Origin of the sequence: Marinactinospora thermotolerans DSM 45154 (assembly GCF_900167435.1) — a bacterium.
In the GTDB taxonomy this organism is placed as follows: domain Bacteria; phylum Actinomycetota; class Actinomycetes; order Streptosporangiales; family Streptosporangiaceae; genus Marinactinospora; species Marinactinospora thermotolerans.
The window spans coordinates 226416-339600 of record NZ_FUWS01000003.1; the positions used below are offsets into that span (position 1 = coordinate 226416).

Sequence of the window (113185 nt, forward strand, 5' to 3'; positions counted from 1 at the left end):
GCGAGGCAGCCGAGCGCCAGCACGAGCAGGGCCGGCAGAACGGAGGAGCCCGTACCCCCGGGAGGCGACGTCCGGGGCACGGCGAGGTAGAGGGACAGGACCAGCACCGGCAGGACCGAGGAGAGGAACACGTCGAGGACCGCCTGCGCCAGACGGCGCCCCACGACCGCGGTCGACGAACGCGACGGGGGACGTGGCGGGACGGCGAAGGACGAACCGACGGACACCTTCCACCTCCCCCTCTGCCAGAGGTATCGAATTCCCGCTTCCTCACCGGCCGTGTTCCGGTGCCCGAACCGGCCCGGACGCGAGAAAATCACCCTACGGAACGAGGGGTGGTCCCGGCCGTCGGCCAGGGCTCGGCGGGTCCGTGACAACCCCGGCATCACGGGCCAGGGACGACGTCGATACGGAGGCGAACGCATGCGGTTCGGGCACGCTGTGGGCCGGGGCGATGACGTGCCGCGCCGGCACCACGACGAGTTCACCAACGTGGTGCTGCGGGCGATCACCTTTCAGCTCGGTCCCCGGCTCTTCTCCCTGGCGCGCGAGGGACACCTCGTCGAAGGGCTGCGCGGCGCCTGGCGGCGCGCCGGGGCGTGGCTCCCCGAGTCCGAACGGTTGGAGCCGACCGGTCTGACCGCGCTGCACACCGAGCGGGGCTCGCTGGAGGCGGTGATCGTCGTGCTGCCGCAGCCGGCGCGTCCGGGCGAGACCTACATGGTGTGCGGGACTCGCGCGTCCGACCCGTTCCTCGGCCCGGGGGATCCGGACTTCTTCCTTCTGGAGGCCGACCGCGCCATCTGCGGGCCGCGCACCGAGCGGCGCACCCGGTTGGCCCGTTGGACCCGTGACGGCCGGCGGTTCGACCTGGGCGAGGGTCCGCTTCCCGAGGTCGGTGCGATGTTGGACGCGATCGCCCGGGTCATGGCCATCGGAACGTGATTCCAGCGCCAAAGCCTCTGGCGCGACGCTACTACCGGGTAGTAACATCTTTTTGTTACTAGCCAGTAGATCGCGTGTTCAGACACAGCGGCCACGACACAGCGGAGCGCTCCATGACGCACTACAAGAGCAACCTCCGTGACCTCGAGTTCAACCTTTTTGAGGTCTTCAAGCGCCAGGACGTGCTGGGAACCGGCCCGTTCGAGGAGCTGGACGAGGACACGGCTCGCACCATTCTCGACGAGGTCAACCGGCTCGCCACCGGGATCGTGGCCGAGTCGTTCGAGGACGCCGACCGCAACCCGCCCGTCTTCGACCCCGCGACCCACTCGGTCACCATGCCCGAGGGCTTCAAGCGCTCCTACCAGGCCTACATGGACGCCGAGTGGTTCCGCCTCGACCTGCCGACGGAACTCGGCGGCACCGGCGCGCCCCGCTCCCTCGTCTGGGCCGCGGCCGAGCTGATCCTCGGCGCCAACCCCGCCCTGCACATGTACTCCGGCGGCCCCGGCTTCGCCAGCATCCTCTGGCAGGAGGGCAACGAGGCGCAGAAGCGGTTCGCCGAGCTCGCCATCGAGCGCAAGTGGGGCGCCACCATGGTGCTGACCGAGCCGGACGCGGGCTCCGACGTCGGCGCCGGCCGCACCAAGGCCATCGACCAGGGAGACGGCACCTGGCACATCGAGGGCGTGAAGCGCTTCATCACCTCGGCCGACCAGGACATGTCCGAGAACATCTTCCACCTGGTGCTGGCGCGCCCCGAGGGCGCCCGCCCCGGGACCAAGGGACTCTCGCTCTTCCTCGTGCCCAAGTTCCTGGTCAACGAGGACGGCACGCTGGGCGAGCGCAACGGCGTCTACGTCACCAACGTCGAGCACAAGATGGGCCTGAAGGCCTCGGCCACCTGCGAGCTGACCTTCGGGGCCGAGCACCCCGCCATCGGCTACCTCGTCGGCGACAAGCACGACGGCATCCGGCAGATGTTCCTCGTCATCGAATACGCGCGGATGATGGTCGGCACGAAGGCGATCGCGACGCTGTCCACCGGCTACCTCAACGCCCTGGCCTACGCGAAGGAACGTGTCCAGGGCGCCGACCTGACCCGGCAGGCCGACAAGACCGCCCCCCGGGTCACCATCACCCACCACCCCGACGTCCGGCGCAGCCTGATGACCCAGAAGGCCTACGCCGAGGCCCTGCGGGCGCTGGTCGTCTACACCGCCTGCCAGCAGGACGCGGTGCAGATCGCCAAGCACAACGGCGAGGACGCCAGCGCGGTGGAGGCGCTGAACGACCTGCTGCTGCCCATCGTGAAGGGTGTGGGTTCCGAGCGCTCCTACGCGCTGCTGGCGGAGTCGCTTCAGACGCTCGGCGGGTCCGGCTACCTCCAGGACTACCCGCTGGAGCAGTACATCCGCGACGCCAAGATCGACACCCTCTACGAGGGCACCACCGCCATCCAGGCCCAGGACCTCTTCTTCCGCAAGATCGTGAAGAACAACGGTCAGGCCCTGGGCATGCTGCTGGGCGAGATCAAGGGCTTCGCCGGCAGCGAGGCGGGCAACGGCCGGCTCAAGAACGAGCGGGCGCTGCTGGCCGAGGCCACCGCCGACGTCGAGCGGATCGTCGAGGTCATGGTGGGCCACGCGATGGGGTCCGCCGAGGAGCCGCGCGAGCTCTACAAGGTCGGCCTCAACGCCACCCGCCTGCTGATGGCGCTGGGCGACGTGGTCCTGGGCTGGCTGCTGCTGCGGCAGGCCGAGGTCGCGCTGGCGCGGCTCGACGGCGCGACCGGCGCCGACACGGACTTCTACACCGGCAAGATCGCGGCGGCGCGGTTCTTCGCCGAGCAGGTCCTGCCGCGGATCGCGGCCGAGCGCCGGATCGCGGAGAACGTCACGCTCGACATCATGGACATCCCCGAATCCGCTTTCTGATCCGCCTTATCCGGGCTGAGCCCGGACATCGCGTCAGGGTGGGACGGTTTTCGACCGTCCCACCCTTTTTGTTTCTTCAATGGAAATCCGGCTTTCGGTAATGCGCGCTCCACTACGGGGTAGAGAGACCTCGACTAACGACAACTCCTCGTCCCGGAGGTGGGCAGATGGGCATCGGGCTCGGAATCTTCCTGGTGGTCGTCGGCGCCGTACTGCGTTTCGGTATCACCGCCGACCTGCAAGGGCTCGACCTTAGCGCCATCGGCGTCATCCTGATGCTCGCCGGGATCGCGATCGTGGTGTTGACGCTGCTCCTCATGGTCCTGCGCAGCAACCGCGAGACCGAGGAGCGCATCCCCGGCGACAACAACCGGCTGTGAGCGCCCCGCCCCGACACGCCCCCGCCCCTTTCAGCGCCGCGCCGGATAACGCCACAACAGCGCGATCAGCACCAGCGTGGCGAGCACGGTCGTTCCCGTCAGCGGCAGGAAGGCCTTCTGGAAGGCCACCACGTCGTGGGGCTCGGGCAGCGCCTCCAGGATCACCCCCGCGCTGACCGTCGCGATCACCGTCGTGGTGAACCCGCTCATGTTCACCAGCCCCGACGCGGCCCCGGTCCGGTGGGCCGGCACCCCGTCCCGGGCGAAGTCGAACGACAGGGCCGGCGCGATCACCGCTCCCGCGGCGCTCACGGTCAGCACCGCCACCACCAGGGGCGTGGGCGGGCCTCCCGGCCAGAGGGTGAGCGCGAGCCAGCCGAGGCTCAGCATCCCGCCCAGCAGCATCGCGAACGGGCGCCGGGCACCCGGCGAGCGTCCCACGAACGCGCCGAGGACGGGCGACAGCCACAACGTGGCCACCCCCAGACCGCTGAGCAGCAACCCCGCGGTCGCCGAGGACATCCCGACCCCCTCGACCAGGAAGGCATACCCCCACAGCACCGTCAGGGTGGTGTAGGGCGCCATGACCGCGGCGTGGTGCGCCATGCCGACCCGGGGCCCCGGCGAACGCAGCGCCTCGCCGACGCTCGCCCACACCGAGAGCCGTTCGGCCGGGGCCGCCGTGGACACCCCGTCCGCGCGGTCGCGGACCGCGAACAGGACCAGCAGCATCATCAGGACGGTCACCACGCCCGCCCCGAGGAAGGAGGCCGTCCAGCCCACGCCCTCCAGGGCCAGCGACAGCGGCGTGACACTGGCGACCTGGCCCAGGCCGCCGACCACGCCCGTGAGGGCGCTGACGAGCGCGTAGCGCGAACGGGGGAACCACAGGGCGCCGAGCCTGATGACGTTGAGGAAGGTGACGGCGTCCCCCAGCCCGATGAGCACCCGGCCGAGGACCGCCAGTTCGATGCTGGGCGCGACCGCGAACAGGCCGACCCCCAGGGCCATCGACACCAGCCCCATGAGAAGGGACCTGCGCGGCCCGATCCTGTCGGCCAACAGCCCCGTGGGCACCTGCAGCACGACATAGACGAGCAGCTGGAGCATCGGCAGCAGAGACAGCAGCGCCGGGCCGACCTGGAAGCGTTCCTGGGCCTCCAGCGCCGCGACGCTCATGCCGTTGCGGTGGAACATGGCGAGGAAGTAGACGCCGACCCCGACGCCCCACACCAGCCAGGCGCGGGCGCCGCCCGGCGGCTCCAGCGGTCCCGTCCGGCCGTCGGTCGCGGCCCGCGAGGCGTCGACGCTCATCGGCGGGCCCCCAGCAGGGTCGCGGCGCCGTCCATGTGCACCCGCACCGCGGTGCGGGCGGCGGCGGGATCTCCGGCGCGGATCGCCTCCAGGATGGCGCCGTGCTCCTCGATGTTGCGGCGCATCCGCGCGGCGGTGCGGGTCCCCTCCTCCATCATGCGCAGCTGCCGGTCGCGCAGGGTGCCGTAGAGGTGGATGAGGATCTCGTTGCCGCTCGCGGTGACGATGGCGCGGTGGAACTCCCGGTCGGCCAGGACGAAGGCGCGCCTGTCGTTCTCCAGGTGGGCGTTCATGGCGTCGAGGTGGCCGGTGAGGGTGGCGACGAGCTCGCGCCGGGCCTCCTGCCCGGCCTCGGCCGCGCGTTCGGCCGTGTATCCCTCGACGAGGCGGCGGGTCTCGATGACGTCGTCGATCTCTTGCTGGGAGACGGGCACGACCAGCGCCCCACGCTTGGGGTAGAGGCGGACGAGCCCTTCGGCCTCAAGCCGGAGAAGGGCCTCGCGCACGGGTGTGCGGGAGACTCCGACGTCGGCGGCGATGTCCCCCTCGCTGAGGATCTCACCGCCCACGTAGCGTCGGGAGAGGATCGCGTCCTTGGTGTGGGCGTAGGTGCGGTCTGCCGCGGAAAGCCTTGTATCCATGTTGTATCCATGCTAATTCCGACAGACCCCTTCAGATCCCCCATCTAGCCCTCTAGAGGGCCATTGACGCCGAGTGCGACATACAGCACAAGCCGAAGTGGCGTAATCTGTCCGAAAAACGGGCAGAAAATGAAGTCGCCCCTACGCCCAGGGCCTTCCCGCCAGGACGCCCCACCGCCGCGCGCCCGCGGGGCCCACTCACGAGCACCCCACCCCTTCCCCCGGAAAAGCGGCGGCGACCAGCGCGAACGCCGAGAGGACCGGAACTCCGGGCACTCCCTCGTGTGATATGGCCGACATCTGACGATCTCGACCCCTTAGGGGAAAAGCCTGCTACTATCCGGATTCGCCAGGATAACCGCGAGGTAACGACGGACCTCGCTCCCTCTCAGAACTGTGGAGATCTCACTGGCCGCCGCCCGCCCGGCAGCGGCCCCGGCCCGCCCCGACAGCGGGACGGCCGGAGCAGTAAGGGCCCGCGATCGGGCCAAGGGCGCGCCCCTGACAGGGCGCGACCAGGACGGACGCGGTACCCGAGCCACACGAGGAGACGTTCTTGAGTCACCCGCGACTGAACAACCCCCGGGCCTTCCGGGTCAAGTGCGCGGAAGCCGCCCGCGTGAAACGCCCACCCCGGCACGCCTTCTGCGCCGAGAAGGCGATCGCCGCCCTGTGGGCCGAGCTCAGCGCCATCGCGGCCCGGCCCATGTACCGCGCCGGTGGTTCCGACCTCGCCGTCATCTCGGTGCGCCGCGGCGTCAACGTGTGGTGCCGCAACGGCAAGTTCATCTGGAGCGACCTCCTCGGCGGCACGGTGACCCACCCGGCGAACGACCCCGCCGGGGCCGCGGCCCTGCTGCGCTCCACCCCGCCTCGCCGGCCCAACGGCCACCGCGGCCGGGCCCTCACCGCGGCCTGACCCCGCCGCCTCCGGCGCCCGCCCCCTCTTCCCTGGTGGAGGCCTGACGCAGGCGTCCGGTCCCGTCGGCCACGACGGGGAAACGCCTCCCGGCGGTATCCGCTCCCCCTCACCCCGACCGGGCGACGCCGCCCGCGGCTCTCAGGCGCGCCCTGGGCCGCGCGCGAACGTCCTGACGGGGAAATCCGCCGCCGCGCCGGTCACGCTCCCAGGGCGTCCCGTAGGACCCGCGGACGCCGCGCCGGCTCCCGGGCCGCTCCACCACCGCTCCGCCGTGAAAACGGACGCCGCCGCGTCCCGACGGGTCGGGACGCGGCGGCGTGGCCGTTCCGTTTCCGGTCACCCCCAGGCCAGGGCGACCTCCTCCGGGTTCTCCAGCATCGTCCCCACGTCGCGCAGCACCTTGGAGCCGAGCTCGCCGTCCACGAGACGGTGGTCGAAGGACAGCGACAGCGTGGTCACCTTGCGGACCTTCACCTTCCCCTTGTGCGCCCAGGGCATGTCGCGGATCTGGCCGAACGCCAGGATCGCGGCCTCGCCCGGGTTGAGGATGGGCGTCCCGGCGTCCACGCCGAACACCCCGACGTTGGTGATCGTGATCGTGCCCCCGCTCATATCGGCCGGGGTCGTCCGCCCCGCGCGGGCGGTCTCGGTCAGCTCCTGGAGCGCTCGGGCGAGCTCGGGGAGCGGCTTGGCGTGGGCGTCCTTGATGTTGGGGACCACGAGCCCTCGTTCGGTCGCCGCCGCGATGCCCAGATTGACGTAGCGCTTGACCACGATCTCCTGCGCCTCCTCGTCCCAGGAGGCGTTGATGCCCGGGTGGCGGCGCACCGCGGTCAGCAGCGCCCGCGCCACCAGCAGCAACGGGGACACCTTCACCCCCGCGAACTCGGGACGCTCCCGCAGTCTGCGCACGCTCTTCATCATGCGCGTGACGTCGACCTGGAGGAACTCCGTCACGTGCGGGGCCGTGAACGCGCTGGTGACCATCGCCGCGGCGGTGTGCTTGCGCACGCCCTTGATCGGGATGCGCTCCTCGCGACCCTCGGACCCCGCCCCCGTGGGAGCCGCCGCCGGCTCGGGAGCCTCGGCGGGAACGGCGGCCGGCGGCGCGGACGGCGTGGCCCGGCCGTGGCGTTGCACGTCCTCACGGGTGACGGTCCCGCCGGGCCCGGTGGGCGTCACGGCCCGCAGGTCCACGCCGAGGTCCTTGGCGAGCTTGCGCACCGGCGGCTTGGCCAGGACCAGGGTCCGCGCCTGCCCGTCCGCGCCGTTGGCGCCGGCGGGGGGAGGCGGCGGGGCCGTGGGGGCCGAGCGGCCCGGTCCGGGGCGTCGGCGCGCCCGGCGGCGGGTGGCGCCGCTCTTCACGCCGTAACCGACGAGGACCGGTTGCCGCTCCTCCCCGGCCTCCTCGGTCTTGTCGTCCTCCTGCCGCGCGGGCGCCTCGGCGCCGGCCTTCGGTTCGGCCGCCTGCGTGGCCTCCGCGCCTCCGGTGTCCACGGCGATGATCGGCGTGCCGACATCGACCGTGGCCCCCGCCTCGACGAGCAGCTCGGCCACCGTGCCCGAGAACGGGCAGGGCAGCTCCACGGCCGCCTTCGCGGTCTCGATCTCGCAGATCACCTGGTTGACCTCGACCGTGTCTCCGGGAGCGACGTGCCAGGTGAGGATCTCGGCCTCGGTCAGCCCCTCACCGACGTCGGGAAGCCGGAACTGCTGGACACCTTGTTGGGTCATGTTCTGGTTCACCTGGCTTCCTAGAACGCGAACGTGCGGTCGACACCGTCGAGGACCCGATCGAGGTCGGGCAGGTAGTGCTCCTCCAACCGGGAGGGCGGGTAGGGGGTGTCGAACCCGCCGACCCGCACGACGGGGGCCTCCAGGTGGTAGAAGCACTCCTCGGTGACCCTCGCCGCGATCTCGGCGCCCAGGCCGCTGCTGACCGGCGCCTCGTGCGCGACCACCAGCCGCCCCGTGCGGCGGACCGAGGAGCAGACCGTGTCGTAGTCGATCGGCGAGAGCGAGCGAAGGTCGATCACCTCGACGGAGTGGTCGGTGTCGGCCTCGGCGGCCTGGAGGGCCGTCTTGACCATCGGGCCATAGGCCACCAGGGTGACGTCCTGTCCCGGACGCGCGATCCGCGCGGCGCCCATGGGGGCGGCCGAGGTGAGGCTCCGGGTGGTGTCGACGTCGGCCTTGTCCCAGTAGCGCCGTTTCGGCTCGAAGAACACCACCGGGTCGTCGCACGCGATCGCCTGCTGGACCATCCAATAGGCGTCCTCGGGGTTGGCCACCGTGACCACGCGCAGTCCCGCCGTGTGGGCGAAGTAGGCCTCGGGCGACTCGCTGTGGTGCTCGACCGCGCCGATGCCGCCGCCGTAGGGGATCCGCAGCACAACGGGCAGCCGGAGCCGGCCGCCCGAACGCTGGTGCATCTTGGCGAGCTGGGTGAACGTCTGGTTCGTGGCCGGGAAGAAGAACCCGTCGAACTGGATCTCGCACACCGGGCGGTAGCCGCGCAGGGCCAGGCCGATCGCGGTGCCGATGATCCCCGACTCGGCGAGCGGCGTGTCGATGACCCGGTCGGCGCCGAAGTCCTTGTGCAGTCCGTCGGTGACCCGGAAGACCCCCCCGAGCCTGCCGACGTCCTCGCCCATGACCAGGACCTTGGGGTCGTCCTCCATCGCACGGCGCAGGCCCTCGTTGATGGCCTTGCCGATCGTCAGCTTCGTCGTCATCGTCAGCGACCGCCTTCCGCGTCGGCGCCCTCGAAGGAGGCGAGGTAGTCGGCGAACTCCGCTCGTTGGCGGTCGATGTGGTGGTGGGGCTCGGCGTAGACCTCGTGGAAGATGTCGAGCGGCGCCGGGTCGGGCAGTGCCCGGCACTCCGTCCGGATCCGCTCGCCCAGTCGGCCGGCCTCCTCCTCGACAGCGGCGAAGAACGCCTCGTCGGCCAGTCCGTTGCGGGTGAGGAAGGTGTGCAGGCGCAGGAGCGGGTCCTTGGCCTTCCACTCCTCCAGCTCCGCCGACATGCGGTAGCGCGTGGGGTCGTCGGAGGTGGTGTGGGCGCCCATCCGGTAGGTGAACGCCTCGATCAACGAGGGCCCCTGTCCCTCACGGGCGTTGTGCAGCGCGGCGCGGGTGACCGCGAGACAGGCGAGGACATCGTTGCCGTCCACGCGCACACCGGGGAACCCGAAGCCTTCGGCGCGCCGGTACAGCGGCACCCGGGACTGACGCTCCAGCGGTTCGGAGATGGCCCACTGGTTGTTCTGGCAGAAGAAGACGACGGGCGCGTTGTTGACCGCGGCGTAGACGAACGCCTCGTTGGTGTCGCCCTGGCTGGTCGCGCCGTCGCCGAAGTAGACGATGACCGCGCTGCCGTCCTCGCCGAGCGCGCCGTCACGCTGGATTCCCATGGCATAGCCCGTGGCGTGCAGCGCCTGGGTGCCGATGACGATCGTGTACAGGTGGAATCCGTGATCGTCGGGGTTCCAACCACCGTTGGTGACGCCGCGGAACAGGGCGAGCAGGTCCTTGGGGGCGACCCCGCGGCACCAGGCGACACCGTGCTCCCGGTAGGAGGGGAACGCCATATCGTTCGGGCGCAGCGCGCGTCCCGAGCCGACCTGGGCGGCCTCCTGGCCGAGCAGTGAGGCCCACAGGCCCAGCTCCCCCTGGCGTTGCAGGGCCACGGCTTCGGTGTCCAGGCGTCGGACCAGCGCGAGGTCGCGGTACAGGCCGCGCATCTCCTCCGCGCTGATGTCGAGAGGATAGTCGGGGTGCTCCTTGAACTCCCCTTCCGGGGTCAGGAGCTGGATGAGCTCTGGTTCCTCGTGCGAGGTGGTGACGGGCACCTGTCGCTCCTCGGGTTCTCGGGGCCGATTGTGCGGGGTACCGCTGGTCGGCCGACTCTCCGCCCGCTTACCCCGGGTAAGGGGAGAAAAGGGGCGGCCCTACCGACATCGTGACAGAAGTCACTACTGGAAGCGCAAGGCCCCAGCGACACCTTTTAGCAATCGCCTCATGATGTCGCACACCCCCGAAAGCGCAACTAGCAGGGCTTCCTACAAAAAGCAAGGAGATCCGAAGAAAAATTCGGATCTCCTAATTGCCGCGCACGGCAGTGCCCGATAGCGCGCGGACGGGCCGCGGAAAGCGAGCGGGGGTAGCGGAGAGTAACGAGGGAGGAGCGGCACGACCCCGTCGGGACGGGTCGCGCGGTCGGTCAGACGGTCTGGAGGCCCCGCTCCCGGGCGTAGTCGGCGAGGAGCCCACGGAGCTGACGGCGGGCCCGGTGCAGACGCGACATCACGGTGCCCAGCGGCGTGTTCATCCGCTCGGCCACCTCCTTGTAGGAGAACCCCTCGATGTCGATGAGGTAGACCACCAGACGGAAGTCCTCCGGGAGCCGGGCCAGCGCCTGGCGGATCGACGAATCGGGCAGGTGGTCGAGCACCTCGGCCTCGGCCGAGCGGGAGCCGGTCGAGGCGTGCGCGTCGGCCGCCGCGAGCTGCCAGTCCTTGATCTCGTCGGTGGTCTCCTGACGCGGCTCGCGCTGCTTCTTGCGATAGCCGTTGATGAAGGTGTTCGTCAGGATCCGATACAGCCAGGCGCGCAGATTCGTACCGGCCTGGAATTGGTGGAAATTCGCGAACGCCTTCGTGAAGGTCTCTTGCACGAGATCCTCTGCATCCGCGGAATTGCGCGTCATCCGCAGTGCCACGGGATAGAGCTGATCCGCGTAGGGCGTGACCGCGGCCTCGAAATCAGGGGTCTCCCCGGTCACGCCGTTCTCAGTGGTTCGGTCGAGTTCGATGGTCGTCAAATCTCCCCCTAAGGACGACCGTGGATCGCTACCACCTAGTGAGACGCACGGAGCGGTGGTCCGTGATGACGCCGATCCCGGTGATGAGCGTCACGGGTCGGGCGGTCGCCCTCGCTCCGGACATGCCGGAACGAGCCGGGAGCGCCTCGTCGCACCCCTTATGAAGGGGCTACCCGCTGCGTCCGGTTTCACCGCTTCGGCCGTGGGACAGGCCGTGTCGCCGGCCGGTCGGGCGGACCGGGGGCACGGGCCGGCGGCCGTGCCGATACGCTTCTACCTGCTCTCTCCACCGCGAGAGGGCGTCGCCCCGTCGGTAGTGAAGTGCGGCACATCTGTGGAGGACCCCGTGGCCCGCGTCGTTGTGGACGTCATGCTCAAGCCGGAGATCCTGGACCCCCAGGGTCAGGCCATCGTGGGGGCCTGCGGCCGCCTCGGTTTCGAAGGAGTGACCCAGGTCCGCCAGGGCAAGCGCTTCGAGGTCGAGATCGAGGGCGAACTCGACGACGCCCGCCTCGCCGACGTTCGCCGGCTCGCGGAGACCCTCCTGGCGAATCCGGTCATCGAGGACTTCGAACTTCGCGTGGAATAGTTCCCCTCGTCCGCAATCCGCCTGTTTCGAGAAAACCTCGGCGGGAACCCTCCCTATTGCGCCGAACGGCTTTGGGGGCCGCCGATGGACGTGAGATTCTCGATCGCACTACCCCGTGAGGCGTACACGGTTCCGGTGATGCGCCAATTCATGGGCGAGGCATTACGGATCAACGGTGTCTGCGCCGAATGCCGAAGCGACATTCTCGTCGCCGCCACCGAGGCGTGCGCCAATGTCGTCGACCACGGTGATCCGGCTCCCTCCTACGCGGTCGTCGCGACGGTGGGGCCCGATTCCTGCGTCCTGGAGATCGCGAATACCGGACCCGAATTCGACGCCTCCGCGGTGCCCCTGCCCGCCCTCGAAGCCGAATCGGGCAGGGGCATCCTGCTGATGCGGGCATTCGTCGACCGGGTCTCCTTCGGTAGCGTCCCGGGCGGCGGCACCGTCGTCCGGTTGAGCAAGGACCTGCATCCCAGGCCGGGCCGGGAGGACACCCCCCACCGCCCGTTCGCGGCGGTCGGCTGACCCCGCCGGCGCGACCTTGGACACTCCCCGCACCGCGAGGCGAGGTCAACGGGTAACCTCGTGAACGACTGAGCCGTTCGGGACGGTTACGGTTCACATCGGCCTTGCTCCCACCCCACGACTTTCGGAGAGTGCCCATGACTGCCCGTGTGGGCGTCGTCACCTTCCCCGGTTCCCTCGACGACAGGGACGCCGCGCGCGCCGTGCGGATCTCCGGCGCCGAACCCGTCTCCCTCTGGCACGGCGACGCCGACCTCAAGGGTGTGGACGCGGTCGTGCTCCCCGGCGGTTTCTCCTACGGCGACTACCTGCGCTGCGGCGCCATCGCCCGTTTCGCCCCGATCATGTCCGAGCTGGTGCCCGCCGCGCGCTCGGGCGCCCTGCCCGTGCTCGGCATCTGCAACGGCTTCCAGATCCTGTGCGAGAGCCACCTGCTTCCGGGCGCGTTGACCCGCAACTCCTCGCGTCACTTCATCTGCCGCGACCAGACGCTGCGCATCGAGGCCACCACCACCGCCTGGACCAACGGCTACGCCCCCGGCCAGGAGGTGGTCATCCCGCTGAAGAGCGGCGAGGGCAGCTACGTCGCCGAGGCCGCCACCCTCGACGAGCTCGAACGCGACGGCCGGATCGTGGCCCGCTACGTCGGCACGGCCCCCAACGGCTCCCAGCGCGGCATCGCCGGTATCACCAACGAACACGGCAACGTGGTGGGGCTGATGCCGCACCCCGAGCACGCCGTCGAAGCGCTCACCGGCCCCTCGGTGGACGGTCTGGGCTTCTTCACCTCACTGCTGTCCCACCTCGCCTCCGGCTCCCCCGTGGGAGCCGGCGCGCGCTGAGGACCGGCCACACACGACCCGGGGGGACGTCTTCTCGATGCTGGCGCTGCTGCGCTCCAGGCGGGCGCTGTTCGTCCTGGCCGGCCTGGTCATCGTCGGAATGGTCGGGGCCATGGCCTTGAGGTTGTTCAGCGTCTCCGCCCCGGCCCCGCCGTCCGGCGAGGCGAGCCTCCCCGACTCCGCCCCGGCCCTCTCCACGCTCGGGGCCGCGCCCGACGGGATCGAGTACACCGACCTGGGCGAACAGTGCGACCAGCGGGAGTGCTTCCGGCCGGTGGCGATCACCGCCGAGGAGGGCGACGGCACCGAGGCGATCGACACCGTCTACACCCACCTGCTCGACCAGGGGTGGGGCCGCCTGCTTCCCGAGGGGGCCTCCGACCCCGACGAGGTGGCCTTCGCCGACTCCGCGCTGACCAACGGATCCGTCATCGTCCAGGGCAGCGCCGAGCCCTACACCGAGGACTCGACCGCCGGCCTGCTCATCGCGCACGCCACCGAGCCGTCGGCGTCGCCGTCTTCCGCCCCGTAAACCCCAGTCCGCGCGCGCCGCGCACCAGCATCCCGAACGGAAAACACCGCGCAATGCCCGAAGAACCCCGGTTCGACACCGTAGCCAAGGCCGAGAGCACCCCCGACACCCCGCAGCCCTTCGCCGAGCTGGGGATGAAGGAGGACGAGTACGACCGCGTCCGCGACATCCTCGGACGCCGGCCGACCTCCGCGGAGCTGGCCATCTACTCGGTCATGTGGAGCGAGCACTGCTCCTACAAGAGTTCCAAGGTGCACCTGCGCCAGTTCGGCGAGAAGGCCCCCGAGAGCGACGCGCTGCTCGTCGGCATGGGGGAGAACGCCGGCGTGGTGGACGTCGGCGACGGTTACGCGGTCACGTTCAAGATCGAGTCGCACAACCACCCCTCCTACGTCGAGCCCCACCAGGGCGCCGCGACCGGTGTCGGGGGGATCGTCCGCGACATCCTCACGATGGGCGCCCGTCCGGTCGCCGTCATGGACGCGCTGCGCTTCGGCCCCGCCGACGCCCCCGACACCCGCAGGGTGCTGCCCGGAGTGGTGTCGGGCATCTCCTTCTACGGCAACTGCCTCGGTCTGCCCAACATCGGCGGGGAGATCGGATTCGACGCCGGGTACGCCGGCAACCCCCTCGTCAACGCCCTGTGCGTGGGGGTGATGCGGCACGAGGACATCAAGCTCGCCCAGGCCCCCGGTCCCGGGAACAAGGTCGTCCTGTTCGGCGCGACCACGGGCCCCGACGGCATCGGCGGCGCCTCCGTGCTGGCCAGCGCGACCTTCGACGAGGAGAGCCACGCCAAGCGCCCCAGCGTGCAGGTGGGTGACCCGTTCCTGGAGAAGCTGCTCATCGAGTGCAGCCTGGAGCTGTTCGCCAAGGACCTGGTCGTCGGCATCCAGGACCTCGGCGCGGCCGGCGTCTCCTGTGCCACCACCGAGCTCGCGGCCGGCGGCACCGGTGGCATGCGCATCGAACTCGACCGCGTCCCGCTGCGCGACCCCCGGTTGACGCCGGAGGAGATCCTGATGAGCGAGTCGCAGGAGCGGATGATGGCCATCGTCGCGCCGGACCGCCTCGACGAGTTCATGGCCACCTGCGCCAAGTGGGACATCCTCGCCAGCGTCATCGGCGAGGTCACCGACGTCACCCCCGAGGAGGCCGAGCGGGGCGGCCGCCTGGTGATGACCTGGCGTGGCGAGACGATCGTCGACATGCCCCCGCGGACCGCCTCCGACGAGGGCCCCGTCTACGAGCGCCCCTACGCCCGGCCCGCCGAGCAGGACGACCTCCAGGCCGACGACGCGGCGCGGCTGGAGCGTCCCCGTACCGACGCCGAGCTGCGCGAGCAGGCGCTGCGCCTGCTCGGCGCCCCGGGCATCGCCGACCCCTCCTGGGTCACCTCCCAGTACGACCGCTACGTGCTCGGCAACACCGTGCTGGCCACACCGCACGACGGCGGGATGATCCGCATCACCGACGAGGGCGACCGCGGTGTCGCGCTGGCCACCGACGGCAACGGCCGCTACACCCGTCTGGACCCCTACACCGGCACCCAGCTCGCCTACGCCGAGGCCTACCGCAACGTGGCGGTCACCGGGGCGCGGCCGCTCGCGGTCACCAACTGCCTGAACTTCGGTTCTCCCGAGGATCCCGCGGTCATGTGGCAGTTCGCCGAGTCGACCCGGGGACTGGCCGACGCCTGCCGGCAGCTGGGCACCCCGGTGACCGGAGGCAACGTCAGCTTCTACAACCAGACCGGGAGCACGGCGATCAACCCGACGCCGGTCATCGGTGTCCTGGGCGTGATCGACGACGTGAACCAGCGGCTGACCAGCGCCTTCGGGCGCGACCTTGAGGGCGCCAGGGTGTTCCTGCTCGGTGAGACCCGGGTGGAACTGGGCGGTTCGGCCTGGGCCGACGTCATCCACGGCCATCTCGGCGGCCTGCCGCCGCGGGTGGACCTGGCCGCCGAGGCCGCGCTGGGCGAACTGCTGGCCGACGCCGCCGACCAAGGTGCCGTCGCGGCCGCGCACGACCTGTCCGACGGCGGTCTGGTGGTCGCCCTCGCCGAGTCGTGCCTGCGTGGCGGGGTGGGCTGTTCGGTGGAGCTCTCCGGCGACCCGTTCGTGGAGCTGTTCAGCGAGTCCGCGGCCCGCGCGGTCGTCGTGGTGCGGCCGGAGGCCGAGTCCGTGTTCGCCCAATTGTGCGATCGGCACGGTGTTGCGGCTACGGCGATCGGCTCCGTCGGCGGTTCCGGGCTGGCCGTCCGCCACTCCGACGGGGGTTTCGACATTCCGTTGGAGGAGCTGCGCGCGGTCTACGAGTCGGCGCTCCCCGCGATCTTCGACGCGGAGTGACCTTCGCGCGCCCGGCCCTCACGGCCGGGCGCGGTCCTCACCCCGGTGGCGTCCGGGTCCCGCCGCGGCCCGGCTCCCAACGGCCGGGCCGCCGGTCCGGCTAGGCGCGTTCGTCCTCGTCGAGTCCGGCCTGGGGGTCGGTCGCGGGACGTCCGTCGTCGTTGACGAGCGGTTCGGGCTCGCGCCCCTCGTCAGCGCGGGTGGGACGGTTGGCCTTCAGAGCCCCCTGCACCTCTTCCTGCATCTGCTCGTCGATCCGCGGTCCGTGCTTGTCGCTGCCGCGTTCCATGGCGTCGCCCCTCTCATCGATCGGTGCTCGTGCCGTTCCATCGCGGCTACCCGGCCGTTCCGGACGACAAACCGCCTCGTCACCGGCCGCCCGTCGCCGGTTCCGCGAGGGAGGGCTTCCCCCACGGGTAAGGAATCCCTTACTGTTCGCATGTCGTCCTTGCTCACGGGCAGCGGCCCGTGAAGTGAGTGAAGAGACGACAGCCGTGTGGAGGTGAGGACGGGTCACGTCCACGTGACGCGGCCCCAACGCCATGGACCTTGGATTTCTGCACCCCCTGTACTCCGTGTCCGGGCCGGTCGCCTCGGTCTATCTGGACACCACGCGCAGCACGGAGAGCGCCGCCAAGGAGATCGAACTCCGTTGGCGTGGACTGCGCGAGGAACTCGCGGCGAGCGGAGCGGACGAGGAGACCCTCCAGGCCCTCGACGGGGTCGTCGGCGGGGTCTCGAACCTTCCCGGTCCGCAGGGAGAAGCGCTCTTCGCGGCCGAGGGACGGATCCTCGCGGCCCACACGCTGCCGCGCCCTCCCGTACGCGATCGCGCCTCCTGGCGGCGTGGCGGGGATCCGCTGGAACTGGTCACCGTCTTGGACGCGGGCGTGCCGCACGTCGTCGTGGCCGTCGACCGTCTCGGTGCCGACGTCGACGCCTACCCCGCGCACGGTGGTCCGGTGGACGAACGGTCCTTCAGCGGCGCGACACTGCACGTGCAGAAGGTCAACGCCGGCGGCTGGTCCCACAAGCGCTACCAGCGTCACTCCGAGGAGGTCTGGTCGGAGAACGCGGCGGCCGTCGCCGGAGACGTCGAGGAGGCCGTGGCCGAGGTGTCGGCCGCCGTGGTGTTCGTGGGCGGTGACGAACGCGCCATCGGCAAGCTGCGGGAGCACTTGAGCGAGCGTGTCCACGACCTCGTCGTGGAGGTGCCCGGTGGCCGGGCCGAGGGAGGCGCGGTCGACAGCCTGCGCGAAGCCGTGGACGCGGGACTGCGCGACAGGGCGAACGCGCGGCACGCCGAGGTGCTGGCCGAGCTCTCCCAGGAGCTGGGCAGGGACGGGCGCGCCGTGCAGGGAGCCGATTCCACGGCCGGGGCGCTGCGCACCGGCCAGGTGCGGACCCTGCTGCTCAGCCCGGACGTGATCGACGAACCCGTGATGTGGGCCTCGGCCACCGACCCGCTGGAGGTGTCGACCGAGCGAGGTCGGCTCACCGACCCTGACACGGCCTTCCAGGGCCCCGCGAGCGCCCTGCTCCTGCGAGCGGCCCAGGCCACCGACGCCGGGTTCACGACGCTGCCCGATCCCAAGGACGCCACCGACGGCGTCGCCGCGCTGCTGCGCTTTACCATGGAGGAGTGAGAAACGCCAGGCGACGCGACGGGCTACGGCGCGGGCATCTCAAGGGAGCCCTGGGGAGCCTCGAGAGGCCCGCGAGCCCACTGCTGTTCCGACTGGTGCTCGCGGTCTTCGGCGTCGCCGTCCTGTTCGTCGGCGCGCTCTCGGCGGCCCTGTGGGCCGGTTCGGCCCCGTTGACCCTCGTGCTCTCGGCCGGTTGTGTGGCCGCCTGCCTCAACGTCTACTGGGTGTGGCAGCGCCTGCGCCACGAACGCTGAGCGCGCCCCTCCGGGGACGCCGTGGGGATGGCGAGGCCCCCGATCCCCCGTCCCCTTCGACGAGGAACCACCCCCATCCGCTCCTGGGCGGCGGGAGGGAACAGGCCGGCCCCTCAGTCGGAGAGCAGCGCGCGTCGGAGACGGGCGAGCGCCCCCGCCAGCAGGCGCGAGACGTGCATCTGCGAGATCCCCACCTCGCGGGCGATCTCGCTCTGGGTCTTGTTGCCGAAGAAGCGCAGCAACACGATGCGACGTTCCCGCTCCGGCAGGGCCGACAACAGCGCCGGCAGCGCCTCACGGTCCACGACGGACTCCAGGGTCGGATCGTCACCGCCGATCGTGTCGCCGAGGTTGATCCCGCCGTCCTCGTTCTCGCCCGCGGGCGAGTCCAGGGACAGCGCGCTGTAAGCCGAGGCGGCCTCCATCAGGTCGGAGAGGTCGTCCAGCGGAAGGCGCATCTCCTCGGCGAGCTCCCGCATGGTCGGCGAGCGGCCGTGCTCTTGGGTGAGCCTCCGGACCGCCGCGTTGAGTTCGGTTCGGCGCTCCTGGCGGCGGCGCGGCACCCGCACCGCCCACGTCTTGTCGCGGAAATGTCGTTTGACCTCGCCCGTCATCATCGGCACCGCATAGGCGACGAAGTCGTGGCCGAGGTCGGGGTCGAATCCGTTGATCGCCTTGACCAGGCCGAGCAGGGCGGCCTGTTCCAGATCCTCCATCGGTTCGCCCCGGTGGGCGTAACGGGAGGCGATGCTCTTGGCCAGCCCGATGTGGTGTTCGACGATGCGCTCCCGCAGGACGGCGCGCTGGGAGCTGCCGGACTGGGTGCGGCGCATCTGGTCGAACAGGCCGGCGGTCACCACGTCGTGGTCCGACGTGGTGGATGTTCGGGACTGATGGTCGGCGGCCGGTCGGGCCCGATCCTGTGTGTTCGGGATCGAGGCCCCGGCACCTGCGTTCATGGCAGGCATTGCTGACTCCTGGGGGCAGGAACAGCTTCGCACCGAATTACTGGAGGAGGACCCGTCGGGGCACCTTCGTCCGGCGCCACCGCCGTGTCAGGGCCCGCTGCTGGACCCCGGTGCTGCCGCCCAGTCTAGTGCAGAACCCGCGGCGCGGCCGGAATCACCGTTCGGCCTGGCCCCCCACCTGGGTGACGATACGCTCGGCGAGGTCGCGCAGCTTGACGTTCTGGTTGTTGGAGGAGCGCCGCAGCCGTTGGAACGCCTCGGCGGCGTCACACCCCGACTGGGCCATGATGATCCCGATCGCCTGGTCGATGACCGCGCGGGAGGCCAGCGCCGCCTCCATCTGGGCGGCGAGCTCGGCGGTACGCTGGTAGCGGTCGCGACCGGTGATGACCGCGGCCGCGGGCAGCGCGAACAGCGCGATGAACGCCTCGTCCAGCGCGTCGAAGCCGTCGTCGTCCCTGCTCGACAGGTTGAGGGCGCCCACCGGCCGCCCGTCCTCGGAGATGAGGCCGGCCGACAGGTAGCTGCGCAGCCCCATCCTCTTGGCGGTCGCGGTGAACTCCGGCCAGTTCTGCTCGGCCTCGCCGAGCCGGCAGCGGTTGGTGCTCCGACGCCGCGCGGCGTCGAGGCAGGGACCGTCCCCCAGGTCGTACTGCTCCTGGTCGAGCCGGTAGATCTCGTCGCTGGTGGCGACCGCGGTGGCCGGCTTGCCCGCGTCGTCGAGGAGGGTGACGCTGGCCGCGTGGCAGCCGGGGATCAGCCGGAGGGTGAGCTCCAGAATCCGTTGGAGGGTCGTGGACATGTCCTCTTCTTGCGCGAGGACCCGGGTGAGCTCACCGAGCACGGCGACGATGTCGCCGAATCTCTCGTTCGCGGACTCGGGGAGGACCGGACCAGTTTCGAGCTCGGCCACGTGGGCTCCTTCTGCCTGCCTGGCTGGAAGCGGGCGCGAGCAGGAACCTTGCTCGTCCAGCATTTGGAGCATACGCGACACGGGGAGCCCCCGTGCCAGCGCGGTTGCGCACGGCGGCACAGGGGCGGGCGGGTCTTCCGCCGGCCCGTTCGGGGCCCAGGGGCGCCGGGTCGGCGGGGATTCGCCCCAGGCGCGCGTCCCGGCCCTTCCGCTCGCCCGCGGTGAGCCGGACCACGGTGTCCCGGTCCTCGTTCGGATCAGGTCCACCGGTCGAGGAGGTGGCGGGCCGGTCTCCTCCTCCGAGGAACCCCGCGCGCTCGACCTTGTTCGGCTCACAGCGCGGAGAGTCGCAGAAGACGTCCTGGGGATCGGGGTCCCAGCCCGGTGTCCACTCGGGCAGCCCCGCCCGGTCCAGGTCACGCCGGGTCGGCCCGGCTCCTGGGCGTGGAACAGGACGGGCCGTCCGCCCCGCAGCGGTCGCGCGCCTCGGCGAGGGGGCGGCAGGCCGAAACGGTCGATCACCCCCTGGCCGCGGGCCAGGAAACGGGTGCGCCGGTGCGGGCCGGCGGCGAGGAGGCTCACGCCCGCGGTCACCACGACGCGCCGAGCGCCTGGTCCGGGGGCGCGGCGGCGCTGACGTCCGGCCGGCACGGGAAGTCGGTGAGCGCCGGCCCCGGGGCCGACCGCCGCACACGCTCCACGCTGGATCGTTGATGGGGGGTTTCTGGATCTCCCGCGGACACGGCGAAGGGCGTCGAGGGTCGGTGTGCGCCGACCAACCCTGACGCCCTTCTGAGTGCACTCTCCGTCCACCTGGACGACCAGTCCCGCCTTCGCGCGGACAACCCGTCAAACGCGGCCCCGACCGGCTGCTCACCGACGCCGAACCGGTCTGCGTCGCGGTGGCCCAGGTCCTGCTACGCCATGACTCCAAGCGTCACTGGATACGCGCCGCCCCCGCCCGTATCGGCCACCTCTTGCCCCGCCGGCCAGACCCGTCCGAATACGACCCTCACCCGCGCGATCCGGGACCAGCCCCACGCACGGCAGCGATCCAGCGGCCGCGGCCATCACGTTCGGGGGGCGGCACCGGACTCCCGCAGTTCGGCGCCGATCCGCGCGACCGCGCTCTTGGCGCCGCGCCCGACGCCGATCAGGGTGGCCGAGGCCGTCCCGGTCCAGTCGCCGTAGCCCACCAGGTGCAGGCGGGGCTCCCTTCGGCTACGGGTGCCCTCGACCTCGACCCGACCGCCCGGACCGCGCACCCCCAAAGGGCCCAGGTGGGACAGGACGGGACGGAACCCGGTACACCAGTCACCGCGTCGAAGTCGCGGTGGGTGCCGTCCGGCCACAGCGCACCGGAGCGGGTGAGACGGTCGAACATCGGCTCCGCCCGCAGCACGCCCCGCGCGCGGGCCTCCCCGACCTCGGGCACCACGACGATGTGCCCGACCACACCGCCGGCCCCGTTGCCGCGTACCCGCTCCGTTGCCGCGTCGAACAGCACCCGTCCGTCCACGTCGTCGGGGAGCAGGCGTGGGGGGCGCCGGGTGGCCCACACCGTCTCGGCGACGCGGGAGACGTCGGCGAGGATCTGGGCGGCGGAGTTGCCCCCGCCCACGACCAGGACCCGTTGCCCGCGGAAGTCGGCGGCGCGCCGGTAGCCCACCGTGTGCAGCTGGAGCCCGCCGAACTCGGCACGGCCCGGATAGGCCGGGACGAACGGGGCACGCCACGTGCCGGTGGCGCTGACGACCCGACGCGCCCGCCAGGTGGCCGTGTCGGTTTCGACCGTCAGCCACTCCTCGCGCGCGCGTACCGCGCGCACTCGCACGGGACGGCGTACGGCGAGCGCGTACCGCCGCTCGTAGGCGGCCAGATAACGCGCCACATGGTCGGCGTCGGGGTAGTCCCGGCCCTCCTGGCGGGGCATCCACCAACCGGGCAGCACGCTGTGCTCGGCGGGCGAGAACAGCCGGAGCGATTCCCAGTAGTGCCGCCAGGAGCCGCCCGGAGCGTCCTCGGCGTCCAAGATGACGTAGTCCAGGCCCGCGCGACGCAGGAAGTAACCGACGGCCAGTCCCGCCTGGCCTCCTCCGACCACCACCACGTCGTGGAGACGGCCGTTGACGTTCGGCATGGAGGGTTCCTCGATCAGTCCGGACCCGGGCACCGCCTCCCACCCGGAGGCGCGGCGGCCGAGTCCTCGTCAGATGGCGAAGGGGCGCGGTCCCGGCCCCGACCGAGCCGGGACCGCGCCCCGAACCGGGGCGTCCTCCGCCCACCAGGAGCGCGGACGGGTCAGGAGACGCCCAGGTCGTGGAGCAGGTCCCTGACCCGACGGCCGATCTCGTCACGGATGGGACGCACCGCCTCGATGCCGAGTCCCGCGGGGTCGTCGAGCCGCCAGTCGAGGTAGGTCTTTCCGGGAAAGACCGGGCAGGCGTCGCCACAGCCCATGGTGATGACCACGTCGCTGGCGACGACCGCGTCGGCCGTGAGCACCTTGGGGCGTTCGGCGGTGATGTCGACACCGATCTCGGCCATCGCCGCCACCGCGACCGGGTTGACCTCAGCGGCGGGCGCCGAACCGGCGGAGCGGACCTCCACCGCGTCTCCGGCGAGGTGGCGCAGCCACCCCGCGGCCATTTGGGAACGCCCGGCGTTGTGGACGCAGACGAAGAGCACGCTGGGGACGTGGGACAAGGGGATCACCGTGTTCCTGGTAGTCATGGGTGGGAGCGGGCGGCCGGTCACCGCCGGACGTCGACGGCCCCGCGGGAGAGCCGGCGCCGCCAGGCCAACGAGACGTGGACCAGGCCGATGAGGACGGGCACCTCGATGAGGGGGCCGACGACACCGGCGAGGGCCTGACCGGAGGTCACCCCGAAGGAGGCGATGGCCACGGCGATGGCCAGCTCGAAGTTGTTGCCGGCGGCGGTGAAGGCCAGCGTGGCGGTGCGGTCGTAGGGCAGCCCGATGGCCCGGCCCAGGACGAAGGAACCAAACCACATGACGACGAAATAGACCAGCAACGGCAGCGCGACGCGTACGACGTCGAGCGGGTTGGCCGTGATGGTGCCCCCCTGGAGGGCGAACAGCAGCACGACGGTGAACAGCAGCCCGTACAGCGCCCAGGGGCCGATCCGGGGCAGGAACACCGTCTCGTAGCGGTCGCGGCCCATCCGCCTCTCACCGATGCGGCGGGTGAGGTAGCCGGCCAGCAACGGGATACCGAGGAAGACCACCACGTTGAGGGCGATCTGCGTGGCGGAGACGTCCAGGCCGCCGGTGTCCAGGCCCAGCCAGCCGGGAAGCAGGTCGAGGTAGAACCATCCCAACGCGCCGAAGGCGAGCACCTGGAAGACGGAGTTGAGCGCGACCAGGACGGCGGCGGCCTCGCGGTCGCCGCAGGCCAGATCGTTCCAGATGATGACCATGGCGATGCACCGGGCCAGCCCGACGATGATCAGGCCGGTGCGGTACTCGGGCAGATCGGGCAGGAAGAGCCAGGCCAGGGCGAACATGACCGCGGGACCGATGAGCCAGTTGAGCACCAGCGAGGAGACCAGCAGCCGCCTGTCGCGGGTGACGGTGTCCAGGCGGTCGTAACGGACCTTGGCCAGCACCGGGTACATCATGACCAGCAGGCCCAGCGCGATCGGCAGTGAGATGCCGCCGACCTCCAACGCCGCCAGTGCCCGGTCCAGGCCGGGGACGAGATGGCCCAGCCCCAGGCCGGCCGCCATGGCCAGAAGGATCCACAGGGCGAGGAAGCGGTCGAGGAAGGACAGCCGCCGGGTGAGCGCGGCCGTGGACACCGAGGTGTCGGTCGCGGACATCAGCAGGGCCTCCGGACGTCGGCGCTGGAGCGGGCGGTGGCCGCGAGGGCGGAGAGCTTCTCCGACAGCGACTCCAGGACCTCGGGGCGCAGCCGGTAGTAGGTGTAGCGACCGCAGGGCTCGGTCTCGACCACGCCCGCCTCGCGCAGTACCCGCAGGTGGTTGGAGAGGTTGGTCTGGCGGGCCCCGGTCTCGGCGATCAGGTGGGTGGTGCACAGGGTCTCGTGGGCGAGCAGGGACACGATCTGGAGCCGGAGCGGATCGGCCAGTGCCCTCATCACATCATTGTCCGCTGATATCAGCATGGAGTGATCTTCTCTTCTCTCCGGCCCGATCGCAAACCGCGGCGGCGGGGGCGCCTCCCGTCCGACCGCCGCCTCACGCGGCGAGACGGCGGCCGCGCTCCACGGCCCGGACCCGGTGGGCACCGAGGGAGTGAGGATGTTCACCCGCGCGTCGCCCGCGGACCGGGGTCTGCCCGCGGGCGAGAGACCGTCTTGGCCGTCGCCGGACAGCCCTCCCTGGTGTCGAGTCCAAGGCCCACGGACCCGACCGGGGCGCTCGGCGTGGCGGAGTCCGTCGACGCGGTGTCGCAGAACGGCCAGGCGCGGTATCGCGACAGGACCGCATCCGCCCCGTCCACCTGATATGACGTGAAGGGAGAGCCGCAGCCCTGGGGCCGGCGCGAGGCGCGCCCTCCCCACCGCCGAGTCCGTGGCACCGCGCCACAAGATGGCCGGGCGGGCCGTGGAGGAGGAATGGCGCGCGTCGAGGCCCGTGGACCGGCCGACTCGGGGCGCGACGACCGACGACGTTCCGCGGGGGAGCGGCCGTCCGCTCGCCCTTCGGGGAGGGCGGCCATGCACAGCCGACCGATGATGTCCAGGGTCGTCGGTCCCACGACGACTTTTTCATGTGTTCATACGAAACACCGCCGTTTTCGCGCAAGAGCGGGACGCCGCCCCTACTGTCAGTTTCGGGTGGCTCGCGGATCCCCCTCCCCGTGAAGACCACCCGTGGGCGTGTACGCGGCCGGCGTGGGCCGCCTGCGCCCGGCCGGTCCCGGCGATCGATCCCCCCTCTACGTCGGGACCGGCCCCAGCCTTCCCCGCCGGTCTCCTCCCATCGCAGGTGTGGCCGCCCCCGCGTCCGGGTGTGCGGTCCAGGCGACGTCGCGCGGCCGATGACCACGGCCGGCCGGCTGACCAGCGTGAATCTCGCCGGACAGGGGGAACGCGGGAGGGAGGCGGACGGACACCGGGCGGAGGATCGGCAAGACGGTCGGAGTGGCGACGGCCGGTCTGCTCGGAGGTTTTCCCGTTGCGCGGGCTTCTTTCCGAGGACGCCGAAGACACGGGGTCCCCGCGATTCGACCGGGTGATCGGGAGCAGACCCACGGCGCCGATCCGGGTGCTCCCGCGCGCCGCCGATATCGGCCTAGCGTCGCGGCGCGGGATGGGAGAGCGGTGAGGACGGGGCCGTCGCCTCCCCGTCGGAAGCCCTTGGGAAAGACGCCCCCGGCACCGCCGCGCGGAAAGGACACCGGCCTCGGGCACACCACGGTCGCGGGAGCGCCTCCCCCTCGGCCGCTCCTTCCGCCAGGGTGTCCCTTGCACACGCCGGGACGGTCGGCCCGACAGCGCCGTGTCACCCGCCGTTCCCCGCCGCCCGCACCGTCGGAATCGTCACCCCCCACCTACCACGTGCTCGCGCCACGAACGGGAGGTGGGAGCCATCGGGCTGTCCGACGAGGCGACCGCCCGATCGGCCGGTGTCGAGCCCGGCCACGGCGAAAACCCATGTGAGCCGCATCCCGTCCACGCCGGACACGGGGATCGGGCACGGTTCGTCGGCATCGCCTAGGAGACCGGCCCGGCCGGGCTGAGCGGACAATGGACCCGAGAAGCGTCCTCCTCAACGGGCGGCGTCGAGCCTGCTTCCGCCGTAGTCGACCACCAAGGGGATGAAGCGAAGGGACAGGCCCACAGGGAGCGCGTGCAGGGACGGCCTGTCCCGTCGCCGATTCCCCTGGTCGGAATCGACCACCACCGCCCCCGCCAACCGGTCGTCATGGCTCAGGGAGAGGACGAACTCCCGACCAGAGGCGGAACGGGCCACCGGAGCCCCCGAATCGGCGACCCCCCACGACAGGGGACGGGGCCGGCCCAGCAGGCGGGCCGCGTCCGCGGCGGCGGCCCGGGCAGCCGCGGACGCGGCCCGCCTGCGCGCCCCACGGTCGGTCACCTCCCGCAACGGACGCAGGGCGACGGCGCAACGCGCGGCCAGACCGCCACGCAGCACGACGGTGACGGCGTGCCCACCCACGACCGTGCTCGCCGACCACCACGGGGCGAGACGGTGGGCGTCCCCGGCCGAGGGAGGCAACCGGACCCCACCGGGCCACGTGGGGCCGGGACAGACCTCGGCCCCACGCCAGCCCACACCGTCGAATCCGCTTCCCAACGCCTTGAGGACGGCCTCCTTGACCGTCCACAGACGGGCGTAACGGAGAGGAGAGCCCTCTGCCCAGGACATCTCCTCCCGGGTGAACGCGGTGGCGCAGACCGAAGGGGTACGGGTGATCCGGTCACGCCAACCACGTATGGAGCTGATGTCGATGCCGACGAGCGCTGGAGCGGACACCTCACCCCGTCAGGGCGAGCTGGTGCCGACGCTCACATTCGCGCTTGAAGGCCGCCAGGTTCTCGGAGGAACCACGATCGATGTTGCCGCGCACCAGCTCGGCGGCCTCCTCGGGGGTGTAGCGGCCGGCGATCCGGCCGTCCACCGCCGCGCGGAAACGGTAGTCGTGGGTCGCGACCAGCTGGGTGCCGCCGTTGCGATAGGGGAAGAGCCGCCACTCGCCGGTCATCGTCTCAAACAGGGGGGCCTCGTCCAGGCGGCGGAAGGCGATGACACGGTTGGCCAGATCGATGTCACGACGGGTCAACCACGTCTGGGTCTGGCCGTTCTCCTGTGAGAGTCGGCGGACGACCTGGTAGTCCTCACCCTCTTCGACGAGGGTGGACTCCAGGGTCGAGGGGAAGAGCCGGGCATAGCCCTCGACGTCGTAAAGGACCTCCCAGACGATTTCGAGCGGAGCGTCGATCGTCACCGAGTGTTCGGTGTGGTACATGGGGCGGTCGGCTCCTTCGGAGGTGGACGCGGAGTCGCCGGAGGGGGGTTCCTCCAGCAACCGGACAAGGTCGGAGACGGTACGCGCCCCCTTGAGCGTCTTGCCGTCGACGCGGCGGCCGCTTCCCGCGGTCACCGACGCCGCGATCTCCACCAGTTCGGTCGAATCGATGTCGAGTTCGGCCTTGAGGTCGGTCTCGGGGCGGATCTTCGCCGCGTCGATGTCCAGCGCGACGAGGGCGCGGTGCACCTTGTCGTAGACGCTGTTTCCGGACGTGCACTGGGTCATTCGGGCTCCTCGGTTGTCGGGTGGGACTGTCCGTGGACACATGGCGATCCCCGGATCAGGCCGCGCTGATCAGACAGGCGGCCACGGTTCCGTCGGCGCCCCGGGCGTTGACGAGTGCGTTGCGCACGGGGCGCCGACGTGGGGCGCGGTTCACCGGTGCGAGATGGTGGTCCGTGGCCCCGGATTCAGTGGGGGAGGAGGCGATCGCGGGCGTGACGCCATGGCGTATGGCCAGCAGGGCGCCGGCCGCCTCGACCGCGGCCGCCGCACCGAGCAGATGCCCGGTGACCGGTTTGATGGTGGTCTGCCCGCGACGGTCACCGGCCGGGCCGAGAGTGGACTCCAGGACGGCCAGCTCGGCCTCGTCGGCGGCGACGGTGCCCTGGGCGTCCAGGCCGACGTAGTCGACCAGGTCGGGACTGATGCCCGCCTCGGATACGGCGGTGCTGATCACCCGGGACAGCGCCCGCCGCCCGGGCCCGGCGAAGACCTCGTTCTGGCGGGCACGGCCCACCCCGAAGCCGGAGACGCGCGCGTGGACGCGGGCACCACGCGCGTGCGCGGATTCGGCGTCCTCCAAGACGAGGAAGACCGCACCCTCCCCGACGCAGAAGCCGTTCGCCCGTGAGTCGAACGGCAGGTAGCCGGTGGGGCTCGTCCGCCCGCCGTTGGTGCAGAAGGTGTAGGCGTAGGGGGTGATGGGGGCTTCGGCGCCACCGCACAGCATCACGCGGGCCCGGCCCTCCTGGATGGCGCGCATGCCGTAGCCGATGGCCAGGGCGCTGCCGGCGGTGTCGGCCGAGACGGTCTTGCTGAACCCCTTGAGACCGCGCGCGATGGTGACCTGTCCCTGCGCCGCGGTGGGGAACCAGGCCGACGCGATGTAGGGGCTGACGCCGGTGTAGCCCTGGGTGTACAGGCGGCGCAGGCTGGGTTCGGTGATCTCCCAGCCGGCGTACATGTTCCCCAGGTAGACGCCGATGTCGCCGGCGGGGCCGTCGGGGGAGAGCCCGGCGTCGGCCAGGGCGGAGTCGGCGGCGGCCAGGGCCAGCGCGCTGAAGCGGTCCATCCGTTTACGCAGTCGGTTGGGCAGCGCCCCGAGCGCCTCGTCGGCGACGACGCCCGCCCGGGGGCAGGTGTGCCCGGTGGTGTCGAAGCGATCGATGGGCGCGACCTGGCTGTGTCCGGCCACGGCCAGGTCCCACAACTCGTCGGGCCGATGGGCCCCTGGCAGGGTGATCCCCATGCCGGTGATGACGACTTGACGCATCCTCGTCTCCTTCTTCACACGGCACCGAGCACGACAGTGGAGTGAATGCCGCCGAACCCGCTGGACAGGCTGGCGATGACGCCGGGATCGGCCTCGCGCGCCGTGTTGGGCACGTAGTCGAGGTCGCAGTACCGGTCGGCTTCGAACAGATTGATGGTGGGAGGAAGCACGCCGTCGCGTAGGGCCAGGGCCGAGGCCACGAACTCCAGCGCGTTGGCCGCGGCCAGCGCGTGGCCGACCATGGACTTGGTGGAGCTGACCGGGGTGGTCCGGGCGTGTGCGCCCAGGACGCTCTTGATGGCGTTGGTCTCGCAGACGTCGTTCTGCGGGGTGGAGCTGCCGTGGGCGTTGATGTAGCCCACGCGCTCCGGTCCGCAGCGGGCGTCCTCCAACGCCAGCCGGAAGGAGCGCGCCAGGTCGGCGCCGTCGAAGTCGAGGTCGGTCATGTGGAAGGCGTTGTTGACGCTGCCGTAGCCGAGAACCTCGCCGAGCACGGTCGCCCCGCGGGCCCGCGCGTGCTCCCACTCCTCCAGTACGGCCAGCCCCGCCCCCTCGGCGAGCACGAAACCGTCGCGGTCGCGTTCGAAGGGACGTGAGGCGTGCTCGGGGTCGTCGTTGCGCACGGACAGCGCCCCGATGACGTCGAAGCAGGCCACCACGAAGGGGCTGACGGGGGCCTCGGCGCCGCCGGCCAGCATCACGTCCGCGTCACCGCGCCGGATCGCGTCCAGGGCGAAGCCGATGGCGTCGTTGCCGCCGGTGCAGCCGGTGGTGAGCGTGGCGCACACCCCCTCGAAACCGTAGGCGTCGGCGATGACGCTGCCGGGTGTGGCGAAGGTGGCGGCGCGGTGCAGCTGGGGATGGGCGGCCCGGACGTCGATCGGTCCGGTGCCCCCGGCCGTGATGTCGGCGAAGTGCTCGGTCATGAAGATGCCGCCGATGGCGTTGGACACGGCCACGCCGATGCGGTCGGGGCTGACCCGGGGGTCGGGAAGCCCAGCGGAGGCCAGGGCCTCGTCGGCGGCGATCTGGGCCATGCGTACCACGCGGTCTTCGCCGTCGGGGTCCTCGGCCGCACCCGAGGGAAGCGAGGGATGGTCGACCTGTCCGGCGATGCGGGAGTGGTGGCCGGAGGGATCGAAGGCGGTGATGCGGGAGATCGCGCCCTGCCCCTCCCAAAGGGCTCGGGCGTACTCCTTCACGCCCGTTCCGTTCGGGGCGAGTACTCCGAGACCGGTGATGGCGACTCTGCGCATTGGGTTTCCTTGGGTCTGGGGCCGCCGTGCGCGGCCCGGGGGCGATGGGTGGGGGATGACCGCCGAGGGGCGGAACGCGGGACGGGGGAGTGCCGGGGGCCGCGCGCGTGGGGAGAGGGGTGGGCCACGGGGGCGGGAGGGGGGATCAGCCGACGGGAAGCCGGGTCGCCGGGTCGGTGCCGAAGCGGTGAGCCAGGGCAGGGAGGTCGGGCCACGCCCGGCAGTTGGCCACGGGCCAGGAGCGGTCGACGCGGCGTAGGAGACCGCGCAGCACCCGGCCCGGGCCCATCTCGACCGCGCCGTCGGGGCACAACCGGAGGAGGGTGGTCGCGGTCCGCTCCCATTGGACCGGGGCGGTGATCTGGCCGCGCAGCAGCTCGCGATAGGTGTCGACATCCTCGACCAACCCGCCGGTGATGCTCGAGACCATGGGCGTGTGTCCCGGGCGCAGGGGGAGCGTGTCGACGACGGGCGCGAACTCCTGTTGAGCGGCGGCCATCAGCGGGGAATGGAAGGCCCCGGCCACGGGGAGTCTCTGGTAGCCGGCCGCCCCCGCGGCGAGCAACGGCTCCTCGAGGGAGGAGACCTCCGCACTGGGGCCCGACAGGACGACCTGGCCGGGGCCGTTGACGTTGGCGACGACCACGTCGGAACCGGACGGCAGGAGCGGGGCGACCCGTTCGACGTCCAGACCGATGACCGCGGCCATCGCGCCGGGGGAGGAGACGCAGCAGCGTTCCATGGCCTGGGCCCGCAGGACCACGGCCCGCGTCGCGGAGGCGAGGTCGAGCCAGCCGCCCGCGACGAGCGCGCTGAACTCGCCGAGGCTGTGCCCCGCGACCGCGGCGGGGCGGAACCCGCGTTCGGCGGCGAGCTCGGCGACCGCGACCGAGACCGCGAAGACGGTGGCCTGGGTCGTGACGGTCGCGCCGAGCCGCTCGGCGGGACCGTGCAGCATGGCGCCGGTGAGGTCGGAGCGGGTGATCTCCTCGGCGAGGCGCAGGGCGCGGCGCAGGGACGGAGAGCGCTCTAACAGGTCGGCCCCCATCCCGGGGGACTGGCTCCCCTGACCAGGGAACACAAAGGCGATTTCGGTGGCCACCGATCCCTCTCCGGCTGGTGCGACAGGACATGGCGTTCCGCCACCGCGGAACGCCATCAGCTTTACAAACGATCAGCTTCCTTGTCAATCAGCTTTACTGACGATTATGTTGGACGGTGATCAAGGTTCCGGTGGCGCTTCGAGCCGGTCGTTCCTAGATGGTGCTCCGGATCGTTGGTTATGCTGATATTTGTAGAAGCCGTGAGCAGGGGTTCCGGCACTCCGTCCGCGGATTTCGGCCGAAGGTGACGACGTGCGATCGAGCGAGCAGGCACTGGCGGGGGACCGGGAGGCCACCTCCGGCGAAGCAGTGGTCTCCCTCCTGGCCCGGGTGACCCGTGTCGCGGTGCGCGAACTGGACGCCGAGCTGCGTCCCCACAACCTCCGGTCGCGTGACGTCGGGGTGCTGACGCTCATCGAATCCGCCGGCCCGCGCTCCCAGCAGGACATCGGCCGGGAACTGGGCATCGACCGCACCAGCATGGTCGGGATCATCGATCACCTGACAGGTCTCGGCCTGGTCGAACGTGTCCGCGACCCCCACGACCGTCGTCGGTACGCCGTGAGTCTCACCGCCGAGGGCGAACGGCTCCAGCGCGAGGTGCTCCGGCCGCTCGGCGCCGGCGTCGACGCCCGGCTACTGGCCGGCCTGGACTCGGCGCAGCGCACCGTACTGCGCCAGACCCTGGAGCTCCTGGCGCGGGGCGACGATCACGGGAACGGGCAGACGTAGTCGGGTCCCGTGACCGCGTCCCAGGAGGACGCAGCGCCAGGGCACACCACCCGCACACTGCCCAGGCCGGGGCAGTCCCACGGAGAGACGAGCAGGGGTTCGCCGCCGAATCTGAGCTCGGCGAGGGAGGTCCAGTAGCGGGCTTCTTCGAGGGGGGCGAAGGCGCGGGGCGGGGCGTCACCGCAGTGATGGTCCAGGAATTCCAGATATTCCCGCGTGCAGTGCCAGCCGGCCAGCCGGCGTGCCCGGAGCGGGAAGGAGGAGCCCGAGACAGGGATGGCGCGTTTCTCGACACAGCGCAGCACGGCGCCGCGCAGGGCCGCGTCGAGCCCCGGACCGACGGCCGTGCCCCAGGTGCCGGAGGTGCGGTCCGCGTGGTGCAGGACCACGAGGGCCATCGCGAACTCGAATCCGCGCAGCGCGTAGCCGGACACGGACAACCCCGCCGCGCGGGCCTCGGCGCGAGCGGCCTCGGGCAGGGCGGCCTCGGCCTCCTCGTGCACGGGGACGAGGACGGGGGTGGGGCGCCGCCACCACCGCATCGCCACGTCGATCGCCATGACCTCGGCCACGGCGGTCTCCACCTGCCGGGGGGAGACCGCGTCGATCTCGGTGGCGTCGATGGCGCCCAGCAGTTCCTCCTCGGGGAGGCGGGACCGGCCGGCCGGTCCGAGCACGGCCCGCGGCTCCAGTGTGTATCTGTTTCCGCTCAGCGCGCCCCAGGCGGTGATCCCCCCGTCCGCGAGGGTCCGATGGTGCCGGTCGGGGGCGTCGGCCGGCACCGCCGTCCCCCGAGCCGGGTTGCGCCCGGGGAAACGGCCGATGATGCGCATCCTGCGGCGGGCTTCGCGCAGCGCCTCGTCGGCGGAGAGGGCCGCGGCGACGGTTCCGTGGCCCACGGCCCCGTCGAGACGCCGGGCGAAGGCGAGGAAGACCCCCGTGAGAGGGCTCTCGACCGTCTCGGCCGTGGGGTCTCCGCAAGAGGAGCCGGACGGGACGTGGGTGAGGGGAGGGCCGTCACCGGTGATCCCGCCGCGGCCACCGGAGAACACGGTCTCGCGCGTTCGTGTCGGTTCGAAATGGAAATACATCGATCCCCCGTTGTCGCCTTACGGTCCAGGCGTCGCCATGTCCCGAACGCGAATCCGTTGCCCTCCGGCCGCGGGACACATCATATAGAAAGGGTGCTTGCTCGGACCGGAACAGTGACTTCCCCGGGATTCCCGGAAGTCCGGGACGATAGCGGGATGAGGACCCCCTTTTCTGTTTCGCTGCCACGGAAGTGGCCTGTAGGGGTGTCCGTATCCAGGGAGTGTGGCCACGCCGAGGTGGAAGAGGGTGGGGAGCGGCGCGTGTGGGTGGGCGCGCGGAAATCCGTCGAGGGTGGCGGTGAGAACTCCCGGAAGCGGATTCCGGTTCTTTTCGCGACCGTCTTCTCCGCTATGCGGGCCGATGCCGTTTTCCTGGTTTGGGGCTGTTTGGAGATGTGTTTCGGTGACTGGAGGAGGAGAGGGCAGAAAGCGGCTGCTGGAATTCCGGCCAAGGATTTCGGAGGGGGCGTCGGCGTGCTCCGCCGTAAACGAATTACGGATGGTCGTGGCAGGGGAAAGCGCATCGCCGTCAGGGCGGGACGGGCGAGAACATCGTCCGTGGCGACGACGTGGCCGAGGCGCGGTCGGCCCCCATGCCGCGGGGCACAGGCCACCGGGCCCGCCGGGCGGTCCATGACCGACCCGGCGGGCGGGCGTCACATCCGGTCGACGGAGCGCGCGCCGGCCTCGGCGACCGTCCGCTGCGCCGCCGCGACGATCGCGGTGAGCCGATCGTGGTGGGCTCCCGGCCAGTAGAGGCGGTCGCAGTCCAGGCAGCGGGCGAAGGCGTCGTAGGTCGCCCGCGTCCCCTCCTCCAACCGGCGCTCCACCTCGCCCTTGCCCACGTGCTCCAGGGGCCCGTTGCAGGCGGTACAGCGGGTCCAGGGCGCCAGCGGCGGGGCGAAACGGCCCAGGACGTCGTGGAACTGCTCGTCCGGGCGGGTGCCGCGGACGTGGGCGCCGGCCCACAGCGGTCGCCGGCGCAGCAGGCCCCGGTCACGGGTGAGCAGGATCCTGCGCTCGGCGTTGGCCTCCTCCACCAGTACGTCGTCGTCCCGGTCGTTGTGGTAGGTGGTGTCCAGACCCACCAGGCGCAACCGTCGGGCCAGTGTCCCCAGGTGGACGTCGAGGAGGAAACGGGGCGGGGAGAAGGGCAGCGGCTGGGGACGGGGGACCGGAAGGACCTCCACGGTGTCGCCGGAGGCGGGACGGTGGGAGGGGGCGACGGGACGGCCGGCCACACGGAGTCCGCCGACCTCGGGAAGGGGGACGCCGGCCGATTCGACCACGTGCCCCAGCGACGAGGTCCCGTCATAGGGGACGTGGACGTCGGCATACCGGTGCCGGGGCGGCAGGAAGAACCGGAGCTCCTCCGCCACGCGCAGGCACAGCTGCTGGGGCTCCATCACCCCAGCATGCCATGCCGCCGCGGAGGGGGGCCGTTCCATCAACGCCCGCCCGACATGAAGGCGGCGAACTCCTCCAGGGAGATGCGCCCGTCCCCGTCTCCGTCCATGTCGCGGACGGCGCGCTCGGCGCGTTCGTCGGTGATCGCCTCGCCGAGGACCTCCATGAGCCGTTTGAGCTCCGCCGCGGAGATGCGCCCGTCGTCGTCGGAGTCGACGAGGTCGAACGTCGCCGCGTATTCGTCCGTGCCCGCCACGATGCCACGCTCCCTGAGGACAGCCGTCCGGTGGCCATCACCGGCCGATCGGTACGATAGCGCGCCGCGCGCCCGGCGACGTGTTCGCGCCGGCCTCTTCCAGAGGGCCTTCCGGGCCGAGCCCGCCCGCCGGCGGGGACGCCCCGGGCGCGCCCGCCTCCGCTACGACGCAGGCTTGTGGCCCAACGGCGCGGCCACCAACGCGCACAGTCCCAGGGAGAGTCGGACGGAACCGCGCAGGTCCAGCCCTGCCGCGCCGAGCAGCGCGGCGTATTGCGCCTCGCTGCGTTCGCAACCCCCCATGACCACCATCATGTGCAGGTCGAACAGAAGCGGCAGCAGGTCGCCCGGGTCAGAGCCGATGACGCGCTCGACGATCAGCAGCCGGCCGTCCTCGGCCATGGCCTCGCGGCAGTTGCGCAGGATCCGCACGCACTCCTCGTCGTTCCAGTTGTGCAGGACCCGGCACAGCACGTAGACGTCGGAGCCGGGGGGAAGGGGGGCGAAGAAGTCGCCGGGGGTCAACTCGCAACGTCCTTCCCGGACCGGGCCGGCGAGGAGGCGGCGCGCGCGTTCTGCGACCTCGGGCAGTTCGACCAGTCTGCCGCCCAGGTGGGGATGGGCCGCCAGGATCGCCGAGAGCAGGCTCCCGTCGCCGCCTCCGACGTCGGTGACGTGGCGGACCGGCGAGAAGTCGTAGAAGTGCGCGAGGTCGCGTGCCGGGAGGCCGCCCACGGCCATCGCGTCGGAGAACAACGCCAACTGTTGTGGGGCGCTCGCCAAGTGCTCATAGACGGTGCTGCCGAAGACGCGCTCGAACGAGGGTTCCCCGGTGCGCAGGGAGTGCTCCAGCCTCCGCCAGGGTTCCCGGGTGCAGGCGTCGTCGTAGAAGCGCGCCAGGGGCAGCAGCGACCGTTCGTGTCCGGTGGTGAGCAGCCGTCCCGCGCTCGTCAGAGCGGCGGTGTGGCCGTCTTCGGTCAGCAACCCGGCCGCGCCCAACAGCCGTAGCAGGCGCGCGATCGCCGCGGGGTCGGATCCGGTCGCCAGGGCGAGGTCGGCGGCGCTTCGAGGCCCGCCGGCCAGTTCCTCGAAGACGCCCAACCGTATCGAGGCGTGGACCGCTTCGGTGATCCATGGGGCGGTGAGCAGGTGGAACAGTTTCTCCTCGGCCGGGTGGTCCTCTCCGCGCATTACCGGTCTCCTGCCGCGTCACGGTGTCGTGGGTATCCATGCCCGTTATCGCGGGGGTGATCCGGGACGGGATCGCGTGCTTCGTGGAGCGGAAGTGACGGGGATCACCGCGTGGCTCAGGGCACGGTGCCCGGTGGCGGACGACGCCCCAGGTCGTGAGCTGGAGAGGGACGGCTTCGGCGCCGGGGACCGTGATCCCGCGATGGCCGAAACCGGCCCGGTGGTGAAGCCGCGGCGGCGGCCGGATCGGCGCTCTCCAGGGCGTTGACGGCTCGATATCCCCGCTCTGGCGGTTCCGGGGGGACGGCCCGTGCAGGGGTGGCCCCGGGCGGGGATGACGGTCCGGCGGCGCGACGTCGGACATTCCGCCACCCGCCCTGGTCGGGGCCTTCCCCGGCCGACCGCGGGCCGCCATCGCCAGGTCCTGGTCCCACAGACGTCCGGGCGGGGGGTTAAGGTGGGGCCGTCCATCGGCTGCGAGCAGACCAGGGGGCGCTGCAGTGTCGTATTCGGTCCTGTCCCATCCCTACCCGGAGCACACCCGTGTGCACCACTTCAGCGAGACCAACCCGCGGGCCTACGTCCACGGGGTGGGCCACATCGTGGGAGTGCTGCGCAGCAATGACGGGAGCTACCTCTACCAGGTCCGCTATGACCAGGCGGGGCAGGTCGTCCAATGGCCGGCCGCCGAGACGATCCCGGCGGGGACCTGGCGCGCGCCCGACCCGCTGGCCTGATCGAAGAGCGTCGCCGGGCCCGGACCGCCTGGTCACCGCTCGGCGCGGAAGTCGCGGCCCAGGTCCGTGCCCGCGGCGATGAAGTGTCGGAACACGTAGAACAGCGGATGCCAGGCCCCCACGTCGACGTGGTCGCTGCCGGGCACGCTGAGGTCGGGGCGAACGTGGACGTGGAGCACCTCGGCCTCCACCATGGCGAAGCCGCCCGCGGCGGCCGGGGCGATCTGCCGCGCCACCGCCTCCAGGTGGACCGGGTACTCGGCGACCCGAGGTGGGGCGACGCGCTCGGACGCGAGAGCGGTGAGGCCCGCGGCGCCGAACTTGTCGCGTTCGTGTCGGTAGACGCCTGCCTTCTCCGGGGGAACCGGGAGGGCGCCGGTCAGCGGCGCCAGCCGTTCCACGCTCGGCCACTGGTCGGCCTCGGGAAGGTTCACCACCAGCTCTCCCCCTCGACGCAGGTTCTCCAGCGTCTGACCGCCCTCGCCCAACCCGATGACCAGGGTGTGCCCCAGGGCCCACATCGAGGAGTTCGGGGCGAGGTTCGCTCCTCCATCGGGGTTGAGCGTCGAGAGCAGGCTCACCAGCGATCCGAAGTACAGCACGGACGGCTTCACCGTCGCGAAGTCCGGGGTTGCGGGGGCGATGGGCGCGGAGGTTCCGTTTCGCATGACCGCCATGCTGCCCCTCGCACCGTTCGGCCCGCGCCGAACGGTTTCCGTGCGTAGCGAGGCCACCGTTGGCCGACGCGGCCCGCGCCGGCCCGGCGGCTTCGGGGCACCCACCACCCGGGCGCGCGGTCCCAGATCCCCGCAGAGGGCGTGGGATCTTTCCCGAGGCATTCGGGGACCGGGCCGGGAGGCCGAGGGCCGTCCCGCCCTTTCCGGGCCGGGAGCAGGCGTCGCAGCGGCCGTGGGCGCCGCCCGGCGCGAGCGCCCCGCCTCCGGTCCCGAACGCGCCGCCTTCCGCCGGGGTGCTCCCGGGCGCCTCAGCCGGACCGTGGCCGCAGGCGGTCGCGCACCTGTTTCTTCAGCAGCTTGCCGGCCGCGTTGCGGGGCAGTTCCCCGGTGGTCAGGGTGATGTGCGTGGGGATCTTGAACGCCGCGATCCGTTCGCGCAGGTGGGCGCGGAGGTCATCGACGTCCAGGGGCACCCCGGGCAGCACCCGCACCAGCGCGCCCACCTCCTCGCCCAGGACGTCGTGGGGCACGCCCACCACCGCCACCTCGGCCACGGCCGGGTGTTCGTGGATGGCCGCCTCCACCTCGGCGCAGTAGACGTTCTCACCGCCTCGGATGATCATGTCCTTGGCCCGGTCGACGATGTAGAGGAAGCCCTCCTCGTCCAGCCGGCCCAGGTCTCCGGTGCGCAGCCAGCCGTCGGTGATGGCCTGGGCGGTGGCTTCGGGGCGTTTCCAGTAACCGTGCACGACGCCCGGGCCGCGCAGCCACACCTCGCCCACCTCGCCCGGGGGGAGTTCGGTCCCATCGGGCCCGCTGACGCGCACGTCGACCACGGCGACGGGGGCGCCGACGCTGTCGGGGCGCAGTAGATAGTCCGGTCCCATGTTGGACGTGGCGATCGCCGAGCACTCGGTCAGTCCGTAGCCCACTCCGAGGAGGAGGTCGTGCAGGCTCGCCCGAGCGCGCGAGACGATGGCGGGTGCGGCGGGCGCGCCCCCGCTGTTGAGCATGACGAGGCTGGAGACGTCGTGCTCGGCGAGCCGGGGGGAGGCCAGCAGCTGCGTGAGCATCGTGGGCACACCGGTCATGCCGGTGACGCGCTCGCGTTCGATCAGGGCGGGGGCGGCGTCGGCGTCCCATTTGTGGACCAGTACCAGCGTCCCGCCGGTGAACAGGGTGGGCAGCATGACGCTCTGCGCCCCGGTGGCGTGGAACAGGGGGACCGCGCACAGGATCACCGGTGGCGGCAGCTGCTCGGCCAGGGTGAGGACGTCGTCGAGGTCCACCCCGGCGCGCATGAGGGCCCGGGCGCGCGCGTAGGCGCCGGAGACGATGTTGGAGACCAGGTTGCGGTGCGACCCCAGCGCGCCCTTGGGCAGCCCCGTGGTGCCCGAGGTGTAGAAGATCGTCACCGGGTCGTCCGGGTGCAGCTCCACCTCTGGCAGCCGCACGTCCGGGGCGGGGTGTCCGAGCGTCTGCTCCCATGTCCGGGCACCAGGGGGAAGGCGACGCCCCACGTCCACGGCGATGGTGGCCGGGGGCGTCGACAGGTCGGCGAGGCGGTCCAGCCGCTCGCCGTCGGCGATGAGCACCTTCGCGCCGCTGTCGCGTAGGCCGAACTCCAGTTCGCGGCCCACCCACCAGGCGTTGAGGGGGACCACGATCGCGCCGATGCTCGCCGCGGCGAAGAAGGAGACGACCCACTCGGGCCTGTTGCGCATGGCGATCGCGACGCGGTCCCCCTTGGCCACCCCGTGGTCGGTGACCAGGCGGTGGGCCAGGGCGGCGGCGCGCCGGTAGTACTCGGTGTGGGAGATGCGCTGTTCGTCGAGGACGAGCGCGGGGCGATCGCCGTGCTCGAGGCTGGTCTCAAGGATCGCCCGCAGGTGCGGCGGGGCCTTTTTCCAGACGCGGGTGGGCACGCCCCCGATCTCTACGCGCTCTGTCTCGAAGGGGGTGCCGGTGGTGAGGAGCTGCGCGGTGACCGAGGCCAGCGACCGCGGGGGAGGGGGGAGCGACGACTGTGACATGGCTGCTCCAGGTCGTTCGGGGCCGGACGCCGGCGCGTCCGGCCGGATGTCCGGAGGGCGGCCGTGCGGCGCCGCGGCCCCGGGCCGCCCCCGGGGTCACTCGAAGCGGATGAGGGAGCGGCCCCCCTTGCCCTCCAGCATCCGGTGGAAGGCGTCGGGGAGTTCCGCGAGCGTGATCTCGTCGGTCACCATGGCGGCCAGGTCGATCGCGCCGTCGTGGACGTGGCGGGCGAGTTCGGGGATGTCGGTGGCGGGGTCGGCGGAGCCGTACACGCAGCCGCGCAGGGTGCGGGCGAAGTGGAACAGCTCCAGGGCGTTGAAGCTCAGCCGGTCGTCCTTGGCGCCCACCCCGACGACGGTGGTGCTCCCCCCGCGCCGGGTCGCGCTCCACGCCTGGCGGATCGCGGCGGCCGATCCGACGACCTCGAAGGCGTGGTCGACGCCCCGTCCGCCGGTGAGCCCGCGGATCTCCCGGCTCAGCCCGTCGCCGGCGAGGCGGAAGTGGGTGGCGCCCAGCCGTGTCGCCAGCTCCTCTTTGGCGGGGGAGACGTCCACGGCGATGATGGGGTCGGCGCCGGCCAGACGGGCCCCCTGGAGTACGGCGAGCCCGACACCGCCCAGGCCGATCACGGCGACGGACTGGCCGGGGCGCACCCGCGCGGAGTTGGTGACGGCCCCGACGCCGGTGAGCACCGCGCAGCCGAGCAGGGCCGCGTTGTGCGGTTGGATGCCGTCGGGCAGGGGGACCACCGCGCTGGTGGGGACCACGGTCTCCTGCGCGAACGCGGCGGTGCCCAGGCCGGCGTGCAGGGCGGTGCCGTCGGGCAGGCTGGCGTAGGGGGAGTGGGCGGCGTCGCCGGAACGCTCGCACAGGTAGGGCTCACCGTTGTGGCAGAACCAGCAGGAGCGGCAGGGGGGCGCCCAGTTCAGCACCACGCGCTGCCCGACCTGCACGTCGGTCACATCGGGACCGACCGCGATCACCGTTCCGGCTCCCTCGTGTCCCAGGACGGCGGGGAAGGGCTGGGCCAGCCTGCCCTCGGCCAGGGAGAGGTCGGAGTGGCACACCCCGGCCGCGGCCAGGCGGACCTTGACCCGGCCGGGGCCCGGGTCGGGCAGGAGGATTTCGCCGATCCGCGGCGGCGCGCCGATCTCGGAGAAAACGGCCGCCTCGACGGTGGTGGGCATGGAACTCTCCCTGGGTGTCCGTGGTCCGCAGATGAGCCCGACCCTATAAGACCGACTGGTCGGTTGGCCAGGAGGGGCCGTCCTGCGGACCCCGGTCCAGACATCGGCGGGCCGAGACGCATGAGGATGATCGGCGCGGGCGGCGGCCGGCCCGACATCCCGGGAGGCCGGGGGGAGGAGGGGGCATGGGGAGGAAGGCGGCAGAGGAAGCGGCGGGAGGCGGGCGGTGAGCGCCGTGGGCGCGCCGCGCCGATCCGGGTTCCGCTTCGACCCGCGCGCGGCGCGTGTGCTGCGGCTGTTCGGCGTCCGCCCGGAGACGGCCTGGGTGGCGGTCGGCGGGCGCGCGCTGGAGGTGCGTTTCGGTCCGTGGCGGGTGCGCACGCCCCGCCGCAACATCACCGGGGTGCGGCTCGGTGGCCCCTATCGGTGGCGGCGGGTGATCGGCGCGCGGATGTCGCTGCTGGACGGGGGCTGACGCTGGGCGGCAACGCCGAACGCGGTGTCTGTCTGCTGCTGCGTGTTCCCGTGCGCGGTATCGAACCGCTGGGACTGGTCCGCCATCGAGGTGTCACCCTCACCGTGGAACGGCCTGAGGAGCTGGTCCGGGCGTTGCGCGACTGAGGTCTTGGGCTCCGCCGGTCCGGGGGAGCCCGGGATTCGACGTTTTCATGCCTATGTATTATCTTCCCGGAAAGAAAGTCCCACCCGGGCGTGGTGACGGAACGCACGCATGAACCTCTGTCGCATTAGTTGAAATTTCAACTAGGTTGGGTGCGGGAAGCGCTACGGCGCGAACGTCTGAAAGGACTCACCATGAGCGAGAACGTCAAGCTCAGCGTCATCTACTACTCCTCCACCGGTGTCGGCTACGAGATCGCCCGCGAGATCGTCGAGACCGCGGAGAAGGAGGGCGCCGAGGTCCGCCTGCGCAAGGCCGCCGAGCTCGCGCCGGCCGCCGCCATCGAGAGCAACCCGGCCTGGGCCGCCAACGTCGAGGCCACCAAGGACGTCCCCGAGGCCACCGCCGACGACGTCGTGTGGGCCGACGCGGTGATCTTCGGCTCGCCGACCCGGTACGGCAACATCGCCTCCCAGCTCAAGCAGTTCATCGACACGCTCGGCCCGCAGTGGGCCCAGGGGCAGCTCGCCGACAAGGTCTACAGCGGCTTCACCTCCTCCGCCACCGCCCACGGCGGCCAGGAGTCCACGCTGCTCGCGCTGAGCAACACCTTCTACCACTTCGGTGGCATCATCGTGCCGCCCGGCTACACCGACGGCTCCAAGTTCGTCGACGGCAACCCCTACGGCACCTCCCACGTCGACGCCCAGGGCAACAACCCGGTCGACGAGACCACCCGCACCGCCGCGCAGGTCCAGGCCAAGCGCGTCGTGCGCGTCGCCCGCGCCCTCAAGGCCGGCGACCTCTAGGACGCGAGGGTCCTCCCGCGGCGGCGGACGCCGCAGACCCGGGGGAGGGGCGAGGGGTGCCGTGTCCCAGGACACGGCACCCCTTCGACCGTCGTGTCCGCCGTCCCCGCCCGTGGCCGGGAACGGCGGGCGGGATCACAGGTCGGAGGGGCGGATGCGAAACGCCTGTAGGCGCAGACCGTAGTACTTGTCGGTCTCGCCCACCCACTCCATGCCGATACGCCGCGCGGTCGCGATGGCGCGGGTGTTGGCCGGGCGGGCGACCGCGAACAGCTCCTCGACCCCCTGGGAGAAGGCCCAACGCGCCATCTCCCGGCCGGCCTCGCTCGCGTAGCCGTGCCCCCAGGCGTCCGGGCGCAGCTGCCAGCTCAGCTCGAAGTCCTCCTCGAAGGGGGGCAGCAGCCGTATCGACAGGCCGCCGATCACCGTCGCGTCGTCGCGACGCAGGATCGCCCAGCGCCCGGCCGGCGGCACCAGGTTGGGCTGCGCCTCCACCCAGGCCTCCAGCACCGAGCGCATCGCGCCCACGTCGCCCACGGGGCGCATGAGCGGTGTCAACCAGCGGGAGACCTCCTCGGAGCCGTAGACGGCGAACGCCGCTTCGGCGTCCTCCACCCTCCAGTCCTGGATCAGCAGTCGCTCGGTGCGCAGAGGTGGCGTCATATTCCGCATGCTAGCCAGCGGTGTGCCGGATTCCTATGGCAAGCCGAATTTCCTTCGGATCTCATTCGCCTTTGGCCAAGCCCGCGGCGAGGCTCGATCGAATCGGGGCCAAGGGGAGGAGCGCCGCCTGGTAGGCGTGATAGATGTCGGGTCGCCCACTCCAGACGGTGGCCGAGGGGCGGCCCTCAGGGTCGAGTTCGTGCCGCCAGGCGCCCGCGGAGCGGTCGGCGAAACGCCGGTCGGCAAGGTCCCACCAGGTGCGGTACCAGTCCTCGTAGCGCCGTTCCCCGGTGCGCGCGTGGAGGACGGCGGCCGCCGCGATCGCCTCGGCGATGACCCAGTGCATGCGTTCGCGCACCACGGGACGGTCGTTCCAGTCGAGCGTGTAGACGAACCCCTCGCCGCCGTCCACGGACCAGCCGCGACGCACTGCGGCCTCGAACATGGCCTCGGCGTCGTGGAGCAGCCAGGAAGGCGGGGTGGGCAGCGCCGTCTCCAGGTGCACCAGCAGCCGCGCCCACTCCAGCATGTGGCCCACCGTCACCCCGTAGGGGCGGAAGGGGTGCGCGCGCTGATCGGAGTTGTAGTCGGGCAGCGGCTCCCAGCCGGCCGAGTAGTGTTCAGGCAGCCGCCAGTCCCGCTCCGCGGCGATCTCGTGGACGAAGAAGCGGGCGATGCCCAGCGCGCGTTCGGCCCACACCGGGTCACCGGTGGCCGCGCCGACGGCGAGGAACGCCTCCACCATGTGCATGTTGCTGTTCGCGCCGCGGTAGTCCTCGGGGACGCTCCAGGCGCGGTCCCAGCTCTCCGCGCACCTCTCCTCGCCGGCGTCCCAGAAGTACCGTTCGACCACGGAGATCGCGTCGTCGAGCAGTTCCCGGGCGCCGGGCCGGCCGGCCGTCGCCGCGCTGGAGGCCGCCAGCAGCACGAAGGCGTGCTCGTAGGCGGACTTGCGGGTGTCGCCGGGCGCGCCGTCGGCGGAGAGCGAGCCGTACCAGCCGTCGTGCACCGTGTCGCGCAGCCCCGTGTCGCCGGCGTCCTCCCCGCCTCGGGGAACGCTGAGCGCCCGCACCCCGTGGTCGGCCAGCGGGCCGGCTCCGGGGATCCCCCGCAGGTGCTCCAGCGCGAAGACGTGGGTCATCCGGCAGGTGATCCAGGTGTGGACCCCCTGCTTCGGGTCGGGCCGCCCCTGGTCGTCCAGCCAGGCGAACCCGCTGGTGGGATGCTCGGCGGCCGAGGCGAAGGAGGCCTGCCGGCGGGCGTGCGCCGCCAGCCATGTCCGGTGCGCGGGCAGGGAGGTCCAAGGGCGGTTCATGGCGCGCTGCTCCGTTCGTCGTGGCTGTCGGGGTGACCCTACCCAGTGACCTCCCGGTGCTCCAGGGACGAGCCGCCGCCCGCCGGGCAGTACGCTTCAACGCGGCCATCGCGTCCCGGTGCGCGCCGCTGACCGAGCGGAGCACACCGAGGGGTGAGACGGCGGTTCCCGCCGGCCCCTCCATGCGCCCTGCCCCCGCAGCTCCTCCCCGGCCCCGTCCGTGACTCTTTGGAAAGCGTTCCCATGACCCGATCCCAGCGTGGCACCGGGGCGGTGCCGCCCGACACGTCCCCGACGCGGCCACGCCGTCACGCGCTGTGGCTCCTACTGGTTCCCGCGGTGCTCTACTGTCTCGCGCCGTTCGTGGCCAACCGGATCGAGCCCGTGATCCTGGGGATGCCGTTCCTGCTGCTGTGGATGGTCGCCGCGACGGTGATCAGCCCGCTCGTCATCTGGCTCGTCGCCCGACTGGACCCGATCTACCGGGCCGGCGCGCCGGAACCGGTGCCCGCCGACGACGCGCCGGCCCACGGGAGGAGGGTCAGGTGAGCACGCCGGCGATCGTCGCCACCACGATCTTCGCCCTGGCGATGGGGGCGACGGTGGCGATCGGGCTGTTCAGCGCGCGCGGCCGGGACAAGGGACTGGCCGAGTGGTCGGTCTCGGGCCGTGGCCTGGGGGTGCTGTTCATCTGGCTGCTGATGGCGGGGGAGTCCTACACCAGCTTCTCGTTCCTGGGCGCGGCCGGGTGGACCTTCTCCTACGGCGTGCCGATCCTGTACCTGGTGGCCTACCTGACCGTGGGGCTGGCCGTGGCCTACATCGTGGGGCCGCTGCTGTGGACCTACGCGGCCCGCCATGACCTGGTCTCCATCGCCGACATGGCCGAGCACCGTTTCCGCTCGCGCCGCATCGGCGTCGTGGTGGCGCTCACCGCGACGGTGTTCATCGTCCCCTACGTCCAGTTGCAGATCCAGGGAATGGGCGCGGTGGTCAACGCGATGAGCTACGGCGCGATCGACCTGGGCGTGGCCGCGGTCGTGTCGTTCGTCGTCGCCGAGACGTTCGTGCTGGTGTCGGGGCTGCGCGGCTCGGCGTGGGTGAGCGTGCTCAAGGATGTGCTCGTCATCGCGGTCGTGGTGTTCCTGGCGGTCTACATCCCGCTGCACTACTTCGACGGGCCGGGGGAGCTGATGCGCCGGATGATCGAGGAGCGGCCGGAGTGGCTGACGTTCCCCGGTCACGAGTCCGGCGGTCGCGGCGCCGCGTGGTTCGTCAGCACCGTCCTGCTCAACGCGGTGACCATCACGGTCTTTCCCACGACGGTCGCCGGCTATCTCAGCGCCAAGGACCCCAACGCGCTGCGGCGCAACTCCGTGCTGCTGCCCTGGTACCAGCTGTTGCTGTTCATCCCCATGATGATCGGCGCCGCGGCCCTGTTCGTCGTCCCCACCCTGGAGCAGGCCGATCTCGCCCTGTTCACCCTGGTCACCGACTCGTTGCCGGCGCCGGTGGTGGCGCTGGTCGGGGTGGCCGCGGCACTGTCGGCGATCGTTCCGATGAGCGTGTTCATGCTCGCCATCGGCACCCTGTGGGGGCGCACGATCCTGGGCGGCGGCAACGGCGCCGATCCGCGCGCCCGGCCGCGCCCGCGGCGCGACGAGACCCGTGACGTGCGCGACAAGCGTCTTTCCCAGGTGGTCTGCCTGGCGGCCGGTGTGGTCGCCCTGCTGGGCAGTCTCTTCTACCCCAGCGCCCTGGTGCAACTGTCGGTCCTGTCCTACCAGGGGCTGGCCCAGCTCGTCCCGGTCGTCTTGGTGGCCCTGCTGTGGCCGCGGATGACCGGAAAAGGGGCGATGGCCGGGCTGCTGGGCGGAATCGCGGTCATGCTCGGCCTGTGGGCCACGGGCAACGACCCGTTGTACGGGGTCAACGGCGGGATCATCGCGCTCGCGGTCAACCTGGCGGTCAACGTGGCGGTGTCGCTGTCCCGTCCCGCCTCCCGAGCGCGGGATGCGGCCACGGCGGGAACCGGCGGAGCGAGGTGAGGCCGGACCGGCAGGCCCGGTCCGGCCCCGCTCAGGCGCGCGCGGCGCGGGACAGGACGCGGTCGTAGAGCTCGATGTAGCGTTCGGCCATCGTGCCGGGGGTGAAGCGCAGCGCGGCCTCCTTGCGGCACTCGGCCGGATCGATCTCGTCGACGCGCCGCAGCAGTTCGGTGAACTCCTCCTCGTCCTCGCAGAGGAGGCCGGTGCGGCCGTGGTGGACCAGCTCGGGCAGGCAGCCCCGGGCGAACCCGACGACCGGCGCGCCGCACGAGAGCGCCTCCACCACGGCGGTCCCGCCGGGCTCGGCCCACAGGATCGGGAAGAGCGCGGCCCGCGCCGTGGCCAACAACGTGTCGCGCTCCTCCCCCTCGACGGTGCCGATCCAGCGCACCAGGTCGCCGTCGACGTGGGGACGCACCTGCTCGGCGTAGTAGCGCACGTCCGGGGCGTCGTGCCGTGGGTGGGCGGGGTCGTCCAGCGCCGCGCCCAGCTCCTCCTCGGTCTCGATGCCGTTGACCGGGCCGGCCAGGATCAGCGGTATCCCGAGCCGCCGGCAGACGCGCGCGGCGACGTGGACACCCTTGACCTCGGTGATACGGCCGAGCAGCACGACGTGCTCCCCCTTGGCGGGGGCGGGCCGCCGGTCGGCGTCGACGGCGAGCGGGGTGGCCAGGTGGACGTGGCCCACGCTGTGCGCGCGCAGCGCCCGTGGCGCCCGCCGCAGCTGCGACTCCGACACGCCGTTGACGAACACCCGCCCGTTGCCCTGGAAGGAGCCGTAGAAGTGCGGGTGTTTGCGCAGGTCCCAGTGGAGTGTGTGCAGGACCGGGGGCACCGCCCCTCCCGCCGCGTTGAGCGTCGCCAGTCCGGTGACCTCCATGTGGTCGTGCACCAGGTCGACGCCGCCACGCCCGAGCCGTCGCAGCACCCCCTGAAGGTGGGCGTGGGGGATCCCCATCGTGCGGTTGTAGGGACTTTGGATGTGGCCGAACATCCCGTCGTCGAACACGGTCACGTGCTCCTCGGCGGACAGCCTCGAGGACGCGACCCCGGCCAGGAGCACCCGCACCCCCCGCGCGCGCAGCTCCGGCACCAGCGTCGCGATCACATTCTCGATGCCGCCGTAGCCGCGCGGTGGGACGGGCAACCAGGGACCCGCGTTCACCAGGACGGTGAGGTCCCTCACAGCTCCCCCTCGGGGGCGAGCGATGAGGGCCGGGTCGCCAGCACGTCGGCCATGGGGGGACGCTCGGTGACGCGGATGTCGTGGTGGTTGGGCCGGTAGCCGACCGCGGTCCTGGTGAACTGGGCCAGTTCGGTCGAGGGGGGCTCCTGGCGGGTGATCAGTCCCCGCCGGTACAGCCGCGTCCACACGGTGTCGAGGATCTGGCCGGACATGCGGCCCAGGGCGGCGGAGGACTGGTTGGCGTGTTCGCGCACCCCGAGGTCGACCTGGGCGATCCCGTCCAGCCCCACCAGGTTGACGATGTCGATGAGCAGGCCGATCTCCACGCCGTACCCGCACACGAACGGGACGTTCTCCAGGAGCGAACGCCGGCCCGCGTACTCGCCGGCCAGGGGTTGCAGTATCCCCGACAGCTCCGGCCAGCACATGTTGATCAGGGGGCGGGCCAGTATCTCGGTGACGCGGCCCCCCTCGCACGGGGACACCGTGCCGTGTTCGGTGAGCGGCCGGTCGTAGCAGGCCTTGACGTAGGAGACGGTGGGATCGGCCAGGATCGGGCCGAGCAGCCCGGTCACGAAGTGCGGGGCGAAGTTGCGGATGTCGGAGTCGATGAACACGATCACGTCCCCGCTCGTGACGGCCAGGGACTTCCACAGCGCCTCCCCCTTGCCCCATAGAGGCGGCAGATCGGCCAGGATCTCGTCCTGGGCGACCACCAGCGCGCCCGCCGACGTCGCGACCAGCGCGGTGTCGTCGCTGGAGCGCGAGTCGATCACCACCAGTTCGTCGACCAACGGGAACTGGTCCATCAGGGACTCGCGGATGGAGCGGACGATTCCGCCGATGGTCTCGGCCTCGTCACGGGCCGGCAACACCACGCTGATCCGGCTGTCCCCCTTGGCGGCGAGGGCGTCGGGCGCGGGCCAGTCCCGCGCCGAGCTGGTGCGCCGCGCGAACCACGCGGCGGTCTCCGATGGCCACATCGAATGCGTCTCCTCACGGTCACGGCGCGCGGCGCTGTCCTGCCGCGCGAACCAGTGGGCCCAGGACGAAGGATGTTGGTGGATTTCGGATCGGATGTCATGACATGCCCGGGGCAACTGCCCTGGTCAGGCCATTTTGAACATGGGAAACGAGGTTTGCTTGGGACGGCGTGAGGCAGGTGGCCCGGGGTGAAGGAGACCTGTGACATCGGGATCATCGGCGCGGGTGGTGTCGCGGCCCGTCACGCCGATGTGCTCAGCGGGTTCGGCGATGCCCGGATCGCGGCCGTCGCCGACCCCGACGGCGAGCGGGCCGCCGCGCTGGCGGGCCGCCATGGTGCCCGCGCCTATCGGGACCACGTGGCCATGCTGGAGTCCGAGGCGTTGGACGCCGTCTATGTGTGCGTGCCGCCGTTCGCGCACGGCCCACCCGAGCACGCCGTCATCGAGGCGGGGCTGCCGATGTTCGTCGAGAAGCCGATCGCGATCGACCTGGCGGTCGCCGAGGAGATCGCCCGGCGGGTGGCCGCCGCCGGCACGCTCACCGCGGTGGGCCACCAGTGGCGCTACCTGCGGGTGGCCGAGCGGGCCCGTGAGCTGATGGCCGGCCGTGAGGTCCGGATGCTGTTGGGCCACTGGCTGGACAAGGTCCCGCCCGTGGCCTGGTGGTCCCGGCTGGACGGATCGGGCGGCCAGGTCGTCGAGCAGGCCGCCCACGTCATCGACCTCGCCCGGCTGTTGGCCGGCGAGGTCGCCGAGGTGCACGCGCTGGAGTCGCGGACCCGCGCCGGCGGCGCGCCCGACTCCGACGTCGCCGCGGCGACGATCGCCAACCTGGAATTCCAGAACGGGGCCGTGGGGAACCTCGCCGCCACCTGTCTGCTGGCCTGGAAGCACCGGGCCGGCCTGGAGGTCTACGCCGAGGGGCTGGCGATGGAGCTGTCGGAGTCGTGGCTGCGCGTCCACACGGGGGCCGCCCCCGATGTGGTCGAGGACGAGGGACTGGCCAAGACACGCATCGACCGCGCCTTCGTCGACGCCGTGCGCGGCCTCGACGACGACGTGCGCACCGACTACGCCGACGCGCTGCGCACCCACCGTGTGGCCTGCGCGATCGCGCGCTCGGCGGTGACCGGACGTCGTGTGGCGGTGGAGGAGGGGGCGCTGTGGTGACGCGCGCGCTGTGGGCGCTGGAGCCCGGCCGGGTCGAGTTCGTCGAGGAGCCGCACACCCCGTTGCCCGAGGGAGGGTTTCGGGTGGAGACCCTGTACAGCGGGCTGTCCGCGGGAACGGAGCTGACCTTCGTCAAGGGGACCAACCCCGCGGTGCTCACCGGCTGGGACGCGGCCCTGGGGTTGTTCACCGGAGAGCCGAACGGCGGCGGCTATCCGGTCCGCAAACTCGGCTACATGCAGGTCGGTCGGGTGACGGAGGCGCGCTCCGCGGCCGTCCGACCGGGATGGCTCGTGGCGATGACCTACGGCCACCGCACCGACTACACCGCCGACCCGCGCGCCGACCGTTTCGTCCGACTGCCCGAGGACCTCGACCCCCTCCTCGGGATCTACGTCGCGCACATGGGCCCCATCTGCGCCAACGGCCTGTTGCACGCCGCCGCCGACGTGCACGGCGGCGACGTCCGTTCCCTGGGGGACGGGGTGCGCGGACGCAAGGTGGCGGTGGTCGGCGCGGGGGTGGTGGGGGTGCTCACCGCCCTCTTCGCCGCGCACCACGGCGCGGCCGAGGTGGTGGTGGTCGACCCGACGCCGTCACGGCGAGCGACGTGTCGGGGCCTCGGGCTGGAGGCCATGGACCCCGACGAGGTCGACGTCGGACGGGCGTTGAAAGAGCGGTGGCGGCACGGCCCCGGCGACCACGGGGCCGACGTCGTCTTCCAGTGCCGCGGACGGTCCCGGGCGCTGGCCGTGGCGCTGCGCGCGCTGCGCCCCCAGGGCAGCGTCATCGACCTGGCCTTCTACACCGACAACGCGGCGGAGGTGTGCCTGGGCGAGGAGTTCCACCACAACGGGCTGGGGATCCGTTGCGCCCAGATCGGCCGGGTGCCGCGTGGCCTGGCCCACCTGTGGGACCGTGAGCGCCTGTCGGCGGAGACGATCGACCTGTTGCGCGCGCGTGGCGCCGACGTGCGCGAGCGGCTGGTCACCGACCTGGTCCCGTTGGAGGAGGCGCCCGCGCTCATGGCCGACGTCGCCGAGCGGCGGCGACACGTCGTCCAGGCCGTGTTCACCGTCGACGGGGGAGGACCGTCCGCCGGCTCACGGTCCTACCGGTAACGCGACGTACGCCCGGACGGTCCGTGTTCGTCATACCCCTTCCCTAAGGTCTCCCTCGTGCTCGCGTCCCCCAGGCGCGACACTCCCCCGTTGTCCCGCTCCCACGGGCGGGCCGTCCGGTCCCCATGGTGTCCTCGCTGGTGGTCGCGTTGCGTCGATGCGGGGTCGCATGGTGCGACGGCAGGGCACGGGAAGGCAACGAAGAGGCAACGGTTGTCCGCTCAAACGAGCGGATATGCCCGCCCCTCGCTATGTTGAAACCCCCATTTTTCACTTTTCTGGAGATGTCATGATTTCGGGAACGTTCCAGTCGCGCGCGGGCCGCGTGATCACCGCCGCCGGCGCCACCGCCGCGGTGGTGGGGCTGTCCGGCTGCGGTCTGCTCGGCACGGAGAGCGTGCTCATGCTCTCTGTGGGCGACTGCCTGCCCGCCGCGGCCGAGGGCGAGCTCGCCGCGGTCGAGACCATTTCGTGTGAGGAGCCGCACGACTCCGAGATCTACGCCTCCAGCACGATGGAGGGGGACGAGTACCCCGGTGACGACGCGGTCATCACGGCCGCCGAGGAGAAGTGCCTCGCCGAGTTCGAGGGGTTCGTGGGCATGGCCTACGAGGAGTCGGAGCTGGACATCAGCTACATGTACCCCACCCAGGAGTCCTGGGAGACGCTGGACGACCGCGAGATCCTCTGCATGATCTACGACCCCGCCGGCGACACCACCGGCACGCTGGAGCAGGCCGGTCGCTGACGACCGTCCACGCCCCGTACGGGGGCAGGGGCGGGACCGCCGTGGGGCCCGTGACACCGCCGCACCGGTGTCACGGGCCCCACGGCCGTCGCGGTGCGCTACCCGTGCGAGAGCGGGGTCGCGGTGTCGTCGTCGTGGTCGGGGTCGTAACGGGTGGGCTCGGCCGGCAGCGTGTAACGCTCGTCCACCGCGGCGGCGATCCGCTCCCGGCTCTCGCGGGGGTCCAGCTCCGCGTCCTCCTCGACCTCGCGGACCGCGTCGGCGAGCTCGTCGTCGCGTACCGCCTCCGCCATCCACCGGGAGTAGTCGTTGCGGCGCAGGTGGTGCGTCCAGGTCTCGTCGTCCACCCCCTCGGCCAGTTCCAGGAAGGTGTGCAGGTTGCGCGCGCGCAGGTGCAGCCGTTCCTCGGGGCCGGTGAAGTAGAAGCTCTTGTCCGGAGACATCGTTCCGGCCGCGTACTTGCGGATGTGCCGGCTGCGGTCGGCCTCACCGGGGGTGAGCCGGACCCGTACCGCCTTGTCCTCCCCGGTGCGCCACAGCGTGATGAGGGAGGACGTCGCGTCCGGCTCCTCGTCGCCGTGCAGCCGGGGAACCGGGCACCCCCGCACGTCGGCGAAGGCCCGCAGCGTCTGCGAGGGATCGGCGCCGACGCCGATGACCGTGTCGACCTGTTCCAGCGCGCGCCGGGCCAGGGTCTCGGGGTGCACCGTGATCATCATCAAGCCGCCGAAGTCGCGCAGGTCGCTCACCGGCAGGTCGGCGAGTTCGGTCGGCATCAGGTGGTGCGCCTCGTCCACCACGGTCCAGTGGGGATGGCCGAGCCGGCTGCGCAGCCCGGCCAGGCGGGGCAGCAGGTCGGCGAAGAACGCCGGCCGGTCGCGTAGCGGCACCGCGAGGAGGTTCACCACGGCGCTGTGGCCGGGATCCTCCAGCAGCCGCAGCACCTCGTCGGCCAGGGGCGCGCGGGTCGGGTCGCCCAGCACGGTGGCGCCGTCGAAGTCGGTGTAGTCCCCCTCGGGGTCGATGACACAGTACTGGTAGCCCGCCTCGCCCAGCCGTTCCAGCAGCGCCGACGTCGTGGTCGACTTACCGCTGCCCGACGGGCCGGCGACCGCGACCACGCTGCCGTAGGGCGGGATCGTCACCGGCTCGCCCTGGGAGGTTCCCAGCAGCACGTCGTGCCGCGACATCGCGACATCGGCGAGGTCGCCGTCCACGAGGTCGCGCGCGAGATCGGCGACGCCCGCCCCCGCGGGGCGCTCCAGAACCAGGTCGCAGCGGTGCTTCAGCGCGTCCAGGGCATTGGCGACGGCGGCCCCGCACTCGCACGCCGCCAGCATGGCGTGGTCGTTCTCGGCGTCGCCCACCGCGACCACGTTGTGCGGTGACACCCGCAGCCGCTCCAGCGCGGCGCGCAGCCCGGTCGCCTTGTTCACCCCGGGCGGCAGCACCATCACGGCGCCCTTGTTGTGGATGAGCTGGAGCTCCAGGCCGAGTTCCCGGATCGCTTCCAACGCCGTGCGGTCGTGCGGCTCTCGGGTGGCGATGAGCACCCGGCCGACCCCGAGCGGTTCGACCCCGGCCGCGCGCAACCGATCGACCAGTTCGGGCGGTGCGGCCTCGGCCAGATCGTGCACCGCGCGCCGCCCCGGCTCGTACAGCACACCGCCGTTCTCGGCCACGATCGCGTCGAACAGGTCCGCGTGGGGGAACACGTCCAGCAGGTCGTCCAGTTCCCGCCCCGTCACCAGCAGCAGCCTGCGCCCCGAGCGGGAGACCCGTTCCAGCGCCGCCATGGTCTCCTCGTCGACCTCGCCTCGCTCGGCGATCGTGCCATCGAAGTCGCAGGCCAGAGCGTGATAGCGCATTTCCACTCCCGGGGGCGGTCGTCGATGCCGTCGCCTTTCACCTGTCCCGCCCCACGTGCTTTACACCTGCGACGGGGCGGGGAGGGATAGGGGAAGGCCGACCTTCTCGGGGGTGACCCGGTGCGCACGGTGGAGCTGCTGTTCGATCCCGGCCTGGAGGCGGCGGTCGCCGCGGCCTGGGACCGCCTGGCCGCCGCGGGACTGCCCAGCCTGGCCCACCACACCCATCCCAGCAACCGTCCGCACGTGACGTTGGGGACCGCCACGACACTGCCGAGCCGCGCCCGCGCCGGGGTCGAGGCGGCGCTCGCGGCCCTGCCGCTACCGGTGGGGCTGGGCGGCCTGGTGACCTTCCCCGGACGCCGCCGGGCGCTGGTGTGGGAGGTGACGCCCTCCCCGGGACTGCGGGAGCTCCAGGCGGCGGTCTGGCGGGCGCTGCCGGAGGACCCCCGGCGTAATCCGGTGCACCGGCCCCGGAACTGGCGGCCGCACGCGACCCTGGCCCGCTCGGCCTCGCCCGGCCGGATCGCCGAGGCCGCCGAGCTCCTCGCCGATCTCCCCCGGCCCCGGGGGCACCTCGTGGCCGCGCGCAGCTACGACGACCACTCCCGCACCGTGGCGCGGTTGGTGCCCCGGCCCTGAGCGGGACGGGGCACCAGCGGGGTCAGGGTTTGCGCAGGACGCCCCCCATCTCCCAGATGTTCTTGGCGCTGTCGGAACGGCCGAGGTAGGGACGCAGCGGCTCGGGGACCGGCGGCAGCGGCGGCTGGCCCGGGTCGGGATGCCAGCCGGTGATGTCGATCAGACCGGGCTCCAGGGGCTCCAGCCCCTCGACGAAGGCGTGCAACTCCGCCGGGCGGCGCACGCGCCCCCACGGCCCCATCGCGAGCATGCCCTTGGTGAAAGCGTCGCCCGCCGCAACGTCCTCGCTGATCAGGTGGGACAGGGCCAGGTGACTGCCGGAGGGCACGGCCTCCAGCATGGTCCACAGCGCGCCACGGGGGTCGGCCTCGTCGGGCAGGCAGTGCAGCACCGAGAAGTACAGCAGGCCCACCGGCTGGGAGAAGTCGATCAGTGAGCGGATCTCGTCTTGGGCGAGGATCTCGTCGGAGCGGGCCATGTCCGCGGTGATGACAGTGGTGCCGGGGTTGTCGGCGAGGATCGCCCGGCCGTGCGCGAGCACGATCGGATCGATGTCGACGTAGGCCACCCGGGCGTCGGGCTGGAACTCCTGGGCGACCTGGTGGACGTTGTGCGAGGTGGGCAGGCCCGACCCCATGTCGATGAACTGCTTGATGCCCAGGTCACGGGCGAGGTGGCGGACCGCGCGGTACAGGAAGAGACGGTTCTCCCTGGCCACGTCGAGCATTTCCGGCGTGATCTTGGCCAGGGCGAGGGCCGCCTCGCGGTCGACGGGGAAGTTGTCCTTGCCACCCATCCCGTAGTCGTAGATGCGCGCGACGGAGGGGCGCGTCATGTCGATTTCAGGTATGGGACGGCTCGGCTCGGACATTCTCGGAAAATCAGTCATTGGGGGGCTCCATCCGGTTTTTCGCATCATAGAAGTTCGAAAGGGAACGGCGAAGCCGTTTCAATGATCGAAAACCCGTATCTGGCCTGAATCGCTCATCGACCCCGCGGTTTCGACGCCGTACCGATCACGGCCGGAGGACGTGCCGGTCCAACCAGTCGATCGCCACGTCGCACACCTCGTCCAGGGCGCCCGGTTCCGTGAACAGGTGGGAGGCGCCCGGAACCACGTGCAGCCGGTTGGGGCAGTACAGACGTTGCATCGCCCCCTGGTTCAGCGCGAGCACGTCATCGTCGGCGCCGCCCACCACGAGCAGTACCGGGGCGCGCACGGTCTCCAAGACGTTGTCGGCGAGATCGGGTCGGCCTCCGCGGGAGACGAGGGCGTGGATCGTCTCCGGTCGGGCGGCGGCGGTGATCAACGCCGCGGCGGCCCCGGTGCTCGCGCCGAACAGCGCGACGGGAAGGCCCGCGGCGGGGGAGGAGGCGGTCAACCAGTCCACGGCCCCGGTCAGCCGCTCCCCGAGTAGTTCGATGTCGAAACGCAGCTCCCCGGTGACCCGGTCCCGGGCTTCCTCCTCCTCGTCGAGCAGGTCGAACAGCAGGGTCGCGAACCGAGCCCGGTTGAGCGCCTCGGCCACCGCGCGGTTCCGCGGGCTCAGCCGGGAGCTTCCGCTTCCGTGGGCGAACACCACCACCCCTCTGGCCTCGGGGAACAGGGTGAGGTCACCGGGAAGAGCGGTCCGCGCCGTTTGGACCGTGACGTTGGTGGTGTCCATCGTTCCTCGCCTTCGCGCTACGGGCCGGCCGGGTGGTCGGCCCGGGATCGGTGGCGGAGGATGCGGCTACCCCGATGTGCCCCCGGTACCCGTCGATCGGCGCCTCCCCACGCAACCCGTTGCGACTTTGAGTAACGTTCCGATTGCAGATCGTTAGGGGGGGTAAGCGTCCCGGGGCGCCTTCGACGGCGCGACCACGGCAGACCACGAAAGGGAGTGATCGACATGGGTGCTCGCCTCGGACGGGCCGTCGCCACGACGATCGGCGCCGCGGTGCTCGCCACCGCGGGCGCGCAGCCCGCCTCGGCGGGGGACGTGGGGGACACGATCCACTGCGCCTCCTTCCTCGGCGGGCAGACGCGCTCGGGCGAGATCGTCGCGGTGCGCGGCGAGGGCGGGGCACCGCCCTACCTGGTGGAATGGGAGGACGGGCGCGAAACCATCTTGACCGACGACGACAACTGCATCGTCCGCGCCGCCCCGCCGGAGCAGGCCCCGGTCCAGCCGGCCCCCGCCGAGGAGGCGGCCACCGTCTGAGCAGGGGCCGCCGGTAGCAGTCCGCCCGCCCCGTGAGGGGACCACCCGGCGAAAACGGGTAGCGGGCCCGCCATGCACACCACGACCATCGGGCTCCTCGCCGGAGCCGCGGGGACCACCGCGCTCGACGCGGTCAGCTACCTGGACATGGCGTTGCGCGGCCGGCCGGCCAGCAGCACTCCGCAGCAGAGCGTCCAACGACTCTCCGAGCTCGCAGGAGTCGACCTGGGGGAAGGGGAGGAGGCCGACAACCGCCGCTCCGGTTGGGGAGCCCTCTTGGGCTATGCCACCGGCGTCGGGGTCGGCCTCCTGTACGCGACCGCGGTTCGGCGACGCACCCCCTGGGCGATCGACGCCGCCGCGCTCACCGTGGCGGCCATGGTCGGCTCGACCGCGCCGATGACCCTGCTCGGCATCACCGACCCGCGACGCTGGAGCGCCACCGACTGGCTCTCCGACCTGCTGCCCCACCTCGCCTACGGAACGGTCGCGGCGGCCGCCCTGCGCCTGCCCGGCGCCGGGTGTGACGGCCGCGCGCATGCCGCCCGGGGCCGGGGGTAGCCGGATCCCGGGCCGCCGCGCCCGCGGCGGTCCGGAGTCCTTGGGAGGTGTCGTGCCGACATCATCGGCCATCCTGACCGTCAACGCCGGATCCTCCAGCCTCCAACTCCACCTGGTGGCCGGACAAGAGATCGTCGCCACCGCGCACGAGGAGCGCGTTCCCGACCGCGAGCGCGTCGAGGGGATGCTGGCGGAGATCCTGGACGGGCGGGAGGAGCGTGTCACCGGCGTCGCCCACCGGCTGGTGCACGGCGGGGCGCACATCCGGACGCCGCTGATCGCCGACGACGCGGCGGTCGAGCAGGTGCGTGCCATCGTCGACGTCGACCCGCTGCACCTGGAACCCGCGCTCGCGGTCCTGGCCGCCGCGCGCCGCAGGCTCCCCGACGTACCGCACGTGCTGTGCCCCGACACGGCCTTCCACGCGGACCTGCCCGAGCCCGCCGCCGTCTACCCCCTGCCGCAGGAGTGGCGTCGCGAGTACGGGCTGCGCCGCTACGGCTTCCACGGCCTGTCCTACGCCTGGGCGCTGGGACGCGCCGCGGAACTGCTGGGACGGCGGGCCGGCGAGTTGCGGCTGGTCCTCGCCCACCTGGGCGGGGGCGCCTCGGTGTGCGCGGTCGACCGTGGACGCAGCGTCGACACCTCCATGGGGTTCACCCCCCTGGAGGGGCTGCCGATGAGCAAACGGTCGGGCAGCGTCGACCCGGGGATGCTGCTGTGGCTGCTGGAGGGGTCCCGGCTCACCGTCGAACAGCTACGCGAGGGGCTGTACCACCGATCGGGGCTGCTGGGACTGTCCGCGGGGCGTTCCGGCGACACCCGGGACCTCGTTCGCGCGGCTGAGACCGGCGACGCCGACGCCCGTCTCGCCCTGGAGGTGTTCGCCCGAGGGGCCGCCCGCGAGATCGCCGCCGTGGCCACCGCGCTGGACGGGCTGGACGCGATCGTGTTCACCGGTGAGATCGGGTGGGATCAGCCGGAGGTGCGCGAGGCGGTCTGCGCCCGCCTGGGAGTGCTCGGCGTGTCGATCCCCCAGCGCGCCGACGTGGCCGAGGACGGCCTTGTCAGCGCCCCGGGGGCGGCGGTGCCCGTGCTGGTGGTGCGCCCCCGCGAGGAGCTCCAGCTCGCCCGCGACGCCCTGGGCGCCCTGGGGGAGGCGCCCGCCCCGTGAGGCCGTCCCGCTCACCGACCGCATGTCCCGTCCCGACGACGACCCTGAGGAGACACGATGTCCGTCATCCGCGCAGAACACGTCGAGGAGCTCGTGAAGCGTACGGACCCCTCGCCCCTTCTCGTCGTCCTGGAGGGGAGGGCGCGGGTCGTGTCCCGGGACCAGTTGGAGGAGCCCGAGCACAAGGGGGCCCTGGTCGTCGCCGACCGTGACGAGATCCTCGGCGGGCGTGGCGCCGAGGAGGTGACCCGCGCGGACGCCGAGGCGCTCGCGCGTCGCCTGGACAGCGCGGTCGGCGAGCTCGGCGGGTGACCCCCACCGCGGGGGAGCGGGGCAGCGGATCCGCCCCGAATCGCACTCGGGGTTTCGGGACAGGGTGTCCCGCGGCCCCTCCCCACGGAGACCGGGTGACCTCCACGCGCGCCGTCCGGCCGCGCGCCCGCGGTCCCGGCCCCTGCCCCGGGAGGTGGCCGACGGTCTCGCTGCCTGATGGGGGCGCGTGAAGCGGCGGTCCCCGTGCGCGAGATCCCCGGACCGCCGTCGCCATGGTCGTGACCGGGCGCACGGCCATGGGGCCTCGGCCCGCCCTGATCTCCGCCACGACGTGGTGGTCGTCATGGCCGCGGTGGAAGGGCCGAACACGACCGCGCCGGACCGGCGGGTTCCGCTGCGGGCGGTCGCGATGGCGATCGGCCGAGGTCGGCGACGCCCTGGAGGGGGCGCCGAGCGCGGACGGCGCCGGCACGGGGACAGGGGGCGCGGTGGCTGGAACCGGTGGTGCCGGGAGGAGGGCCGATCCGCTTCTGCTCCGTGGTGGGGAGCCGGCCCGGACTCTTCCGGCGCGTGGGGCGGCCGCGCTCCGGGCGTCGGGACCGGGGCGGGGACACGGCTCCGAGGGAGCCGCGCGCCGGGGGAGAGGGCCGCGGAAGGAACGGCGCCCCTGGCGCGGCGTTTCCCGCGCGAACACGCGGTGGGACGTGGGTCCCTGGAGGGACGGAGCGTAACGGCGAGGCGGCCCCGGCGCCCCTCGTCCTCAACCGGGCAGCGCCACGGCCTCGCCCCGCGGCAGCAGCCGGATACGGCCGTCCAGCCCCGCCTCCCCCATACTCCGCTGGAAGTCCGACAAGGGCGACGTGAAGACGCCGTAGTCGTCGTAGTGGATCGGCATGACACGCTCGGGCCCGACCGTCTGGACCAGCCGGGTGCCCTGCCCTCCGTCCATCGTCACCAGAATCCCCCCGGGCAGGGTCGTCCCGCCCAGGTGGACCAGGGCGGCGTCGATCCCGGGGAAGCGACGGGGGATCTCGGCGATGTCGCGGAACATCAACGTGTCCCCGCTGACGTACAACCGGAACTCGGTGGGTTCGCCCACCCGCCCGAACTCCAGGACACTGCCCATGACCGGGGGCAACAGTCGGTGCAGCAGGGCGGGGCCGTGCCGTCCGGGGACCGAGGTGACCCGCAGCCGGGTGCCGCCGTTGAGCACGGTGCTCTCCTGCCAGGTGCGCAACGGCCGGGTCCGGGCGAAACCGTGGGCGTGCAGCCGGCGCGCGGCGTGGGGGGTGGTCAGGATCGGCAGATCGTGGTCGAGGCCGCGCCGGGCCACCCGGTCGAAGTGGTCCCCGTGCAGGTGGGACAGGACGATCGCGTCCAGTGGCGGAAGGTCGGCCAGGCCCAGCGCGGGATCCGTCCGGCGCCGCGACACCAGCCCTTTGCCCAGGTAGGCCCACTGTCCACGGTGCAGGAAGTTGGGGTCGGTCATGACCGTCACGTCATCCCACCGGATGATGGTCGTGGCGTTGCCGACGAACAGGATCCAACGGTGGCCAGGGGCGTCGTCGTGGAAACGCATGGCCGCCCGCTACCCGGCGCGCACCCCGCCATGCCCCGAGCGCGTGGACGCGGGGACGGCGCGGACCGCCGGCGGCGCGGTCAGTCGACGTCGAGCCAGTTCAGCGCGAACCACAGCCGCATCCGATGCTCGGGATCGGCCAGGTCGACGTAGAGATCGCGCTCGATGCGGCCGATGCGATAGCGGACGCTGTTGCGGTGGGACCCCAGGTCGGCGGCCGCCCGGTCCCAGTTGCCATGGCGGGCCAGCCACACCCGCAGCGTCTCGCGCAGGCCGCGCGCGGTCTCGGTGTCCTCGGCGAGGGGACCCAGGAGCGCCCGGGCGGCGTCGCGGGCCCGGGCCGCGTCGATCGCCACCTCGAAGGGGTCGTCGAGCTGCGACCACATGAGGGGCTGGTCCATCGCGCGGACACGGACCAGGAGCGCGGACGCCTGCCGGTCGGCCGAGGCCAGCCCCGAGGCGCGGGCCGGCCCGCTCAGCGCGGCCAGCCATCCCGCGCGGCGCAGCCGGTCCAGCACGGCCTCGGCGTCGGCGGGCGTCCGCCCGGCCGGGACGATCGCGCGCACGACGTCGGTCGAGGCGTCGACCAAGGGGGTGCCGAACAGGTCGGCCAGGGCCGGCCCGGACGGCCGCGCGCCCCGTCCACGCCAGCGCGCGTGGGCCACCCGCAGTTCCCCCTCGGGGGCGCCGACCACCTCCGCGACGAGCCCGTCCAGGTCGGGGACGGGCCCATCGCCCAGCAGCAGCCGGGTGAGCAGCGCCTCGGGGGTGCCCCCGTGCTCGGCGGGGGAGCGCAGCAGCAGGCCCAGCAGCGCCACCGCCGTCCCCAGCACCGCGCGGTCGGTCATCCCGAAGGGCGCCGCCCGACCGATCAGGAGCACCTCCGAGGACTCCGCTCCCTCGCCGACGGCGTGCAGGAACACCTCCTCGCCGGCCATCCGGGCCTTGGCGCTGCGGGGCCCGCCGGGAGTGCGCAGCTTCGCGATCAGCTCGGCGACCTCGTCGGTGAGCACCGGCACCGAACGGGCGTGGGTCATCGAACGCTCGGTGGTCAGCGCGGCCCAGCAGTCCAGGGCCTGGGCCAGCGTCCGCAGCACCCGCTCGACGGGGGCGGCGGCGGTCACGGCCTTGGCCAACGCGCGGTGCGCGTCCCCGAGCCTGCGCAGCTCCTGGACGTGGAGCTCCTCCAGCGCCTCGCCGACCGCCTGCGAGACGGCGACGAACGGTGTCTCGCGGGGGACCTCCAGCAGCGGCAACCCCTGGGAACGGCACTGTTCGACCAGCGCGGGGGGCACCACGTCGTGCACCGGGGTCACCCCGAAGCCGAGGGCGCTCACCCCCGCCCCGATGAGACCGGTGACGTAGCGCGCGGTCGCCTCGGAGTCCTCGGGCAGGTTCACCCCGGCGGTGAGCAGAAGTTCCCGGCCGCGCAGGTAGGGGACCGGATCGGTGAGCTCGCTGACGAGAGCCCAGCGCACCGGCGGTTCGGCGGCCGGCGGCGGGACGAGCGTGCGCAGTCCCAGGGCGCGCCGCTCCGTCACCGCCCGGAGGGGGACCGTACGGTCGTCGTGAGGGCCGTCACCACCGAGCGTGAGCGAAGACAATGGGTGAACCATCCAAAGACGCGTTTGATGTGATGCTCTTCATCCACTTACTCCGCAGCTTACCGACTGTTTACCGTGCTGAAAGCCTGTTGACCTGGACATCTGGCGGGATGCCCGGGGTCGGGCGCGCCGAACATGTGAGAACGAGGAGGACCCTTTGGGCATCGATATCGCGGTGATCGCCGCCTATCTGCTGGGCATGCTCGCCCTGGGGTGGTGGGGCATGCGCCGCACCCAGAACCGGTCCGACTACCTCGTCGCGGGGCGCAGGCTCGGCGTCTTCATGTACTCGGGCACCATGGCGGCCGTCGTGCTGGGCGGCGCGTCGACGATCGGCGGGATCGGCCTCGGCTACACCTACGGCATCTCCGGCGCCTGGCTGGTCGGCGCGATCGGTCTGGGCATCATCCTGCTGCACCTGTTCTTCGCCCGCCGCATCTCGCGGCTGCGCGTCTACACGGTCTCGGAGATGCTCGACCTGCGCTACGGCGGCGGGTCGCGGGTGATCTCGGGCCTGGTCATGTGGGGCTACACCTTCATGCTCACGGTCCCCTCGACCCTGGCCTTCTCCACGGTCTTCAGCGGACTGTTCGACATGCCGCGCGCCGTGGCGATCATCCTGGGCGGCGCCATCGTCGTCACCTACTCCACGCTGGGTGGAATGTGGTCGGTGACGATGACCGACATCGCGCAGTTCATCATCAAGACGATCGGTCTGCTGCTGATCCTCACGCCCATCGCCGTCTGGCACGCCGGCGGCATCTCCGGCATGCGCGAGGCGCTCGGGCCCGCGCACTTCGACCCGCTCAACATCGGCGGCGGCACGATCTTCACCTATTTCCTCATCTACACGCTCGGCCTGCTCATCGGCCAGGACATCTGGCAACGCGTGTTCACCGGGCGCAACGACCGCGTCGCCATGCGCGGTGGACTCGGCGCGGGCGTGTACTGCCTCATCTACGCGGTGGCCGGCGCGCTCATCGGCACCGCCGCGGCCGTGCTCTTCCCCGGCCTGGACAACCCCGACGACGCTTTCACGCTCATCGTCGAGGACACGTTGCCGGTCGGCGTGGCCGGACTGGTGCTCGCCGCCGCCCTGTCCGCGGTCATGTCCACCGCCAGCGGCGCCCTCATCGCCTGCTCGACCGTCACCGCCACCGACCTGTGGCCGCAGGCGCGCCGCCTCTTCGGTCGCTCCCCCGAGCCCGCCGAGGGCGGGCAGCGGGACGAGGTCGCGGCCAACCGGATGTTCACCCTGGTCCTGGGCATCGCCTCGATCTGTGTCTCGCTCATGGTCAGCGACGTCGTCTCCGCGCTCACCGTCGCCTACAACATCCTCGTGGGCGGCCTGCTCGTCGCCATCCTGGGCGGCCTGATCTGGAAGCGGGGCACGCGCGCCGGCGCGCTGGCCTCCATGCTGGCCGGCGCGGTCGTCGTCATCGTCACGATGGCGGTCAAGGGCATGCTCGCCAACGAGCCGATCTACTACGGACTGGGCGCCAGCCTCGTCGTCTACGTCGTGGTGAGCCTGTGCACCAAGCCCACCGACGCCGATGTCATCGCCACCTGGCAGGCACGCCTGCGCGGCGAGGGCGCGGACGAAGAGGCGCAGGCGCCGGCCCCGGCCAACTGAGCCGACACCCCATCCATCCCCTACCACGACAGCGGAAGGAACACCTCGTGACCACCCCGATCGGTCCCACCGACTCCAGCCTGACCCCGCGCTTCGCCGGTCCCGCCACCTTCGCCCGGCTGCCGCGCCTGGACCAGGTCGAGCGCGCCGACATCGCGATCGTGGGCGTGCCGTTCGACACCGGGGTCTCCTACCGGCCCGGTGCCCGGTTCGGGCCCTCGGCGATCCGCGAGGCCAGCCGCCTGCTGCGTCCCTACCACCCGGGTCTGGACGTCTCGCCCTTCGCCGAGGTGCAGGTGGCCGACGGCGGTGACATCGCGGTCAACCCGTTCTCCATCGGAGACGCCGTGGAGCGGATCGACGAGGCGGCCAGCCAGCTCGTGGGCTCCGGCACCCGTCTGGTGACGCTGGGCGGCGACCACACGATCGCGCTGCCGCTGCTGCGCTCGCTGCACCGTGTCCACGGCCCCATCGCGATGCTGCACTTCGACGCCCACCTCGACACCTGGGACACCTACTTCGGTGAGCCCTACACCCACGGCACGCCGTTCCGCCGCGCCGTGGAAGAGGGCATCCTCGACACCGAGGCCATCGCCCACGTCGGCACCCGCGGCCCGCTCTACGGCAAGAAGGACCTGGAGGACGACCGGCGCTTCGGGTTCGGCATCGTCACCTCCGCCGACGTCATGCGCAAGGGCGTCGACGAGATCGTCGACGCGCTGCGCCAGCGCATCGGCTCGCGCCCCCTCTACGTCTCCGTCGACATCGACGTGCTCGACCCGGCGCACGCCCCCGGCACGGGAACGCCCGAGGCCGGCGGTCTGACCAGCCGCGAGCTGCTGGAGATCCTGCGCGGCCTGTCCACCTGCAACCTGGTCGGCGCCGACGTGGTCGAGGTCGCCCCGGCCTACGACCACGCCCAGATCACCGCGACCGCGGCGTCCCACGTCGCCTACGACCTGGTCAGCGTGCTCGCGTTGAACGCCGGTCGGAAGGGCGAGGACGCATGACCCATGCCCGCACCGGCGGCGACCTCGTCGTCGAGTCCCTGATCGCGCTCGGCGCGCGCACCGCCTTCGGCATCCCGGGGCAGCACGCCCTGGGGCTGTTCGACGCGCTGCGCCGCCGCCCGGAACTGCGCCTGGTGTCCAGCCGGGTGGAGAACAACGCCGCGTTCGCCGCCGACGGGCACGCCCGGGCCACCGGTGAGGTGACGCCGCTGCTGGTCTCCACCGGCCCGGGGGCGCTGCTGACCCTGGCCTCGCTCCAGGAGTCGCGCGCGGCCTCGGTGCCGGTGCTGGGGATCAGCAGCCAGATCCCCTCGGCCGGCCTCGGCGGGGCACGGCGCGGCTTCCTGCACGAGCTGCCCGACCAGCAGGCGAGCTTCGCCGGTGTCGTGAAGTCCACCCACGTGGTCCGGCACGCCTCGCAGATCCCCTCGGCGATCGCCGCGGCCTGGCGCGACGCCGCCACGGCGCCCGCGGGACCGGCGTGGGTGGAGATCCCCCAAGACGTCCTGCTCGGCCCGGCCGGGGTGCCGCCGGTGACCGCGCTGGACGCCGAACCCGCGCCGCTCGCCCCACGCCCCGAGCTGATCGAGGAGGCGGCCCGGCTGCTGTCGTCGGCGCGCCGTCCCGTCATCCTCGCCGGCGGCGGTGTGTCGCGTTCGGGAGGGCGGGCCGCGCTGGTGGAACTGGCCGAACGGCTCCAGGCGCCGGTGGCCACCACCTTCGGCGGCAAGGACGCCTTCCCCTGGGAGCACCCGCTGTCGTTGCAGTCGTGGCTGGAGGACCGCCACCTCACCGACTACCTGGAGCGGGCCGACGTGCTCGCCGTCGTGGGCTCGGGGCTGGGCGAACTGTCCAGCAACTACCACACCTTCGCCCCCACCGGCCGGCTGATCCAGGTCGAGGCCGACCTCGGCAAGCTGGAGGCCAACCACGCCGCGCTGGGCGTCCACGCCGACGCCGGGCTCGCGTTGACCGCGCTGGCCGGGCGGGTCAGGCCCCGCGCGGCCGACCCCGCGGTCTTCGCGGAGGTCGCCCAGGTCAAGGCGCGCGTCGCCGAGCGGCTGGCCGGCCAGGACCTCGACCGCGAGCACCGGGTCGTGGCGGCGGTCCGGGCCGCGCTGCCCGACGACGCCCCCAGCTTCTGGGACATGACGATCCTGGGCTACTGGGCGTGGTCGGCCTGGGACCCGCGCAACGCCGGCATGCACTCGGCGCAGGGCGCCGGCGGCCTCGGATTCGGCCTGCCCGCGGCGATCGGCGCGGCGGCCGGACACGACGGGCCGGTCCTCGCCGTCTCCGGTGACGGCGGCGCCATGTACTCCATCGCCGAACTCGCCGCGCTGCGCCAGCACGACCTCGACGTCACCTGGCTCATCGTCGACGACGGCGGCTACGGCATCCTGCGCGAGTACATGACCGACGCGTTCGGGCAGGCCACCCACACCGAGCTGGCCCGCCCCGACTTCGTCGCGCTGGCCCGCTCCTTCGGGGTCGAGGCCACGCTCAGCTCCGTCGAGACCCTGGAGGCCGACCTGGCCGCGGCGCTCGCCCGGCCCGGCCCGTCGGTCGTGGTGCTCCCGGCGCTGCTGCGCATGTTCGCGCCCACCCACCTGGGCTGAGCCGCGCTCCCCGAACGCCCCGCCCACCCCCCTTCCCCGCCCGGGGGACCGTGGCAACGGCGCCACGGTCCCCCGGGTCCCTCCCCGCCCCGCGACACGGGCGCCTCACCCGAGGAAGACCGCATGACCGTCCCCTCAACGCCGTCCCCCGCGGCCCAGGGCATCACCACGGTGGAGTCCTACGGCATCGCCCCCATCCCGCCGCGCGCCCAGACCTCACGGCCCCTCGACCTGTTCCGGCTGGCCTTCGGCGGGGCCAACACCTTCGCCACGATCATCCTGGGCACCCTGCCCATCGCCTACGGGCTGAGCCTGGGCGCCGCGGTCTCGGCGACCCTCGTCGGGGTGGTCGTCGGCGCGCTCATCCTGTCGCCCATGGCGCTGTTCGCGCCGCGCACGCGCACCAACAACGCGATCTCCTCGGGCGCGCACTTCGGCGTGGTCGGCCGGGCGCTGGGCTCGTTCCTGTCGCTGCTGACCGCGGTGACCTTCTTCTCCATCTCGGTGTGGGTCAGCGGCGACGCGATCGTCGGCGCCGCGCTGCGCTTCGGCCTGGACGGCGGCGAGGCGCTGCGCGCGGTCGCCTACGCGGTCATCGCGGTCGCGGTGTTCGTGGTGTGCATCTTCGGCTACCAGTTCATGCTGCTGGTCAACAAGGTGGCGGTCATCGCGGGCAGCGCCATCATGCTGCTGGGGGTGTTCGCCTACGGCGGCTCCTTCGACCCCTCCTACGCCGGTACCGGCGACTACATCCTCGGCGACTTCTGGCCCACGTGGGTGCTGGCGGCCCTGACCGTCATGGCCAACCCGGTCTCCTTCGGCGCCTTCCTCGGTGACTGGGCCCGCTACATCCCGGCCACCCACTCCACCCGGTCGCTGCTGGCCGCGCCCTTCCTCGCCCAGATCGCCACCCTGCTGCCCTTCCTGTTCGGGGTGGCCACCGCCACCCTGGTCGCCGACCCCGGCGAGTACGTGACGGGACTGGCCGCGGCGTCCCCGCTGTGGTACGCGCTGCCGCTCATCCTGGTCGCCCTCATCGGCGGCCTGTCCACCGGGACCACCGCGCTGTATGGGACCGGGCTGGACTTCAGCTCCCTGTTCCCGCGGCTCAACCGGGTCCAGGGGACCGCGGTCGTCGGCACGCTCGCGCTCGTGCTCATCTTCGCGGGCAGCTTCGGGTTCAGCATCGTGGACTCGATCAACGCCTTCTCCACCCTCATCGTGCTGCTGACCTCGCCGTGGATGGTCGTCATGATGATCGGCTACCTCCTGCGCCGCGGCCACTACCTGGTCGAGGACCTACAGGTGTTCAACGAGGGACGCCGGGGAGGCGCCTACTGGTTCACCCGGGGGGTGAACTGGCGGGCGATGGTCGCCTGGCTGGTCGCGGCCGTCGCCGGCCTGTTGTTCGCCAACACGCCGCTGATCGTCGGCCCCTTCGCGGGGGTGGCCGGGGGCGTGGACGTCAGCCTGGTCGTGGCGCTGCTGAGCGCCGCCGTCATCTACCCGCTCACCGTCACGCTCTTCCCCGAACCCCGTGGCGTGTTCGGCCCGGCCGGGCCGCGGTTCGTGCCCGCCGCGGACACCCCCATCGAGGCCGTCTCCGCCCGCGAGGGCGAGCCGGTCGTGTCCTGACCCCGGGCCTGGGCGCGCGCATCTCCGCGCGTCCGGCCCTTCACCTATCCGCCGATAGGCTGCGTGGGAGGCACGCCGCCCGCGCCGGTCGCAACGACGAGCAAAGGAAACACCCGATGAGCACCACCCTGGCCGACGTCATCGGCGGCGAGGACGTCCTCGCCGCCGACGGCCGCACCTCTTCGCTGATCGACCCGGTCACCGGGGAACAGACCGGGACCGCGACCGTCTCGGGCGCGGCCGAGGTCGAGGCGGCCATGCAGGCCGCGGCGACGGCCTTCGCGACATGGCGCAAGGCCACCCCCGCGCAGCGCCAAGACGCGCTGCTGGCCATCGCCGACGGCCTGGCCGCCCGCGCCGAGGAGGTCGCCGACGTCGAGTGCCGCGAGACCGGCAAGCCCCGCGCCGTCGTGCTCGGCGAGGAGATCCCCATGTGCGTCGACACCCTGCGGTTCTTCGCCGGCGCGGCCCGTCACCTGGAGGGCAAGGCCGCGGCCGAGTACCTGGACGGCCACACCTCCTGGATCCGCCGCGAACCGGTCGGCGTGTGCGCCCAGATCACCCCGTGGAACTATCCGCTGATGATGGCGGTCTGGAAGATCGGGCCGGCGCTGGCCGCGGGCAACACCGTCGTGCTCAAGCCCGCCGAGACCACGCCGGGCTCCACCGTCCTGCTGGCCCGGATCGCCGCGACCGCGCTGCCCGCGGGCGTGCTCAACGTCGTCCTCGGCGACCGGGACACCGGCCGGCTCATCGTCGAGCACCCCGTGCCGCGGCTGGTGTCGATCACCGGTTCCACCCGCGCCGGCATCCAGGTCGCCCGCTCGGCCTCCACCGACCTCAAGCGGCTCCACCTGGAACTCGGGGGCAACGCGCCGGTCCTGGTCTTCGACGACGCCGACATCCCGGCCGCCGCCGAGGGCATCATCGCCGGGGCCTTCCTCAACGCCGGCCAGGACTGCACCGCCGGCAACCGCGTCATCGCCCACAGCTCGATCCACGACGCCCTCGTGGCCGAGCTCACCGCCCGCGCCGCCAAGCAGCGCACCGGCCTGCCGGCCGACGCCGACGCCGACTTCGGCCCGCTCAACAACGCCGACCAGCTCCAGCGGGTCCTGGGGCTGCTCGAACGCCTCCCCGCGCACGCCACCGTGCACACCGGCGGACACCGTGTCGGCGAGGCCGGTTACTTCGTCGCCCCCACCGTCATCTCGGGCCTGAAGGCCGACGACGAGATCGTCCGCGAGGAGATCTTCGCGCCGATCCTCACCGTCCAGTCGTTCGAGACCGAGGCCGAGGCGGTCGCCCTGGCCAACGGCGTCGACCAGGGCCTGGCCGCCTCGGTGTGGACCAGGGACCACGCGCGTGCCCTGCGCATGAGCGCGGACCTGGACTTCGGCGCGGTGTGGCTCAACGGGCACGGCGCGCTGGCCTCGGAGATGCCGCACGGCGGGTTCAAGCACTCCGGCTACGGCAAGGACCTGTCGGCCTACAGCCTGGAGGACTACACCCGGGTCAAGCACGTCATGAGCGCGATCGGCTGACCGCTCCCCGGCTCCCGGCGGCGCGCCACACCGCGCCGCCGGGTCCTCCCCTCAGCCGCCGGTGACGCGGCGCCCGGTGGTGGCCGCCGGCCCGCGCGGGGACCCGGCCATGCCTTGCCGGGACCGCCACCGTCGCGGCCCAGGCCGGCCGGCGCCGGGGAGCACGCCTAGACGGTCTCGGGCTGCGGCTCGGCCCGGCGGTCGCGGCGGGCCCAGTAGGTGGCGACGAGGGACCCCGACAGGTTGTGCCACACCGAGAACAGCGCCGCCGGCAGCGCGGCGGCCGGGCTGAAGTGGACCGTGGCCAGCGTCGCGGCCAGCCCGGAGTTCTGCATGCCCACCTCGACCCCGATCGCCCGGCGGACGCCCTCGGGCATCCGGGTCGCCCAACCGATCAGGTAGCCCAACCCCAGGCCCAGTCCGTTGTGCAGCACGACGGCCAGGAGCAGTAGCAACCCCGCGCTGCGCACCGTCGCCGCGTTGCCGCCCACCACCGCCGCGACGACCAGGACGATCCCGCCCACCGACACCAGGGGCAGCAGCGGCAGCACCCGCTCGACGAACCGGTCCGCCAGCGCGCGCACCGCCAAACCGGCCACCACCGGCAGCAGCACCACCTGGAGGATCGACACGAGCAGGCCGGTCGCGTCCACCGGCAGGGACGAGCCCGCCAACCACGCCACCAGCAACGGGGTGAACAGCGGGGCCAGCAGCGTCGAGATCGACGTCATCGCCACCGACAGCGCCACATCGCCCCGGGCCAAGAAGACGATGACATTCGACGCGGTTCCGCCGGGAGCGGCACCGACCAGGATCATCCCCACCAGCAGCAGGGGCGGGAGGCCCAACAGGTGCCCGATCGCGTAACCGGCCAGCGGCATGACGGTGAACTGGGCGCACACGCCGACCAGTACCGGCAGCGGACGCCTGGCCACGATCGCGAAGTCACCCGCCCGCAGCGTCAGCCCCATGCCGAACATGATCACGCCGAGCAGCAGGGGCACGTAGGGGGACAACTGCGCGGACGGACCGGGCAACACCAGCCCCACCAGCGCGCCCAGCAGGACGAGCAGGGCGAACCAGCGTCCCGCGAAGTCGGCGATCCGCGTCACCAGGGTGCCCATCGTGTCCCTTTCTCTCGCCGTACAGGGGACGGGGAGTCCTCCGGGCCGCCCGCCACACCGGGACCGGGCGGTCCGGATCGACCTTAGCCGGGGCGGGCGACCTGGGACGCGCTGACCCGGGCCCGGCCGGCGCGAGGAGGGGGTTCGAGCGCGTCGTCGATGTCGTCGAGACGGCGGGAGACGCGACCGGACGCCTTTGCCGGCCCCATCCCCGCCGGCGCACGCCTCCACGGGAGGGGCGGCCCGCCGTCTTCGGCGCCCCTCCCCGGCCGGGGAAGGGCGCCGTCCCGGTCCGCGCCGGCGCGGACCGGGACACCCGTCAGGGGAGCAGGACCAGTTCGTGCCGTGCCGCCTCCTCCACGGTATCGGCGGTGAAGACCATCGCCGTGGACTCACCGGTGGCCCACAACTCCAGCTGGTCCTCGTGGTTGGGGTGGAAGGCGTGGCCGGAGGTCCCCGTCAGGTTGATCCAACGGGAGGCGTCGGGGTCGGCCAGGTCCACCACCATCCGCATCGACGGGACCGTCAAGATCGCGTAGTCCTCCGCCGCGTTCCACCCCGTCGCATTGACCGTGCTGGAGCCGCCACCCGACTGCACCGGCGCGGAGTTCACCAGCCATTCCACCGGGCCGATCCCCGAGGTGCCGAACGACTGGTCGGTCGCGGTCAGCGTGTGCAGGTCGCCCCAGCGCCACTCGGAGGGGACGTCCCCCAGCCGCTCGGTGAGCTCGGCCGCGGCCCGCTCCATCGCCGTGGCCAGGATCTCCTCGCGGCCGTCGGCCGCAGAACCGCTCCACCACGAGGAGTCCGGGTCCTCCAGGAGCCGGGAGACCACGAGGAAGCCACGGGAGCCGCCGTCCATCGGGTACTCCTCGGGCAGCTCGTCGAACAACAGCGGCAGCAGGTGGCGCCAGGTCGCGTTGTAGAACGCTGCCGCGGCCGAATCCACGTCCTGCTGGAAGTCCCAGTCGGCCAGCAGGTCGCGAGCGGTCGCCGCGGCCCCCTCGACCTCGGCCTCCAGCAGGTGGGGGACGACCGCGCGGGCCCCGGAGTTCTCGTTGTCGAGCTGGATCTCCAGCATGTCGTGCGTCGACACCGGCCCCGCCTCGATCGCCGCGGACAGCAGGTCGTCGATGCGCTGGGCGCGGTAGCCGTAGTCCCAGTCGGAGGTGAGCAGGTGGGCGTAGTCGGAGCCCACCGCCGCCTGGTTCGCGGTGACGACGTAGCCCGCGCCCGGATCGCGGACGTAGGGAAGCTCCTCGAAGGGGATCTCCCCCTTCCAGGCGTAGGCGGAGTCCCAGCCGGGGGCCGGCCAGCGACCGTCGCCCTTCCCCCGGACCGGGACGCGGCCGGGCGCCTGGTAGCCGATCGTGCCCTCGACGTCGGCGTAGACGAGGTTCTGCGCCGGCACCTCGAAGGAGCGCGCGGCCGCGCGGAAGTCATCGAAGTCGCGGGCGCGGTTCATCAGGAAGATCGCGTCGGCGGTCCTGCCGGGCTCCAACGCGGTCCACCGCAACGCGACGGCGTAGTCGGATTCCACGGCCTCCCGGGCGGGCTCGCCGTCGGCGTCCACCGGCGCGTTGCGGCCGAACTCCTGTAGCGCGGCGCCGGCCGCCACGTCCGACAGCAGCGGGCCGTTGCCGGTGGAGCGCACCGTGATCTCGACGTCCTCGCCGCCGGCCACCTTGATCGTCTCCTGCCGGGTCTCCAGCGGCAGCCGCTCACCGTCCACGACGTAGTGGTCGCCCTCGACCTTCTCCAGGTACAGGTCGGTGACGTCGGGTCCCAGGTTGGTGAACCCCCAGGCGACGCGGTCGTTGTGCCCGATCACGACGCCGGGCAGCCCGGCGAAGCCGAACCCGACGACGTCATAGGGGCACTCCTGTGACACCGGGGCGCAGTGCAGTCCGCCCTGGTGCCACACCGACGGCATCTGCGCGCCCAGGTGCGGGTCATTGGCCAGCAGCGGCAGCCCCGACTCGGTGTGCTCGCCCGAGACCACCCAGGAGTTGGAGCCCAGCTCGGGGGAGGCGGGGCCCAGCAACCGGGGCAACTCGGCCAGACCGGCGCCGACCGCGCCGAGGGCCGCGGCGCCCCGGGCGGCCTCGCGCACCACCGGGGTGTCGTCGTCCTCATGCCGCGCGCCCTCCTCGGGGCGGAACGCGCCGTCGTCGACCTTTCCCTCGGTGACGATGGGGGTGTGCTCCTCCTCGGGGTAGTCGGGGTAGAGCTCCTCGATCTGGTCGCGTTCCAGGCCCGAGGCGAGCAGGCCGGCCCGCTCGATCTCGTCCTCCATGTTGCCGCGCAGGTCCCACGCCATCGCCTTGAGCCAGGCGAGGCTGTCGACGGGACTCCACTCCTCGATCGTGGTGTCCCCGCCGATCACCCCGAGCAGGGCGTATTCGACGCTCACCGCTGAGGGGGAGCGGCCGTCGAGGTAGGCGTTGACTCCCTCGGCGTAGGCGTCGAGGTTGCGCCGGGTCTCCTCGGAGAGCAGGTCGTACTCCTGCTCGGCGACACGGCGCCAGCCCATCGTGCGCAGGTAGGCGTCGGTCTCCACCTGTGCCTCGCCGAACAGCTCGGCGGTGCGCCCGGCGGTCACGTGACGGTTGAAGTCCATCTGCCAGAAGCGGTCCTGGGCGTGGACGTAGCCCTGGGCGCGGAAGAGGTCGTCGGTGGTCTCGGCGTAGACGTGGGGGATGCCCTGGGCGTCCCGGCGGACGGTGACGGGGGCGTCCAGGCCGGGCAGGGTGAGCTCCCCGTCGTAGTCGGGGAAGGACCGCTGGACCGTGAAGACGACGGTTCCGGTGGCGATGAGCAGGAGTGCCGCGACGCCGGCGAGGAACCCGAGGATCCATCGGCGCAGGCGGGAACGGGGGCGGGGGTTGGACATGGGGTGACTTTAGGGCTGAAAGGGTGGTTTACGTACCGGTTGGTTTGTTTCGCTTCGGTAACTCCGGGAGGTCTGGTGCGTGCGCCGGTCCGGTCGCGGATCCGCTCCGGCCGACGAGACCCCTGGACGCGCCGTCGCGAGGCGTGGGCACGCGCCACCGGCCCGGACGGGTCGCCCCGACCGTGACGTCCTGGCCGTCCGGACGCGCCGGCACGGGGCCGGGGTGCCCGTTTCGGGGACGGGACAACGACCGTCGTCGGCGCGGTCGGCCTTTCCCATGCCACTGGATCGCCGACGGGGGCATCTGGCCCCTGAAGAACCAGCCCGACCTGGAGCGCCACCCCTCCCGCACCAGTGAGGGCCTGTGCGCGCACCTGCCGGCGTATCCGCGCGCTCGACGTCGTGGTCCGGTGTGTCTGGGTCGTTGACGCTCGGGGCAATGGTCGCTCGTCGCCCGCGACCACTGGCCAGCTCACCGAATCTCCATCGACGCTCCAGGGGGCGCGGCTGGCTGTGAGTCCGCAGGCGATCCGGTGGAGGAGGGGACGGTCCCGGCCGGCGACGTGGCCCACCCGATGCTCCGGCATGGGGGCCGGCCGACATCGGAGGAGGCGCGCGCCCATCCGCCGACCGCCGTGCGGACGGCGGGTTCCGCACGGGCCGCGCGCTCATCCGCCGCCCGCGCGTGGGAAGGCATCCGGCAGTCTTGCACCTGGACGGCCTTTGGTGGTCCCCGCCGCCCGTGCGTGGGAGGACATCCGGCGTGCGGACGGGACAGGTGCGACGAGCCGTTCCAGACCCGCGGCCACCTCCGGCCGCAGTGCCGCCGCCCGGTTCCAGGCGAGGCGGGGAGGGGCAACGCGCGCGGTCCCGGCACACGGCAGCGCCGTGTCCGGGGACGGGGGGCGGGGAGCCGGCCGGGTGCTCATGCCGGGCCTGTCCGTCCGGGCGGGGTGGCCGGGGCGTGGCGCGAGGCGGCGTGGCCGCCATCCGCCACCCCTGCCGGCCACGGGCGGGAGGGTGCGACGATGGGGGCACCGTGTCAGCAGAGCCGAGGTTCCGTTCCGTGCGCGCCGGGGTGTTCGCCTCGGTGTGCGTCGGCGTGTCCACGGCCGGGCACGCGCTGGCGGCGGGGCACGAGCCCTCCATCCCGGCCACGCTCCTGGGCCTGGCGCTGGTCTTCGCCTTCGCCTGGGCCACCGCGGGCAGGGAACGCGGCTACGCCGGCATCTTCGGGTCCATGGTGTGGGCGCAGCTCGCGCTGCACCTGCTCCCCTCCCTGTTCCCGGGATCGGGCACGCCCGCGGGCGGCGCCGGGCACCTTCACGCCGGCGTGCCCCCGGAGGCGGTCGCCGCAGGGGAGGGCCAGGACCTCCCGATGCTCCTCGCCCACCTGGTGGCCGCCCTGGTCAGCTCGTGGTGGCTGAGGCGGGGAGAGGCCGCGGCCTTCGCGCTGCTCCGCCTTGTCGTGCGCGCGCTCCTGCCCCTCCTGCTGCTCCTTCCGGTCCTCCCCTCCTCCCGGCCGCCCGCGCGCCGCCGCCCCCGCGGCGCGGACCGCGCGACCGTGGCCCTGTTCCTGCGCCACGTCCTGGTCCTGCGCGGACCACCTCTGCCGCACGCCGCCTGACCCGTTCCGCCACCGCGCCGCGCCGTGGCGCCCCTCCGTGATGCGGCGGGTTCGGCGGCCGGTCGGCGCCCGGCCGTTCCCCGGCGGGGCGCCGACCCGCGCACGTCATCTTCCACCACGCCCCCGGCCCGTGGCCGGCGGGTGTGCGCACCCCCGTCTCCGCCCACCGGGCGATGGCCCGGGGCGTTCGCCGGTGCGCGTGTAGCAGAGGCAGCCGACCATGGGACACGCTCCCCACATCCCCATTCACGACACCCTCCCGCTCGACTCGACCCCTCCGGCCCCTCCGGACGAGGCGCCTGCCGCTCCCACAGCGGCGCAACGGCGGCCGTTGCCCGGCGGCACCGAACTGACCGCGCTCGCCCTCGCGGCCCGGGGCGGGGCCGCCGAGGCCCTGGAACGGCTGATCGCCGAGACCCGCCACGACGTCACCCGCTACATCGCCGGCCTGGCCGACCCGTCGGCGGTCGAGGACCTCACCCAGGAGACCTACATCCGGGTCCTGCGGGCCCTGCCGCGGTTTGCCGCGCGGTCCTCGGCGCGGACCTGGCTGCTGGCGATCGCGCGGCGCGTCGTCGTGGACCGCTACCGGTACCTGGCCGCGCGTCCGAGGACGACGGCGCTACCGGAGTGGGGGGAGGCCGGCGGGCGTCCCGGCCGGTTCGACGAGCAGCACGCGCTGGCCGACCTGCTGGCGCGGCTGGGCGCGGAACGGCGGACCGCCTTCGTCCTGACGCAGCTCCACGGATACTCCTACGACGAGGTCGCCGCGATGACGACCGTGCCCGTGGGCACGGTGCGCTCCCGGGTGGCGCGGGCGCGCGCGGAACTCCTGCGCGCGCTGCGCGATGTGGAGGCCCGCGTGTAGGGGAACCCCGCCTGGTACGAGGGCCGCCGGCGACGGGCGGAGCGGGTCCGGCCGTCGCCGGCGGCGCCGTGGAAGATCGGGGGCAGCGCGCCCCGGCGTCCGTTCGGAGCCGTCGCCTCGGACGGGCGTCCGGCCGCCCGCCACGGGGCCGGATGCCCACGTGGCGGAGGGACGGGCTTCGACAGCGGCACCCGCGCGGACGGGCGCGGCGCGCCGGCCGCCACGCCCGAAGCGGTGGGGAGGTTGGAGCCCATGGGGGCGCCGGGCCACTGGCCGGGGCGCGTTCGCTTGAACCCCGGCCCTGTTTTCCGGCAGGGGATCAAACGGTAGGGGAGGGGCGCGCCGGTCCGGTTCACGAGGGGTTGGAGCGATGCGGTGAGCCGTCCGTTGTGAGGGGCGCGCTGCTGCGCCCGTGGTCCCGGCCGCTGAGCTCGGCGTCGAGCGTCTCCTGGGCCACGCGCATGGAATCGGCGTAGGCGGGCTCCTGAAGCCGTCTCCACACCTCCTCCTCGGAGACGTACTCGACGCAGGCGGTCACCCACCAGATGTTGCCGAAGGGATCCTTGATCCGCCCTCCGCGCTGCCCGAAGGCGTCGTCGTCCACGGGGGTGACGACCTGGCCGCCGGCCGCGATGGCCCGCGCGAACGCCTCGTCCGCGTCGGGGACGAAGACACGCAGCAGGCTCGGCATGACGGGCCAGTCGACGTGCCGGTCGAAGGCCAGCACGACGGTGTCGCCGATGCGGATCTCGGCGTGGCCGATCGCGCCGTCCTCGGTCGATACCCGTCCCAGATCCGCACCGCCGAACGCCTGGGCGACGAAGTCGAGGAACGCCCCACTGTCGTCGGTGACGACCCAGGGGGCGACGGTGGTGTAGCCCGCCGGTGCGGCGTTGGTCTGCTCAGGCATCGTGGTCCTTTCGCCGGGATGGTTTCCGACAGCGAAGGTAGGCGCGAATCAGGTCACTTCCCGGCCTATATGACGACCGTGAGGATGCGGCCGGCACCGTCCCGCGACAACTCGTTCCGGGCCCGGAAGCGGCGTGATCCCACCGGACCGGGAACGTGGATTTCAAGTCTTGACTGTTTCCGGGCGGTAACGGAGGGTGTCACCAGGGAAACGCGGACGGAAACGTCACCCATCCGTGGACAGAGCCGTCCCATCGACGGAGGGAGCGCGTTTCCTCCTTTCGGCACGGAAAGAGAGGACGGCCGGTCGTTCGGGATCGTGTCCGTCCTCGTAAGGACGCGAACATGGCACACATCCCCCGCATCACCCCCCTGGCCACGGCCTCGGCCACCTTCCTGGCCCTGGCGCTGCTCTCCGGCTGCGCCGGCGGCGTCTCCGCACCGTCATCCTCCCCCTCGTCGGCCGCCCCCTCCGGTCCGGCCAAGGGCGGCGCGCAACAGGCGGACCTGCGCGTCGAGGAGGCGTGGATCGTCGAACCCGCCGAGGAGGGCACCACCAGCGCCTACTTCACCGTCTTCAACGACGCCGAGCAGGACGATCCGCTGGTCGCCGCCGAATCCTCGGTCTCGGCCACGACCGCCCTCTACACCACCAGCTCAAAGGGCATGGAGGTCGTCGAGGAGATCCCGGTGCCCGCCGGAGGAGGCACCGAGCTGAGACCGGACGGGTTCCACCTCATGTTGGAGGGGATCGAGGACCCGATCGCGGCCGGCGACACCGTCACCCTCACCCTCACCTTCGCCGGGGGGACCGAGATCCAGGTCGACACCCCCGTGCTCGAACGTTCCGTCGGCGAACAGGGCGAGGAGCCCGAGGGCGGCCACGAAGGACACTCCGGACACCACTGACCCTGGTAACCCGGCCCACCAGCCACCGATCCCCCGATTGTGAGGCCGACGTGTCCATCGACGACCCCGCCCGCCCCGTCCTTCCCCCCTCCCCCGAACAGCGCACACCGCCCCCCGGCCGCCGCCCCACGCGGACCGGGACCGGAGCCTGGCCGCCGCTGCGCCGGCTGCTGCTGCGCCTGCACTTCTACGCCGGGGTGCTCGTCGCCCCGTTCATCTTCGTCGCCGCGATCAGCGGCCTGCTCTACGTGTGGACGCCACAACTGGAACAGGTCGTCTACGACCGGGAACTGCACGTTCCCGTCGGAGCGGAACAGGTGTCGCTGCGCGAGCAGGTCGCGGCGGCACAGGACACCCTGCCCGGCGCCGAGCTCAAGGCCGTGCGCCCGGCGGCCGAACCGGGAGACACCACCCGGGTCATGTTCCACCTCGACGACATGGGGCCGAGCTACAGCCAGGCCGTGTTCGTCGATCCCCACACCGCCGAGGTGCGCGGCACCCTCGTCAGCTACGGCGGCAGCGGGGCCCTGCCCGTCCGCACCTGGATCGACCTGCTCCACCGCAACCTGCACCTGGGCGAGCCGGGGCGCGTCTACAGCGAGCTCGCCGCGAGCTGGCTGGCGCCGGTGGCCCTGGGCGGGGCCGTGCTGTGGATCGCGCGCCGCCGTCGGCGCGGGGAGCGCCTGCGCGGCGTCCTGTTGCCCCGGCCCGGAGCGCCCGGACGGTCCCGGCTCATGGCGCTCCACGGCGCGATCGGCGTCTGGGCGCTGGTCGGGCTGCTGTTCCTGTCGGCAACCGGCCTGACCTGGTCGCGTTTCGCTGGAGAGAACGTGGCCGATATACGGGCGGCGCTCTCCTGGCAGACCCCCGTGGTCGCCACCGAGGTCCCCGCGGCCTCGGCCGGGCCGGTCGGGGTGGACGTCGGGATCGACCACGTGGTGCAAAGCGCCCGGGAGGCGGGGCTGACCGCCGCCGTCGAGGTCGTCCCACCGGTGTCGGAGGGCTCGGCCTACACCGTCACCGAGCTGGACAAGCAGTGGCCGACGAACCTGGACTCCGTGGCGGTCGCCCCCGCGACCGGCGAGGTCGTCGACGAACTGCGCTTCGCCGACTATCCGCTGATGGCGAAGCTGAGCAGGTGGGGGATCGACGCGCACATGGGCCTGCTGTTCGGCGTGGCCAACCAGCTCCTCCTGACCGCGCTGGTCCTCGGCCTGTTGACCATGATGACGCTGGGCTACCGGATGTGGTGGCGGCGCCGCCCCACCGGCGCGACGGGCCCCGCCTTCGGGCGCCCGCCGGGGCGTGGCGCGACCCGCGAGCTTCCGTGGTGGGCGCTGGCGGTGGTGGCGGCCGTGGCGGTCGGCCTTGGTGTGCTGATGCCGCTCTTCGGGATCTCCCTGCTGGCCTTCCTCGCCGTCGACGTGGCGCTCGGCCGGGTCAGGGCCGCCCGCGAGCGCGCGAAGGTCCCCTAGCGAGGGCCGGTGGCCCCGGGGCACGCCCGGGGCCACCGTGGCCTCACGCTCCGAACAGGCCCTCGCCGACGAACCCGCCCTCCTCGCAGCCGGGAGGGACGGCGAACACGGCGGAGCCGATCGGGCTGACCCACTCGTTGAGCAGGTCGAGTTCGTCCAGGCGCCGCTGGATCGGGACGAACTGCCGCTCGACGTCGGCCTGGTAGGAGACGAAGAGCAGCCCGGCGTCGTGTCCCGCGGTCCCGGCGACCGGCACGTCGTAGTTGTAGGCGCGCCGGAAGATCCGTTCGTCGGGATTCTCCGTCCGGGCGCGGCGGATGTGGGCGTATTCGGCGATCCGCGGAAATCCGAGCGGGGTCAGCGCGGCGAAGTCGGGTTCGTCGTGTTCGCGTTCCCCGGTCAGCGGGGCGCCGTCGGACAGCCGCCGGCCCACCGCCTCCTCGCGGCCTGGCCGGTCCAGCCGGTCCCACCCCTCCAGGTCCATGGCGATCCTGCGCACCACGACGCCGGTTCCGCCGCGCAGCCAGGCCGGCGCGTCCGCGCCGGCCCAGACGAGCCGGTCGAAGTCCTCGGTGCCGGGTTCGAGGTTGACCGTCCCATCGACCTGGCCCATCAGGTTGCGCATGGTGGTGCCGGCGGCCTCGGAGCCGCGGGCGCGCCGGAAACCGTCCTGCGCCCACCTGACGGTTCCAAAGGCGCGGACGTCCTTGGTCAACATCCGCGCGCAGTGGGCCACGGTCACCGGGTCGTCGGCGCAGACCTGCACCAGGAGGTCGCCGCCGCTCCACTCGGAACGCAACCGGTCGGTGGCGAAGTCGGGGAGCGGCCGCAGCCAGGAGGGGACCGCGTCGGGGGCGACTCGCTCGACCAGGCCGCGTCCGAAGCCGAACGTGACCGTCAGCCGGGCCGGGACCAGGGCGAGCTCGGGCTCGGAGTCGGCCAGGGCCGCCTCCCCTTGGGTGAGCCTCGCCGCGTCGTCGCTGAGCAGGACGAGCAGGCGGCGCACCCCCTCGGCGTCGACCTCCTTCGCCAGGTCGACGGAGACGAACTTCGCGTGCGCCTGGGGCGGGGTGTGGATCCCGGCCTGGTGGGGGCCGTGGAAGGGGACCACGTCGCGGCCGTGCGGCGCGGGCTCACCCTCGGGGGTGGCGTCGGGGCGGGCGGCGCGGACCAGGGCGTCGGCCCCGATCAGCAGGGCCGCGCCCGCTCCCGCCGCGGCGCCCCCGCCCAGGAGGAGTCCGCGTCGCGACAGCCGCCCCTCCCGTTGGGGTTCGTCGGTGGGGTGGGGGCCGCCCATCACTCCTCCGCCCCGTGGTCGTGGCCGCCGTAGTTCTCGTTGGCGCCCTCGTAGTCCTTGACCGGGGCGGTGAACCCGGTCGTGGAACCGTCGGAGAACTCCAGGGTGACCTCGACCTCGTCGCCGGGTGCGAGGTCACCGCCCAGGTCCATCAGCATGATGTGGTCCGCGCCCGGCTCCAGGGGGTGGCGGCCTTCGGCCGGGACGGTGAATCCGCCCTCCTTCTCCTGCATCAGGGCGTTGCCGTCGTCGCCGGTGACGACCTCGTGCAGTTCCACCCTGGCGGCCACCGCAGAGGCGGCGGCGACGAGCTCGGCCTCCTGCCCGGCGGAGTTGACGATCGATCCGAAGACCCCGGTCATGCCCTCCTCCTCGGAGACGGCCTTGATCCAGGCGTCCTCGACCGTGATGGCCTCGGCCTGTGTGGTCGCGGGAGGCGCGGACTGTTCCGGGGCCGTCGGCTCGGCCTGCGCGCAGCCGACAAGGGCGAGGGCCAGCACGGCCATGGTGGTGACGGTGCGGCGGCGGGGGCGAGGGTGCATGGCGGTGTCCTTGCTGTCGTGTGTTCGATGCGGGGGCCGGTGACGGCCCGGGTCAGTGGTTGCCACGCCGAATCGGTCGACGGGCGCGAAGGGGAAGGAGGACGGCCAGGTAGACCGCCACCCCGGCGACCGCCCCCAGCCCGCCCAACGCCAGGACGCGCAAAGGGGGAGGGGACTGTGCCGGGGCGGGGGCGCCGGTCGCCGCGGGGGAGGCGGACGGCTCCGCGGTGGTCTGTCCCCCGGCCAGGGCCGGGGGCGAGGCCGTGGGGTCCCCCACGGTGAAGGTGAGGGAGCCGCTGACGGGGTGGCCGTCGGCGGAGACGACGCGCCAGCGCACCGCGTACCCGCCGTCGCGCAGCTCCACGGGCAGGGGCAGGGTCAGTTCGGCGCCGTCGATGCGGATCTCCCCGGTCTGCGCCGGCCGGGAGTCGCCGTCCAGGACCGTGACCGCCGCCCCGACCTCCAGCAGCCCGTCGCTGAAGGAGAGCCGGACCGTCTCCGGAGAGGTCGCCAGGTGCGCGCCGTCGGCGGGGGTGGAGGAGAGCAGCCGGCTATGCGCGAACGCGGGCGGAGCCGGCAGGACCAGTGCCACCAGCGCCACCACCAGGGCGATGGCGGCGTGCCGTGACGGCCGCCCACCGCCTGGTTTTCGACCCGTTCCTGACATGGCCCCTCCACGTGTGCCGTCGGACCGTTGCACACCAGCAGTCGGCTCGGGCGGCACCGGAGTTCCCGGAACTTTTCCCGGAGGCGGGTGATGCGCGTCACCGGACCGGGGCGAGCGGGACAGGGCCGGGAAAGGAGGGAACGGATCGCGTTGCCGGGTGGTGTCAGGGGATCGGCGCGCGGGTGCCCTGCCCGTTCGGTATTTCCGGCCGGGGCGTTTCACGTAGCCGTCGGTCTCGGTGTCGGGGCATCACGAAGCGGGGGATCGGGGAGGAGGGGGCTGCCCCCGGATCCACCGTCCCCCTCCGCCCCTGGCCCCCGGCGCGCATAAGCGTATGGTCCGGGTCTGCGCCCCAGGCTGGCCGTCCAGGTGAGCTGGTCGGCGCTGGTCCGGGCGCCATCAGGTCGGGGACCTTTTGGGGCCACGGGTGATCTCGTCTTTTCCGTGCCCCGTCCACCCGAAGGACAACTCGGTCGTTCTATCGGAAAAGCCGCGAAATGGCTTCCGGGGGCAATGGAAAATAAAACCGGAACGGCCGGAGGCCGTCCTTTCGCGGTGCTTGCTGCGGCGACGACGTCATTTTCCAGAAACCTGTTTAGTGGGCGCGGAAAACGGTGAGTGAAAGAGATCCCAACGGTTTCATGTCTGTGTTCTCGACCGTTTCCCCCGAAACGGTCGGATCCGGACACTGCTTCTCCTTCGCGCACCCGCTGTCTCCTGGAAGGCCACATGGACCCCCGAGAGATCCCACACGACCGTCCCAGCATCCCCCTGACCGTCGAGGAGGGGCGCACCTTCGCCGAGCTCGCCGCCGCGGCGACCCGGGACAGGCACCGCCGCGCCTTCTCGCGCTTCATCGCCCACCTGACCCCCGCCACCTGCCGGTGGCTCTCGGACCTGAGCGTTCCCGAGCGGATGTGGCGCAGTTCGCCCGAGCGGCCCGGCGTCTGACCGGATCCGCGCGTGGCCGCGAGAGCCCCCCGGCGCGTGCCGGGAGCACTCCACGTGCGATGAGGCGACACGCGCCCGAAAACCGGGGGATGTGGACGTCTCCTCGTGGGGAAATCCGCTCGGTCACGGCGGTGTGGCACCGGGGGCGGAGCGACGGGCTCCTGCGCGGCCGCGTGGAGGCGTGGGACAGGGCAGCGGGGCTCTCACAGCGGGGCGTGTTCGCGAACATGATCCGGGCAAGCCGAGAACGGCGACTCCTTTGACGACGGGCATCGTCACGCGGGTGGCCGTCGGCCCGCTCGCCCTGGTCGGCGGGGCGAGGGGCGGACGTGGGAGCCGATCGGGTTCACCGGGGCGGCGGGCCTGTCACTCGGCCTCGGGAAGGTTCTGGCGAGCCTGAGCCCCATGACCGGCGGGGCGACCGGCGTCGGTGGGGGAGCCGGGGCGGATCCGCCCGGCCCGCGGGGCGTCCCTCCTGGCCGCCGACACGGCCCTGTCGCCAGGGCTCCCGTCCGAGAAGACGGCGCACGTCCGCGCGGGGATCAGGGGCTGCCGACGCGACCGCGGCACCGTCCCCCACGGTGGGCGCGGCCCGGCTTTCCCGGCCGGCGGTGGCTCCTCGCCGATACGGCCGTGGCCGGGCGGGCAGGACCCGCCCACCCGCTTCTCGCTCCCCCTCCTCTTCGCCCCGATCCTGGCCGTCGGGTGGGCGACGAGGGGACCGGCGAGGGTCACGGGTCGCCGTAGGTGAGCAGGTCACCGGGCTGACAGCCGAGCTCGCGGCAGACGGCGCTGAGGGTGCTGAAGCGGATCGCCTTGGCCCGCCCGTTCTTCAGGATCGACAGGTTGGCGACGGTCACGCCGACCCGGCCGGCGAGTTCGCTCAAGGTCATCCCTCGTTCGGCCAGGAGGCGGTCCAGGTGCACCTCGATCCGATGGGACTCCTCGGGCGGCATCAGACCAGTCCCTCGGTGTCGGCGCGTAGCCGGGAACCGTGGCGGAACGCCTCGGCCGCGGCCGAGACGAGAAGGGCCAGGAAGACGTGGCCGGTGGAGAACTCGTAGTGGAAGGGGACCATCGAGTGCAGCGGGGTGGCGCCCACGAGCAGGTCGGTGCTGACCGCCTCCACCAGCGGAACGGCGAGCCCGATCAGGAGGACGGCCAGGGCGATGGTGTGGAGGCGCCAGACGTTGCCGGGGATGAACACATCACCGGAGCGCAGGCTCCGGGCCATGCGCAGCAGGAGTCCGAGGACCACGACGAGCAGCACGGTGCCGGTGAGCCCGGGCAGGGCGAGGAGCAGCCGCTCGGGGAGGCCGGGATCCGTCAGGGCGAGTTCGGCGGTGGAGGCGGCGCGCAGGGTCATGCCGTCCGCGTCCATGATCCCCGGGGGTGGGGCGGGGGTGTCGATGTGGACCAGGCGCGTCGTCTCCATGGGGAGGAGGCCGGCCACTCCCAGGAGCGGCAGGAGCAGGTCGAACAGGCCGACCAGGAGCAGCGCCACTCCGAGTGCTCCCTCCAGCAGGTGGTCGTTGAGGCGGGACCAGCGTGTTTGGTTCTCCATGCTCTTCTCCTACTCGGTCGCATATCGTTTTTCGATGTTATCGAAAAACGATATGCATCTGTCAAGTGGCGGGAGATCTCATGTACGATAATGAAAATCGTTTTCAATGCTGGGAATGAGGTCCCTTCATGCTGCCCACCGAGACCATGCGCGTGGTGGTGGTCTCCGGCCTCCACCACGCGGCGCGTTCCCGGACCGTCGACCACCTCCTCCGCGCCATCCCCGGCTCCATCGCCGTCCACCACGACCTCGGCGCCATCGCCGACGGCGAGGTCCGGCGGGTGGTGCGCGACGCGCGGGGCGTCCTCGACGAACGACCCGTGGAACTCGTGCACGCCTGCATCACCTGCACGCTGCGCGAGGACCTGCTCCCCTTCCTCCTCGACCTCGCCGGCGATGGAGCACCCCCCGTGTGCCTGGTGGAGACCTGGGAGGGGGTCGAACCCCGGCTGGTGGCCGAGGCGTTCGACATGCTCGTCGACGGCCGGCCGGTGAGCCGGCGGCTCCACCTGGCCGCGGTGATCACCGCGGTGGACGCCGGCCTGCTCATCGCCGACCTCTCCTGCGACGACGACATCGCCGAACGCGGCCTGGGCATCGCCGTAGAGGACGACCGGACCGTGGCCGAGGTGCTGACACGCCAGATCGAGTACCCGACCATCCTGGCGTTGGCCGGAGAACCCGCAGACGAGGCCCACAGGGAGGAACGCCGGGCGCTGCTCGAACACCTCAACCCGGCCGCGGCGGTCCTCCCCGTGGACAGCGCTCGGCTGCCAGACCTGCTCCAGGGACGCTTCGACCCCCGCTCCGCCGCCGTCCGACTGGACCCGCTCTGCGCCCAGTACCCCGGCCTGCCGCGGAGCGGCCGGGTGCGCACCGTGACATGGCGGCGCCGCCGGCCGATGGACCCCGGCCGGCTGCACGCGGCGCTGGACGAACTGGTCGCCGCCGGCCTGCGCAGCCGTGGCAGGTTCTGGCTGGCCAGCCGCCCCGACACCGTGCTGCTGTGGGACGCCGGCGGGGGAGCCCTCGCCATCGAACCCGCCGGCCCGTGGCTGGCGGCGCTGCCCGAGGGGGCGTGGGAGCTCGCCTCCGAGGCGCGCCGGGCCGCGGCCCGCATGGACTGGGACCCCGAGACGGGGGATCGCGGCCAGTGCCTCTCCTTCACCGGCATCGACCTGGACGAGGAGCGGCTCGTCGCCCTCCTGGACGCCTGCCTGCTCACCGACGAGGAGATGGGGGAACCCGGCGGGCCGTGGACCCGGCACACCGACCCGTTCGCCGAGATCCTCGACGCCGCCTCCTGAGACTCCGGCCGCGCGCCAGGACCCGACCACCTGAAAGGAAGAACCCGGACATGGCACCGTCTCGCAAGACCGCACCCCGCCGATTCGCCAACCCGCTCCGCGGCGTCGACTACATCGACTACAAGGACGTCGACCTCCTGCGCAAGTTCATCTCCGACAAGGGGAAGATCCGCAGCCGGCGCGTCACCCGGGTGACCGTGCGCCAGCAGCGCCTGATCGCCAAGGCGATCAAGAACGCCCGCGAGATGGCGCTGCTGCCCTACGGGTCCACGACCTCCGGACGCGGGGGCGAGTGACCGGCCGGGCGTCCCCGTCCCCGGGACGCCCGGCCCCCACGGCGTCCGGACCCGCCGGGCGCCCCGATCCACGGAAGGAACGACGATGTCGAAGATCTGCCAGGTGACGGGGAAGGCCCCCGCCTTCGGCAACAGCGTCTCGCACTCCCACCGGCGCACCAAGAGGCGGTTCGACCCCAACATCCAGACCAAGCGGTACTGGCTGCCCAGCGAACAGCGTTACGTCCGGCTGCGCGTCAGCGCCAAGGGCATCCGGGTCATCGACCGGCAGGGGATCGAGCGCGTGGTCGCGCAGATGCGCGCCCGGGGCGAGAAGGTCTGAACAATGGCGAAGAAGAGCAAGATCGTCCGCAACGAGCAGCGCGCCCGGATCGTCGCGGCCCACGCCGAGCGCCGGGCCGAGCTGAAGCGGATCATCAAGAGCCCGCACAGCACCCCGCAGGAGCGGGACGCGGCGGTGCGGGCGCTGGCCCGGCAGCCGCGTGACGCCAGCGCCACCCGGCTGCGCAACCGCGACGCCATCGACGGACGTCCCCGCGGCCACCTGCGCCGATTCGGACTCTCGCGCATCCGCTTCCGCGAGATGGCCCATCGCGGGGAACTGCCCGGGGTCACCAAGTCCAGCTGGTAGCGCCGGACGGGACGGCGGCCCGCCGGTCCCGTCCGCGAACCGCTCCCGGCCCACGCCGTGCCAGGGAAAGGGGCGCGGGAGCGAACCCGACCGTCTTTTCGTCGTACTCCCGGGTGTTTCCACGGCGCTCGGTGGATCCGGGGCAGCACGGGCCACGGCCGGGACCGGCCGTGGCCCGCTCGCCGTCCCGGGTGGGGCAGAGAGGTGCCTGAATGGCCAGATACGACGCCGAGGTGCTGCGGGCGCTCGGCCGGGAATCCTTCTTCCGTAGCGCCCAGGAGGTCCACGCCCTCGTGGTGCGGACGACGGGCCGCAAACCGAGTCTGTCCACGGTCTACCGGACGCTGCGGCGGCTGGCCGAGGAGGGGGCCGTCGACACCGTCCACTCGCCCGACGGGGAGCGCCTCTACCGTCGGTGCGGCAGTGTGGCGCACCACCACCATTTGCTCTGCCGGGGGTGCGGCCGGGTGCAGGAGGTGGCCGAGCCGGGGGTGATCGCGGCCTTCGTCGAGCAGGTCGCGGCGACGAGCGGCTACCGTTCGCTCCACCACCTCTTCGAGCTGTCGGGGCTCTGCCCGGCCTGCGACGACTAGGCCCTCCGTCTCGGGATCGGCGCGGCGCCGCCCCGCGTGGGGCGGCGGCCGTGTCGGGTCCGGACGCGCCGGGAACGCCCGGGGGCGGACCGCCGTTGGCGAGCACGCCGGTGGGTCCCGCGGCCGGTGGTCCGCTCGCCGGTGGGCGCGGAGGCGGTGCGGCCGATCCTTCTCCTGGGCACGGACTCCGCACCCGCCTCCGCGTGGATGCGGGCCGGGCCGGACGCCCTTCCTCGGGCGTCCCGCTGACGCGCGGGTGATGCCCCACGACCCCGGTGGCCGGTCTGTGCCCTTCTCCCTCGGGCCGGAAGGTCAGGGGCGCGGACGCGGGGAACGCTCCCGCCTGTGCAAGGCGCCCGCCGTCCCTTCGCGCTGTCGCGCGACGGCCGCCGCCCCCTACTCAGGGTGGAGCGCGGCCTCCGGGCGGGAGGCGTCCATGGCCCGGCCCCGTCTCCCCGGCCACCCGGCGGGTATTCACGCGGACGCCACCTCACAGGGGTGGGTGTGTCCGCAGGTCGGTCCGTCTCGCGCGTTCACGCCCCGCCGCCGCGGACCGGCACCCTCAGGGGCCGTGAAGTCGGGTCCGCCCCGCCTCGAACGCCGACCGACCCGCTGCTCGGCGCCGCGGTGGACACCTGTCCACGGGGCGGCGCGGTAGCGGGAACCTCTCCCGCCCGGCCCCGCGCCTCCATCTCCGAGACCCATGGCACCGCGCCGGAACCGCGAAGACCCTTGCGGGGTCGGACCGGCCCCGGAACGGGCCGGTGGTCGACGGCTCCGTTCGCGAGGTGGCGGGCGGCGAGACGGAACGGGGCGCGCACGTCGGCGGCGGGCGTCCACGTCATCCGGGACGGGTTCCCCTCAGCGGGATCGGCCCGGCACCGTCCCGTATATGGGGAGTGTGCCCGCCCACGGGGAGCGTGGCCCCGGCCGGGTCCGCCTCGGCCGGCGTTCCAACGGGTCACCCGGTCGCCGAGGGCACCTCTTCCGCGACGGCGGCGTTGTGGGGCCGGGAGGACAGCCGGCCCTCGCTCAGGACCAGGCGGTGGCCGGCCTGTCGGGCGGCGTCGGCGTCGTGGGTCGCGTGGACCACGGTGACCCCCTCCGCGCCGAGTCCGGCCAGCACGTCGGCCATCGTGTCGCGAGAGGCGGCGTCCAGACCGGTGGCGGGCTCGTCCAGCAGGAGCAGGTCGGACTCCTGGGCCAGCCCCTGGGCGAGCAGCGCGCGCTGGCGTTGACCGCCGGACAGGGCGCCCAGGGGGCGGCCGGCCAGGTCGGCGATGCCCATGCGTTCCATGCACGTCTCGACGACCGCCCGGTCGTGCTTGGTGAACCGCCTGATCGGTCCCAGGTGGGACCAGCGTCCCATGGCGACCGTCTCGCGGACGGTCAGGGGGAGGGCGTCGGAGACCGCGCTGCGCTGGAGGACGAGGGCGGGGCGCGCGCGGTGATGGCGGTGCACGGTGCCCGTGTCCGGGGGGTGCACGCCGGCCAGGAGGGCCAGGAGCGTCGACTTGCCCGACCCGTTGGGGCCGACCAGGGCGGTGACCTGGTGTGCCGGGATCTCCGCGCTCACATCGTGCAGAACCGTCCGTTTTCCGTATGAAGCGGTGATTTTGTGAAGTATGACCGCTTTTCTGGCGTGATGTTCCACACTGTCCCCCTGTGGTTTTGATAATGATTTTCATTGTACGGTGTTCGCCATGGACTGGTTGACCGCACCCTTCGAGGTGTCCTTCGTGGCCCGAGCCCTGTGGGGCGGGCTCCTCGTCTCGGGGATCTGCGCCCTGGCGGGAACGTGGGTGGTGCTGCGCGGCATGGCCTTCCTCGGCGACGCGATGTCGCACGGGATGCTTCCGGGGGTGGCGTTGGCCTCCCTGCTGGGCGGCAACCTGTTCGTGGGGGCCGCGCTCAGCGCCGCCGCGATGGCGCTGGGGGTGAGCGCCCTGTCGCGCTCGCCGCGCCTGTCCCAGGACACCGGCATCGGGCTGCTGTTCGTCGGGATGCTCTCCCTGGGCGTCATCATCGTCTCCCACTCCCGTTCCTTCGCCGTGGACCTGACCGGGTTCCTCTTCGGAGACGTCCTGGCGGTGCGCGGCCAAGACCTGGCCGTGCTCGCCGGAGCGCTGGTGGTCGCCCTGGCCGTCTCGCTCGTGGCTCACCGTTCCTTCGTGGCCCTGGCCTTCGACCCCCGCAAGGCCGCCACGCTGGGCCTGCGCCCCCGCCTCGCGCACGTGGTGATGCTGGGACTGGTGACGCTCGCGATCGTCGCCTCCTTCCACGTGGTGGGCACGCTGCTGGTCTTCGGGCTGCTGATCGCGCCTCCGGCGGCGGTGGTGCTGTGGGCGCGGCGCATCCCCGTGGTCATGGCCGGGGCCGCCCTGCTGGGGGCGCTCGCCACCTTCACCGGCCTGCTGGTCTCGTGGCACCTGGGCACCGCGGCGGGAGCCACGATCGCCGCGGTCGCGGTCCTGTTCTTCTTCATCTCAGCGTTCGCGGCGTCCCTGCGCGACCGCCGCTCGGCGGTCCTGACGCCGGCCTCCCCCGAGGCATCCCACAAGGAGTTCGAGGTCACACGATGATGTTCGGTAACCGATCGGCGATCCCGCCCAGCACGCTGGTGGCGGCGCTCCTGCTGACGGCGGGGTGCGCCTCCGCCGGCCAGGAAGCGCCCCCGGAGGCGGCGTCCCCCGAGGCGACCCCGCACGGCTACGTCGAAGGCGCCCAGGAGATGGCCGAGCCGCAGTGGCGTCTGGTCATGGCCGACACCGCGGACGGCGCCCTGTACACGCTGGACCCGGCGACCGAGGAGGTCGCCGAGGTGGGACGGGCCGAAGGGGTCCGGGAGGTCGCCACCGACGGCAGATTCGCCTACTTCGGCGGCGCAGCCGGCACGGCGATCCTCGACAGCGGGACCTGGACGGTCGACCACGGCGACCACTCGCACTACTACGTGGCCGAGACCCGGCTCGTGGGAGAGGTCGAGGCCGGCGCCGGACTGGAGGTCACCGGCGACCTCGCCGTCAGCACGCTGTCCTCGGACGGCGGCGCCACGGTGCTGGACCGTCCCGCGCTGGAGGACGGGGAGATCACCGAGACCGCCGCCCTCGACGAGGAGGTGGCCCTCGCCTACGGCGGGCACCTGCTCGTCGTGGACGGTGACGGCGTTCGGCTGCTGGACCGGGCCGGAGAGCCGGTGCGGGCCACGGTCGAAGAGGACTGCCCGTCCCCGCAGGGACAGGCGGTCACCCGCCGCGGGGCCGTCCTGGGCTGCTCCGACGGCGCGCTGCTGGTGACCGAGGGCGAGGGCGAGGACGCGGTGCCCGTGGTGGAGAAGATCCCCTATCCCGAGGACGCCGACGCCGGACCCGTCGAGAGCCTGGAACACCGTCCCGGCACCCCGGTCCTGGCCGGCCGCGCCGGTGACGAGGGCGTGTGGGTGCTCGACATCGCCGCCCGGGAGTGGACCCTGCTCGACACGGGACCCACGGTCGCGGTGAGCGCCGCGGGCGAGGACATGCCCGTCCTGGTGCTCGGCGCCGACGGCACCCTGCGCTCCTACGACCCCGCCACCGGCGAGGAGACCGCGGCAACGGAGCTGATGGAGCCGCCGGCGGAGGATGCCGCGACGGCCCCGGTCATCCGGATCGACACGGCCCGCGCCTACGTCAACGACCCCGCGGCCGGCGCGGTCCACGAGATCGACTACAACGACGACCTGCGCCTGGCACGCACCTTCGAGCCGGGGTTCACCCCCGACCTCATGGTTGAGACGGGCTGGTGAGGAACATGCGCGCTCTTTCGTCCCGTCCCCGAGGCCGGGCGCTGCTCCCCGCCGTCCTCGCCCTGCTCCTGACCGCGGTCGCGTCCGGCTGCGCCGCGGAGGGAGAGCAACGCTCCGGCATCGTGGTCACCACCAACATCCTCGGCGACATCACCCGCAACATCGTCGGTGACCAGGCCGAAGTGACGGTGCTGATGAAACCCGGTGCCGACCCGCACTCCTTCGGGATCTCGGCGCAGGAGGCGGCCCTGCTGGAGAACGCCGAACTCGTCATCCACAACGGCCTCGGCCTGGAGGAGGGCGTACACCGCAACGTCGAGGCCGCCGACCAGGCGGGTGTGCCCACCCTCGCCGTCGGGGAGGCCGTCGACCCGATCGACTACACCGAGGGCGAGACACAGGGACAGGCCGACCCGCACTTTTGGACCGACCCGGTCCGTGTCCGCCAGGCCGTCGACCTCATCGCCGCCCAGGTCTCCGAACAGGTCGACGGCGTCGACACCGAACGGATCCAGGCCAACGCCGAGGAGTACGGCGGGCAGATCGACGAGCTGCACGAGGAGAACACGCGCGCCTTCGCCGAGATCCCCGAGGAGCGGCGCAGGCTGGTCACCAACCACCACGTCTTCGGCTACCTCGCCCAGCGCTACGACTTCGAGGTCATCGGCGCGGTGATCCCCAGCGGCACCACCCTGGCCTCGCCGAGCGCCTCGGACCTGGAATCCCTCTCCAGCGCGGTCGAGCAGGCCGGCGTCCCGGCGGTCTTCGCCGACTCCTCCCAGCCCGACCGTCTCGCCCGGGTCATGGCCGAAGAGGCCGGCCTGGACATCGAGGTCATCCCGCTCTTCTCCGAGTCCCTCACCGCGGAGGGCGAGGGCGCGGCCACCTACGTGGAGATGACCCGCGCCAACACCGACGCCATCGTGCGCGGCCTGACGCGGGAGTGACCTCCCGACCTTTGGCGGGGCCTCACGGCCCCGTCCCACCCCGATGATGAAAGCAGGAGAACATGTCACACCCCCTCGGCATCCGGCGACGCCCCGGCCGGGCCGCCGTCCTCCCCGCGCTGATCGCCCTCGGCCTGACGGCGACGGCCTGCGGCGGCGGCGAACCCGAACCCGAGGAGTCCGGATCCGCCGCCGCGGGCGGGAGCGCCACCGAGGTGGCCGCGCCCATCGTGACCACCTACGACGGTGGGATCTACGTCATCGACGGTGAGACGTTCGAGGTCGTCGAGGACATCCCCCTCGAAGGCTTCAACCGGCTCAACCCGGCCGGCGACGGGCGCCACGTCCTGGTGTCCACCTCGACCGGGTTCCGCGTCCTCGACGCGGTCGGCGCCGAACTGACCGACGTCGAGTTCGAGGCGTCCAAGCCCGGGCACGCGGTCCACCACGCCGACAGGACGGTCCTGTTCGCCGACGGAACCGGGGAGATCACCGTCTTCGACCCCGCTGACCTGGGCGACGGCCTGCCCGAGACCGAGACCCACACCACCGAGCACGCTCACCACGGCGTTGCCGTGCGCCTGGCTGACGGCTCGATGGTGGTCACCCTCGGTGACGAGGAGGAGCGTCCCGGCATCCAGGTCCGCGACGCCAACGGCGAGGAGATCACGCGCAACGAGGACTGCCCGGGCGTCCACGGCGAGGCCACCGCGAAGGACGAGGCCGTGGTCATCGGCTGTGAGACCGGCGTGCTGATCTACCAGGACGGCGAGATCACCAAGGTCGACAGCCCCGACGAGTACGGGCGCATCGGCAACCAGGCCGGGCACGAGGAGTCGCAGTACGTTCTGGGTGACTACAAGACCGACCCCGACGCCGAACTGGAGCGCCCCGAGCGCGTCTCCGTGGTCGACACCGCCTCCGGCGAGCTGGAGCTGGTCGACCTGGGCACCAGCTACAGCTTCCGCTCCCTGGCCCGCGGCCCGCACGGCGAGGGGCTGATCCTGGGCACCGACGGCGCCATCCACGTCATCGACATGGAGAAGGCCGAGGTCACCGACACGATCCCGGTCATCGGCGAGTGGGAGGAGCCCATCGAGTGGCAGCAGCCCCGTCCCACGATCTTCGTGCGCGACCACACCGCCTACGTGACCGACCCCGGTGAGAAGCGGCTCTACGCCGTCGACATCGAGAGCGGGGAGGTCACGTCGGAGACGGAGCTGCCCGAGGCCTCCAACGAGATCACCGGCGTCACCGGCTGATCGAGGTCGTCGCGCGTCGGCGCGTGACGACCGAGGAACGCCATGACGGTCGGGGGCGCGTGCCAGGGCACGCGCCCCCGGCCCGTTCCACCGAGCGGACGAGGGCCGGCCTTCCGGCGAAACGGTCCCGAGCGGTTCTTCGGGGCGCCGTCCGATGTCGGACGGCGCCTCGGTGTTCCCCGGGACCGCGGGGACGGTGAATCCGGTGAACACCATGCGGGCGCCGAGGCGGGCACCCGGTCCCGCCCTGAGCGAAGCGTTCGGTCGCTGATCAGCCGGGACATGCAGGGGCCGGCGACGTGTTGTCGCCGGCCGGTCCGCTTGAGGAGCCCACCACCGGCGTACCGTGACCGGCCTACGGTGTTGGACCGGATCTCGGTCCCCCTTCGCTTTGACCGCCAACGGCATGGAGGCGGGGGTGTGCGGGTCCGCGGTGGTCTCGCCGTCATGTTCTCGCGTCTGGAACCACGCCGTGCCCCGCGCGACCGGTACAGGTGATGGCCACACGAGTCAGCACGAGCTCAGCGAGGTCCGCACGGTCCCCTGAACCGGCCCCGGCTGGGGAACCGACGGCCACGATGCCGGCCGTCCAGGTTCCGGCGGGCGGAAACCGGCGATGGTTTCGCTTTGCCGGGACGTGATCGCTGTCCACCGTGCGGCGCTTCGCAGAGATCATCGCCCCCGGAGTGAAACACGGCGCTGAGCCGCCCCTCCGGCGTCCGCCGAAGGCCGCTGGCGCGTTCGTCGCGACAGCCGGGAAATCCTTTGGCTCCCAGGGGCTGGAGCGCCTGCCGAAAGTGCCGCCAGGGGCCTGAGCCGCGGGTGTGCGAAGCGTGAGCGCAACTCGGTGGTGTTCGGTGGGGATGTCAGGAAGGCCGGGGCGCGTGGTCTCGGTATCGCGGAACGTGGCGGTCGACTGTGCGGATGCCCACGGGCTGGCTCGGTTCTGGAGCGGTGTGACCGGCCGTCCGCCGCACCCGGAGGCCCGACCGGGTGAACGGGAGACTCAGGTGTTGTCGACGGAGGGCCCAGTGCCGCACTTCGACCAGGTGCCCGAGGCGAAGACGGTCAAGAACCGGGTCCATCTGTGTTCGCGCCCTGAGACCTCGCGCGATCAGGAGGCGGAGCGGTTGCCGGGCCTCGGTGCCAGCTTTGTCGCCGACCACCGGAATCCCGATGGTTCGGGATGGGTGATTCTCGCCGACCCCGAAGGCAATGGATTCTGTGTTCTGCGCGGTGAGTCCGACCGGGCCGCCATGGACTCCTGACGCTTACGCGCTGTCCTGGCCGGCTTCGGATGACAGCCGGTCCGGCCACTCGTCGACGGCTGTGAGGAGAAAGGTCGCTTCGTGGTGGACGGCGAGCCGGTCATATACCGGGTGGCCGCCGCCCGGTACCTCTTGAGGCGATCGACGCCGCGTTCCGACGGTGTGGTGCTCGCGGTAGTCGGTCGTGTCGAAGGTCGGCGGGCGGACAGCGCGGGAGTCGGGCTTCCGACGGCCGGTGAGCCGGTCGACCTTGTTCGGGATGGTGCGGCCGATTCCAGGACTGCGCGGGTAGGCGCGGCTCTTCCGGGAGGGGCGCCTTGTTCGCGCGGCCGGTGGGGCCGGCCCACCCCCGGGCGGAACAGGGGGACGCGGTCGGGCGCCGTCTCGAATCGCGGGGAGTCGTCCCGCTGCCCGGCCGTGATCACGGGGGACCCGGGCTTCCGCTCCTCTCCGACGGCCAGGTGCGGTTCGGTGGTCACAGCGCCGCGTGGGCGGCCGGGCCCGTGGCCGGTCGGCTCCACCCGGACGCCGCCGGGCGGCTCCTTCGGCGACTCCCCCTTTTCCGCCTCCGCGCGCCGTCCCGCCGCCGGCGGGGGAACGGGTCGTTCCCCCGGGCCGTGCCCGGCGGATGGGTCCCGCCGGGGGAGACCGGTACGCGTCCGAGACCGGATGCCGCCGATCGCCTGTCGCCGCGTCCGTATCGGCGGTCGTCCCGGCTTCTTCCCTGTGAGCGGCGACGCTTCCAGCGCCGCCCGTCGCTCGGCCACCAGACCTCCACGCGGCAGGGGTCAAGCCCGTCCCACCTCAAGCTCCACCCTCGGTACACGCCCTATCGGCAGGCCGTCACCACGCCTGCCGGCGTCTCCGCACCCCGTCCTCACCACGGGAAGCGGGAGGGGGAAGTAAGGAGGCGGCCGGGAAAGGGCCGTGGCCGGGGGAGATGGACATGGGCGGAGAGGATGGGCAGAATGCCGGCTCGGGCCGCGGATGCCGGAAGCCCGGTGGCACCTTGCCTGCGGCCCCATGAATGTCTGGGCGCGATGCCCGGGAAGAGGAGGAGCTTCTGTGATCGATCCCGAGCGCGCCGCGGCCGACACCCCTGGCTGCCGTGGGGAAGGGGTCTTCCTCGACAGCGCCGGATCCTCGTTGCCGCCCTCGGTGGTGCTCGACACCGTGATCGGTCACCTGCGCCGGGAGGCCCAGATCGGCGGCTACCGGGCGGCACACGAGCGGGGCGAGGAGCTGGAGGCCGGATACGAGGTCTTCGCCGACCTCCTCGGCTGCGCCCCTGAGGAGATCGCGTTCACCGACAGCGCGACGCGGTCGTGGCTGTCCATCTTCGGTGCCGTCCCGCTGGCCGCGGGTGACCGGATCCTCCTCACGGAGGCGGAGTACGCGGGCAACGCCATCCCCATCCTGCGCCGCGCGGAGGCGGTCGGGGCGGAGGTGCGCGTCGTCCCCTCCAGCGAGACCGGTGACATCTCCATCGACGCGCTGGCGGACCTCCTGGACGAACGCACACGCCTGGTCTCGCTGGTCCACGCCCCGACCAACGGCGGACTGCTCGCCTCGGTCCGGGAGGCGGCGGCCCTGGCACGAGACGCCGGAGCCTACGTATTGCTGGACGCCTGCCAGTCGGTGGGGCAGGTACAGGTGCGGGCCGACGAGCTGGACGTCGATTTCATCACCGGGACCGGCCGCAAGTGGTTGCGCGGGCCGCGGGGGACGGGGTTCCTCTACGCGCGTCGGGAGGTGCTCGCGGGCCTCGCCTCGGACGGCGTGGACCTGCGTGGAGGCAGCTGGGTCGAACGCGGCCGGACCGAAGTCCGCGAAGACGCGCGCAGGTTCGAACTGTGGGAGTTCAGCATCGCGGACCGGTTGGGGCTGATCGCCGCCGCGAGGTACCTGCTCGACCTGGGAGTGGCCGAGGTCGAGGCGGCCGTCCAGGCGGTCAGCGCCCGTCTGCGGGAGGGGCTGGCGTCCGTGGACGGGGTGGAGGTGCGCGATCTGGGGCCGAGACGGTCGGGGATCGTCTCCTTCACGGTGGAGGGGATGCCCGCTCCCCGGGTCGTCGAACTCCTGGCCGAGCGGGGGGTCACCGTGACCGTGAGCCGCAGACCCTCCACCCGGATCGACATGGAACGGCGGGGGTTGACGGAGGTGGTGCGGGCCTCGCCGCACTACTTCGTCTCGCCAGGGGAGGTGGACGCGGCCGTGGCGGCCGTCGCGGAGGTCGCCGCCGGGGCGAGAGGGTGAGTGCCGCCTCGCAGGGGTGGTGGTCGGCCTCGCCGGGCGCGTCCGAGATGTCGCCGGAGAGCGGTGCCGTGACGCCTCGCTGAAGGGCGCGGGGCCGGCGCGGGAGGGGGGTAAGGCGGTCCGAGCGCGGAGCGGCCGACCGATCACCCCGTGTCCCGTCCGGGAGGAGACGCCCCGAATCGGCGGAGATGGTCGGTCAACCGCGAGAGTGGCACCGTCGCGGCCCACGGCGTGTCAGTTCCTCGAAGGCCGTTCAGAGGTGGGGAGAGGGATCATGTCCGGTTTCAGGGGCGGAGTCGACGAGGTCACCCGGCCTCGCCGCCTCTGGAATGCCACATCCGGTGCGCCATCAGCATTCCCACCACGGCCATGCTGACCACCGCCACCCCTGACAGGGCGAAGGTCACCTGCGGCGCGGCCGCCACGTACAACGGGATGATGATCATCCCCAGCGCGCCCGCCGCCCGGATCACCATGTGGTCGGCGGCGAGGACCGCCAGCCGTTCGCGCTCGCCGTACCGTTCGGCCAGCCAGGCCTGTAGAGTCACGCCCCAAAACGGTGCCGCGACACCGGAGAGGAAGGACACCACCCACAGCGTCGCCATGTTGGGCGCCACCCCCATGAAGGCCAGCGTCACGCCGTCGCCGATCCAGGCCAGACAGTAGACGCCCAGGAAACCGCCCATGATCTTCAACCGCATGTTGCCCACAACGAGGTTGCCGGCCAGCGACCCCACCGCGGTGACCGCGGTGACCATCCCGAAGGTCCCGGCTCCGGCCCCATAGACCTCGGACAGCAGGATCGGCAGGCCGACGGCGGGGGCCGCGGCGGCGCACAGCCCCAGCCCGTGCAGGGAGACGGCGAAGGTCACGCCGGGGTCGGCGCGCAGCAGGGGCCAGGCCGAGGGGATCTCGGGGGTGGCGCTGACGGCTTCGGCGACGCCGGGAGCGGGACGGGCCGCCGCGCGGCCGATCACCGCCAGGGTCACCCCGGACGCCGCGAATCCGGCGGAGGTGATCCAGTAGAACTCGACCTCCGTCATGACCAGCAGCAAAACGCCGATCGAACCGGGGCCGAGGATGCGGGCGACCCGCGTGGACAGGTCGAGCAGCCCCAGCACCTCGTGGACCTCATCCGGTCCGACCAGCCGGGGAACGAGCCCGGGCAGGACCGGGTCGAACAGTGCCCCGGTCACTCCCAGCACGATGGCGACACCCAGCAGGACGGGGATCTGCGCCTCCGGTATCACCCACAGCAGCGGCAGGCAGGCAACCCCTCCGGCCCGCACCGCCTCGACCACGGCCAGCCGCCGCAACGACGCCACCCGGGACAGCAGCTTCCGCCCGAATGCGCCGATCACGATGTAGGGAATCGATTCCAGGACCGCCGCCAACCCCATCAGGGAGGCGTTGCGCGTTGTCTCCCACACCAGCCACATCACCGCGAGCGCGTATAACCGCGCCCCTGTCACCGCTAGGAGCTGCGCCCCCCACAACCCGGCGATCCTCGGCCTGCCCAGCAGTCGCACATACCCCACGCGAGCTCCCATCCCCCTGCTGACCTGCTGACTTGTCACGGGTGTTACCTCACTGTGACGCAGTAACAAGATCAACTGGCCGGATCGGCGAAGTTGGCGGTGAGCTGGTGGCCAGGTCACCAGGAGGAGAACGACCGGATCGCGTTGAGGGCAAGGGAGGTCATGTCCGGGGCCAGGGTGAAAGGAATTCACCAGATCGGCCTCGGTGACGAGGTTTCGGGTGGTACATCAGTGCTGTATCGGGCGTTGTCCCTTTTCGGAGTCGGGTGAGACAGGGGCCGATATCGGCCTGTGGGCGGGCTTCGGCCCCCTATCGGCGTCCGGCTCGAAGAAGGGGCTTTTCCGGTGCGTGCACGGCGGTGTCCGGCCGGCCGGAGGAGGAGGCGGGACCTCCCTTGCCCGGTCGATGTCGCGAAACAGACCGCGTTCCCCCCGCGAACCGGCCCGCGCCCGAAGGCGGTCCCGCCCTCGGTGTTCGGGGACGGGTGCCGACCCCGTCGCGCAGCGCCCCGCCGGTCCAGGGGAGGGCCGACACCGCCGGGCACGTCGCCTGCCTTCTCCCGTCGCCCTTCCCGGCTCCCCGGTCCACGGTCTGTCCGGCGCCGTCGCCGCGGTCGGATCCGGCGTGTGCTGTGTCATGGCGCCGACCTCGTGGAGAGGAGTGTGTAAGGGCCCGGCCCGGGCAGGGGGAAGCGGTCGTTCCCCGAAGCGGCGGCGATCGGGCGTCCTTGACCCGGCGCGCGCCGGAGCTGTCGGGCGGGGCGCGAGGGGGCACCGGCCGGTGTCGTGGTGGTGGCGAGGGGCTTTGGCGACCGTTTCGGAAGGCGGGCCGGGGATGTCTTGTCCGTTCGGTCGGCTGGATGTGATCCGCTGCACTCGGTGCAGTGCTGCACCCAGTGTAAATATGCACTTAGTGTAAAAACATGGATGACTCCCGACCTTCCACGCCGGGGCGTCGAGAAGCGCTCAAGGCGCGGCATCGCCAGGCGATCGTCGACGCGACGGCGACGCTCATGCGCGAGCGGCAGGGGCTCGGCTTCACAGTCGATGAATTGGCCGAACGGGCCGACGTCTCCCGCCGGACCGTCTTCAACCACTTCGCCTCCGTGGACGACATCGTCTTCGAGGTGTGCAGTGAGGAGGTCGGTGCGCTCATCGGCGACATGGAGGCCGGGCTCGCGGCCCGGGCCGCCGGCGAGTTCGGCCCCATGCCCGTGTTCGACCAGGTGGCCGACGTCCTGCGGTCGGCCGACCTCGTCTCCGTCATCTCCTACCTGACCCGGGTCCTCGGCAGCGCGGAGTACGACTTCTCTCCCCACACCCTGGAGTTGTTCACCCGGGTGATCGGCGACTTCGCCGAACGGCTTTCGGCGTCCCTGATGCGCCACCACCCCTCCAGCGACGTGTTCGTCGTGCACCTGATGTTCGGGGCGCTCACGGCCGGCCTGCTGGTGGTCCGCGAACACTGGCACGCGATCACCGGCGGTGTCGACACCGAGGAGTCCAGGCGGGTGTGGGCGGAACTCCTGGAACAGCTGATCGACAGGACACGCGGCGGCTACGGGTCGGCCTTCCCAGAGACCCAGCCCTGAGCACGGCTTCTCCCCTCTGAGTATGTGAAGGAAACCATGGCTGAATTTCTCTACCGACTCGGTCGGGGCGCGGCGAGACGTGCCCGGACCGTGATCGCCCTGTGGGTGGCGATCCTCCTCGCCGCGGGGGCGGCGTTCGCGCTCTTCTCGGGAGAGCTGAAGGAGACCCTCTCCATCCCCGGCACCCCCACCTCGGAGGTCAGCGACCGGCTGACCGAGGAGTTCTCCGGCCTGGGCGGCGGGACCGGAACGGTCGTCTTCCAGACCGAGGACGGGGCGGCCTTCACCGACGAGCAGCGCTCGGCGATCACCGAGCGGATCGCGCAGGTCGCCGACCTGCCGGGGGTCGAGGACGCCGTCGACCCGTTCGCCACCGAAGAAGCCCGCGCCGAACAGCAGCAGCAGGTCAGTGAGGGCCGCACCGGCATCGACGAGGGGCGCGAGGAGCTTCAGCAGGGACAGGAGGAGCTGGACGAGGCCCGGGCCCAGGCCGAGGCCGCCGGAATGCTCGACCAGGTCGCCCCGCAACTCGACGCCCAGCAGGCCGAGATCGATGAGGGCCTGGCCACGCTGGAGGAGCAGAGCGCCCAGCTGGAGGAGGGCGAGGCCCTGCTCGACATGGCCGCCGACATCCGCATGGTCTCCGAGGACGGCAGCGCCGCGCTGTCCAACATCGCCTTCACCGAACCCCAGCAGGACGTCCCGCAGGAGACCAAGGACGCCGTGATGGCGGTGTTCGAGGACGACCCCGTGGAGGGGGTCACGGTCGATTTCGGATCCGACATCGCCATGGCCGTTCCCGACCTCCTGGGCATCGGCGAGGTCGTCGGCCTGGTCGTCGCGGCCGTCGTCCTGGTGATCATGCTGGGCACCCTGGTGGGGGCCGGCCTGCCCATCCTCACCGCGCTGATCGGCGTCGGCGTGGGCGCTCTGGCCGGACTGTCACTGTCCGACGTGGTCGAGATGGCGTCGGTGACCCCGATCCTGGGGGTCATGCTGGGCCTGGCGGTGGGCATCGACTACTCGCTGTTCATCATCAACCGGCACCGCATCCAGCTCAAGCAGGGGCGTGACGTCAAGGAGTCGATCGGCCTGGCCAACGGGACCGCGGGCAACGCCGTGGTCTTCGCCGGCGCCACCGTGCTCATCGCGTTGCTGGGACTCAACCTGACCGGGATCGGCTTCCTGGGCGTGATGGGGACCGTGGGCGCCCTGTCCATCCTCGTCGCCGTGCTGATCGCGGTGACGCTCACCCCCGCGCTGCTCTCGCTGGCCGGGCCGCGGATCCTGTCGCGCCGGGAGCGGGCGCGCCTGGCCGAGGGACCGGCCGTCGCGTCCCAGGAGGGCGACGGGGACGCGGCGGTGCGGCCGATGCGCACCGGAGCGGCGGTCGGCCGCGCCCTTCTGGGGATCGCTGTCCTGGTGGTCGTCGCCATTCCAGCGCTCGACCTGCGGTTGGGGCTTCCCGACGGATCGTCGGAGCCGCACGACTCCACGCAGTACCGCGCCTACTCGATCGTGTCCGAGGAGTTCGGCGCCGGACAGAACGGCACGCTGCTGGTGGCGGCGGACCTGCCGGGCTCGCCGACGCAGGAGGAGGCCGCCGCCTACCAGCTCCAGCTCGCCGAGGAGCTCTACGGGCAGGACTCCGTCGTGGCGGTCGCGCCCATCGCGATCTCCGACGACCGCGACCTCGCCACCTTCCAGGTCGTCCCCGAGGACGGGCCGACGAGTGAGTCGACCGAGGAGCTGGTCCACACCCTGCGCGACCTGGCGCCCTTGGAGGGGGCCGGCACGCTCGGCGTGGCGGGCACGGCCAGCGGCAACATCGACATCTCCGACAAGCTCAGCGACGCGCTGCCGACCTACCTGGCCGTCGTCGTGGGCTTCTCGCTGGTCATCCTGCTCCTGGTGTTCCGGTCGATCTTCGTGCCCGTTGTCGCGACGCTCGGGTTCATCCTGTCCTACTTCGCGGCGCTGGGCGGCGTGGTCGCCATCTACCAGTGGGGGTGGCTCGCCGGTCTCTTCGGTGTCGACAGCCCCGGACCGATCCTGAACTTCCTCCCGACGATCCTCGTGGGGATCCTGTTCGGTCTGGCCATGGACTACATGCTCTTCCTGGGGACGGGCATGCGCGAGGCCTACGTTCACGGTGCGCCGGCGCGGACCGCCGTCGTCCAGGGGGTCAGGGCCGGCCGCGCCGTCGTGACGGCCGCCGCGATCATCATGATCTCGGTGTTCGGCGGCTTCGTCTTCTCGCACAGCGCGATGATCCGACCCGTCGGCTTCGCCCTCGCCTTCGGTGTTCTGCTCGACGCCTTCCTCGTGCGGATGATGCTGATCCCCGCGCTCATGCACCTGGTGGGGGAGAAGGCGTGGTGGCTGCCGCGCTGGCTCGACCGGATCCTGCCGAACGTCGACGTCGAGGGGTCCGCCCTGGAGCGGCGGCACTCCTCCGCGCCGGCCTCGACCGATACGGGGGAGTCGGGGCTGGTGAACGCGGCCTCGGGGACCTCTGGACGTGAGGGCTCCGCGTCGGAGGGCTGATCAACGTCCATGTGACCGCCGCGCGGTCGCCCGCACATGTCGTGGGGCGGCCGCGCGGCGGCGTGCGGGGGCGGTTGCGGCGGGGCGTCCACCGCCTCGGGAACCCGGGGCCTTCTCACGTATCGGTGGCGCGACGCCGGGAGAACCAGGTGACCATGACCCCGTTGTCGAACGCCTTCCGGTCGGTGACGTCGAAGAGGGTGGGGTCGAATTCCCCGTCGAAGACGGGGACGCCCGCTCCCGCGACCACCGGGTAACTCTTGATGATCATCCGGTCGATCTCGGGGAGGAGCGCCCCCGCGATCTGGCCGCCACCGCACAGCCAGATGTCCTTGCCCTCCTCCTTCTTGAGCGCGCGGACCAGGCCGAGGGGGTCGCTCTCGACCACGGTCACGTCCGGATGGGGGCTGTCGCCCAGCGTGCTGGACACCACGTACTGGCGTAGGTGGGCATAGGGGCTGGTGATGCCCTCCTGCAACGCGGGCTGGTAGCCGCCCAGGCCCATCACCACGGTGTCGAAGCGGACATTGGGGGCGTCGGTGAGACCGAACAGGTCCCGGGCGGCGGTGGGGACGGTCTCGGGAAGGTGCTCGTTCATCCAGGTGCTGTAGGCGGTGGCCTGTTCCCCCTCGCCCTGGGGGAAGAAGTCGTATTCGCCCCGCGGACCCGCGATGCGGCCGTCGATGGTGACGGCGATGTAGTAGACGAGCTCGCGCATATTTACCACTCCAAGCGTAGTGCTTTGTCTGTCGTGGAACCATAGCGACACGCGCGCCGAAAAGCGATCTTTTTTGCGGGGGGTCGGACGCCGGGCGGTGGCGGGGTGCTGATCCGATGCCGAGCCGGACCTCCCTGGAGTGGGCCCCCGTTCCGCCGGGATCGGCGTGTGATGAGGCGGGGCGCGCCCCGCCCGTGGTGTTCCCCCATGGGGCCGGCCGGGCCGATGCTGCGCGGGCGCCGAGGTAGGTGAGGGTCCCGCCGGAGGGGCCGTCGCGTCCGGGGCGGTGGCGCGCGGCCCGTGAGGAGGCCCGGGAGGGGGCTCCCGCCCTTCGTCGCTGTAAGGTTAGCCTTGCCTATTTCAATGGGATGTGAGGCGGCCTACATGATCTTCCCGACGGCGTCGCCCCGGCGCGGCCGACGGTCCATAATGCCGGTGGCCGGGACGGGCGCCCTCGTTCTGCTCTCGGCGTGCGGCACGGCCGTGCCCACCGAGGACGAACGGCCGGCCGAGGGCTGGAGCTTCAGCGACGGCGCGGGCAACGAGGTGACCCTGGACGAGCACCCCCAGCGGGTCGTGGCCTACTCCGGCGTCGCCTCCGCCCTGTGGGACTACGGCTACGAGGTCGTGGGCGTCTTCGGGCCGGTGACGACCGCCGGTGGACAGCCCGACCCGCAGATCGGGGACGTCGACACCGAGCGGGTCGAGGTCATCAGCGAGACCTACGGCGAGATGAGCGTCGAAAAGCTCGCCTCCCTGGAACCCGACCTCATCGTCACCCACGCCTACGACGACCTCGCCTGGTACCTGCCCGAGGAGGTCGACCAGATCGAGGCCGTCGCCCCCCTCCTGCGGATCCAGGTCACCGGGGCCGGCGCGGAGGAACTGCTGGCCGACCACCTCGACCTCGCCGTCGCCCTGGGTGCCGACCCCCACGGCGAGGCCGTCGCCGGCGCCCTGCACGACTTCGACGCCTCCCTGGCGGAACTGTCCGCGGCCACCGAGGACAGGCCCGCCCTCAAGGTCGTCGCGGTCTCGGCCTCCCCCGAGAACCTCTACGTCGCCAACGCCGCGGCAGGCGGCGACCTGGAACTGTTCGCCGAACACGGGGTCCGCCTCCCCGAGACCGACGCCCCCGACACCGACCAGTTCGAGGAACTGAGCTGGGAGGAGGCCGACAAGTACCCCGCCGATCTGCTCCTCCAGGACTCCCGGCCCACCTCCACCCCCCTGGCCGACCTGGCCGACCAGCCGACCTGGCGCACCCTGCCCGCGGTCGAGGCCGGACAGGTCGGCGCCTGGGCCGCGGAGACGCCCTACAGCTACACCCGCTACGCCGAGGTCGTGCGCGCCCTCGCCGCCGACATCAGCGAGGCCGAACCCCTGGAGCACTGAACCCCGGCGGACTTCTCCCGAATGCCCGGGAAACGGGAATCCGGGTTAGGTTCTCCTTGGTCGTGAAACGCCGAAACGGCCGGGGAGGGGCGGGCGCGACAGCGTCGTCCCCGCCCCGGCCCCACCCGAAGGGAAGGTCGCCCCGTGAACCCCCACCGTCAGCCCCGTCCGGCCCCGACCCCCGTGCCGGCGGGCCGGCGATGAGGGACCCGAACAAGCCCTCCGGCGGCGGACGGCTGCTGACCCGCGCCCTCGTCCGCAACCGCGGCCGGCTGGCCGCCGGCGTCGTGGGAACCTCCCTGCACCAGGTCGCCGAGGCGCTCGTGCCGGTCGCCATCGGCCTCATCATCGACCGCGCCGTGGCCACTGGAGACGGAAGAGCGCTCGCCATATCGGTGGCCGGCCTGGCCCTGCAGTTCACCGTCTTGACCCTCTCCTGGCGCTACGGCGCCCGCTCCCTCGTCGCCGCGATCCAACTGGAGGCGCACCGGCTGCGGGTCGAGGCGGCCGAGCGCATGATGGACGCCCGCCGCCAGGACACCGGGATGCGCGCCGGGGAACTGCTCGGCATCGCCACCTCCGACGCCGACCGCATGGCCCGGCTGCTGCACTTCGTCCCCGCCGCCCTCGCCGGCCTGGCCGGCCTCGCCGTCGCCGCGACCACCCTGCTGAGAATCGACACGGTGCTGGGCCTGGGCGTCCTCGTCGGCGTCCCCCTGCTGGTCGTCCTCACCCAGCTGCTGGGCCCCACCCTGACCCGGCGGGCCGCCTCACAGCAGGCGGCGGCCGCCGAGACCACGGCGCTGGCCAGCGACCTGATCCGCGGTCTGCCCGTGCTGCGCGGGATCGGCGCCGAAGAGCACGCCGCCGACGGCTACCGGCGATCCAGCGGCGCCGCGCTGCGCGCCGCGCTGGGCGCCGCAGCCCCCTCCGGCGCCTACTTCGGCGTCACGACGGCCGGCGGCGGGCTGCTGCTGGCGGCCGTCGCCGCCTTCGCCGGCTGGGCCGCCCTGGAGGGGCGGATCAGCGTCGGAGAACTGATCACGGTGGTGGGCCTGGCGCAGTTCATCACCGAACCGGTGCGCGAACTCGGCCTGTGCGGACACGGCATCGCCGTGTGCCGGGCGTCGGCGCACCGCCTGGCGACCGTGCTCGACGCACCGTTCCGGCTCACCCCCGGCGACCTCGACGGCGGCGACGCCACCCGGATCGAGCTCCACGGGATCCGGCACGGTTCGCTGCGCGGACTCGACATGACCGTCCACGCCGGAGAGTTCCTCGGCGTCGTCGCCCACGACCCCGCCGACACCCGCGCCCTGCTCGCCCTGCTGGCCGGGCGCGTCCCACGGCAGGACTACGAGGGGCGGATCACGGTCGGCGGTGTCGAGGTGGAGCGTCTCCGCCTGGACGCGGCCCGCCGGACGATCCTCGTGGAACCCCACGACGTCGACCTCTTCGAGGGGACGTTGCGCTCCAACATCCTGCTGGAATCCCCCGATGGCGCCGAGGACGGCGACACCGAGGCCGTCCTGCTCACCGCGCTGCGCGCCACCGCCGCCGACGAGGTCGCCCGCGCCCACCCCGACGGCGTCGACCGCCGGATCACCGACCGCGGCACCACCCTGTCGGGAGGCCAACGCCAGCGGCTGGCCCTGGCCCGGGCGATCGCCGCCCGCCCGCCCGTGCTCGTCCTGGACGAACCCACCACAGCGGTGGACGCCGTGACCGAGGAGACGATCGCCCACGGCCTGCGCCAGGCCCGCCACGGCGCCACCGCCCCTGCCGGCCAGGCCACCGTCGTGGTCACCAACAGTCCGGCCCTCCTCGCCCACGCCGACCGGGTCCTGGTGCTCGCCGACGGCGTGGTCGCGGCCGAGGGCACCCACGCCGAGCTCGTCGCGACCGACGACGCCTACCGGAAGGCGGTGCTGAGATGACGGCCGACGCCACGCCGACACGGGAGGGCGCCGACGCCTCCCCCTCCTCCCACCGACTCCTGCCGATCGCCACGGCGCGCGCCACGCTGGCCCTCGTGCTGACCGAGCTGCGCGCCGTCCGGGGAATGGCGCTGGTCGCCCTGCTGGTCTCACTGGCCGCCAACACGTGCGCGCTCGTCGCGCCGTGGGTGCTCGGCCTGCTCGTGGACGCGGTACGGCAGGGGACCGACACCACGCATGCGGCGTGGACGGCGGTGGTGATCGCCGCCGCCGCGCTCCTCGGCGGCGCGCTCACGGCGCTGGCCTTCACCCTGCTCGCCCGCACCGGCGAGACCGTCTTGGCCCGGCTGCGCGAACGGGTGGTGCAGCGGGCGTTGCGGCTGCCCGCGCCCCTGCTCGCCCGGCTCAGCGCCGGTGACCTGCTCAGCCGGGTGGGCGACGACGTGGCCGTGGTCGCCGAGACGCTGCGGGAGAAGGCGCCGATGCTCATCTCGTCGCTGTTCACCGCGGTGCTCACGATGGGCGGGCTGTTCGCCCTCGACTGGCGGCTGGGCCTGGCCGGCCTGTGCTCGCTGCCGGTCTACGCGGGGGCGTTGCGCTGGTACCTGCCGCGTTCGGCCCCGATGTACGCCGAGGAACGCGCCGCCATGGGCGAACGCGCCCAGGCGCTGGTGGGGTCGCTGCACGGTGTGGAGACGGTGCACGCCTACCGGCTGCACCGGCACCGCCTGGAGCTGGTCAACGAGCGTTCCGCCGCGGCGATGGGCATCACCAACCGGGTGTTCCGCCTGTTCTGCCGTTTCGGCAGCGGCATGAACGCGGCCGAGTGCGTCGGTCTGGCGGCGATCATGACGGTCGGCTTCTTCCTGGTGGACGCCGACGTGGTGACGGTGGGGGCCACCACCACCGCGGCCCTGTACTTCCACCGGCTCTTCGGCCCGCTGGGGGCGATCATGACGTCCTTCAACGACGTGCAGTCGGCCGGCACCAGCCTGGCGCGTATGGCGGGCGTGGCCGCGATCCCCGACCCCGGGCCGCCGCCCGTCGCGCGACGGCCGGCGGACTCCGGTGTGGAGATCCGCGCGGTGGGCCACCGCTACGACGACGGGCCGATCGTGCTGGAGGACGTCACGCTGCGCATCGCGCCGGGGGAGCGGGTGGCGCTGGTCGGTGGCAGCGGCGCCGGCAAGACCACCCTCGCCTCGATCGTCGCCGGCCTGATCACCCCGGCCCGCGGGGAAGTGCTGCTCGGCGGCGTCCCGGTGGAGGAGGTCCACCCCGATCTCCTGCGCCGGCACCTGGCGCTGGTCAGCCAGGACACCCACGTCTTCGCCGGGACGCTCGCCGACAACGTGCGCCTCGCCGTCCCCGGGGCGAGCGACGAACAGGTGGTCGCCGCGCTGGCCGCCGTGGGCGCCCACGACTGGGCCACCACGCTGCCCGCGGGCATCCACACCGAGGTGGGGGAGAACGGCCTGCGCCTCACCGCCCACCAGGGCCAGCACCTGGCCCTGGCCCGCCTGGTGCTGGCCGACCCCGCCGTGGTGGTGCTCGACGAGGCGGGGGCCGAGGCGGGCAGCGCCGGCGCCCGGATCCTGGAGCACGCCGCCGTGGCGGCGACCGAGGGACGCACGGCGCTGGTGGTCGCGCACCGCCTCCAGCAGGCGGTCGGGGCCGACCGGATCGTGGTGCTGGAACAGGGCCGGGTGGCCGAGACCGGGACGCACACCGAGCTCGTCGCCCGCGGGGGCCGCTACGCCGCGCTGTGGGCGGCCTGGCACGACGGCGAGCGGGCCGAGGACGCCGGTCAGGTCTCCCAGCAGGCGCCCGCCTGAACGGTGGGGCGGCGGGGACTCCCCGCCGCCCCACCCCTTTCCCATCCCCGATCGGGTCCCGTCCGCGGGAGAGGGCGGGACCGCTTGCGCGGAACGCTCCCGGCCGGCGCGGACCGTCCCGCGTTTCCGGCGCCGGCCGGGCCGGCCTGCTACCGCGGCGGTCCGGTCACCGCCCGACCGGGGGAGTCCCGTGCCTTCCGTCCCTCGTGGGAGCGCCGCCGGGGAGTCGGGGACGGGCCTTGTCGCCCGGCGGCCGATGTCCGAGCCCATCGGGACGTCCCGGCTCCGCCCGGCTCTTCGCGCCTTCCGGGTCCCGGCCCGCGGGGCCTTGTGCCGCGCCCCTGCGAGGCCGCACCGTCCTCCCCATGCCAGGGCGTCCGCCTCGGCGTGGGATCGGCGGCGATCCGCTCCGCCGCGGCGCGGTCACAGTGGAGCGAGATCGGGGCGCGGGCGCCGCCCCGGTCGGCGATTGTGTCCTGATCCGGCGTTCACGCCCCGGCCGCGCACATCATATGTACGATCGTACGCATGGTGAAGGATTACTTCGCGGGGGACCCGCGTACCAACCGGGAGCGCATGCTCGCCGGGGACCTGTACATCTCCGACGATCCAGAGAACGCCCGCCTCGCGCAGCGCGGGGTGCGTCTACAGGAGGCCTACCGGGCCGCAGCGGCACAGGAACCCGAAGCGGCCATCCCGATCCTGGCGGAGCTGCTCGGCACCCTGGGCGAGGGCGCCTTCATCAAACCCCCGCTCTACGTCGACTACGGGGAGAACATCCACGTCGGAGCACGCACGTTCGTCAACTACAACCTCGTCGCCTTGGACGTCGCGCAGATCCGCATCGGCGCCGACTGCCAGATCGGTCCGAACGTGCAGCTGCTGACCCCCACCCACCCGATCGCCCCGACCCCGCGCCGCGACAAGCTGGAAGCGGCCAAGCCGATCACCATCGGCGACAACGTGTGGCTCGGCGGCGGCGTGATCGTCTGCCCGGGCGTGACGATCGGGGACAACACCGTGGTCGGGGCGGGATCCGTCGTCGTCAAGGACCTGCCGGCCAACGTCGTGGCCGTCGGGAACCCGGCGCGGGTGGTGCGCGAGATCTCCGACGACGATGCCTGAGACCGCGGACGGGCCCGGGACGACTGAAGACCCGGCCGCGCCCGGCCGGCGCACGCGGCGCAACGACCCCGAACGGCGTGATCGCATCATCGACGCCTGTCTCGACGTCATCGTCGAACGGGGGGTGGCCGGGGCCTCGCACCGCAAGATCGCCGAGGCCGCCGGGGTGCCGCTGGGGTCGATGACCTACCACTTCGACGGGATGAACGAGCTGCTGCGCGAGGCGTTCCACCGGTTCGCGCTCGGCGTGTCCGACCGGTTCGAGCGGCGCATGGCCGAGGCGGCCGACGCCCAGGAGGCCGCGGCCGCGGTGGTCGCGCTGGTCACCGGTGACGTCCTGGCCACCCGGCGTGACCTCGTGCTGACCAGCGAGCTGTACACCCTGGCGGCGCGCGAGCCGGAGTTCCGGGACCTGACCAACCGGTGGATGGCCCGTTCCCGGGCCGCGCTGGGACGCCACTTCGACCCGGTCACCGCCATCATGCTGGACGCCCTGATCGAGGGGCTGACCCTGCATCGGGGGCTGGACACCGACCCCTACGACGCCGCCGTCGTGGTCGAGGCCGTCGAGCGGATCGTCCGGTCCGGGGACTGAGAAAGACCACGGAGCGGGGAACGGCTTCGACCTGTCCGGCCCCGGGAGGAGGGGTGACGCCGCTTACGGCCGTGCTCGATACCCCGCGCGGCCGGATGCCCCGGGCCGGGAGCGGCCCGGGGACCGCGGCGGTCTCGCGCCTTCAGGAGCCATCCGGCCGGGCGCATCGGCCGAATCCACCGGGCGCCGCCCGGTGCGGGAACGGGGAGGTGGAACCCCGGAGCGGCCCGGGGACCGCGCTGGTCGCCCGGACGGCGCGCCCGATCGGTTTCCGCCGAGGCCGACGGGAGGTCGCGGCCGGCCCCTCGGCGGCGTGACCGACGATCCCGCGGCGGCCGTTGAGGCGGGTCGGCCCGCCACGTCCGGGGCTGCCCTCGGTGGGGCGGCGCGCCGGTCAGGAGCCGCCGTCCTCGCCCTCCTGGGCGGTGTCGGCGGCGTGTCGGTAAGCCTGCTCGGCCTCGGAGCGGCGTCCCTGCTCGGCGAGCAGTCTCTCCAGGCCGTAGGAGGCGAAAGCGTCGCCGGCGTCGATGGCGCGTCGGTACCATTCTTCGGCTTCGGAGTGGCGTCCCTGCTCGGCGAGCAGGTGGGCGAGGGTGCTCAGGGCTCCTGTGTCCCCGGCGTCGATGGCGCGCCGGCACCGTTCCTCGGCCTTGTCGAAACGTCCGTGCCGGACGAACAAGAGATTCAGGTTGCTTTCGGCGTATTTGTCGCCGCTGTCGATGGCGCGGAGGTACCACTCCTCGGCGTCGTCGAAGCGTCCCTGGTCGGCGAACAGGTTGCCGAGGCTGATGAGGTGCCGGGTATCGCCGGCGTCGATGGCGCGTCGGTACCATTCCTCGGCTTCGGAGTGGCGTCCCTGCTCGGCGAGCAGGTGGGCCAGGGCGGTCGGGGCGTCGGTGTCCCCCGCGTCGATGGCCCGGCGGTACCACGCCTCGGCCTCGGCGAGGCGCCGGAGGTCCTGGAGCATCCGGCCGAGCGCGTACGGTGCGATGGGGTCCCCGCTGTCGGCGGCGCGTTGGTACCACTCCTCGGCCTCGGCGAAGCGCTCCTGGTCGGCGAGCAGCTGGCCGAGAAAGCCCGGGGCGTGGAGGTCGCCCGCCTCGACCGCCCGCAGGTAGACCTCCTCCGCCTCCACCCGGCGATCCTGGTGTTCCAGCAGCGAGCCCAGGGTGAGCAGGGCGTGGGGGTCCCCGCTGTCGGCGGCGCGGCGGTACCACTCCTCGGCCTCGGCGAGGTCGCCGCGGTCGTGGGCCCAGTAGCCCATGAGGAACAGGGCGCGGGGGTGGCCGGTCCGGGCGAGGGGCTCGCAGACGGTCGCGGCGAGGTCACGGTGGCCGGCGTCGTCGGCGTTGTCCGCGATGGCGAGGCGTTCGTCGTCGGCGGCGGCGTGGTCGAGCGCGGCCGCCCAGACCGACAAGGGGACGGGGGAGGCGGTGGCCTCGACGAGATAGTCGAAGGGCCACCAGCGTTCGCCGGCATCGTCGGCGGGGACGAGCAGGCCGCTGGCTCCCAGGTCGCCCGGCCGGCACGCCCACTCCAGTGCCTGCTCGAAGGGCTCGGGGCGCAGCGCCGCCAGTCCGGCCATGTAGATCTGGTGGGTCCTCTCCAGCAGGGAGGGGGTGGGGGCGGTGAGCAGGCCGGTGCGGTCCAGGTCCACCGCGGCGGCGACCACGGCGTATCCGCGCGGGTGGCCGCCCCGGGCGGTGGAGCGTCGGGCGTCGCGCCAGGCCCGCAACAGTTCGGGGCCGGCGGCCAGGTACTCGGCGATCCCATGCGTCCCATGGTGGGCCGCGGCCTCGACCAGCCGCCCGTCCCCGGTCTCGGCGGCCCGCTCGGTTTCGGCGTCGCTCCAGACGCGCTCCAGGCCGACCCGGATGAAGCGTCGCAGCAGCGCGGCGTCGTTCTCCCGCCTGCCCCGCCCCTCCAACCGGTATCCGCCTCCATCGGAGGCCGTGGTGCGGTAGGCGTCGGCGTACTCGGCGCGCAGGGTGGCCGCCACCACCGCCCCGCATCGCAGGAACTCGCCCAGGACCCGTTCGGACAGGCTGCGCCGGCCCTGGCCGAGAAACCGGTTCATGTCGTCCAGCCACACCACGGCGCCCTCCCGGGGTGGGGACGAGGCCAGGTGGGCGGCCAACTCACGCAGGTCGTCCCCTGGAACGGGGGCGTACAGGCGCCGGTGGGGCAGGGTCCGCCGCAGGACGTGCAGCAGGGCGCGGGTCTTGCCCGCGGTGGAGTCGCCCTCCACTACCACCGCCCCGCCGCGCTCGCCCGCGCGGAGGAGGAGCCCTTCCAGCTCGGCGTCGACGTCACGGGCCACGTAGGGCGGCAGGTCGCCCCCGTCGTCACCCCGCCGCGCCGGGTGCACCCCCAGCGCGCGGGGGTCGGCCTCGACCATCGGCGTCGACATCCCCGCCCAGTCCGCTGCCCCCTCACGGAGAGCGGGGCCGGGTGGGTCCGCCGGCGGCCGGATGATGTTGATGGTCTCGGCGCTGTAGGTGTCGCCGTGGCGGCCGACCTCCGACAGGGCCGCATTCACGGTCTCGGCCTGTTGGGACGCGCCGCTGTTGGAACCGATCCGGTTCGCCGTGGTCCGGGCCGCCGGCCGGTCGGGGTCGGGGCGTGAGCGGGGGCGGGCCAGGAGCAGGGCGAGGACCAGCGAGGGAACCGCGATGACGAAGGAGCCGGCGCCGGCGATCCACGAGAGGGTCTCCAGGTCCGACAGGAACAGCGCCACGGCCAGCCCGATACACGCCACGGCCGCCGATCCGCCCACCCACACCCAGCGCATGCCCCGATTCTGGTCGAACCGGTCCGCCCACGGTAGTCCCGCTGCGAGCCGACGGGCTGGGGGATCCCGTCGATGACGACCTCACCGCCCGGTCCCGTGGCGGGGCGGGGGTGTGGCTCGCACGGCGATCACGACCGCGGCAGCCCCCGCGGCCGGGACCGCCTCCCAGGTCAGCGCGGAGCGGGCCGATGGCCAGGCTCCCGCCGGCGTCGGGCCGGGACCAGGCCCGACGCCCTCGGAGCCGACGCGTGTCCCCGGCGCGGCCGTACCCCGATCCGCGTGGAAGCTTCACGTGCGGCCGTCCGCCTCGCCCGTGAGCCGGTGCCGCGCCCGCCGGAGCGGGCGGGCGCGGCGGCTGCGTCGATGTGGCGCTCGGCCCGTCCCGCGCCTCCCGGAGGGCGGATCGCCTCCGTCCCGGGTCGGCCATGGGCGCTTCGTGAGGGAGAGGCCCCGTCCCGCTCCCTGGGGTGGGACGGCGTGACGAGCTCGTGGCCGCGTCCCGCCCGCCCGCACGGCGATGTCGTTTTTCCGCCAGTGTCCCGGGTGCGCATCGGCGATGCTGGACGCATGCACGAAGACGTGGAACGGTGCGCGCGGGCGGTGCGCTCCCGTGACGCCAGGTTCGACGGCTGGTTCTTCACCGCCGTCCTGACCACCGGCATCTACTGCCGGCCGAGCTGCCCGGCGCGCACGCCCCACCCGCGCAACATGCGCTTTTACCCCAGCGCCGCCGCCGCGCAGCGGGCCGGCTTCCGCGCATGCAAGCGGTGCCGCCCCGACGCCAGCCCCGGTTCGCCCGAATGGAACCACCGGGCCGACGTCGTGGCCCGCGCGATGCGGCTGATCGCCGAGGGAGTGGTGGACCGGGAGGGGGTGAGCGGCCTGGCCGCCCGGCTCGGCTACAGCGTCCGCCAGCTCGAACGCCAGGTGCGCGCCGAGCTCGGCGCGGGACCGCTGGCCCTGGCCCGGGCCCAGCGCGCCCAGACCGCCCGGCTGCTGGTCGAGACCACGGCGCTGCCCATGGGCGACGTCGCCTTCGCCGCGGGTTTCTCCAGCATCCGCGCGTTCAACGAGACCGTGCGCGAGGTGTTCGCGGTCTCCCCGACCGGGCTGCGCGAGCGCGCCGCGCGCGGCCACGCCCCGGCCGGAACCGGGACGCTGTCGCTGCGGCTGCCGTTCCGGGCCCCGCTGTGCCCGGACAACCTGTTCGGGCACCTGGCGGCCACGGCCGTGCCCGGCGTCGAGGAGTGGCGCGACGGGGCCTACCGGCGCACCCTACGGCTGCCCGGCGGCCCCGCCATCGTCGCGCTGAGCCCCCGACCCGATCACGTGGCCTGCACGCTCACCCTCACCGACCTGCGTGACCTGCCCGCGGCGATCAGCCGGTGCCGCTGGACGCTCGACCTGGACGCCGACCCCGTCGCGGTGGACGACCTGCTACGCGCCGACCCGCTGATGGCGCCGCTGGTGGAGCGGGCCCCCGGCCGCAGGGTCCCCCGCTGCGCCGACGGCGCGGAGATGGCGGTGCGCGCGGTCCTCGGCCAGCAGGTCTCCACGGCCGCGGCCCGCACCCACGCGGCCCGGCTCGCCACCGCGCACGGGGAACCGGTCGACGACCCCGCCGGCGGGCTCTCCCGCCTGTTCCCGCGCCCCGAGGCGCTGGTCGCCCCCCAACCGGGGCCGGCGCTGCCGGCGGCGCGCCGCGCGACGCTCGCCGCCCTGGCCGAGGCCCTCGCCTCCGGGGAGCTGGACCTCGGGCCCGGCGCCGACCGGCAGGAGGCGCGCGCCCGCCTGGCCGCGCTGCCCGGCGTCGGAGCCTGGACGGTCGATACGATCGCCATGCGTGCGCTCGGCGACCCCGACGCTTTCCTCCCCACCGACCTGGGCGTGCGCCGCGCGGCCCAGGGCCTGGGGCTGCCCGCCACGCCCGCGGCCCTCGCCCGGCGCTCCGCGGCCTGGCGCCCCTGGCGCGCCTACGCCGTCCAGTACCTGTGGTCCACCTCCGACCACGAGATCAACCGTCTGCCCGGGACCACCGGGGAGGCACCCGTCATGGAAGAGGTTCCCGCATGACCACAGCCGACAGGACCACGGGGCGCGCGCACACCGTGCTGGACAGCCCCGTCGGTCCGCTC

At 72.5% G+C, this 113185-nt stretch carries 101 protein-coding genes and 2 pseudogenes (2 of these 103 only partly in view); 56 read left to right on the plus strand and 47 right to left on the minus strand.

The genetic code is table 11. The features are described 5' to 3' along the window. On the minus strand, window positions 1-227 hold the 5' end (the start) of the coding sequence (locus tag B5D66_RS06575) for an RDD family protein (protein WP_159457224.1). 244 nt of this gene lie to the left of the window's left edge; 227 of the gene's 471 nt are visible here — the first part of the coding sequence; the start codon lies at window positions 225-227; the stop codon falls past the left edge of the window. 196 nt (window positions 228-423) lie between these two features. Between B5D66_RS06575 and B5D66_RS06580 the strand changes: the two genes are divergently transcribed. The 3 genes from B5D66_RS06580 to B5D66_RS06590 all read left to right on the plus strand — a co-directional run bounded on the left by B5D66_RS06580 (window position 424) and on the right by B5D66_RS06590 (window position 3262). After that, on the plus strand, window positions 424-945 hold the full coding sequence (locus B5D66_RS06580; protein ID WP_078760737.1) for a hypothetical protein: 522 nt from the start codon (window positions 424-426) through the stop codon (window positions 943-945). 113 nt (window positions 946-1058) lie between these two features. After that, complete coding sequence (locus tag B5D66_RS06585) at window positions 1059-2882, plus strand: acyl-CoA dehydrogenase (protein WP_078760738.1); 1824 nt, start codon at window positions 1059-1061, stop codon at window positions 2880-2882. A gap of 167 nt (window positions 2883-3049) precedes the next feature. Next, window positions 3050-3262 (plus strand): DUF6458 family protein, encoded by a 213-nt coding sequence (locus B5D66_RS06590; RefSeq protein ID WP_078760739.1) that lies wholly within the window; start codon window positions 3050-3052, stop codon window positions 3260-3262. A 30-nt stretch (window positions 3263-3292) separates the two neighbouring features. Here B5D66_RS06590 and B5D66_RS06595 read toward each other — a convergent pair whose 3' ends face one another. After that, window positions 3293-4576 carry an MFS transporter gene (locus tag B5D66_RS06595; protein ID WP_078760740.1) on the minus strand — a complete coding sequence of 428 codons (1284 nt, stop codon included), beginning with the start codon at window positions 4574-4576 and terminating at the stop codon, window positions 3293-3295. Further along, window positions 4573-5217 carry a GntR family transcriptional regulator gene (locus B5D66_RS06600; protein ID WP_078760741.1) on the minus strand — a complete coding sequence of 215 codons (645 nt, stop codon included), beginning with the start codon at window positions 5215-5217 and terminating at the stop codon, window positions 4573-4575. Before B5D66_RS06600 ends, B5D66_RS06595 begins: the two co-directional genes overlap by 4 nt. A 556-nt stretch (window positions 5218-5773) precedes the next feature. Between B5D66_RS06600 and B5D66_RS06605 the strand changes: the two genes are divergently transcribed. Next, window positions 5774-6136: a hypothetical protein gene (locus tag B5D66_RS06605; protein WP_235000814.1), complete on the plus strand. Its 363-nt coding sequence runs from the start codon at window positions 5774-5776 to the stop codon at window positions 6134-6136. A 339-nt stretch (window positions 6137-6475) separates the two neighbouring features. On the opposite strand, the gene B5D66_RS06610 is transcribed toward B5D66_RS06605, so the two are convergent. The 4 genes from B5D66_RS06610 to B5D66_RS06625 all read right to left on the minus strand — a co-directional run bounded on the left by B5D66_RS06610 (window position 6476) and on the right by B5D66_RS06625 (window position 10963). After that, window positions 6476-7873 carry a dihydrolipoamide acetyltransferase family protein gene (locus B5D66_RS06610; protein ID WP_078760958.1) on the minus strand — a complete coding sequence of 466 codons (1398 nt, stop codon included), beginning with the start codon at window positions 7871-7873 and terminating at the stop codon, window positions 6476-6478. A 20-nt stretch (window positions 7874-7893) separates the two neighbouring features. Further along, window positions 7894-8874, minus strand: coding sequence for an alpha-ketoacid dehydrogenase subunit beta (locus tag B5D66_RS06615; protein ID WP_078760742.1), 981 nt, complete (start codon window positions 8872-8874; stop codon window positions 7894-7896). Between the two features lie 2 nt (window positions 8875-8876). Further along, on the minus strand, window positions 8877-9992 hold the full coding sequence (pdhA, locus tag B5D66_RS06620) for a pyruvate dehydrogenase (acetyl-transferring) E1 component subunit alpha (RefSeq protein ID WP_078760743.1): 1116 nt from the start codon (window positions 9990-9992) through the stop codon (window positions 8877-8879). A gap of 371 nt (window positions 9993-10363) precedes the next feature. Next, complete coding sequence (locus B5D66_RS06625; protein WP_078760744.1) at window positions 10364-10963, minus strand: sigma-70 family RNA polymerase sigma factor; 600 nt, start codon at window positions 10961-10963, stop codon at window positions 10364-10366. Window positions 10964-11309: 346 nt separating this feature from the next. Here B5D66_RS06625 and purS point away from each other — a divergent pair, with 346 nt between their 5' ends. From purS to purL, 5 genes are all read left to right on the plus strand, one after another. Continuing rightward, window positions 11310-11552, plus strand: coding sequence for a phosphoribosylformylglycinamidine synthase subunit PurS (purS, locus tag B5D66_RS06630; protein WP_078760745.1), 243 nt, complete (start codon window positions 11310-11312; stop codon window positions 11550-11552). Window positions 11553-11636: 84 nt separating this feature from the next. Next, window positions 11637-12080 (plus strand): ATP-binding protein, encoded by a 444-nt coding sequence (locus B5D66_RS06635; protein ID WP_078760746.1) that lies wholly within the window; start codon window positions 11637-11639, stop codon window positions 12078-12080. A 137-nt stretch (window positions 12081-12217) separates the two neighbouring features. Further along, on the plus strand, window positions 12218-12922 hold the full coding sequence (purQ, locus tag B5D66_RS06640) for a phosphoribosylformylglycinamidine synthase subunit PurQ (RefSeq protein WP_078760747.1): 705 nt from the start codon (window positions 12218-12220) through the stop codon (window positions 12920-12922). A gap of 37 nt (window positions 12923-12959) precedes the next feature. Continuing rightward, complete coding sequence (locus B5D66_RS06645) at window positions 12960-13454, plus strand: hypothetical protein (RefSeq protein WP_078760748.1); 495 nt, start codon at window positions 12960-12962, stop codon at window positions 13452-13454. Window positions 13455-13507: 53 nt separating this feature from the next. Next, complete coding sequence (gene purL / locus B5D66_RS06650; RefSeq protein ID WP_078760749.1) at window positions 13508-15808, plus strand: phosphoribosylformylglycinamidine synthase subunit PurL; 2301 nt, start codon at window positions 13508-13510, stop codon at window positions 15806-15808. Between the two features lie 100 nt (window positions 15809-15908). On the opposite strand, the gene B5D66_RS06655 is transcribed toward purL, so the two are convergent. Beyond that, entirely contained in the window at window positions 15909-16097 is a 189-nt protein-coding gene (locus B5D66_RS06655; RefSeq protein ID WP_078760750.1) for a hypothetical protein, read from the minus strand. Between the two features lie 253 nt (window positions 16098-16350). Here B5D66_RS06655 and B5D66_RS06660 point away from each other — a divergent pair, with 253 nt between their 5' ends. Both B5D66_RS06660 and B5D66_RS06665 read left to right on the plus strand, forming a co-directional pair. Further along, the gene (locus B5D66_RS06660; protein ID WP_078760751.1) at window positions 16351-17454 is read left to right on the plus strand and encodes a baeRF2 domain-containing protein; all 1104 of its coding nucleotides are present in this window, start codon (window positions 16351-16353) and stop codon (window positions 17452-17454) included. Further along, window positions 17451-17708: a hypothetical protein gene (locus tag B5D66_RS06665; protein WP_078760752.1), complete on the plus strand. Its 258-nt coding sequence runs from the start codon at window positions 17451-17453 to the stop codon at window positions 17706-17708. Before B5D66_RS06660 ends, B5D66_RS06665 begins: the two co-directional genes overlap by 4 nt. Window positions 17709-17821: 113 nt before the next feature. On the opposite strand, the gene B5D66_RS06670 is transcribed toward B5D66_RS06665, so the two are convergent. Both B5D66_RS06670 and B5D66_RS06675 read right to left on the minus strand, forming a co-directional pair. Continuing rightward, window positions 17822-18676, minus strand: coding sequence for a SigB/SigF/SigG family RNA polymerase sigma factor (locus B5D66_RS06670; protein WP_235000816.1), 855 nt, complete (start codon window positions 18674-18676; stop codon window positions 17822-17824). Window positions 18677-18830: 154 nt separating this feature from the next. Next, complete coding sequence (locus B5D66_RS06675; protein ID WP_159457226.1) at window positions 18831-19589, minus strand: GAF and ANTAR domain-containing protein; 759 nt, start codon at window positions 19587-19589, stop codon at window positions 18831-18833. A 792-nt stretch (window positions 19590-20381) separates the two neighbouring features. Here B5D66_RS06675 and B5D66_RS26590 point away from each other — a divergent pair. Next, window positions 20382-20641 (plus strand): annotated as a pseudogene (locus B5D66_RS26590) (IS982 family transposase); the annotation flags it as partial. An 18-nt stretch (window positions 20642-20659) separates the two neighbouring features. Here the strand turns inward: B5D66_RS26590 and B5D66_RS06680 are convergent. From B5D66_RS06680 to B5D66_RS06720, 9 genes and pseudogenes are all read right to left on the minus strand, one after another. Beyond that, window positions 20660-21729: pseudogene (locus B5D66_RS06680) on the minus strand (ArsO family NAD(P)H-dependent flavin-containing monooxygenase). Between the two features lie 161 nt (window positions 21730-21890). Next, window positions 21891-22322: an arsenate reductase ArsC gene (locus B5D66_RS06685; protein ID WP_200813548.1), complete on the minus strand. Its 432-nt coding sequence runs from the start codon at window positions 22320-22322 to the stop codon at window positions 21891-21893. Window positions 22323-22342: 20 nt separating this feature from the next. Further along, on the minus strand, window positions 22343-23431 hold the full coding sequence (gene arsB / locus B5D66_RS06690; protein WP_078760754.1) for an ACR3 family arsenite efflux transporter: 1089 nt from the start codon (window positions 23429-23431) through the stop codon (window positions 22343-22345). Then, complete coding sequence (locus B5D66_RS06695) at window positions 23431-23709, minus strand: ArsR/SmtB family transcription factor (protein ID WP_200813562.1); 279 nt, start codon at window positions 23707-23709, stop codon at window positions 23431-23433. The genes arsB and B5D66_RS06695 overlap by 1 nt, the downstream gene beginning before the upstream one ends. Before the next feature lie 1636 nt (window positions 23710-25345). Beyond that, window positions 25346-26074: a 4'-phosphopantetheinyl transferase family protein gene (locus tag B5D66_RS06700; RefSeq protein ID WP_078760756.1), complete on the minus strand. Its 729-nt coding sequence runs from the start codon at window positions 26072-26074 to the stop codon at window positions 25346-25348. Between the two features lies 1 nt (window position 26075). After that, entirely contained in the window at window positions 26076-26855 is a 780-nt protein-coding gene (locus tag B5D66_RS06705) for an SRPBCC family protein (RefSeq protein ID WP_144390000.1), read from the minus strand. Window positions 26856-26910: 55 nt separating this feature from the next. Then, entirely contained in the window at window positions 26911-28125 is a 1215-nt protein-coding gene (locus B5D66_RS06710) for a beta-ketoacyl synthase N-terminal-like domain-containing protein (protein WP_078760758.1), read from the minus strand. 14 nt (window positions 28126-28139) lie between these two features. Continuing rightward, window positions 28140-29381 carry a beta-ketoacyl-[acyl-carrier-protein] synthase family protein gene (locus B5D66_RS06715; protein WP_078760759.1) on the minus strand — a complete coding sequence of 414 codons (1242 nt, stop codon included), beginning with the start codon at window positions 29379-29381 and terminating at the stop codon, window positions 28140-28142. 145 nt (window positions 29382-29526) lie between these two features. Further along, entirely contained in the window at window positions 29527-30540 is a 1014-nt protein-coding gene (locus B5D66_RS06720) for an ACP S-malonyltransferase (protein WP_078760760.1), read from the minus strand. Window positions 30541-30736: 196 nt separating this feature from the next. Here B5D66_RS06720 and B5D66_RS06725 point away from each other — a divergent pair, with 196 nt between their 5' ends. After that, window positions 30737-31216: a MarR family winged helix-turn-helix transcriptional regulator gene (locus B5D66_RS06725; RefSeq protein ID WP_159457228.1), complete on the plus strand. Its 480-nt coding sequence runs from the start codon at window positions 30737-30739 to the stop codon at window positions 31214-31216. Here the strand turns inward: B5D66_RS06725 and B5D66_RS06730 are convergent. The 4 genes from B5D66_RS06730 to B5D66_RS06745 all read right to left on the minus strand — a co-directional run bounded on the left by B5D66_RS06730 (window position 31195) and on the right by B5D66_RS06745 (window position 35161). Next, window positions 31195-32307 carry a hypothetical protein gene (locus B5D66_RS06730; protein WP_078760762.1) on the minus strand — a complete coding sequence of 371 codons (1113 nt, stop codon included), beginning with the start codon at window positions 32305-32307 and terminating at the stop codon, window positions 31195-31197. The genes B5D66_RS06725 and B5D66_RS06730 overlap by 22 nt on opposite strands. Before the next feature lie 656 nt (window positions 32308-32963). Further along, window positions 32964-33713 carry a Mut7-C RNAse domain-containing protein gene (locus tag B5D66_RS06735; RefSeq protein ID WP_144390001.1) on the minus strand — a complete coding sequence of 250 codons (750 nt, stop codon included), beginning with the start codon at window positions 33711-33713 and terminating at the stop codon, window positions 32964-32966. Between the two features lie 41 nt (window positions 33714-33754). After that, window positions 33755-33970: an EF-hand domain-containing protein gene (locus B5D66_RS06740; protein WP_078760763.1), complete on the minus strand. Its 216-nt coding sequence runs from the start codon at window positions 33968-33970 to the stop codon at window positions 33755-33757. A gap of 162 nt (window positions 33971-34132) precedes the next feature. Continuing rightward, the gene (locus B5D66_RS06745; protein ID WP_078760764.1) at window positions 34133-35161 is read right to left on the minus strand and encodes a methyltransferase; all 1029 of its coding nucleotides are present in this window, start codon (window positions 35159-35161) and stop codon (window positions 34133-34135) included. A gap of 500 nt (window positions 35162-35661) precedes the next feature. On the opposite strand from B5D66_RS06745, the gene B5D66_RS06750 reads away from it, so the two are divergent. Next, window positions 35662-35898: a hypothetical protein gene (locus tag B5D66_RS06750; RefSeq protein ID WP_144390002.1), complete on the plus strand. Its 237-nt coding sequence runs from the start codon at window positions 35662-35664 to the stop codon at window positions 35896-35898. Window positions 35899-35930: 32 nt separating this feature from the next. On the opposite strand, the gene B5D66_RS06755 is transcribed toward B5D66_RS06750, so the two are convergent. The 3 genes from B5D66_RS06755 to B5D66_RS06765 form a co-directional block, all read right to left on the minus strand. Next, window positions 35931-36566, minus strand: coding sequence for a flavin reductase family protein (locus tag B5D66_RS06755; RefSeq protein WP_200813549.1), 636 nt, complete (start codon window positions 36564-36566; stop codon window positions 35931-35933). Between the two features lie 317 nt (window positions 36567-36883). Next, on the minus strand, window positions 36884-38608 hold the full coding sequence (locus B5D66_RS06760; protein WP_078760767.1) for a class I adenylate-forming enzyme family protein: 1725 nt from the start codon (window positions 38606-38608) through the stop codon (window positions 36884-36886). A 96-nt stretch (window positions 38609-38704) separates the two neighbouring features. Further along, a complete protein-coding gene (locus tag B5D66_RS06765; protein ID WP_078760768.1) occupies window positions 38705-39796 on the minus strand; it encodes a Zn-dependent alcohol dehydrogenase in 1092 nt (363 codons plus the stop codon). A 226-nt stretch (window positions 39797-40022) separates the two neighbouring features. On the opposite strand from B5D66_RS06765, the gene B5D66_RS06770 reads away from it, so the two are divergent. Together B5D66_RS06770 and wrbA are read left to right on the plus strand one after the other, a co-directional pair. Continuing rightward, the gene (locus B5D66_RS06770; protein WP_078760769.1) at window positions 40023-40271 is read left to right on the plus strand and encodes a hypothetical protein; all 249 of its coding nucleotides are present in this window, start codon (window positions 40023-40025) and stop codon (window positions 40269-40271) included. Between the two features lie 338 nt (window positions 40272-40609). After that, window positions 40610-41224: an NAD(P)H:quinone oxidoreductase gene (gene wrbA, locus B5D66_RS06775; protein WP_078760770.1), complete on the plus strand. Its 615-nt coding sequence runs from the start codon at window positions 40610-40612 to the stop codon at window positions 41222-41224. Window positions 41225-41359: 135 nt separating this feature from the next. Here wrbA and B5D66_RS06780 read toward each other — a convergent pair whose 3' ends face one another. Together B5D66_RS06780 and B5D66_RS06785 are read right to left on the minus strand one after the other, a co-directional pair. Further along, entirely contained in the window at window positions 41360-41887 is a 528-nt protein-coding gene (locus B5D66_RS06780; RefSeq protein ID WP_078760771.1) for a GNAT family N-acetyltransferase, read from the minus strand. A gap of 61 nt (window positions 41888-41948) precedes the next feature. Then, entirely contained in the window at window positions 41949-43202 is a 1254-nt protein-coding gene (locus B5D66_RS06785) for an AGE family epimerase/isomerase (protein WP_078760772.1), read from the minus strand. A 243-nt stretch (window positions 43203-43445) separates the two neighbouring features. Between B5D66_RS06785 and B5D66_RS06790 the strand changes: the two genes are divergently transcribed. Both B5D66_RS06790 and B5D66_RS06795 read left to right on the plus strand, forming a co-directional pair. Beyond that, window positions 43446-43751 (plus strand): DUF3311 domain-containing protein, encoded by a 306-nt coding sequence (locus tag B5D66_RS06790; RefSeq protein ID WP_078760773.1) that lies wholly within the window; start codon window positions 43446-43448, stop codon window positions 43749-43751. Then, window positions 43748-45250, plus strand: coding sequence for a sodium:solute symporter family protein (locus tag B5D66_RS06795; protein ID WP_078760774.1), 1503 nt, complete (start codon window positions 43748-43750; stop codon window positions 45248-45250). The genes B5D66_RS06790 and B5D66_RS06795 overlap by 4 nt, the downstream gene beginning before the upstream one ends. 31 nt (window positions 45251-45281) lie before the next feature. Here B5D66_RS06795 and B5D66_RS06800 read toward each other — a convergent pair whose 3' ends face one another. Further along, window positions 45282-46436 carry a glycosyltransferase gene (locus B5D66_RS06800; RefSeq protein ID WP_200813550.1) on the minus strand — a complete coding sequence of 385 codons (1155 nt, stop codon included), beginning with the start codon at window positions 46434-46436 and terminating at the stop codon, window positions 45282-45284. Next, a complete protein-coding gene (locus tag B5D66_RS06805) occupies window positions 46433-47419 on the minus strand; it encodes a glucosyl-3-phosphoglycerate synthase (RefSeq protein ID WP_078760775.1) in 987 nt (328 codons plus the stop codon). The genes B5D66_RS06800 and B5D66_RS06805 overlap by 4 nt, the downstream gene beginning before the upstream one ends. Before the next feature lie 189 nt (window positions 47420-47608). On the opposite strand from B5D66_RS06805, the gene B5D66_RS06810 reads away from it, so the two are divergent. The 3 genes from B5D66_RS06810 to B5D66_RS06820 all read left to right on the plus strand — a co-directional run bounded on the left by B5D66_RS06810 (window position 47609) and on the right by B5D66_RS06820 (window position 50461). Beyond that, window positions 47609-48592: a Gfo/Idh/MocA family protein gene (locus B5D66_RS06810; protein WP_200813551.1), complete on the plus strand. Its 984-nt coding sequence runs from the start codon at window positions 47609-47611 to the stop codon at window positions 48590-48592. After that, a complete protein-coding gene (locus B5D66_RS06815) occupies window positions 48586-49713 on the plus strand; it encodes a zinc-dependent alcohol dehydrogenase (RefSeq protein ID WP_078760776.1) in 1128 nt (375 codons plus the stop codon). The genes B5D66_RS06810 and B5D66_RS06815 overlap by 7 nt, the downstream gene beginning before the upstream one ends. A 289-nt stretch (window positions 49714-50002) precedes the next feature. Beyond that, window positions 50003-50461 (plus strand): septum formation family protein, encoded by a 459-nt coding sequence (locus B5D66_RS06820; RefSeq protein ID WP_078760777.1) that lies wholly within the window; start codon window positions 50003-50005, stop codon window positions 50459-50461. A 98-nt stretch (window positions 50462-50559) separates the two neighbouring features. On the opposite strand, the gene B5D66_RS06825 is transcribed toward B5D66_RS06820, so the two are convergent. Next, complete coding sequence (locus tag B5D66_RS06825; protein WP_078760778.1) at window positions 50560-52329, minus strand: HAD family hydrolase; 1770 nt, start codon at window positions 52327-52329, stop codon at window positions 50560-50562. 120 nt (window positions 52330-52449) lie between these two features. On the opposite strand from B5D66_RS06825, the gene B5D66_RS06830 reads away from it, so the two are divergent. Further along, complete coding sequence (locus B5D66_RS06830) at window positions 52450-52971, plus strand: 2'-5' RNA ligase family protein (protein ID WP_078760779.1); 522 nt, start codon at window positions 52450-52452, stop codon at window positions 52969-52971. Window positions 52972-52993: 22 nt separating this feature from the next. Here B5D66_RS06830 and B5D66_RS06835 read toward each other — a convergent pair whose 3' ends face one another. Continuing rightward, the gene (locus tag B5D66_RS06835; RefSeq protein ID WP_235000817.1) at window positions 52994-53806 is read right to left on the minus strand and encodes an SAM-dependent methyltransferase; all 813 of its coding nucleotides are present in this window, start codon (window positions 53804-53806) and stop codon (window positions 52994-52996) included. A gap of 181 nt (window positions 53807-53987) precedes the next feature. Further along, window positions 53988-54638: a dienelactone hydrolase family protein gene (locus tag B5D66_RS06840; RefSeq protein WP_078760781.1), complete on the minus strand. Its 651-nt coding sequence runs from the start codon at window positions 54636-54638 to the stop codon at window positions 53988-53990. A gap of 225 nt (window positions 54639-54863) precedes the next feature. Here B5D66_RS06840 and B5D66_RS06850 point away from each other — a divergent pair, with 225 nt between their 5' ends. The 4 genes from B5D66_RS06850 to B5D66_RS06865 all read left to right on the plus strand — a co-directional run bounded on the left by B5D66_RS06850 (window position 54864) and on the right by B5D66_RS06865 (window position 57222). Continuing rightward, entirely contained in the window at window positions 54864-55175 is a 312-nt protein-coding gene (locus tag B5D66_RS06850) for a DUF1918 domain-containing protein (protein ID WP_144390004.1), read from the plus strand. A 72-nt stretch (window positions 55176-55247) separates the two neighbouring features. Then, a complete protein-coding gene (locus tag B5D66_RS06855) occupies window positions 55248-55736 on the plus strand; it encodes a hypothetical protein (protein ID WP_078760784.1) in 489 nt (162 codons plus the stop codon). A gap of 52 nt (window positions 55737-55788) precedes the next feature. Further along, window positions 55789-56910 carry an acetate/propionate family kinase gene (locus B5D66_RS06860; protein WP_235000818.1) on the plus strand — a complete coding sequence of 374 codons (1122 nt, stop codon included), beginning with the start codon at window positions 55789-55791 and terminating at the stop codon, window positions 56908-56910. Between the two features lie 57 nt (window positions 56911-56967). Then, window positions 56968-57222, plus strand: coding sequence for a hypothetical protein (locus B5D66_RS06865; protein ID WP_078760785.1), 255 nt, complete (start codon window positions 56968-56970; stop codon window positions 57220-57222). Window positions 57223-57943: 721 nt separating this feature from the next. On the opposite strand, the gene B5D66_RS06870 is transcribed toward B5D66_RS06865, so the two are convergent. Both B5D66_RS06870 and B5D66_RS06875 read right to left on the minus strand, forming a co-directional pair. Next, the gene (locus tag B5D66_RS06870) at window positions 57944-58762 is read right to left on the minus strand and encodes an MBL fold metallo-hydrolase (RefSeq protein ID WP_078760786.1); all 819 of its coding nucleotides are present in this window, start codon (window positions 58760-58762) and stop codon (window positions 57944-57946) included. Window positions 58763-58842: 80 nt separating this feature from the next. Further along, window positions 58843-60303, minus strand: coding sequence for a PucR family transcriptional regulator (locus B5D66_RS06875; RefSeq protein WP_327308034.1), 1461 nt, complete (start codon window positions 60301-60303; stop codon window positions 58843-58845). A 220-nt stretch (window positions 60304-60523) separates the two neighbouring features. On the opposite strand from B5D66_RS06875, the gene B5D66_RS06880 reads away from it, so the two are divergent. The 5 genes from B5D66_RS06880 (at window position 60524) to B5D66_RS06900 (ending at window position 67807) form a co-directional block, all read left to right on the plus strand. After that, window positions 60524-61999, plus strand: coding sequence for a sodium:solute symporter family protein (locus B5D66_RS06880; RefSeq protein ID WP_078760788.1), 1476 nt, complete (start codon window positions 60524-60526; stop codon window positions 61997-61999). A gap of 47 nt (window positions 62000-62046) precedes the next feature. Then, window positions 62047-63009 carry an agmatinase gene (gene speB, locus B5D66_RS06885; protein ID WP_078760789.1) on the plus strand — a complete coding sequence of 321 codons (963 nt, stop codon included), beginning with the start codon at window positions 62047-62049 and terminating at the stop codon, window positions 63007-63009. Continuing rightward, window positions 63006-64628 carry a thiamine pyrophosphate-binding protein gene (locus B5D66_RS06890; RefSeq protein ID WP_078760790.1) on the plus strand — a complete coding sequence of 541 codons (1623 nt, stop codon included), beginning with the start codon at window positions 63006-63008 and terminating at the stop codon, window positions 64626-64628. The genes speB and B5D66_RS06890 overlap by 4 nt, the downstream gene beginning before the upstream one ends. A gap of 123 nt (window positions 64629-64751) precedes the next feature. Next, window positions 64752-66263 carry a purine-cytosine permease family protein gene (locus B5D66_RS06895; protein WP_078760791.1) on the plus strand — a complete coding sequence of 504 codons (1512 nt, stop codon included), beginning with the start codon at window positions 64752-64754 and terminating at the stop codon, window positions 66261-66263. Window positions 66264-66379: 116 nt separating this feature from the next. Beyond that, a complete protein-coding gene (locus B5D66_RS06900) occupies window positions 66380-67807 on the plus strand; it encodes an aminobutyraldehyde dehydrogenase (RefSeq protein WP_078760792.1) in 1428 nt (475 codons plus the stop codon). A gap of 167 nt (window positions 67808-67974) precedes the next feature. Here B5D66_RS06900 and B5D66_RS06905 read toward each other — a convergent pair whose 3' ends face one another. Both B5D66_RS06905 and B5D66_RS06910 read right to left on the minus strand, forming a co-directional pair. After that, window positions 67975-68931: a bile acid:sodium symporter family protein gene (locus B5D66_RS06905; protein ID WP_078760793.1), complete on the minus strand. Its 957-nt coding sequence runs from the start codon at window positions 68929-68931 to the stop codon at window positions 67975-67977. Between the two features lie 319 nt (window positions 68932-69250). Next, window positions 69251-71824 carry a penicillin acylase family protein gene (locus B5D66_RS06910; protein ID WP_078760794.1) on the minus strand — a complete coding sequence of 858 codons (2574 nt, stop codon included), beginning with the start codon at window positions 71822-71824 and terminating at the stop codon, window positions 69251-69253. 1039 nt (window positions 71825-72863) lie between these two features. Between B5D66_RS06910 and B5D66_RS06915 the strand changes: the two genes are divergently transcribed. Both B5D66_RS06915 and B5D66_RS06920 read left to right on the plus strand, forming a co-directional pair. Beyond that, window positions 72864-73451, plus strand: coding sequence for a hypothetical protein (locus tag B5D66_RS06915; protein WP_078760795.1), 588 nt, complete (start codon window positions 72864-72866; stop codon window positions 73449-73451). Between the two features lie 220 nt (window positions 73452-73671). Further along, on the plus strand, window positions 73672-74319 hold the full coding sequence (locus B5D66_RS06920) for a sigma-70 family RNA polymerase sigma factor (protein ID WP_078760796.1): 648 nt from the start codon (window positions 73672-73674) through the stop codon (window positions 74317-74319). 352 nt (window positions 74320-74671) lie between these two features. Here the strand turns inward: B5D66_RS06920 and B5D66_RS06925 are convergent, their stop codons facing one another. Continuing rightward, window positions 74672-75229 carry a VOC family protein gene (locus B5D66_RS06925; RefSeq protein ID WP_078760797.1) on the minus strand — a complete coding sequence of 186 codons (558 nt, stop codon included), beginning with the start codon at window positions 75227-75229 and terminating at the stop codon, window positions 74672-74674. Window positions 75230-75573: 344 nt separating this feature from the next. Here B5D66_RS06925 and B5D66_RS06930 point away from each other — a divergent pair, with 344 nt between their 5' ends. Both B5D66_RS06930 and B5D66_RS06935 read left to right on the plus strand, forming a co-directional pair. Next, on the plus strand, window positions 75574-76137 hold the full coding sequence (locus tag B5D66_RS06930; RefSeq protein WP_078760798.1) for a copper chaperone PCu(A)C: 564 nt from the start codon (window positions 75574-75576) through the stop codon (window positions 76135-76137). Between the two features lie 50 nt (window positions 76138-76187). Beyond that, the gene (locus tag B5D66_RS06935) at window positions 76188-77612 is read left to right on the plus strand and encodes a PepSY-associated TM helix domain-containing protein (RefSeq protein WP_235000819.1); all 1425 of its coding nucleotides are present in this window, start codon (window positions 76188-76190) and stop codon (window positions 77610-77612) included. A 43-nt stretch (window positions 77613-77655) separates the two neighbouring features. Here the strand turns inward: B5D66_RS06935 and B5D66_RS06940 are convergent, their stop codons facing one another. From B5D66_RS06940 to B5D66_RS26275, 3 genes are read right to left on the minus strand one after another with little or no spacing between them, the layout of a single operon-like run. Further along, entirely contained in the window at window positions 77656-78909 is a 1254-nt protein-coding gene (locus B5D66_RS06940) for a Dyp-type peroxidase (RefSeq protein ID WP_078760799.1), read from the minus strand. Continuing rightward, window positions 78909-79451 carry a copper chaperone PCu(A)C gene (locus tag B5D66_RS06945; protein ID WP_078760800.1) on the minus strand — a complete coding sequence of 181 codons (543 nt, stop codon included), beginning with the start codon at window positions 79449-79451 and terminating at the stop codon, window positions 78909-78911. The genes B5D66_RS06940 and B5D66_RS06945 overlap by 1 nt, the downstream gene beginning before the upstream one ends. A 52-nt stretch (window positions 79452-79503) precedes the next feature. Beyond that, window positions 79504-80118, minus strand: coding sequence for a copper resistance CopC family protein (locus tag B5D66_RS26275; RefSeq protein WP_078760801.1), 615 nt, complete (start codon window positions 80116-80118; stop codon window positions 79504-79506). A 729-nt stretch (window positions 80119-80847) separates the two neighbouring features. On the opposite strand from B5D66_RS26275, the gene B5D66_RS06955 reads away from it, so the two are divergent. Further along, window positions 80848-81069, plus strand: a complete 222-nt coding sequence (locus B5D66_RS06955) for a hypothetical protein (RefSeq protein ID WP_078760802.1) — start codon at window positions 80848-80850, stop codon at window positions 81067-81069. 731 nt (window positions 81070-81800) lie between these two features. Here the strand turns inward: B5D66_RS06955 and B5D66_RS06960 are convergent. Both B5D66_RS06960 and B5D66_RS06965 read right to left on the minus strand, forming a co-directional pair. Further along, window positions 81801-82025, minus strand: a complete 225-nt coding sequence (locus B5D66_RS06960) for a helix-turn-helix domain-containing protein (protein ID WP_078760803.1) — start codon at window positions 82023-82025, stop codon at window positions 81801-81803. Further along, on the minus strand, window positions 82025-82633 hold the full coding sequence (locus tag B5D66_RS06965) for a DUF2975 domain-containing protein (protein WP_078760804.1): 609 nt from the start codon (window positions 82631-82633) through the stop codon (window positions 82025-82027). The genes B5D66_RS06960 and B5D66_RS06965 overlap by 1 nt, the downstream gene beginning before the upstream one ends. Window positions 82634-82761: 128 nt before the next feature. On the opposite strand from B5D66_RS06965, the gene B5D66_RS06970 reads away from it, so the two are divergent. The 5 genes from B5D66_RS06970 (at window position 82762) to B5D66_RS06990 (ending at window position 85460) form a co-directional block, all read left to right on the plus strand. Then, window positions 82762-83940 carry a CobW family GTP-binding protein gene (locus B5D66_RS06970; protein ID WP_235000820.1) on the plus strand — a complete coding sequence of 393 codons (1179 nt, stop codon included), beginning with the start codon at window positions 82762-82764 and terminating at the stop codon, window positions 83938-83940. A gap of 50 nt (window positions 83941-83990) precedes the next feature. After that, entirely contained in the window at window positions 83991-84236 is a 246-nt protein-coding gene (gene rpsR / locus B5D66_RS06975; RefSeq protein ID WP_078760805.1) for a 30S ribosomal protein S18, read from the plus strand. Between the two features lie 85 nt (window positions 84237-84321). Further along, the gene (gene rpmB, locus B5D66_RS06980) at window positions 84322-84558 is read left to right on the plus strand and encodes a 50S ribosomal protein L28 (protein WP_078760806.1); all 237 of its coding nucleotides are present in this window, start codon (window positions 84322-84324) and stop codon (window positions 84556-84558) included. 3 nt (window positions 84559-84561) lie between these two features. Then, window positions 84562-84867, plus strand: coding sequence for a 30S ribosomal protein S14 (gene rpsN / locus B5D66_RS06985; protein WP_078760807.1), 306 nt, complete (start codon window positions 84562-84564; stop codon window positions 84865-84867). A 212-nt stretch (window positions 84868-85079) separates the two neighbouring features. After that, window positions 85080-85460: a Fur family transcriptional regulator gene (locus tag B5D66_RS06990; protein ID WP_078760808.1), complete on the plus strand. Its 381-nt coding sequence runs from the start codon at window positions 85080-85082 to the stop codon at window positions 85458-85460. 961 nt (window positions 85461-86421) lie between these two features. Here B5D66_RS06990 and aztA read toward each other — a convergent pair. After that, window positions 86422-87114, minus strand: coding sequence for a zinc ABC transporter ATP-binding protein AztA (aztA, locus tag B5D66_RS06995; RefSeq protein WP_078760809.1), 693 nt, complete (start codon window positions 87112-87114; stop codon window positions 86422-86424). A 49-nt stretch (window positions 87115-87163) separates the two neighbouring features. Between aztA and aztB the strand changes: the two genes are divergently transcribed. From aztB to B5D66_RS07030, 6 genes are all read left to right on the plus strand, one after another. Next, complete coding sequence (gene aztB / locus B5D66_RS07000; RefSeq protein ID WP_078760966.1) at window positions 87164-88042, plus strand: zinc ABC transporter permease AztB; 879 nt, start codon at window positions 87164-87166, stop codon at window positions 88040-88042. Next, window positions 88039-89244, plus strand: a complete 1206-nt coding sequence (locus tag B5D66_RS07005) for a WD40 repeat domain-containing protein (RefSeq protein ID WP_078760810.1) — start codon at window positions 88039-88041, stop codon at window positions 89242-89244. The genes aztB and B5D66_RS07005 overlap by 4 nt, the downstream gene beginning before the upstream one ends. Before the next feature lie 5 nt (window positions 89245-89249). After that, window positions 89250-90191 carry a zinc ABC transporter substrate-binding protein AztC gene (gene aztC / locus B5D66_RS07010; RefSeq protein ID WP_078760811.1) on the plus strand — a complete coding sequence of 314 codons (942 nt, stop codon included), beginning with the start codon at window positions 89250-89252 and terminating at the stop codon, window positions 90189-90191. Window positions 90192-90253: 62 nt separating this feature from the next. Beyond that, entirely contained in the window at window positions 90254-91453 is a 1200-nt protein-coding gene (aztD, locus tag B5D66_RS07015; protein WP_078760812.1) for a zinc metallochaperone AztD, read from the plus strand. A gap of 863 nt (window positions 91454-92316) precedes the next feature. Next, window positions 92317-92721, plus strand: coding sequence for a VOC family protein (locus B5D66_RS07020; RefSeq protein ID WP_200813564.1), 405 nt, complete (start codon window positions 92317-92319; stop codon window positions 92719-92721). A gap of 1065 nt (window positions 92722-93786) precedes the next feature. Beyond that, window positions 93787-94977 carry an aminotransferase class V-fold PLP-dependent enzyme gene (locus B5D66_RS07030; RefSeq protein ID WP_078760814.1) on the plus strand — a complete coding sequence of 397 codons (1191 nt, stop codon included), beginning with the start codon at window positions 93787-93789 and terminating at the stop codon, window positions 94975-94977. A 305-nt stretch (window positions 94978-95282) separates the two neighbouring features. Here B5D66_RS07030 and B5D66_RS07035 read toward each other — a convergent pair whose 3' ends face one another. Then, on the minus strand, window positions 95283-96554 hold the full coding sequence (locus B5D66_RS07035; protein ID WP_144390005.1) for an MFS transporter: 1272 nt from the start codon (window positions 96552-96554) through the stop codon (window positions 95283-95285). 884 nt (window positions 96555-97438) lie between these two features. Here B5D66_RS07035 and B5D66_RS07040 point away from each other — a divergent pair. Both B5D66_RS07040 and B5D66_RS07045 read left to right on the plus strand, forming a co-directional pair. Next, a complete protein-coding gene (locus tag B5D66_RS07040) occupies window positions 97439-98107 on the plus strand; it encodes a TetR/AcrR family transcriptional regulator (protein WP_078760817.1) in 669 nt (222 codons plus the stop codon). A 36-nt stretch (window positions 98108-98143) separates the two neighbouring features. Next, window positions 98144-100654, plus strand: a complete 2511-nt coding sequence (locus B5D66_RS07045) for an MMPL family transporter (RefSeq protein WP_078760818.1) — start codon at window positions 98144-98146, stop codon at window positions 100652-100654. A gap of 115 nt (window positions 100655-100769) precedes the next feature. Here the strand turns inward: B5D66_RS07045 and B5D66_RS07050 are convergent, their stop codons facing one another. Continuing rightward, window positions 100770-101372: a dihydrofolate reductase family protein gene (locus tag B5D66_RS07050; RefSeq protein ID WP_078760819.1), complete on the minus strand. Its 603-nt coding sequence runs from the start codon at window positions 101370-101372 to the stop codon at window positions 100770-100772. Between the two features lie 435 nt (window positions 101373-101807). On the opposite strand from B5D66_RS07050, the gene B5D66_RS07055 reads away from it, so the two are divergent. The 5 genes from B5D66_RS07055 to B5D66_RS07075 all read left to right on the plus strand — a co-directional run bounded on the left by B5D66_RS07055 (window position 101808) and on the right by B5D66_RS07075 (window position 108259). Beyond that, a complete protein-coding gene (locus B5D66_RS07055; protein ID WP_159457229.1) occupies window positions 101808-102767 on the plus strand; it encodes an ABC transporter substrate-binding protein in 960 nt (319 codons plus the stop codon). Window positions 102768-102967: 200 nt separating this feature from the next. Continuing rightward, on the plus strand, window positions 102968-104704 hold the full coding sequence (locus tag B5D66_RS07060) for an ATP-binding cassette domain-containing protein (RefSeq protein WP_078760822.1): 1737 nt from the start codon (window positions 102968-102970) through the stop codon (window positions 104702-104704). Beyond that, on the plus strand, window positions 104701-106539 hold the full coding sequence (locus tag B5D66_RS07065) for an ABC transporter ATP-binding protein (RefSeq protein ID WP_078760823.1): 1839 nt from the start codon (window positions 104701-104703) through the stop codon (window positions 106537-106539). The genes B5D66_RS07060 and B5D66_RS07065 overlap by 4 nt, the downstream gene beginning before the upstream one ends. 528 nt (window positions 106540-107067) lie before the next feature. Continuing rightward, complete coding sequence (locus B5D66_RS07070; protein ID WP_078760824.1) at window positions 107068-107664, plus strand: sugar O-acetyltransferase; 597 nt, start codon at window positions 107068-107070, stop codon at window positions 107662-107664. Then, complete coding sequence (locus tag B5D66_RS07075; RefSeq protein WP_078760826.1) at window positions 107657-108259, plus strand: TetR/AcrR family transcriptional regulator; 603 nt, start codon at window positions 107657-107659, stop codon at window positions 108257-108259. The genes B5D66_RS07070 and B5D66_RS07075 overlap by 8 nt, the downstream gene beginning before the upstream one ends. A gap of 394 nt (window positions 108260-108653) precedes the next feature. Here B5D66_RS07075 and B5D66_RS07080 read toward each other — a convergent pair whose 3' ends face one another. After that, on the minus strand, window positions 108654-111050 hold the full coding sequence (locus tag B5D66_RS07080) for an SEL1-like repeat protein (RefSeq protein ID WP_078760828.1): 2397 nt from the start codon (window positions 111048-111050) through the stop codon (window positions 108654-108656). Between the two features lie 567 nt (window positions 111051-111617). Between B5D66_RS07080 and B5D66_RS07085 the strand changes: the two genes are divergently transcribed. Then, window positions 111618-113123 (plus strand): DNA-3-methyladenine glycosylase 2 family protein, encoded by a 1506-nt coding sequence (locus B5D66_RS07085; RefSeq protein ID WP_078760829.1) that lies wholly within the window; start codon window positions 111618-111620, stop codon window positions 113121-113123. Then, window positions 113120-113185, plus strand: the beginning of a protein-coding gene (locus B5D66_RS07090) for a methylated-DNA--[protein]-cysteine S-methyltransferase (RefSeq protein ID WP_078760830.1). The gene runs 483 nt beyond the window's last position; the window shows 66 of its 549 coding nt (coding positions 1-66); the start codon lies at window positions 113120-113122; the stop codon falls past the right edge of the window. The genes B5D66_RS07085 and B5D66_RS07090 overlap by 4 nt, the downstream gene beginning before the upstream one ends.

Coding starts and splice junctions, on each gene's coding strand:
- B5D66_RS06580 (WP_078760737.1), top strand. CDS start 424: ATGCGGTTCGGGCACGCTGTGGGCCGGGGCGATGACGTGCCGCGCCGG.
- B5D66_RS06585 (WP_078760738.1), top strand. CDS start 1,059: ATGACGCACTACAAGAGCAACCTCCGTGACCTCGAGTTCAACCTTTTT.
- B5D66_RS06590 (WP_078760739.1), top strand. CDS start 3,050: ATGGGCATCGGGCTCGGAATCTTCCTGGTGGTCGTCGGCGCCGTACTG.
- B5D66_RS06595 (WP_078760740.1), bottom strand. CDS start 4,576: ATGAGCGTCGACGCCTCGCGGGCCGCGACCGACGGCCGGACGGGACCG.
- B5D66_RS06600 (WP_078760741.1), bottom strand. CDS start 5,217: ATGGATACAAGGCTTTCCGCGGCAGACCGCACCTACGCCCACACCAAG.
- B5D66_RS06610 (WP_078760958.1), bottom strand. CDS start 7,873: ATGACCCAACAAGGTGTCCAGCAGTTCCGGCTTCCCGACGTCGGTGAG.
- B5D66_RS06615 (WP_078760742.1), bottom strand. CDS start 8,874: ATGACGACGAAGCTGACGATCGGCAAGGCCATCAACGAGGGCCTGCGC.
- B5D66_RS06635 (WP_078760746.1), top strand. CDS start 11,637: ATGGACGTGAGATTCTCGATCGCACTACCCCGTGAGGCGTACACGGTT.
- purQ (WP_078760747.1), top strand. CDS start 12,218: ATGACTGCCCGTGTGGGCGTCGTCACCTTCCCCGGTTCCCTCGACGAC.
- B5D66_RS06645 (WP_078760748.1), top strand. CDS start 12,960: ATGCTGGCGCTGCTGCGCTCCAGGCGGGCGCTGTTCGTCCTGGCCGGC.
- purL (WP_078760749.1), top strand. CDS start 13,508: ATGCCCGAAGAACCCCGGTTCGACACCGTAGCCAAGGCCGAGAGCACC.
- B5D66_RS06655 (WP_078760750.1), bottom strand. CDS start 16,097: ATGGAACGCGGCAGCGACAAGCACGGACCGCGGATCGACGAGCAGATG.
- B5D66_RS06660 (WP_078760751.1), top strand. CDS start 16,351: ATGGACCTTGGATTTCTGCACCCCCTGTACTCCGTGTCCGGGCCGGTC.
- B5D66_RS06670 (WP_235000816.1), bottom strand. CDS start 18,676: ATGCCTGCCATGAACGCAGGTGCCGGGGCCTCGATCCCGAACACACAG.
- B5D66_RS06685 (WP_200813548.1), bottom strand. CDS start 22,322: ATGACTACCAGGAACACGGTGATCCCCTTGTCCCACGTCCCCAGCGTG.
- arsB (WP_078760754.1), bottom strand. CDS start 23,431: ATGTCCGCGACCGACACCTCGGTGTCCACGGCCGCGCTCACCCGGCGG.
- B5D66_RS06695 (WP_200813562.1), bottom strand. CDS start 23,709: ATGAGGGCACTGGCCGATCCGCTCCGGCTCCAGATCGTGTCCCTGCTC.
- B5D66_RS06705 (WP_144390000.1), bottom strand. CDS start 26,855: ATGACCCAGTGCACGTCCGGAAACAGCGTCTACGACAAGGTGCACCGC.
- B5D66_RS06710 (WP_078760758.1), bottom strand. CDS start 28,125: ATGCGTCAAGTCGTCATCACCGGCATGGGGATCACCCTGCCAGGGGCC.
- B5D66_RS06715 (WP_078760759.1), bottom strand. CDS start 29,381: ATGCGCAGAGTCGCCATCACCGGTCTCGGAGTACTCGCCCCGAACGGA.
- B5D66_RS06720 (WP_078760760.1), bottom strand. CDS start 30,540: ATGGCGTTCCGCGGTGGCGGAACGCCATGTCCTGTCGCACCAGCCGGA.
- B5D66_RS06730 (WP_078760762.1), bottom strand. CDS start 32,307: ATGTATTTCCATTTCGAACCGACACGAACGCGCGAGACCGTGTTCTCC.
- B5D66_RS06735 (WP_144390001.1), bottom strand. CDS start 33,713: ATGGAGCCCCAGCAGCTGTGCCTGCGCGTGGCGGAGGAGCTCCGGTTC.
- B5D66_RS06745 (WP_078760764.1), bottom strand. CDS start 35,161: ATGCGCGGAGAGGACCACCCGGCCGAGGAGAAACTGTTCCACCTGCTC.
- B5D66_RS06755 (WP_200813549.1), bottom strand. CDS start 36,566: ATGCGAAACGGAACCTCCGCGCCCATCGCCCCCGCAACCCCGGACTTC.
- B5D66_RS06760 (WP_078760767.1), bottom strand. CDS start 38,608: ATGTCACAGTCGTCGCTCCCCCCTCCCCCGCGGTCGCTGGCCTCGGTC.
- B5D66_RS06765 (WP_078760768.1), bottom strand. CDS start 39,796: ATGCCCACCACCGTCGAGGCGGCCGTTTTCTCCGAGATCGGCGCGCCG.
- wrbA (WP_078760770.1), top strand. CDS start 40,610: ATGAGCGAGAACGTCAAGCTCAGCGTCATCTACTACTCCTCCACCGGT.
- B5D66_RS06780 (WP_078760771.1), bottom strand. CDS start 41,887: ATGACGCCACCTCTGCGCACCGAGCGACTGCTGATCCAGGACTGGAGG.
- B5D66_RS06785 (WP_078760772.1), bottom strand. CDS start 43,202: ATGAACCGCCCTTGGACCTCCCTGCCCGCGCACCGGACATGGCTGGCG.
- B5D66_RS06790 (WP_078760773.1), top strand. CDS start 43,446: ATGACCCGATCCCAGCGTGGCACCGGGGCGGTGCCGCCCGACACGTCC.
- B5D66_RS06805 (WP_078760775.1), bottom strand. CDS start 47,419: ATGTGGCCATCGGAGACCGCCGCGTGGTTCGCGCGGCGCACCAGCTCG.
- B5D66_RS06820 (WP_078760777.1), top strand. CDS start 50,003: ATGATTTCGGGAACGTTCCAGTCGCGCGCGGGCCGCGTGATCACCGCC.
- B5D66_RS06825 (WP_078760778.1), bottom strand. CDS start 52,329: ATGCGCTATCACGCTCTGGCCTGCGACTTCGATGGCACGATCGCCGAG.
- B5D66_RS06835 (WP_235000817.1), bottom strand. CDS start 53,806: ATGACGCGCCCCTCCGTCGCGCGCATCTACGACTACGGGATGGGTGGC.
- B5D66_RS06840 (WP_078760781.1), bottom strand. CDS start 54,638: ATGGACACCACCAACGTCACGGTCCAAACGGCGCGGACCGCTCTTCCC.
- B5D66_RS06850 (WP_144390004.1), top strand. CDS start 54,864: ATGGGTGCTCGCCTCGGACGGGCCGTCGCCACGACGATCGGCGCCGCG.
- B5D66_RS06855 (WP_078760784.1), top strand. CDS start 55,248: ATGCACACCACGACCATCGGGCTCCTCGCCGGAGCCGCGGGGACCACC.
- B5D66_RS06865 (WP_078760785.1), top strand. CDS start 56,968: ATGTCCGTCATCCGCGCAGAACACGTCGAGGAGCTCGTGAAGCGTACG.
- B5D66_RS06870 (WP_078760786.1), bottom strand. CDS start 58,762: ATGCGTTTCCACGACGACGCCCCTGGCCACCGTTGGATCCTGTTCGTC.
- B5D66_RS06890 (WP_078760790.1), top strand. CDS start 63,006: ATGACCCATGCCCGCACCGGCGGCGACCTCGTCGTCGAGTCCCTGATC.
- B5D66_RS06895 (WP_078760791.1), top strand. CDS start 64,752: ATGACCGTCCCCTCAACGCCGTCCCCCGCGGCCCAGGGCATCACCACG.
- B5D66_RS06900 (WP_078760792.1), top strand. CDS start 66,380: ATGAGCACCACCCTGGCCGACGTCATCGGCGGCGAGGACGTCCTCGCC.
- B5D66_RS06905 (WP_078760793.1), bottom strand. CDS start 68,931: ATGGGCACCCTGGTGACGCGGATCGCCGACTTCGCGGGACGCTGGTTC.
- B5D66_RS06910 (WP_078760794.1), bottom strand. CDS start 71,824: ATGTCCAACCCCCGCCCCCGTTCCCGCCTGCGCCGATGGATCCTCGGG.
- B5D66_RS06920 (WP_078760796.1), top strand. CDS start 73,672: ATGGGACACGCTCCCCACATCCCCATTCACGACACCCTCCCGCTCGAC.
- B5D66_RS06925 (WP_078760797.1), bottom strand. CDS start 75,229: ATGCCTGAGCAGACCAACGCCGCACCGGCGGGCTACACCACCGTCGCC.
- B5D66_RS06930 (WP_078760798.1), top strand. CDS start 75,574: ATGGCACACATCCCCCGCATCACCCCCCTGGCCACGGCCTCGGCCACC.
- B5D66_RS06940 (WP_078760799.1), bottom strand. CDS start 78,909: ATGGGCGGCCCCCACCCCACCGACGAACCCCAACGGGAGGGGCGGCTG.
- B5D66_RS06945 (WP_078760800.1), bottom strand. CDS start 79,451: ATGCACCCTCGCCCCCGCCGCCGCACCGTCACCACCATGGCCGTGCTG.
- B5D66_RS26275 (WP_078760801.1), bottom strand. CDS start 80,118: ATGTCAGGAACGGGTCGAAAACCAGGCGGTGGGCGGCCGTCACGGCAC.
- B5D66_RS06955 (WP_078760802.1), top strand. CDS start 80,848: ATGGACCCCCGAGAGATCCCACACGACCGTCCCAGCATCCCCCTGACC.
- B5D66_RS06960 (WP_078760803.1), bottom strand. CDS start 82,025: ATGCCGCCCGAGGAGTCCCATCGGATCGAGGTGCACCTGGACCGCCTC.
- B5D66_RS06965 (WP_078760804.1), bottom strand. CDS start 82,633: ATGGAGAACCAAACACGCTGGTCCCGCCTCAACGACCACCTGCTGGAG.
- B5D66_RS06970 (WP_235000820.1), top strand. CDS start 82,762: ATGCTGCCCACCGAGACCATGCGCGTGGTGGTGGTCTCCGGCCTCCAC.
- rpsR (WP_078760805.1), top strand. CDS start 83,991: ATGGCACCGTCTCGCAAGACCGCACCCCGCCGATTCGCCAACCCGCTC.
- rpmB (WP_078760806.1), top strand. CDS start 84,322: ATGTCGAAGATCTGCCAGGTGACGGGGAAGGCCCCCGCCTTCGGCAAC.
- rpsN (WP_078760807.1), top strand. CDS start 84,562: ATGGCGAAGAAGAGCAAGATCGTCCGCAACGAGCAGCGCGCCCGGATC.
- B5D66_RS06990 (WP_078760808.1), top strand. CDS start 85,080: ATGGCCAGATACGACGCCGAGGTGCTGCGGGCGCTCGGCCGGGAATCC.
- aztB (WP_078760966.1), top strand. CDS start 87,164: ATGGACTGGTTGACCGCACCCTTCGAGGTGTCCTTCGTGGCCCGAGCC.
- B5D66_RS07005 (WP_078760810.1), top strand. CDS start 88,039: ATGATGTTCGGTAACCGATCGGCGATCCCGCCCAGCACGCTGGTGGCG.
- aztC (WP_078760811.1), top strand. CDS start 89,250: ATGCGCGCTCTTTCGTCCCGTCCCCGAGGCCGGGCGCTGCTCCCCGCC.
- aztD (WP_078760812.1), top strand. CDS start 90,254: ATGTCACACCCCCTCGGCATCCGGCGACGCCCCGGCCGGGCCGCCGTC.
- B5D66_RS07020 (WP_200813564.1), top strand. CDS start 92,317: ATGTCAGGAAGGCCGGGGCGCGTGGTCTCGGTATCGCGGAACGTGGCG.
- B5D66_RS07040 (WP_078760817.1), top strand. CDS start 97,439: ATGGATGACTCCCGACCTTCCACGCCGGGGCGTCGAGAAGCGCTCAAG.
- B5D66_RS07045 (WP_078760818.1), top strand. CDS start 98,144: ATGGCTGAATTTCTCTACCGACTCGGTCGGGGCGCGGCGAGACGTGCC.
- B5D66_RS07050 (WP_078760819.1), bottom strand. CDS start 101,372: ATGCGCGAGCTCGTCTACTACATCGCCGTCACCATCGACGGCCGCATC.
- B5D66_RS07060 (WP_078760822.1), top strand. CDS start 102,968: ATGAGGGACCCGAACAAGCCCTCCGGCGGCGGACGGCTGCTGACCCGC.
- B5D66_RS07065 (WP_078760823.1), top strand. CDS start 104,701: ATGACGGCCGACGCCACGCCGACACGGGAGGGCGCCGACGCCTCCCCC.
- B5D66_RS07070 (WP_078760824.1), top strand. CDS start 107,068: ATGGTGAAGGATTACTTCGCGGGGGACCCGCGTACCAACCGGGAGCGC.
- B5D66_RS07075 (WP_078760826.1), top strand. CDS start 107,657: ATGCCTGAGACCGCGGACGGGCCCGGGACGACTGAAGACCCGGCCGCG.
- B5D66_RS07080 (WP_078760828.1), bottom strand. CDS start 111,050: ATGCGCTGGGTGTGGGTGGGCGGATCGGCGGCCGTGGCGTGTATCGGG.
- B5D66_RS07085 (WP_078760829.1), top strand. CDS start 111,618: ATGCACGAAGACGTGGAACGGTGCGCGCGGGCGGTGCGCTCCCGTGAC.